At 68.4% G+C, this 114523-nt stretch carries 107 protein-coding genes and 1 tRNA gene (1 of these 108 cut by a window edge); 63 read left to right on the forward strand and 45 right to left on the reverse strand.

Features of this window, described 5'->3' with window-relative positions; all coding sequences use genetic code 11:
* From PQI23_RS00005 to PQI23_RS00030, 6 genes are all read right to left on the reverse strand, one after another.
* Window positions 1–751, reverse strand: a 751-nt coding sequence (locus tag PQI23_RS00005) for a hypothetical protein (protein ID WP_339970481.1), incomplete at its 3' end; no start/stop codon positions are given.
* Between the two features lie 338 nt (window positions 752–1089).
* The gene (locus PQI23_RS00010) at window positions 1090–1578 is read right to left on the reverse strand and encodes a GIY-YIG nuclease family protein (RefSeq protein ID WP_339970483.1); all 489 of its coding nucleotides are present in this window, start codon (window positions 1576–1578) and stop codon (window positions 1090–1092) included.
* Between the two features lie 315 nt (window positions 1579–1893).
* Window positions 1894–2499 carry a hypothetical protein gene (locus tag PQI23_RS00015; protein WP_339970485.1) on the reverse strand — a complete coding sequence of 202 codons (606 nt, stop codon included), beginning with the start codon at window positions 2497–2499 and terminating at the stop codon, window positions 1894–1896.
* A gap of 80 nt (window positions 2500–2579) precedes the next feature.
* Window positions 2580–2972 carry a hypothetical protein gene (locus tag PQI23_RS00020; RefSeq protein ID WP_339970487.1) on the reverse strand — a complete coding sequence of 131 codons (393 nt, stop codon included), beginning with the start codon at window positions 2970–2972 and terminating at the stop codon, window positions 2580–2582.
* A gap of 52 nt (window positions 2973–3024) precedes the next feature.
* Window positions 3025–3459 (reverse strand): hypothetical protein, encoded by a 435-nt coding sequence (locus PQI23_RS00025; RefSeq protein WP_339970488.1) that lies wholly within the window; start codon window positions 3457–3459, stop codon window positions 3025–3027.
* 271 nt (window positions 3460–3730) lie between these two features.
* Window positions 3731–4987 (reverse strand): serine hydrolase domain-containing protein, encoded by a 1257-nt coding sequence (locus PQI23_RS00030; RefSeq protein ID WP_339970490.1) that lies wholly within the window; start codon window positions 4985–4987, stop codon window positions 3731–3733.
* Between the two features lie 119 nt (window positions 4988–5106).
* Between PQI23_RS00030 and PQI23_RS00035 the strand changes: the two genes are divergently transcribed.
* Window positions 5107–6126: a biliverdin-producing heme oxygenase gene (locus PQI23_RS00035; protein WP_339970492.1), complete on the forward strand. Its 1020-nt coding sequence runs from the start codon at window positions 5107–5109 to the stop codon at window positions 6124–6126.
* Between the two features lie 65 nt (window positions 6127–6191).
* On the opposite strand, the gene PQI23_RS00040 is transcribed toward PQI23_RS00035, so the two are convergent.
* The 5 genes from PQI23_RS00040 to PQI23_RS00060 form a co-directional block, all read right to left on the reverse strand.
* The gene (locus PQI23_RS00040) at window positions 6192–7466 is read right to left on the reverse strand and encodes an ATP-dependent DNA helicase (protein ID WP_339970494.1); all 1275 of its coding nucleotides are present in this window, start codon (window positions 7464–7466) and stop codon (window positions 6192–6194) included.
* A 37-nt stretch (window positions 7467–7503) separates the two neighbouring features.
* Entirely contained in the window at window positions 7504–8823 is a 1320-nt protein-coding gene (locus tag PQI23_RS00045; protein WP_339970496.1) for an MFS transporter, read from the reverse strand.
* Between the two features lie 75 nt (window positions 8824–8898).
* A complete protein-coding gene (locus PQI23_RS00050) occupies window positions 8899–9726 on the reverse strand; it encodes a class C sortase (RefSeq protein ID WP_339970498.1) in 828 nt (275 codons plus the stop codon).
* Window positions 9727–9845: 119 nt separating this feature from the next.
* Window positions 9846–11228 (reverse strand): SpaH/EbpB family LPXTG-anchored major pilin, encoded by a 1383-nt coding sequence (locus PQI23_RS00055; RefSeq protein WP_339970500.1) that lies wholly within the window; start codon window positions 11226–11228, stop codon window positions 9846–9848.
* Between the two features lie 73 nt (window positions 11229–11301).
* Window positions 11302–13872 carry a SpaA isopeptide-forming pilin-related protein gene (locus PQI23_RS00060; protein ID WP_339970502.1) on the reverse strand — a complete coding sequence of 857 codons (2571 nt, stop codon included), beginning with the start codon at window positions 13870–13872 and terminating at the stop codon, window positions 11302–11304.
* A 469-nt stretch (window positions 13873–14341) separates the two neighbouring features.
* Between PQI23_RS00060 and dnaK the strand changes: the two genes are divergently transcribed.
* The 8 genes from dnaK (at window position 14342) to PQI23_RS00100 (ending at window position 23283) form a co-directional block, all read left to right on the forward strand.
* The gene (gene dnaK / locus PQI23_RS00065; RefSeq protein ID WP_339970504.1) at window positions 14342–16192 is read left to right on the forward strand and encodes a molecular chaperone DnaK; all 1851 of its coding nucleotides are present in this window, start codon (window positions 14342–14344) and stop codon (window positions 16190–16192) included.
* A 2-nt stretch (window positions 16193–16194) separates the two neighbouring features.
* Entirely contained in the window at window positions 16195–16803 is a 609-nt protein-coding gene (locus PQI23_RS00070; protein ID WP_339970506.1) for a nucleotide exchange factor GrpE, read from the forward strand.
* Window positions 16796–17749 carry a DnaJ C-terminal domain-containing protein gene (locus tag PQI23_RS00075; protein ID WP_339970508.1) on the forward strand — a complete coding sequence of 318 codons (954 nt, stop codon included), beginning with the start codon at window positions 16796–16798 and terminating at the stop codon, window positions 17747–17749. Before PQI23_RS00070 ends, PQI23_RS00075 begins: the two co-directional genes overlap by 8 nt.
* Before the next feature lie 89 nt (window positions 17750–17838).
* A complete protein-coding gene (locus tag PQI23_RS00080) occupies window positions 17839–18261 on the forward strand; it encodes a heat shock protein transcriptional repressor HspR (RefSeq protein WP_339970510.1) in 423 nt (140 codons plus the stop codon).
* Window positions 18258–19445 (forward strand): class I SAM-dependent methyltransferase, encoded by a 1188-nt coding sequence (locus tag PQI23_RS00085; protein WP_339970512.1) that lies wholly within the window; start codon window positions 18258–18260, stop codon window positions 19443–19445. Before PQI23_RS00080 ends, PQI23_RS00085 begins: the two co-directional genes overlap by 4 nt.
* 46 nt (window positions 19446–19491) lie before the next feature.
* Window positions 19492–20787: an MFS transporter gene (locus tag PQI23_RS00090; protein ID WP_339970514.1), complete on the forward strand. Its 1296-nt coding sequence runs from the start codon at window positions 19492–19494 to the stop codon at window positions 20785–20787.
* Window positions 20788–20881: 94 nt separating this feature from the next.
* A complete protein-coding gene (locus PQI23_RS00095; RefSeq protein WP_339970516.1) occupies window positions 20882–22069 on the forward strand; it encodes a glycosyltransferase in 1188 nt (395 codons plus the stop codon).
* A 2-nt stretch (window positions 22070–22071) separates the two neighbouring features.
* Complete coding sequence (locus PQI23_RS00100) at window positions 22072–23283, forward strand: glycosyltransferase (RefSeq protein WP_339970518.1); 1212 nt, start codon at window positions 22072–22074, stop codon at window positions 23281–23283.
* Here the strand turns inward: PQI23_RS00100 and PQI23_RS00105 are convergent.
* Window positions 23280–23921 carry a CHAP domain-containing protein gene (locus PQI23_RS00105; RefSeq protein WP_339970520.1) on the reverse strand — a complete coding sequence of 214 codons (642 nt, stop codon included), beginning with the start codon at window positions 23919–23921 and terminating at the stop codon, window positions 23280–23282. The genes PQI23_RS00100 and PQI23_RS00105 overlap by 4 nt on opposite strands.
* Window positions 23922–24147: 226 nt before the next feature.
* Between PQI23_RS00105 and PQI23_RS00110 the strand changes: the two genes are divergently transcribed.
* Window positions 24148–24235 (forward strand) — tRNA-Ser (locus tag PQI23_RS00110).
* Window positions 24236–24285: 50 nt separating this feature from the next.
* Here the strand turns inward: PQI23_RS00110 and PQI23_RS00115 are convergent.
* Window positions 24286–25992 (reverse strand): long-chain-fatty-acid--CoA ligase, encoded by a 1707-nt coding sequence (locus PQI23_RS00115; protein ID WP_339970522.1) that lies wholly within the window; start codon window positions 25990–25992, stop codon window positions 24286–24288.
* Window positions 25993–26158: 166 nt separating this feature from the next.
* On the opposite strand from PQI23_RS00115, the gene PQI23_RS00120 reads away from it, so the two are divergent.
* The 4 genes from PQI23_RS00120 to PQI23_RS00135 all read left to right on the forward strand — a co-directional run bounded on the left by PQI23_RS00120 (window position 26159) and on the right by PQI23_RS00135 (window position 29627).
* A complete protein-coding gene (locus PQI23_RS00120; RefSeq protein WP_339970524.1) occupies window positions 26159–27235 on the forward strand; it encodes a YihY/virulence factor BrkB family protein in 1077 nt (358 codons plus the stop codon).
* A 117-nt stretch (window positions 27236–27352) separates the two neighbouring features.
* A complete protein-coding gene (locus PQI23_RS00125) occupies window positions 27353–28405 on the forward strand; it encodes an iron-containing redox enzyme family protein (protein WP_339970526.1) in 1053 nt (350 codons plus the stop codon).
* On the forward strand, window positions 28402–28602 hold the full coding sequence (locus PQI23_RS00130; protein ID WP_339970528.1) for a CDGSH iron-sulfur domain-containing protein: 201 nt from the start codon (window positions 28402–28404) through the stop codon (window positions 28600–28602). Before PQI23_RS00125 ends, PQI23_RS00130 begins: the two co-directional genes overlap by 4 nt.
* A gap of 29 nt (window positions 28603–28631) precedes the next feature.
* Window positions 28632–29627: a glycosyltransferase gene (locus PQI23_RS00135; protein ID WP_339970530.1), complete on the forward strand. Its 996-nt coding sequence runs from the start codon at window positions 28632–28634 to the stop codon at window positions 29625–29627.
* On the opposite strand, the gene PQI23_RS00140 is transcribed toward PQI23_RS00135, so the two are convergent.
* A complete protein-coding gene (locus PQI23_RS00140; protein ID WP_339970532.1) occupies window positions 29539–30783 on the reverse strand; it encodes an aminotransferase class I/II-fold pyridoxal phosphate-dependent enzyme in 1245 nt (414 codons plus the stop codon). The genes PQI23_RS00135 and PQI23_RS00140 overlap by 89 nt on opposite strands.
* A 69-nt stretch (window positions 30784–30852) precedes the next feature.
* Between PQI23_RS00140 and PQI23_RS00145 the strand changes: the two genes are divergently transcribed.
* On the forward strand, window positions 30853–31257 hold the full coding sequence (locus tag PQI23_RS00145; RefSeq protein WP_339970534.1) for a TIGR02611 family protein: 405 nt from the start codon (window positions 30853–30855) through the stop codon (window positions 31255–31257).
* A 111-nt stretch (window positions 31258–31368) separates the two neighbouring features.
* Here the strand turns inward: PQI23_RS00145 and PQI23_RS00150 are convergent, their stop codons facing one another.
* The 3 genes from PQI23_RS00150 to upp all read right to left on the reverse strand — a co-directional run bounded on the left by PQI23_RS00150 (window position 31369) and on the right by upp (window position 33923).
* Window positions 31369–32079, reverse strand: coding sequence for a DUF4870 domain-containing protein (locus tag PQI23_RS00150; protein WP_339970536.1), 711 nt, complete (start codon window positions 32077–32079; stop codon window positions 31369–31371).
* A gap of 124 nt (window positions 32080–32203) precedes the next feature.
* Window positions 32204–32899, reverse strand: coding sequence for a winged helix-turn-helix domain-containing protein (locus PQI23_RS00155; protein WP_339970537.1), 696 nt, complete (start codon window positions 32897–32899; stop codon window positions 32204–32206).
* Between the two features lie 385 nt (window positions 32900–33284).
* On the reverse strand, window positions 33285–33923 hold the full coding sequence (upp, locus tag PQI23_RS00160) for a uracil phosphoribosyltransferase (RefSeq protein ID WP_339970538.1): 639 nt from the start codon (window positions 33921–33923) through the stop codon (window positions 33285–33287).
* A 56-nt stretch (window positions 33924–33979) separates the two neighbouring features.
* Here upp and PQI23_RS00165 point away from each other — a divergent pair, with 56 nt between their 5' ends.
* Window positions 33980–34414 carry a nucleoside deaminase gene (locus PQI23_RS00165; RefSeq protein ID WP_339971129.1) on the forward strand — a complete coding sequence of 145 codons (435 nt, stop codon included), beginning with the start codon at window positions 33980–33982 and terminating at the stop codon, window positions 34412–34414.
* 175 nt (window positions 34415–34589) lie between these two features.
* Here PQI23_RS00165 and PQI23_RS00170 read toward each other — a convergent pair whose 3' ends face one another.
* From PQI23_RS00170 to PQI23_RS00190, 5 genes are all read right to left on the reverse strand, one after another.
* A complete protein-coding gene (locus PQI23_RS00170) occupies window positions 34590–35684 on the reverse strand; it encodes an ABC transporter ATP-binding protein (protein WP_339970540.1) in 1095 nt (364 codons plus the stop codon).
* A gap of 2 nt (window positions 35685–35686) precedes the next feature.
* The gene (locus PQI23_RS00175) at window positions 35687–36511 is read right to left on the reverse strand and encodes an ABC transporter permease (RefSeq protein WP_339971131.1); all 825 of its coding nucleotides are present in this window, start codon (window positions 36509–36511) and stop codon (window positions 35687–35689) included.
* Window positions 36512–36519: 8 nt separating this feature from the next.
* Window positions 36520–37365: an ABC transporter permease gene (locus tag PQI23_RS00180; protein ID WP_339970542.1), complete on the reverse strand. Its 846-nt coding sequence runs from the start codon at window positions 37363–37365 to the stop codon at window positions 36520–36522.
* 96 nt (window positions 37366–37461) lie between these two features.
* Window positions 37462–38598, reverse strand: coding sequence for an ABC transporter substrate-binding protein (locus tag PQI23_RS00185; protein WP_339970543.1), 1137 nt, complete (start codon window positions 38596–38598; stop codon window positions 37462–37464).
* Window positions 38599–38777: 179 nt separating this feature from the next.
* Window positions 38778–39740, reverse strand: a complete 963-nt coding sequence (locus PQI23_RS00190; protein WP_339970545.1) for a cation diffusion facilitator family transporter — start codon at window positions 39738–39740, stop codon at window positions 38778–38780.
* A 209-nt stretch (window positions 39741–39949) separates the two neighbouring features.
* On the opposite strand from PQI23_RS00190, the gene proC reads away from it, so the two are divergent.
* Window positions 39950–40762: a pyrroline-5-carboxylate reductase gene (proC, locus tag PQI23_RS00195; protein ID WP_445238393.1), complete on the forward strand. Its 813-nt coding sequence runs from the start codon at window positions 39950–39952 to the stop codon at window positions 40760–40762.
* 4 nt (window positions 40763–40766) lie between these two features.
* On the opposite strand, the gene PQI23_RS00200 is transcribed toward proC, so the two are convergent.
* The gene (locus PQI23_RS00200; RefSeq protein WP_339970549.1) at window positions 40767–41432 is read right to left on the reverse strand and encodes a potassium channel family protein; all 666 of its coding nucleotides are present in this window, start codon (window positions 41430–41432) and stop codon (window positions 40767–40769) included.
* Window positions 41425–42798, reverse strand: coding sequence for a TrkH family potassium uptake protein (locus PQI23_RS00205; RefSeq protein WP_339971133.1), 1374 nt, complete (start codon window positions 42796–42798; stop codon window positions 41425–41427). The genes PQI23_RS00200 and PQI23_RS00205 overlap by 8 nt, the downstream gene beginning before the upstream one ends.
* A gap of 224 nt (window positions 42799–43022) precedes the next feature.
* Here PQI23_RS00205 and PQI23_RS00210 point away from each other — a divergent pair, with 224 nt between their 5' ends.
* The 4 genes from PQI23_RS00210 to PQI23_RS00225 all read left to right on the forward strand — a co-directional run bounded on the left by PQI23_RS00210 (window position 43023) and on the right by PQI23_RS00225 (window position 44464).
* Complete coding sequence (locus PQI23_RS00210) at window positions 43023–43487, forward strand: ArsR/SmtB family transcription factor (protein WP_339970551.1); 465 nt, start codon at window positions 43023–43025, stop codon at window positions 43485–43487.
* Window positions 43488–43603: 116 nt separating this feature from the next.
* Complete coding sequence (locus PQI23_RS00215; RefSeq protein WP_005504750.1) at window positions 43604–43702, forward strand: 30S ribosomal protein bS22; 99 nt, start codon at window positions 43604–43606, stop codon at window positions 43700–43702.
* A 115-nt stretch (window positions 43703–43817) separates the two neighbouring features.
* Window positions 43818–44111 carry a glutaredoxin family protein gene (locus PQI23_RS00220; RefSeq protein WP_339970553.1) on the forward strand — a complete coding sequence of 98 codons (294 nt, stop codon included), beginning with the start codon at window positions 43818–43820 and terminating at the stop codon, window positions 44109–44111.
* A 50-nt stretch (window positions 44112–44161) separates the two neighbouring features.
* Window positions 44162–44464, forward strand: a complete 303-nt coding sequence (locus PQI23_RS00225; RefSeq protein ID WP_339970555.1) for a Dabb family protein — start codon at window positions 44162–44164, stop codon at window positions 44462–44464.
* Between the two features lie 35 nt (window positions 44465–44499).
* Here PQI23_RS00225 and PQI23_RS00230 read toward each other — a convergent pair whose 3' ends face one another.
* Both PQI23_RS00230 and PQI23_RS00235 read right to left on the reverse strand, forming a co-directional pair.
* Window positions 44500–45831, reverse strand: a complete 1332-nt coding sequence (locus PQI23_RS00230; RefSeq protein ID WP_339970557.1) for a flavin-containing monooxygenase — start codon at window positions 45829–45831, stop codon at window positions 44500–44502.
* Between the two features lie 216 nt (window positions 45832–46047).
* A complete protein-coding gene (locus tag PQI23_RS00235; RefSeq protein ID WP_339970559.1) occupies window positions 46048–46959 on the reverse strand; it encodes a LysR family transcriptional regulator in 912 nt (303 codons plus the stop codon).
* 160 nt (window positions 46960–47119) lie between these two features.
* On the opposite strand from PQI23_RS00235, the gene PQI23_RS00240 reads away from it, so the two are divergent.
* The 6 genes from PQI23_RS00240 to PQI23_RS00265 all read left to right on the forward strand — a co-directional run bounded on the left by PQI23_RS00240 (window position 47120) and on the right by PQI23_RS00265 (window position 54053).
* Entirely contained in the window at window positions 47120–47542 is a 423-nt protein-coding gene (locus PQI23_RS00240; protein ID WP_339970561.1) for a RidA family protein, read from the forward strand.
* A 4-nt stretch (window positions 47543–47546) separates the two neighbouring features.
* Window positions 47547–48224: a DUF1028 domain-containing protein gene (locus PQI23_RS00245; RefSeq protein WP_339970563.1), complete on the forward strand. Its 678-nt coding sequence runs from the start codon at window positions 47547–47549 to the stop codon at window positions 48222–48224.
* The gene (locus PQI23_RS00250) at window positions 48217–49365 is read left to right on the forward strand and encodes a M20 family metallopeptidase (RefSeq protein ID WP_339970565.1); all 1149 of its coding nucleotides are present in this window, start codon (window positions 48217–48219) and stop codon (window positions 49363–49365) included. The genes PQI23_RS00245 and PQI23_RS00250 overlap by 8 nt, the downstream gene beginning before the upstream one ends.
* A gap of 54 nt (window positions 49366–49419) precedes the next feature.
* A complete protein-coding gene (locus tag PQI23_RS00255; RefSeq protein ID WP_339970567.1) occupies window positions 49420–50910 on the forward strand; it encodes an aldehyde dehydrogenase family protein in 1491 nt (496 codons plus the stop codon).
* A gap of 149 nt (window positions 50911–51059) precedes the next feature.
* Window positions 51060–52496, forward strand: a complete 1437-nt coding sequence (locus tag PQI23_RS00260) for an aspartate aminotransferase family protein (RefSeq protein ID WP_339970569.1) — start codon at window positions 51060–51062, stop codon at window positions 52494–52496.
* A gap of 144 nt (window positions 52497–52640) precedes the next feature.
* Window positions 52641–54053 (forward strand): purine-cytosine permease family protein, encoded by a 1413-nt coding sequence (locus PQI23_RS00265; protein ID WP_339970571.1) that lies wholly within the window; start codon window positions 52641–52643, stop codon window positions 54051–54053.
* 31 nt (window positions 54054–54084) lie between these two features.
* Here the strand turns inward: PQI23_RS00265 and PQI23_RS00270 are convergent, their stop codons facing one another.
* A complete protein-coding gene (locus tag PQI23_RS00270) occupies window positions 54085–55221 on the reverse strand; it encodes an FAD-dependent oxidoreductase (protein WP_339970573.1) in 1137 nt (378 codons plus the stop codon).
* Window positions 55218–57107, reverse strand: coding sequence for an FAD/NAD(P)-binding protein (locus PQI23_RS00275; RefSeq protein ID WP_339970575.1), 1890 nt, complete (start codon window positions 57105–57107; stop codon window positions 55218–55220). Before PQI23_RS00275 ends, PQI23_RS00270 begins: the two co-directional genes overlap by 4 nt.
* Window positions 57108–57282: 175 nt before the next feature.
* On the opposite strand from PQI23_RS00275, the gene PQI23_RS00280 reads away from it, so the two are divergent.
* From PQI23_RS00280 to PQI23_RS00305, 6 genes are read left to right on the forward strand one after another with little or no spacing between them, the layout of a single operon-like run.
* The gene (locus PQI23_RS00280; RefSeq protein WP_339970576.1) at window positions 57283–58437 is read left to right on the forward strand and encodes an ABC transporter substrate-binding protein; all 1155 of its coding nucleotides are present in this window, start codon (window positions 57283–57285) and stop codon (window positions 58435–58437) included.
* A 60-nt stretch (window positions 58438–58497) separates the two neighbouring features.
* Window positions 58498–60417: an ABC transporter permease gene (locus tag PQI23_RS00285; RefSeq protein WP_339970578.1), complete on the forward strand. Its 1920-nt coding sequence runs from the start codon at window positions 58498–58500 to the stop codon at window positions 60415–60417.
* Window positions 60414–61247 carry an ABC transporter ATP-binding protein gene (locus PQI23_RS00290; RefSeq protein ID WP_339970580.1) on the forward strand — a complete coding sequence of 278 codons (834 nt, stop codon included), beginning with the start codon at window positions 60414–60416 and terminating at the stop codon, window positions 61245–61247. The genes PQI23_RS00285 and PQI23_RS00290 overlap by 4 nt, the downstream gene beginning before the upstream one ends.
* Complete coding sequence (locus PQI23_RS00295; RefSeq protein ID WP_339970582.1) at window positions 61244–61984, forward strand: ABC transporter ATP-binding protein; 741 nt, start codon at window positions 61244–61246, stop codon at window positions 61982–61984. Before PQI23_RS00290 ends, PQI23_RS00295 begins: the two co-directional genes overlap by 4 nt.
* Entirely contained in the window at window positions 61981–62520 is a 540-nt protein-coding gene (locus tag PQI23_RS00300; protein WP_339970584.1) for a hypothetical protein, read from the forward strand. The genes PQI23_RS00295 and PQI23_RS00300 overlap by 4 nt, the downstream gene beginning before the upstream one ends.
* Entirely contained in the window at window positions 62517–63140 is a 624-nt protein-coding gene (locus PQI23_RS00305; RefSeq protein ID WP_339970586.1) for a peroxidase-related enzyme, read from the forward strand. Before PQI23_RS00300 ends, PQI23_RS00305 begins: the two co-directional genes overlap by 4 nt.
* A gap of 167 nt (window positions 63141–63307) precedes the next feature.
* On the opposite strand, the gene PQI23_RS00310 is transcribed toward PQI23_RS00305, so the two are convergent.
* Complete coding sequence (locus PQI23_RS00310) at window positions 63308–63856, reverse strand: helix-turn-helix domain-containing protein (RefSeq protein WP_339970588.1); 549 nt, start codon at window positions 63854–63856, stop codon at window positions 63308–63310.
* Between the two features lie 64 nt (window positions 63857–63920).
* On the opposite strand from PQI23_RS00310, the gene PQI23_RS00315 reads away from it, so the two are divergent.
* From PQI23_RS00315 to PQI23_RS00340, 6 genes are all read left to right on the forward strand, one after another.
* Window positions 63921–64919, forward strand: coding sequence for an NAD(P)/FAD-dependent oxidoreductase (locus PQI23_RS00315; RefSeq protein ID WP_339970590.1), 999 nt, complete (start codon window positions 63921–63923; stop codon window positions 64917–64919).
* Complete coding sequence (locus PQI23_RS00320; protein WP_339970591.1) at window positions 64920–65621, forward strand: class I SAM-dependent methyltransferase; 702 nt, start codon at window positions 64920–64922, stop codon at window positions 65619–65621.
* Between the two features lie 152 nt (window positions 65622–65773).
* Complete coding sequence (locus PQI23_RS00325; protein WP_339970593.1) at window positions 65774–66355, forward strand: SipW-dependent-type signal peptide-containing protein; 582 nt, start codon at window positions 65774–65776, stop codon at window positions 66353–66355.
* 7 nt (window positions 66356–66362) lie between these two features.
* Window positions 66363–67019, forward strand: a complete 657-nt coding sequence (locus tag PQI23_RS00330; RefSeq protein ID WP_339970595.1) for a SipW-dependent-type signal peptide-containing protein — start codon at window positions 66363–66365, stop codon at window positions 67017–67019.
* A 19-nt stretch (window positions 67020–67038) separates the two neighbouring features.
* A complete protein-coding gene (locus PQI23_RS00335) occupies window positions 67039–68325 on the forward strand; it encodes a signal peptidase I (RefSeq protein WP_339970597.1) in 1287 nt (428 codons plus the stop codon).
* The gene (locus PQI23_RS00340) at window positions 68322–68891 is read left to right on the forward strand and encodes a hypothetical protein (protein ID WP_339970599.1); all 570 of its coding nucleotides are present in this window, start codon (window positions 68322–68324) and stop codon (window positions 68889–68891) included. The genes PQI23_RS00335 and PQI23_RS00340 overlap by 4 nt, the downstream gene beginning before the upstream one ends.
* A gap of 57 nt (window positions 68892–68948) precedes the next feature.
* On the opposite strand, the gene aspS is transcribed toward PQI23_RS00340, so the two are convergent.
* Window positions 68949–70292 carry an aspartate--tRNA(Asn) ligase gene (gene aspS, locus PQI23_RS00345; RefSeq protein WP_339970601.1) on the reverse strand — a complete coding sequence of 448 codons (1344 nt, stop codon included), beginning with the start codon at window positions 70290–70292 and terminating at the stop codon, window positions 68949–68951.
* Window positions 70293–70378: 86 nt separating this feature from the next.
* On the opposite strand from aspS, the gene PQI23_RS00350 reads away from it, so the two are divergent.
* The 4 genes from PQI23_RS00350 to resB are packed head-to-tail and all read left to right on the forward strand — an operon-like array spanning window position 70379 to window position 74067.
* Window positions 70379–71023, forward strand: a complete 645-nt coding sequence (locus PQI23_RS00350; RefSeq protein ID WP_339970603.1) for a histidine phosphatase family protein — start codon at window positions 70379–70381, stop codon at window positions 71021–71023.
* Window positions 71020–71646: a TlpA family protein disulfide reductase gene (locus PQI23_RS00355; RefSeq protein WP_339970605.1), complete on the forward strand. Its 627-nt coding sequence runs from the start codon at window positions 71020–71022 to the stop codon at window positions 71644–71646. The genes PQI23_RS00350 and PQI23_RS00355 overlap by 4 nt, the downstream gene beginning before the upstream one ends.
* A 2-nt stretch (window positions 71647–71648) precedes the next feature.
* Window positions 71649–72416 (forward strand): cytochrome c biogenesis CcdA family protein, encoded by a 768-nt coding sequence (locus tag PQI23_RS00360; RefSeq protein ID WP_339970607.1) that lies wholly within the window; start codon window positions 71649–71651, stop codon window positions 72414–72416.
* Window positions 72400–74067, forward strand: coding sequence for a cytochrome c biogenesis protein ResB (resB, locus tag PQI23_RS00365; protein WP_339970609.1), 1668 nt, complete (start codon window positions 72400–72402; stop codon window positions 74065–74067). Before PQI23_RS00360 ends, resB begins: the two co-directional genes overlap by 17 nt.
* 25 nt (window positions 74068–74092) lie before the next feature.
* On the opposite strand, the gene PQI23_RS00370 is transcribed toward resB, so the two are convergent.
* The 4 genes from PQI23_RS00370 to PQI23_RS00385 all read right to left on the reverse strand — a co-directional run bounded on the left by PQI23_RS00370 (window position 74093) and on the right by PQI23_RS00385 (window position 78202).
* A complete protein-coding gene (locus tag PQI23_RS00370; protein ID WP_339970611.1) occupies window positions 74093–74902 on the reverse strand; it encodes an ABC transporter permease in 810 nt (269 codons plus the stop codon).
* A gap of 23 nt (window positions 74903–74925) precedes the next feature.
* Window positions 74926–75810 (reverse strand): ABC transporter permease, encoded by an 885-nt coding sequence (locus PQI23_RS00375; protein ID WP_339970613.1) that lies wholly within the window; start codon window positions 75808–75810, stop codon window positions 74926–74928.
* A gap of 88 nt (window positions 75811–75898) precedes the next feature.
* Complete coding sequence (locus PQI23_RS00380) at window positions 75899–77074, reverse strand: extracellular solute-binding protein (protein ID WP_339970615.1); 1176 nt, start codon at window positions 77072–77074, stop codon at window positions 75899–75901.
* 66 nt (window positions 77075–77140) lie between these two features.
* On the reverse strand, window positions 77141–78202 hold the full coding sequence (locus PQI23_RS00385) for an ABC transporter ATP-binding protein (RefSeq protein WP_339970617.1): 1062 nt from the start codon (window positions 78200–78202) through the stop codon (window positions 77141–77143).
* A 168-nt stretch (window positions 78203–78370) separates the two neighbouring features.
* On the opposite strand from PQI23_RS00385, the gene PQI23_RS00390 reads away from it, so the two are divergent.
* Window positions 78371–79183, forward strand: a complete 813-nt coding sequence (locus PQI23_RS00390) for a FadR/GntR family transcriptional regulator (RefSeq protein WP_339970619.1) — start codon at window positions 78371–78373, stop codon at window positions 79181–79183.
* A 36-nt stretch (window positions 79184–79219) separates the two neighbouring features.
* Window positions 79220–79960: a PDC sensor domain-containing protein gene (locus PQI23_RS00395; protein ID WP_339970621.1), complete on the forward strand. Its 741-nt coding sequence runs from the start codon at window positions 79220–79222 to the stop codon at window positions 79958–79960.
* 25 nt (window positions 79961–79985) lie between these two features.
* Here PQI23_RS00395 and PQI23_RS00400 read toward each other — a convergent pair whose 3' ends face one another.
* Window positions 79986–81116, reverse strand: coding sequence for a mannose-1-phosphate guanylyltransferase (locus PQI23_RS00400; protein ID WP_339970623.1), 1131 nt, complete (start codon window positions 81114–81116; stop codon window positions 79986–79988).
* A 221-nt stretch (window positions 81117–81337) separates the two neighbouring features.
* Between PQI23_RS00400 and sdhC the strand changes: the two genes are divergently transcribed.
* The 5 genes from sdhC to PQI23_RS00425 are packed head-to-tail and all read left to right on the forward strand — an operon-like array spanning window position 81338 to window position 85861.
* Window positions 81338–81754, forward strand: coding sequence for a succinate dehydrogenase, cytochrome b556 subunit (gene sdhC / locus PQI23_RS00405; protein ID WP_336662772.1), 417 nt, complete (start codon window positions 81338–81340; stop codon window positions 81752–81754).
* A gap of 17 nt (window positions 81755–81771) precedes the next feature.
* The gene (locus tag PQI23_RS00410; protein ID WP_339970628.1) at window positions 81772–82215 is read left to right on the forward strand and encodes a succinate dehydrogenase hydrophobic membrane anchor subunit; all 444 of its coding nucleotides are present in this window, start codon (window positions 81772–81774) and stop codon (window positions 82213–82215) included.
* Window positions 82216–82260: 45 nt separating this feature from the next.
* Entirely contained in the window at window positions 82261–84093 is a 1833-nt protein-coding gene (sdhA, locus tag PQI23_RS00415) for a succinate dehydrogenase flavoprotein subunit (RefSeq protein ID WP_339970630.1), read from the forward strand.
* 3 nt (window positions 84094–84096) lie between these two features.
* Window positions 84097–84864 carry a succinate dehydrogenase iron-sulfur subunit gene (locus PQI23_RS00420; RefSeq protein WP_339970632.1) on the forward strand — a complete coding sequence of 256 codons (768 nt, stop codon included), beginning with the start codon at window positions 84097–84099 and terminating at the stop codon, window positions 84862–84864.
* A gap of 37 nt (window positions 84865–84901) precedes the next feature.
* Window positions 84902–85861 (forward strand): YihY/virulence factor BrkB family protein, encoded by a 960-nt coding sequence (locus PQI23_RS00425; protein ID WP_339970634.1) that lies wholly within the window; start codon window positions 84902–84904, stop codon window positions 85859–85861.
* Here the strand turns inward: PQI23_RS00425 and PQI23_RS00430 are convergent.
* A complete protein-coding gene (locus tag PQI23_RS00430) occupies window positions 85851–87671 on the reverse strand; it encodes a sigma-70 family RNA polymerase sigma factor (protein WP_339970635.1) in 1821 nt (606 codons plus the stop codon). The genes PQI23_RS00425 and PQI23_RS00430 overlap by 11 nt on opposite strands.
* Window positions 87672–88204: 533 nt before the next feature.
* Here PQI23_RS00430 and PQI23_RS00435 point away from each other — a divergent pair.
* The gene (locus tag PQI23_RS00435; RefSeq protein ID WP_339970636.1) at window positions 88205–89512 is read left to right on the forward strand and encodes a thymidine phosphorylase; all 1308 of its coding nucleotides are present in this window, start codon (window positions 88205–88207) and stop codon (window positions 89510–89512) included.
* A gap of 49 nt (window positions 89513–89561) precedes the next feature.
* On the opposite strand, the gene PQI23_RS00440 is transcribed toward PQI23_RS00435, so the two are convergent.
* The 4 genes from PQI23_RS00440 to PQI23_RS00455 form a co-directional block, all read right to left on the reverse strand.
* On the reverse strand, window positions 89562–90485 hold the full coding sequence (locus PQI23_RS00440; RefSeq protein ID WP_339970637.1) for an ADP-dependent NAD(P)H-hydrate dehydratase: 924 nt from the start codon (window positions 90483–90485) through the stop codon (window positions 89562–89564).
* Complete coding sequence (locus PQI23_RS00445) at window positions 90482–92239, reverse strand: phospho-sugar mutase (protein WP_445238394.1); 1758 nt, start codon at window positions 92237–92239, stop codon at window positions 90482–90484. Before PQI23_RS00445 ends, PQI23_RS00440 begins: the two co-directional genes overlap by 4 nt.
* 366 nt (window positions 92240–92605) lie before the next feature.
* Complete coding sequence (locus PQI23_RS00450; RefSeq protein WP_339970639.1) at window positions 92606–93835, reverse strand: flavin monoamine oxidase family protein; 1230 nt, start codon at window positions 93833–93835, stop codon at window positions 92606–92608.
* A gap of 158 nt (window positions 93836–93993) precedes the next feature.
* The gene (locus tag PQI23_RS00455; protein WP_339970640.1) at window positions 93994–95346 is read right to left on the reverse strand and encodes an MFS transporter; all 1353 of its coding nucleotides are present in this window, start codon (window positions 95344–95346) and stop codon (window positions 93994–93996) included.
* Between the two features lie 335 nt (window positions 95347–95681).
* On the opposite strand from PQI23_RS00455, the gene PQI23_RS00460 reads away from it, so the two are divergent.
* The 9 genes from PQI23_RS00460 to PQI23_RS00500 all read left to right on the forward strand — a co-directional run bounded on the left by PQI23_RS00460 (window position 95682) and on the right by PQI23_RS00500 (window position 104837).
* Complete coding sequence (locus PQI23_RS00460; RefSeq protein ID WP_339970641.1) at window positions 95682–96260, forward strand: helix-turn-helix domain-containing protein; 579 nt, start codon at window positions 95682–95684, stop codon at window positions 96258–96260.
* Window positions 96261–96316: 56 nt separating this feature from the next.
* Window positions 96317–97435, forward strand: coding sequence for an ABC transporter substrate-binding protein (locus PQI23_RS00465; protein ID WP_339970642.1), 1119 nt, complete (start codon window positions 96317–96319; stop codon window positions 97433–97435).
* Between the two features lie 11 nt (window positions 97436–97446).
* Window positions 97447–98328 carry an ABC transporter permease gene (locus PQI23_RS00470; protein ID WP_339970643.1) on the forward strand — a complete coding sequence of 294 codons (882 nt, stop codon included), beginning with the start codon at window positions 97447–97449 and terminating at the stop codon, window positions 98326–98328.
* A complete protein-coding gene (locus PQI23_RS00475) occupies window positions 98328–99134 on the forward strand; it encodes an ABC transporter permease (protein ID WP_339970644.1) in 807 nt (268 codons plus the stop codon). Before PQI23_RS00470 ends, PQI23_RS00475 begins: the two co-directional genes overlap by 1 nt.
* Window positions 99118–100134, forward strand: coding sequence for an ABC transporter ATP-binding protein (locus PQI23_RS00480; RefSeq protein WP_339970645.1), 1017 nt, complete (start codon window positions 99118–99120; stop codon window positions 100132–100134). Before PQI23_RS00475 ends, PQI23_RS00480 begins: the two co-directional genes overlap by 17 nt.
* A 78-nt stretch (window positions 100135–100212) precedes the next feature.
* Window positions 100213–101583, forward strand: a complete 1371-nt coding sequence (locus PQI23_RS00485) for an NAD(P)/FAD-dependent oxidoreductase (RefSeq protein ID WP_339970646.1) — start codon at window positions 100213–100215, stop codon at window positions 101581–101583.
* Window positions 101584–101609: 26 nt separating this feature from the next.
* On the forward strand, window positions 101610–101972 hold the full coding sequence (locus PQI23_RS00490; protein ID WP_339970647.1) for a cupin domain-containing protein: 363 nt from the start codon (window positions 101610–101612) through the stop codon (window positions 101970–101972).
* Window positions 101973–101979: 7 nt separating this feature from the next.
* Complete coding sequence (locus PQI23_RS00495; RefSeq protein WP_339971135.1) at window positions 101980–103182, forward strand: NAD(P)/FAD-dependent oxidoreductase; 1203 nt, start codon at window positions 101980–101982, stop codon at window positions 103180–103182.
* Between the two features lie 41 nt (window positions 103183–103223).
* Window positions 103224–104837 carry an amidohydrolase gene (locus PQI23_RS00500; protein ID WP_339970648.1) on the forward strand — a complete coding sequence of 538 codons (1614 nt, stop codon included), beginning with the start codon at window positions 103224–103226 and terminating at the stop codon, window positions 104835–104837.
* Window positions 104838–104959: 122 nt separating this feature from the next.
* Here PQI23_RS00500 and PQI23_RS00505 read toward each other — a convergent pair whose 3' ends face one another.
* The 3 genes from PQI23_RS00505 to PQI23_RS00515 form a co-directional block, all read right to left on the reverse strand.
* A complete protein-coding gene (locus PQI23_RS00505) occupies window positions 104960–106261 on the reverse strand; it encodes a flavin monoamine oxidase family protein (protein ID WP_339970649.1) in 1302 nt (433 codons plus the stop codon).
* Window positions 106262–106491: 230 nt separating this feature from the next.
* Window positions 106492–107352: a purine-nucleoside phosphorylase gene (locus PQI23_RS00510; RefSeq protein ID WP_339970650.1), complete on the reverse strand. Its 861-nt coding sequence runs from the start codon at window positions 107350–107352 to the stop codon at window positions 106492–106494.
* Window positions 107353–107439: 87 nt separating this feature from the next.
* Window positions 107440–110238: an aminotransferase class I/II-fold pyridoxal phosphate-dependent enzyme gene (locus PQI23_RS00515; protein WP_339970651.1), complete on the reverse strand. Its 2799-nt coding sequence runs from the start codon at window positions 110236–110238 to the stop codon at window positions 107440–107442.
* A gap of 202 nt (window positions 110239–110440) precedes the next feature.
* Here PQI23_RS00515 and PQI23_RS00520 point away from each other — a divergent pair, with 202 nt between their 5' ends.
* The 3 genes from PQI23_RS00520 to PQI23_RS00530 are packed head-to-tail and all read left to right on the forward strand — an operon-like array spanning window position 110441 to window position 112810.
* Complete coding sequence (locus PQI23_RS00520) at window positions 110441–110926, forward strand: SIP domain-containing protein (RefSeq protein WP_339970652.1); 486 nt, start codon at window positions 110441–110443, stop codon at window positions 110924–110926.
* A gap of 44 nt (window positions 110927–110970) precedes the next feature.
* Entirely contained in the window at window positions 110971–112410 is a 1440-nt protein-coding gene (locus PQI23_RS00525) for an NAD(P)H-quinone dehydrogenase (RefSeq protein ID WP_339970653.1), read from the forward strand.
* Between the two features lie 13 nt (window positions 112411–112423).
* Window positions 112424–112810, forward strand: a complete 387-nt coding sequence (locus tag PQI23_RS00530) for a cupredoxin domain-containing protein (RefSeq protein WP_339970654.1) — start codon at window positions 112424–112426, stop codon at window positions 112808–112810.
* 47 nt (window positions 112811–112857) lie between these two features.
* Here the strand turns inward: PQI23_RS00530 and PQI23_RS00535 are convergent, their stop codons facing one another.
* Together PQI23_RS00535 and PQI23_RS00540 are read right to left on the reverse strand one after the other, a co-directional pair.
* Entirely contained in the window at window positions 112858–114207 is a 1350-nt protein-coding gene (locus PQI23_RS00535) for a class I SAM-dependent RNA methyltransferase (RefSeq protein WP_339970655.1), read from the reverse strand.
* 70 nt (window positions 114208–114277) lie between these two features.
* Window positions 114278–114523, reverse strand: the 3' portion of a protein-coding gene (locus tag PQI23_RS00540; RefSeq protein ID WP_339970656.1) for a GlsB/YeaQ/YmgE family stress response membrane protein. The gene runs 27 nt beyond the window's last position; the window shows 246 of its 273 coding nt (coding positions 28–273); its start codon lies beyond the right edge, outside the window; it ends in the stop codon at window positions 114278–114280.

Raw genomic sequence — 114523 nt, forward strand, 5'->3', positions numbered from 1 at the left:
CCTGATGTCTGCTCTTTCGGCATAACTCCATCCTCGTTTCCAAGGTCAGGAGTCTCCAACAAACCCAGAGCGCTTCAATACGGATCGCCTTCGGAGTCTTGCGTTGTCCTTTGAACAGTTGCAGGACCGCGGGAGCATCCGTGACCATGTCGCCGATTTCGCCAGCGACATTGAAAGAGCGGAGTCCGGAAGCTCGTTTTAGTACCTTTGCCCGTTCCGCATCGACTACCGGCACAGCTCGGTAACTGATGTCCTTGTCTCCGTACTTTTCCTGCGAGAAGCGGCTGAGCCAGTCAGCGAAAGTGCTCGCTCGCGAGGACGAAATGGATTCCGCGAGTACGCCGATGATGTTCCCGAACGGGAGAAACCAAACGAAGAGATTATCGACGGGAAACCAATCCTCACCCGCGAGAGAAAGCGCTCTCTGATCGCCGGACGCAGTGTTCTGCTGGTTCGGTACAAAGTCTTTGGGCGACGCGAGGACTAACCCGAGAGTGACATTCCCATCAGCGCGAGGGATGGCGTTATCTATGTCCTTAAGGCCTAGTGCCTGGTTCCAATGCTTGGTGACGTTTAGGCGGTACGCGCGTCCGGTGATGGGAAAACCGTTGATGGTCTGTTCGCTCGGTGTTGTCTCCAAGCGACGCAGGAATTCATCCCAATTTGCTTCATTCAGGTGCTCGCCTGTTGCACCATCGACAATTCGCCAATACTGAACGGTCCGAGTTATGTTCTTCTTTTGCTTCGGCACCTTTGCTCCTCGAAGATTGCATTTTTAATGAATCTACATGTTGATGAGGATGCTTCGGGGATCGTGGGGCGAGTGGTCTTCACTCGACATCACACGCAGCAGAGCAAACCTGACTTGTGCTCGAGCGTGCCCCTTCGTAATGGATCTTTGAACCGTAATGGCCGGACATTCGTAACCGCTAACCTGCTCGATTGTCGATCTCCAGCGATGCAGAAACAGCAAAACCCCCGGAGCTCAGCGCTGCGGGGGTTTCTGTGTTTCCGGGACGGTGAAGTGGGTGTAGAACTCCACCATCTAGTCTCCGACTCTATAAGGTTCGCAAGAATCGCGCAACCACATCATGCGGCGAGTCCTAGGGTTCGGCCCACCCTGAATGGGGCACCATGCTTGTCTCGAACGTTCGCCATGTGGAACGCCAGCCGGGGTGTGAGGTCGAACCACTCGCGTTGGCCTTCGACTCGATCGCTTTCGAACGCGAGGTGCCGCTGCCTCTCCAAGCTCATCGTTCCGGGCTCAGCGGCAACCACTTCATCATTGGGGATCTGCTTCGCGCGCGCTCGAAGGTCCTCAGTGAAGCCAATCTTGATTCTGTCGCCGAAGCGCATGTAGTAGACGACGCCGACCTTCGGATTTTCGCGCGGAGCCACATGCGCAGAGGCTTCTTCGGCCGCCTCCCTGGCTGCAAGCTCTGCGCTCAGAAGCGCGATCGGTTCGTGACAGTGAGGGCATAAGGCGAACTTGAGCTCAACCGGATCTATTGATTGCAACCGCGAGCTGCTCATGCAGCGGACCGTCACCGATGGCGTCTCGTCGCCCCACTGCTTCACAACCTCTCTCCAATGAGGTTCACACAGCCCAAAGGACGAGCCTGGGTGCGGGGCGGTCCAGCAGTCTGACCCACCATCGCAGGGGATCGGGCAATGATCGAAGTACTCGGGGCGCATAGTCACTTTGTCCCTGCCTTGCGACGGCGTCGCGGCGTGACGCTGTCCATACGCAGGAGATCGGGAACGTACAACCACATCTCATGGAGTGGTCGTGCGTTGCGCACCTCTCCATCCTCCACCCACCGATAAACGGTGGAGCGTGGCCGACTAATCAGCGCTGGTGCTTCCTTCGCGATCACCCATATCGGAAGCGCCTTAGGCAACGGCGACCTCCCGCTCTTCTGCACTTTCGTCCACAGCACTGGCGCCGGCCATCTCTGCTTCGATGAGTAGCACGTTCACGGAGAACAGGTCTTCTGGCATTGAGTATCCGCACTTCGGGCAGTCGACGACGATTGCGTCACCTGGGAAGCGAGGCGGGCGGTACATGAGTGTCAACTCAGAGCAGCCCCCGCACCGCATGAGGCGCATCGCGTGAGGTATGTCCTCACGCGGCCATCTGCGGTCCGCTATCGACACTGCGCGGCCGAGCTCGATGGCGAGGTATGCGCCCTTCTGGTCGTTTGCGGCTTGCTCGGGTGTTGCGTACCCGTTGAGCTGCTGCAGGTAGCGCGCGATCTCGTCGGCGGCGAGCCATGTTGCAGGCAGGTTGATTGTCGGCGCCGATGAGGAATCGACGCGGACATCAGTCTCGCCGGCCATGTTGAGGTTGCCGGCTGCGTAGAGCCAAGTGACGAGGGGCGCGGCGACTGACCAGGCCCAGATGAATCGGGACCATTCCCGTTGCTCGAGCCGGCCAATGCCGTCGGCCGCGTGCCCGGTGTGGTCGAGGTGGAGTGGGGGAGCTTCATGCTGGTGCATAGCGATGTTCCCGGCCTCGGCCCGGTAGACCCGTGCTCGAGCTATTCAGTTGTGCTGCCGTGAATGCTACACGGCATTTGCTAGGCGAATGACTGCAGAACGCGCAGGAGCGGGAAGAGCATGAAGAACGCGGCGAAAACAAGTGCCACGATTGCGAGCTGCTTCCCAGTTCCAGTCGACTTGGAGCGGTGGAGCCCCAGGAAGCCGAAGGTCGCAGCGAGGATGATGGGAAGCAAGCCCAGCGTGTAGACAGGCCACACAGTGCCAGTGAAGAGTGCGAGCAAGCCCGGAGGAATCGCAAGGATCGCTGCGACCAGCGCGGTGACAGCGAACCCGTTCACCCGCGGCGTCGGGGAAGGGGCCGCCGCCAGAGGACCCCACGCGAACCCATCCCACCACTGCATTTGCCCGTACTGATTCGGATACCAACCTGCCGGCACCGCAGTGTTCGGTTGCGAGTGGTGAACTGTCATGCTCCACACCCTACTTTTGACGGGCAGCTTTCTGGTAACGGTGCGCGCAACTTCACCCGGTGATTCTGACTCGGAGATTCGCCGACTGCAAAGGCGAGGGGGCGACGGGCCTCTGCGACGAATCGAGCAGCAACAGTCGATATATCGTCGTCGCCGTTGCGGACAGCTCTGGATACTCGAACGAGGTTAGTGCGTGGTCACGGCTCAGGAGTCGATCGATGTATGCCATCATCGCTGCGTGATCCGGAACTAGGCGTCGGCCTGTCTTCAAGTCCCAGCATGATGCGGACATGATGAGGACGTCGCGGCCTGCGAAAAGCTCGGTGGCGAAGAACTCGTTTGCGTGCTCGCGCGTGATGAGGATGCGGATGGTTTTGTCATCGCCGATGAATCGTGTTCCCCCGATGGTTACCGGGTCGAGAGCGACCGCGGAGGGGTCTCGGGCGATGCGCCGCCATGCTTCGATTTTCTGTGCAGGAGTCGTCATGGTTGCGACCATACGAGTAGCCACCGACATGAGAGGCTGCGATTGCATGGTGAATCCACTTTGACTCCAAAATGGATTCACGACGGGGCTTCATCGAGTTGCAGTCAGACCTTCAAGATCGGCGTAAATGCAACGATCTACAACCTTGAGCAACATGCTGCAACCGAGAATGGTAGACGCTGAAGTTCTACCATTGAACTACATCCCCATGCGGAATCGCGAAGGATTCCGACTCGACAACCGTAGCAGAAAGTCGCGCGCCGTCGGCCCGCTACTGGCAGACGGCGGTCTTCGCGAGCGCCTCGTCCTGCTGCTCGAGCGTCCAGGTCAGCTCGGGCGCCACGCCCTGCGCCTGCGCGAGCGCGGTGAGCTTGAAGGCGAGCGACTGCACGAAACCGGTGCCCGCCGAGGAGTTGTTGAGCGCGACGACGACGGAGAATCCGCTCTCCGGGTCGGTGTACACGGCGGTCAGTGTTCCCGTGATCGAGCCGGCTCGGCCGTACAGCGGGCCGACCTTCTCGACGCCGAAGCTCCACAGCCGGCCCTCGGCCGCGATCTCCTCGGTGGGTTCGCCGTTCTCATCGCGCGCGGGGTTCTTCGTCGGGAACGCCTCGGCGATGAGCCCCGCACTGTCCTCGCCGTACGCGCCCGCGAGGTAGCTGTCGTAGAACTTCTTGAGGTCCGTGGCGGTGGTGATCGTCGCGCCGGCCCCCGAGAGCATCGAGGGGGAGACCTCGGAGACTTCGACGGGTTCCGCATCGCAGACGGCCTTGCCGCCGCTCGACGGGTAGGTGAGGCCCTGCAGCGATTCGCCGTTGACCGTGGTGCTGTTCAGGTCGGGGAAGTACGTGGACCCCATGTTCGCCTCGGAGAACACGTGGTTGCGCAGCAGGTCGGGGAGATCCTCGCCCGTCTTCACCTTCAGCGCGCGCGCGAGCAGCACGGCGTTCGTGTCGGACTGGTGGAAGTCGAGCCCGGGCCACGACCCGGGGGACTGGGAGAGCCCCTGCGCGATGAGCTCCTGATCGGCCCAGGGGCGCGTCGGGTTGTTCGCGAAGATGTCCGTGAACGCGCCCTTGTAGTCGATGAGCCCGGATCGCATGTCGCAGAGCTGCCGGTAGGTGACATCCTCGATGTCGGACTGCCGCGTCAGGTCGTCCGAGACCTTCCCGTCGAGGTCGATCCTCCCCTCATCCACCAGGTCGAGCATGAGCGCGCACACCACCGGCTGGGTCGCCTGCGCACCGCGGATCAGCGTGGAGCCGTCGACACCGCTGTCTCCGTAGCCGCGGAGGTACTCGCCCCCGTCGTTGCCCCACACGCCGACGATCGCTTCCGTCGATCCGCTCTGCTGCATCGCTGCCGCCACCGCGTCGTCGATGCCGGTCGCGAGGGCCTGGTCGATGGTGTTGACGTCGGCCGCACTGGTCACCGAATCGCCGCCGGTGCACGCCGTGAGGCCGAGCGAGGCGACGATGACGGCACCGACGGCCAGCAGGCGGGTGCGAGGGGCAAAGCGCGGAATCAAATTCGACCGCCAATCTCGAGGGTGAATTGGACACAGAACACACGGGAGTCTAGTGCGTGCGACTGAGAAGTTCGCCGCGGGGTGGGGCGAAGTGAGGCGACCCTTACTAGACTGAGCCGGTGACGATTTTTTCGGATGACGTGATCTCGGGTGTGACCGGGCACATGAATGGCGACCATGCGGCCGACAACCTCCTGATCGCGCGCGCTTTCGGCTATCCCGGCGCGACGGCGAGCACGATGGTCGGCGTGACCGAGGCCGCCGGCCTGTGGCGCGTGACCGACGCCGACGGGGAGCACGAGCTGTCGGTGGCGTGGCCGGGCGGCCCGATTTCGGAGCGGCCCGAGATCCGCCGAGAGGTGGTCGCGCTGTACACCGCCGCGTGCGCGAAGCTCGGGGTTCCGGCGCGCGGCGAGCACGAGGAGCCGGGCGCCTCGCACGCCGACGGCGCGGGCGAAGCGTCTGACGCCGCCGAAACCACTGCACCCGATCGCCCGTTCTCCGTGGTGATCCGTGAGAGCTCCTGGTCGGATCACTCCGACAGCGAGGGGGCCACGTTCATGGAGGACATCATGCGCGGCAAGGGCTCGCTGCAGGATTACGTCGACCTCGTCGCCCAGCACTACTTCATGTACGAGGCGCTCGAGGCCGCGGCGGATCGGGTCGCGGGCGACCCCCGATTCGCCGGTTTCCACACGCCGTCGCTCGTGCGGCTTCCCGCGCTCGAGGCGGACCTCGCGCACCTCATCGGGGCGGACTGGCGCGATCGCATCGTCGCCGTGCCCGCGACGCTCGAGTACGCGGCGCGCATGCGTGAAGTGGCGGCTGAGGGCTGGGTGGCCGGCGTGGTGGCGCATCACTACACGCGGTATCTCGGCGACCTGTCGGGCGGCCAGTACATCGCGAAGCGCGTGGCGAAGCAGCACGACCTGCCGAGCGCCGGCATCGCGTTCTACGACTTCTCGGAGCTGGGCGATCTCACCGAGTTCAAGAACGAGTACCGGGCGGCGCTCGACGTGCTCGGGGCGCAGCTCGACGAGGGTGAGCGCGCCCGCATGCTGGACGAAGTGCGCACGGCGTACGCGTTCAACACCGCGGTGTTCCGGGACCTCGGGCGGGCGAAGCTCGCCGCCGCATAGCGCCGGTCGCGCAGTGCAGGATCAGGGGATCGGGCGTCGCCCGATCCCCTCTTGCGCTCCCCTGTCTACGCCGATTCCTCCTTGCCGCGCATGAACCGGACGACGTTCGGATCGACGATCACGTCGCGGGGCTGCAGCGGCCGCTGCAGGTAGAGCCCGTCGAGGGATCGCACGCGGCTCAGCGCGACGTAGGTCTGGCCGGCGCTGAACGCGCGCGGCCCGAGGTCGACGACCGCGGCGTCGTAGGTGTGGCCCTGCGACTTGTGCACCGTCACGGCCCAGGCGAGCCGCAGCGGGAACTGCTCGAACTCGGCGACGACCTCCTTCTCGAGCTTCTTCGTCTCGGCGTCGTACCGGTAGCGGTACCGCTCCCAGACCATGGGCTCGACCTCGAACTCCTCGCGGTCGACCTCGACCCACACGGTGCCCTCGATGCGAGACACCGTGCCGATGGTGCCGTTCACCCAGCGTCCGTCGGGGTCGTTGCGCAGGAACATCACCTGGGCACCGGGCTTCAACTCGAGCACTTCGTCGGCGGGGTACGTGTTCTCGCGGAACTCCCCATTGATCTCAGCAACGGCGCGCAGTGACGATCCCGCGATCTCGGAGAGACGCTGGGCGTTGATGCGGTTGACGGTCGCGTTCGTCGTGGCCAGGGTGATCACGTCCCGAGGAGCCGGTCGTGCGCCGGCCGAATTCAGCTCGCCGGCCTGATCCTCGGTCACGACCCCGTGGCGCACCGCTCCGAGGATCTGCTTGAACCGGTCGTCGCGCTGCCGATGCACTTCGAGCAGCTCGAAGGTGGAGAGCGGCGCCGACTTCCAGACGTTCGCGTCGAAGAACCACAGCGAGCGGTAGGTATCCGCGAAGTAGGCGCGTTCGTGCGGGTCCCGCGGGGGTACGGGAGGCAACTGGTAGGGGTCGCCGAACATGATGATCTGCGCCCCGCCGAACGGGTCGTGCCGCTTGCCGCGAGCGAGGCGCAGCGATCGATCGATCGCGTCCATCAGGTCGGCGGACACCATCGAGATCTCATCGATGACGAGCGTGTCGATCGCGGCGAGCATCTTCTTGAGCTCCGCCGGCTGATCCAGATCGTGGTCGGCGACGATGCCGGTGGGCAGACGGAGCAGGGAGTGGATGGTCTGCCCGCCGACGTTCAGCGCCGCAACGCCAGTGGGGGCGCATACGGCGATGATCTTGCTGGTGTTCCACGACAGGTGGTTCAGGATGGTCGACTTGCCGGTTCCCGCGCGACCGGTGATGAACAGGTGCTCGCGGGTGTGCTCGATGCGTTCATAGACGGCGAGCTGCTCGGCGGAGAGTTCAGGACGGGCCACCCGAACAGGCTACTGCCCAGGGGCCGGGCTGCGCGCTTCAGCGACTGGCGCGTACTGGAAGCAGCAGCAGGAGCCCGATGAGCAGCACCGCGCCGATGCCGATGATGCCGAAGATGGTCTCTCCGCCGATGGCGATCGCGACGGTGAAGCCGGCGGGGGCGAGGAACGAGACCGCGCGACCCGTGGTGGCGTAGAGGCCGAAGATCTCGCCTTCGCGCCCTGCCGGGATGAGGCGGGCGAGGAAGGACCGGCTCGCCGACTGCACGGGACCGACGAAGATGCAGAGCATGAGCCCGAAGACCCAGAACACCCAGGTGCCCGCGTCGTGCAGTGCGAAAACCAGCATGGCGCAGATCACCATGAGCACGATCGACGAGACCATCACCCGCTTCGCCCCCAACTGATCCTCGAAGAACCCGACGACGATGGTCGCGAGCCCGGCGACCACGTTCGCCGCGATGGCGAAGAGGATCACCGTGGTGTTGTCGAACCCGAAGCTGCGAGCGGCGATGACGCCGCCGAAGGTGAACACGCCGGCGAGCCCGTCGCGGAACACGGCGCTCGCGATGAGGAAGTGCAGGGTCTGCCGGGCATCGCGCCAGAGGCCCGCGATACTGCGGAACACGTCCGCATACGCGCGCACGAACCAGCGTCCCTTGCTCTCCGGGTGCGCGACCGCGTCGATCTCGGGAACCGCGAAGAAGACGGGGATGGCGAAGACCGCGAACCACGCCGCCGCGAGCAGCATCGCGATGCGCACGTTCCAGGCGCCCTCCGCGGTGACGCCGAACCAGCCGACCTCGGGGAAGATGAATCCGACGAGGATGAGCGCGAGCAGCACGATGCCGCCGAGGTACCCCATGCCCCAGCCGATGCCGGAGATCTTGCCCACGTTTCGGTTGTCGGCGATCTGACCGAGCATCGCGTTGTAACTGACGCTCGCGAATTCGAACGCGACATTGCCGATCGCGAGCAGCACCAGGCCGAAGATCAAGAACTGCTCGTCCGGAGCCACGACGACCATCAGCAGGGTCGAGGCGACGACGATGGCCGTGTTGATGCCGAGCCACGACTTGCGACGCCCCGCCTGGTCCGTGAGTCGACCGATCACGGGCGCGAACAGCGCTACCACGATGCCGGCGACGAGCAGTGCGACTCCGAGCTCGGCCGATACCTGCTCCTCGGGACCGAACGGAGCGCTCGTGATGTAGACGCTGAAGACGAAGGTCGTGACCACCGCATTGAATGAGGCGGAGCCCCAATCCCACAGGGACCAGGCGAATACGGTTCGCTTCTTCACGGAATCGGGGGCGCCGGAACCCGAGGTGGTGGGAGCAGGCAGCACGTGGTCGCTCATGGGTTCAGCGTAGCTCGCCCCGGATGCCGGCGGTGGCCGAGTTCCCTCTGCGTTCACGAGCCGGCGTTCGGGAGTTCATGTCCCGGGTGAGGTCCTGCTCGAAGTGCGCCCGGAGGCGACTCCGCTGCGCCACACGTACAGGCCGGCGATGAGCGCCCCGCCGCCGAGAATCCCCGCCCACCAGGGAGCGCTGTTCGCATCCGGGTCCGAGAGCCCCGCCTCGCGATCCGCCTCGGGAGTGGGGAAGACCCGTTCTGCCGTGACGAGGATGCGCTGCGAATTGATCCCCAGCGGGGTGCACGTCACGAGGGTCACGAGGTCGCGGCCCTCCCGCGCCTGCAGTGATTCGGTCTGATCCGGGTCCACCAGCGTCGTGGAGATCACTCGGTACGCGAGCACTTCGCCGAACGTGGTCATGGTGAACGTATCGTCAACCCGCACCTGATCGAGATCGGTGAACATCCGGGCGTCCGCGAGCCCGCGATGGCCGGTGATCACCGCGTGCGTGCCCTCCCCCCCGACGGGGAGGGAAGTGCCCTCGAGGTGCCCGAGTCCCTGGAGCAGCGTCTCGTCGGACGTTCCGTGGAAGGTCGGAAGGTCGACGTCGATGCGAGGAATGCGGATGCGCGTCATGACCCCCGTCGCGTCATCGTCGAGCATGGAGCGGTACTCGAGTGCGTCATCGGAGATCTCTCCGCCGCCGAGCGGCAGGCGTTCGTTCGCCTCGATGCGCGCCCCGACCCGGAGCGCGTCGTTGTACTCGTGCGCCCGGGCGATGCTTGCGGCGTTGCGCTCCGCGTGACCATCGGTGATCTCGCCCGCCTCGCCGAGGAGCCTCGACTGCTCGCGCTGCGCGAACCAGGCGGCGGTCGATGGGTACACCAGGATGGTGAGACCGATCATCGCGACGCACGCGATGATGAGGGGCGCGACCGGGACGCGCCAGCGCGGGGCGGAGGCACTGCGCCCCCGCCCCGCGGCGTCGTCGGACCGTCGACGCCGATGCTGCAGCTGGTCGCGACTCAGTGCTGCTGCCGACGCTTGCGCGCGACCACGAGGGCGGCTCCGACGGCCGCGGCGAGCACGGCGACCCCCGCGACCGAGAGCCACAGCTGACCCTGCGCGCCGGTGAGCGGCAGATCCGGGCCCGTGCGCTGCGCGTTCGGCACGGCGAGCACCGTGGGCTCTGCGGCGCCGCCGGCCGGCACGACGACCTCCCGAAGCTGCGGGTCGAGGATGAAGCCGGCGGGAGCCACCGTCTCGCGCACCCAGTAGGAGCGTTCGGACGTCGCGTCATTGCCGGCCCACAGCGAGATCTCGGCGGTGCCCGTGTCGTCGGTCGTGAGCGTTCCGATCTCGTCCGTCGCCTCTGCATCGCTGAAGACCGCGAACTCGGCGTCGGCGAGCGTGTCGGTCTGGTCGCCCGACACGTGCTTCAAGATCTGCAGCGCACCCCAGTTGGTGCTCGCGGTCCCGGTGAGCACTGGGGCCCCGTTCGTTCTGACCGTCGCCTGGTTCGTCACGACGCCGTCACCGCCCAGGCTCTCGACTTCGGTCACGATGTCCACGGTGATGATCGCGCCGGCCACGAGCTGCGCTCGCCCGGTGGCGGTGAGCGCGATGGTCACCGTATCGGCGGTGTTCGTCACGGTGTAATCGGTTCCCGGAGTGAACCCGGGGGTGCGGATCGTGGCGCTCACGAAGCCGAGTCGTGCGTCGAGAGGATCGATGATCGTGAAGTCGGTGTACGCGGCGCCCTGGTTGAGCGCCGGGACCGGAGCCCCGATAGTCCAGGTGACCGGCGCCCCGAGTACGAAGCCATCAGGTGCGGACACCGTCTTCTGAGGCGCGGTCGCGTTGAGCTGGTTCTTGGGATACACGTGCACGTCGTACGTCCACTCGCCGCCGCCCGCCGGCGTCGGGAGCGTGACGAGGAACGGGTCCACCGGCGACACGACGTTGTTCTCGCCGGGGTCCGTCTCCTCGACCAGATAGAGGCCGATCGGGAGCGCGGAGGCGATGCTGCCGTCCGCGCCGGTCGTCACGATCGTCGGGGTGCCGAGCGTGAAGCCGCCGCCGCTGACGTCGGCGGGAGTGAGGTTGCTCGCGCGCTCCCAGCCTGCCGGCGTCGCGAGATCGATGGGTCCCGAGGCGCTCGCGGTCACGGGCGTGATGGTGAACTCCACACCGGCGAGCGGAGTGCCGAGGCCTGAGGGATCCGCGATCTCCGATCCGTCGCCCTCCCCGCCCTCACTGCCGGCGTACTTGTGAATCGTGAGCGAGGTGGGTGTTCCGGGGTCGATGTTGTCGGCCAGCGCGGGAGCGGCGGGGGCGGCGACGACGGCCGCGGCGGCGATGGCGCCGACGGCGAGCGCCCCCCAGAGGCTGAAGCGTGTGCGTCTCATAGTGTGTGGGTCCTTTCCGGCGAGGGTGTCAGAGATGGTGAAGGTTGCGGGTGACGGTGCAATCGACTGCGGGTCATGGAGTGGGGCGGGGCGCCTGGCTCACCGCCCTTCGTCGGAGCCCGAAGACCACGGCTGCGATGATGCCGACGCCGAGAACCGACGAGCCGATGATGGTGAAGGCGTCCGATCCGGTGCCCCCGGTGAGCGGGAGTGCGGGTCCGTCCGCCTGCTGATTCGTGAGCGCCCCGAGGGACGCCGTGCGCTGCGACGCGGAGATGGTGAATCGGTGCACGGTGGGATCGCGCACGAACCCGGCAGGGGCGGTGGTCTCGGTGAGCGTGTACTCGCCCCACGACAGCCCGGTGAGGCGGAAGTCGCCGGCGCCCGGGTTCGCGTCGCGGCCCGTGCACGCCGCTGCAGAGGCTGCGGTGCAGTCGTCGATCACGAGCGGTGTGGAACCCGCGGGGCCCGTCAGCGTCCAACGGGAGCCGGCGAGCGCATCGCCGTCGGGTCCGACCTTCGACCAGGTGGCATCGCCCGGCAGATCGCGGTTCGTGAGGGTGCACGTCGCCTGCTGCCCGCGAGCGATTGTGAGCGTGCTCGTCGCGGGCGAGAACGTGGCGCCCTGGCAGGCGATTCCGGTGAGCTCGTAGCCGTCGAGCTGCCGCTCGCTGATGACGTACGAGCCGGTGGCGACGACGCGGCTCTGCCCGGTTGCGAAGTCGAGCCTCGGGGAGCCCGACTGCTGGGCGTGCAGCCGACCGCTCCACGCGGCCGGCGCGAGTGCTCCCCCGAAGCCGTTCGTCACCTGCTTGACCAGTGTCAGCGTCTGTTCGCACGTGACGGTGTTGGTGACCGTGTACTCATTCGCCGCGGCGGGGAGCACGACGGAGGTCGGGGAGCCGAGTGCGGGCGTGCCGGTGATGCCGGATCCCGAGATGGTCGCAGAGGTGAGACGGCAGCCGGGCACCACCGCTGGGTCGAAGCTCACCTCCTCGGAGATCGCCACGTTCTGCCCGATGGCGTAGCCGCTGCGCAGCTGCCCCCACTGCGGGGCGCCCGTGGTCGAACCCAGGGGCGTGAGTCCGAGGGTCGCGGTCATGCCGGCGGGCTGGCTGCCCTGGGCGAACTGCTGGCCGTCGACGATCCAGGTCTTGTTGACGCGAACGGTCGCCGGCCGCGTCGAGTTGGTGAACGTGCAGACGATGGACTGGCCAGTCGTGGGCACAGTGAGTGTTCCGGAGGTGCCGGTGCCCGACACGAGCGGCGTCGTGGAGCCGTCGACGCGGCACTCGTAGGTCGTCGTGTAATCGGAGAGGCGCGTCTGGCCCGCGGCGGTCTCTGTGAAGGTCAGGGTCGCGCCGCGGCCGGTGGGCACCGGACCGACGCGCTGCGCCTGCAAGCCGGTCGACTCACCGCTGGTCGTCGCACTCCCCACCGACGTGGCGCCGTTCGAGAGGTTCAGCGTGAACTGGTCCTCGGCTTTGGCTCGGGCATTCACCCGCTTCTCCACGGTCACCGTCGGAGGCGAGGAGCAGGACGCGAGGTCGGTGCTGTCTGTGAGCGTGGAGTTGACCACCTGGCGGTTCGTGAAGCCCGGCATGTTGTACGCCTCGACCGTGGTCGTCGAACCCATGAACAGGCGTCCACTCGCATCGAACGCGATGCCGTTGACGTTCGCCTGCGACGCGAAATTGTTCGACGCAGACGAGGGGATGAGGCCGCCGCCGGCCGCCTGCAGGTTCGCCGCCGTCACCGAGAACAGCGTGCCGGTGTTCCCGGCCCCGCGCAGGATGAACATGTTGCCGCTGGCGTCGAAGTCGAGGTCTCCGTTGGAGCCCGTGCCCGGGTTCGTTCCCGCATTGATGTACCCGAGATACGCGAACGTGCCACTGGCGGGCGAGTACCGCCAGATCTTGAACTGCAGCGTCGAAACGCCGTTCACCGTCGCGGTCTGGTAACCGCCGAAGTTGAAGTTGCCCGTGCTCTGATTCACGGCACCGGCGATGAGCTGACCCGTGAATCCGCCATTGGCCGCCACGCCGGTGTTGTAGGTGTCGCCCGTATTGGACCAGGTGTTCGTCGTCGTATTGAATTCCCACATGGTCACGGTGCGGCCGGTGTTGGTGCGCTCGTAGGCGTACACCTGCTCGCCGCCCGCACCCACACCCAGGCCGTTGAAGCTACTCACTCCCGACGCGCTCGTGCCGACGGTACGCACGGTCTGCCCGGAGACCGAGCGAAGCTGACCGGTCGATGAGACGGAGTAGTAGGTTCCCGCGACGCAGGCCAGCGCGGCCTGAGCGCTGATGTCATTCGCGAGAACCGGTGGGCCGGTTGCGACCGGGTCCGGGGCGGCGGTCTCCGAGGGGCTGGTCGACGTCTGGCCGGGCGATTCGGGTGCTTCCTCACTGGTTTCGGGATGCGCAGTGGGGTCGCCCTCGTCCGTGGTCGGCTCCGGCTCCTCGGCCGGGTCTTCAGGCGCCGACGTCCCCAAATCGTCCGGTGCCTCCTCGTCCCCAGGCGCTTCGAGGGCCGGCTCGTTCGACACGTGGTTCTCGGTCGCGACCGCCGCTCGAGGGGCGATCTGCGAGCCGGCTGCGCACACCAGTACGGCGAGGAGCACGGTCGAGCACCGGCGCATGAGGGTTCTCCCACGGGGCTCGGAAGCGCTGCGAGGGCGGTCTCTCACGAACATGTTCGGTTCTCCGAAGGGGAATCGAGGTGCGAAGCTTCCAGCAGCGACCGGCATGTCGCGCCGAATGGGCGACGTGCGAGTCGCCGCGCTTCCCCCGAGGTTCCCCGAGACCATCCCCCAAATGGACTCCTCCACCGTACGCAGAGGACTCTCAGCCTGTGAAGGCCCTCTGAATCGGGTTGACGGGCGCTCCGGCGATGGCGCAGGCGAATGCGGGTCGCAGCACCGCGCCTGAGAGTTGAGTGTATCCGGCTCAAGTTACGTCGTTCGACTTGACCTTTTCAGGTGCGAGAGTAAACTTGAGTCCAGCAGGCTCAACCTCGAGCTGGTCGCGCAAGAGCGCGATCCGCCGTTGGTGGGTGAAGACTTCGGGTGGGCGGGTGCCCGCCCGATCCGATCGACAGAAGGAGTACACATGTCACGCGCAGTAGGCATCGACCTCGGCACCACGAACTCGGTGGTATCGGTTCTCGAGGGCGGCGAGCCCACGGTCATCGCGAACGCCGAAGGCCTTCGCACGACGCCGTCGATCGTCGCATTCACGAAGGACGGGGAGGTACTCGTCGGCGAGACCGCGAAGCGCCAGGCCGTCACGAACGTCGATCGCACCCTCTCCTCGGTCAAGCGCCACATGGGCACCGATTGGAAGACGGACGAGATCGACGGCAAGCGCTACACCGCGCAGGAGATCAGCGCTCGCACGCTGCAGAAGCTGAAGCGCGACGCCGAGACGTACCTGGGCGACAAGGTGACCGACGCCGTCATCACGGTGCCCGCGTACTTCAACGACGCCGAGCGTCAGGCGACGAAGGAGGCGGGCGAGATCGCGGGCCTGAACGTGCTCCGCATCATCAACGAGCCGACCGCCGCGGCACTTGCGTACGGCCTCGACAAGGGCAAAGAGGACGAGCTGATCCTCGTCTTCGACCTGGGCGGCGGCACGTTCGACGTCTCCCTCCTCGAGGTGGGCAAGGACGACGACTTCTCGACCATCCAGGTGCGCGCCACTGCCGGTGACAACCGCCTCGGCGGCGACGACTGGGATCAGCGCATCGTCCAGTGGTTGATCCAGCAGTTCAAGTCGTCGACCGGAGTCGATGTCGCGAACGACAAGATCGCGCTGCAGCGGTTGAAGGAAGCGGCTGAGCAGGCGAAGAAGGAGCTCTCGAACTCGACGAGCACCCAGATCCAGCTCCCGTACCTCTCGCTCACCGAGAACGGCCCGGCGAACCTCGACGAGACGCTGTCGCGCGCCAAGTTCGAGGAGCTCACGAAGGATCTGCTCGAGCGCACCCGCAAGCCGTTCCAGGACGTGATCGCCGAGGCCGGTGTCAAGGTCTCGGACATCGCGCACGTCGTGCTCGTCGGCGGTTCGACGCGCATGCCGGCGGTCACCGAACTCGTCAAGTCGCTCACCGGCGGCAAGGAGCCGAACAAGAGCGTGAACCCCGACGAGGTCGTCGCCGTGGGCGCTGCGCTGCAGGCCGGCGTGCTGAAGGGTGAGCGCAAGGACGTGCTGCTCATCGACGTGACGCCTCTCTCGCTCGGCATCGAGACGAAGGGCGGCATCATGACGAAGCTCATCGAGCGCAACACCGCGATCCCGACCAAGCGCAGCGAGACATTCACGACGGCGGAGGACAACCAGCCGTCGGTCGCCATTCAGGTCTTCCAGGGCGAGCGCGAGTTCACCCGCGACAACAAGAACCTCGGCACCTTCGAGCTGACCGGCATCGCTCCGGCGCCGCGCGGTGTGCCCCAGGTCGAGGTGACCTTCGACATCGACGCCAACGGCATCGTGCAGGTCTCCGCGAAGGACAAGGGCACCGGCAAGGAGCAGACCATCACGATCTCCGGCGGGTCGACGCTCTCGAAGGAGGACATCGAGCGCATGGTGCGCGAGGCGGAGGAGCACGCTGCTGAGGACAAGCAGCGTCGCGAGGCCGCCGAGGTGCGCAACAACGCCGAGCAGCTCGCCTACTCGGTCGAGAAGCTCATCTCGGAGAACGATGAGAAGCTGCCTGAGGACGTGAAGACCGAGGTGCAGGGCGATCTCGACGCGCTGAAGCAGGCGCTCGCCGGTGATGACGACGAGGCTGTGAAGAACGCCTCGGAGAAGCTCGGCCAGAGCCAGACGAAGCTCGGCGAGGCGATCTACGCAGCGGCGCAGGCCGAGGCACCGGCCGAGGGCGGTGCGGAGCAGCCGTCGAACGATGACGACGTCGTGGACGCCGAGGTCGTTGAAGACGACGAGGAGAAGAAGTAACCATGGCGAACGAGGAACAGCGCACGCCCGGGGAGGACCCGAACGCTGACGAGGTTCCTGCTCAGGAGCCGGAGTCGCAGGACTCCGGCTCCGCGCCCCAGCCCGATCTCACGGTCGAGGACATCCTGGAGGCGGAGCAGAGCGACGCCGCGGCAGATGCCGACACCGCAGAGGGCGGTGCGTCGACGGACGCCGACAACCCCTATCTCGACGATCTGCGCAGGTTGACGGCGGAGTACGCCAACTACCGGAAGCGCACCGAGGCGAACGCGGCCATCGAGAAGCAGCGCGCGATCGCAGCCGCGGTCTCGCCGATGCTGACGGTGCTCGACGACCTCGATCGAGCTGAGAAGCACGGCGATCTCGCGGAGGGGTCGGCGTTCGCGACGATCGCGCAGAAGATCCGCGGAACGTTCGAGCGGATCGGCGTTCAGAGCTTCGGCGAGACGGGCGAGGTGTTCGACCCGCAGATCCACGAGGCAATTGCGCAGGTCCCGGTGCCCGGCACTGAGCAGCAGACGGTGCTCGACGTCATCGAGCGCGGATATCGCATCGGCGAGGTCGAACTGCGCCCCGCCAAGGTCGCGGTGGCGGTGGGAGCGGATGGCTAGTCAGGATTGGCTCGATAAGGACTTCTATCAGCTGCTCGGAGTGTCGAAGGACGTCAGCGATGCCGAGCTGAAGAAGACGTACCGCAAGCTCGCGCGCAAGTATCACCCGGATTCGAACCCGGGGGATGCGGTGGCCGAGGCGAAGTTCAAGGAGATCAGCGAGGCGTACTCGGTGCTCTCCGATGCGGAGCAGCGGGCTGAGTACGACCAGATCCGCGCGATGGGCGCCGGTGGCGCTCGCTTCACGGCGGGCGGCGGCGGCGGCCAGGGCTTCGAAGACGTCTTCGGGGGCATGTTCGGCGGCGGCGGGCGCAACACTCACTTTCAAGCGGGCGGCCCTCAGGGGTTCGAGGACATCTTCGGGGGCATGTTCGGCGGCGGCGCTCCTCGCGGCCCGCAAGCGGGGCGCGACATCCAGGCGACGACGACGCTCGATTTCGAGACCGCCGTGCAGGGCAAGACCGTCACGCTGCAGGCTTCGACCGGCTCCGTCAAGGTCAAGATCCCAGCAGGGGTCGCCGATGGCCAGAAGATCAAGGTGCGCGGCAAGGGCGAACCGAGCCCGACCGGGGGCCCTGCCGGAGACATCATTCTGACGGTGAGCGTGCGCAAGCACCCGGTCTTCGAGCGAGAGGGGCAGAACCTGCGGGTGAAGCTGCCGGTGACCTTCTCGGAGGCGGCGCTCGGGGCGACGGTCGAGGTTCCGACCCTCGGCGGCGCGCCGGTGAAGCTCAAGGTGCAGCCCGGTACGCCGAGCGGGCGCGTGCTGCGCGTCAAGGGGCGAGGTGTCGCGAGTTCCAAGGGGACCGGCGATCTCCTGGCCGAGGTGCAGATCGTCGTCCCGTCGCATCTCACTCCCGAGGCGACGGAGGCCCTCGAAGCCTTCCGCGCCGTCGAACCGAAGGAGAATCCGCGAGCCGATCTCCTGGCTCGCGCGAAGGGGTGAGCCACCCCTGATCGAACGGGGAGCGCAGCGGCGAGTGGTTCACCCGCCGCTGCGCTCCCCGGCCAGCCGAACGAAAGCAGGTCAGCATCATGGCGAGCCCTCAGATGGACCGTTTCACACCGGTGTTCGCGATCGCCGCGGCCGCCGAGCTCGCCGAGATGCACCCGCAGACCCTCAGGCAGTACGACCGCATCGGCCTCGTGTCGCCGCAGCGCACGCGGGGGAACACGCGCCGATATTCGCTGCACGATGTCGCCAGATTGCGCGAGGTCGCCCGTCTCTCGGCCGAGGGACTCAGCCTCGAAGGCATCAGGCGAGTGCTCGATCTCGAGGATCAGGTGCGCCGACTCGAGGGCCGCGTGCGCGATCTGGAGCGCGCATTGACCGAGGAGCGCCTGCAGCGCCCCGATCGCCGGGTGTTCGCGGCGGGATCAGCGGGGGGCGAGGTCGTCACGCTGCGGCGCGGTACGCGCATGCGTCGCAACGCCGAGGTCGTCGTGTGGCAGCCGTGAACCATGGTTCTCCCGACGAGCACTTCGATGAGCACCTCTCCGGGCTCTTCGCTCAGCTGACGCGCGAGCCCGATTTCGACGCCGACGAGCTCCAGGCGTTCGACGCTGCCGACCATCTGATCCTGCGCTCCGCGGTTGAGGATCTCGCCGAACGCCCGCTGCAGCATCCGCTCCGCGGCGCCGACATCGTCGTGATCGGGGACCGCCACGGCGCGCTCACCCTCGGAGCCGCGACGGTGTTCGAGGCCACGGGGATCCGCACCCATCAGGATCCCCTGCTCGGCGAACGCGCACTCGCGCAGAACGCCGGGCGTCTGGGCCTGACGGACCGGTACGTGCACCACCCCCTCGATGCCGCGCTGCTCACCGGAGCGCGCCTGGTGCTGCTGCAGCTGCCCCGCGGGCTCGAAGCCCTTGCCGAGATCTCGGAGGCGATCGCGCGCTGGGCCGATCCCGAGGTCCGGGTGTTCGCGGGCGGTCGTGTCAAGCACATGACCCGCGCGATGAATGACGTGCTCGGGCGCGACTTCACCCGGGTGACGGCAGGTCTCGGCTGGCGCAAGTCGCGGGTGCTGCGCGCGGAGTCCCGGCGCGAGCGCGCGGGGGATTCGCCCTCCTTTCCGAAGTGGGGCTCTGACAGCGATCTCGACTTCTCGATCGCGGCCTTCGGCGCGACGTTCGGCGGGCCCGTGCTCGATCACGGCAGCAGGCTGCTGCTCGGCACGCTCGCGCACGTGAGCCGCGAACCTGCCACGGTCATCGACCTGGGGTGCGGCAACGGAGTGCTCGCGGTATCGGCGGCTCTGCGCTTCCCCGGTGCGCAGGTGCTCGCGACCGACCAGTCGGCGGCCGCGGTGGCGGCCACTCGGCTGACGGCGGGAGCAGCCGGAGTGGCGGATCGCGTCGCGGTCGACCGCTCCGACGCTCTCGAGGCGGTGCCCGACGAGTGGGCCGACCTGATCCTGCTGAACCCGCCGTTCCATACGGGCGCCACGGTGCACGCGGGCGTCGGGCATCGACTGATCCGTTCCTGCCGCCGCGCCCTCGCGCCCGGAGGAGAACTGCGGCTCGTCTTCAACTCGCACCTCAGGTACCGGCCGCTCGTCGAGCGAGAGGTCGGACCGGTGCGGCAACTCGCGCGCACCGCCGCGTTCACGGTGCTCTCGGCCTCTCGCGTCTCCTGATCGACGCGGCGCTCGGGCGGAGGGCGCGGAGTACTGTGGAGTCGACATGACGAATTCGGCACCGGCGTTTCTCTGGCGACTCGCCCCGAGCATCTACGGGCCGGCAGTGCTCTTCTCGCTCGGCGAGTACGCGATCCTGCCGCTCGTCGCGGTGATCGCGGTCGACATGGGAGCGAGCATCGCGCTCGCGGGCGTCATCGCCTCGGCGGCCGTCGTCGGCCAGGTGCTCGGCAATCTGCCCGCCAGCTGGGTGGTCTCCCGAGCGGGTGAACGCGCAGCGATGCTGATCGCTGCGGGAGTGGCACTGCTCGGGTGCCTCGGGCTCGTTCTCGCGCCCACGCCGGCACTGCTCGGCGTGGCGGTGCTGGTCATCGGGTTCGCCGCGGCATCCTTCGGGCTGGCCCGGCACGCCTTCATGACGACGCGCGTGCCCCTGCGCTTTCGGGCGCGAGCGCTCTCACTGCTCGGCGGCACGAATCGCCTCGGACGGTTCGCGGGCCCGTTCCTCGCAGCAGCGATGGTTGCCGTGACGGGCGACACGGAGTCGCCCGTGTGGGCGTTCATCGCGTGTCTGGTGCTCGCATCCGCCCTGGTCGCGTGGGCTCCCGATCCCGAGCGCGAGGTGCCCGGAACCTCCGGCGATCAGCACTTCGGGAGCGCGCCGGCCGGCAGCTCCCGGGGTGGAGGCGGCGCAGCGAAGGCCCTCGCTCCGGGTGCGCGGTCGGGCGTGCTGGGGGCGGTGCGCGACGGCGGGGCGGCGCTGCTGCGCATCGGCGGCGCCGCCGCGATCCTCTCGGGAATGCGTTCGATCAGAGACGTGCTGCTGCCCCTCTGGGGCGTGTCGATCGGACTCGACGCCACGCAGGTCGCCCTCATCGTGGGCATCTCGGGCACCGTCGACTTCCTGCTCTTCTACACGAGCGGTCAGATCATGGATCGATTCGGGCGGCTCTGGGCGAGTCTCCCCGCGATGATCGTGATGGGAGTCGGGTTTCTCGCCCTCGCCGGCACGCACGACCTTCCCGGTGCGGAGGTCTGGCTGCTGATCGTCGCGATCGTCGTGGGGCTCGGCAACGGCCTGTCGAGCGGCATCAACATGACGCTCGGGGCGGATCTCGCTCCGAGCGATCGGCCCGCACCGTTTCTCGCGGCGTGGCGGACTCTCACCGACTTCGGCGGTGCCGTCGCACCCCTGGCGATCTCGGGTCTCGCCGTCGTCTCGCTCCCGTTCGCAAGCGTCGCGGCCGGGGCGCTCGCCGTCGTCGGCGCCGTCGGCTTCGGGCGCTGGGTTCCGCGCTATCTGCCGCACATCGGTCGCAGGCCGCCGCGATCCGACGATTGAACGCTCTGCAGGCCGTGCTTTGTAGACTGGAGGCGCTTTGCGCGCCGGGCGCGCGAACTCGCATTCATCTCCGACCGAAGGACTCCCGCGCACCGTGAGCACCACCGATCGTCAGGCGCCCCTGCGCATTCTGCAGGGCTGCGATACCTTCTCCCCCGATGTGAACGGGGCCGCTCGATTCGCGGAGCGGCTCTCCGCCGGCCTGGTGCAGCGGGGCCACGATGTGCACGTCGTCGCGCCCGCGGTGCGGCACAGCCAGCACGGGAGTTACGTCGAGACCGTCGAGGGCGAGCAGATGACCGTTCACCGGTGGGCGAGCTGGCGGTGGTACCCCCACGACTGGCTGCGGTTCGTGCTGCCGTGGCGGGCGCGGGGCTATGCCCGCACGCTGCTCGACCGGGTGCGGCCCGACGTCATCCACATCCAGTCGCACATCGTGATCGGCCGTGCGCTCGCCATCGAAGGCGCGAAGCGGGGCATCCGCATCGTCGCCACGAACCACGTGATGCCCGAGAACGTGCTCGATTTCACGCTGCTGCCCGAGAAGGCGAAGCGACTCTTCGTGCGCTGGGGCTGGAACGCCGCCGACCGCGTGCTGCGGCTCGCCGCCGCCGTCACGACGCCCACGCGCCGCGCCGCCGACTTCCTGGAGCGCAACACGCACCGCCGGGGCGTGCGCCCGGTGAGCTGCGGGCTCCGCGCCTCCGACTACACCGCGGACCTCACGCCTCGTGCGGCGAACAAGCTCGTGTTCGTCGGCCGCGTCACGCTCGAGAAGGAGATCGACGTCATCCTCCGCGCGATTCCGCGCCTCGACGCCGACCTCGACGTGCACTTCACCGTCGTCGGCGACGGCGACCAGCGCAAGAACCTCGAGAAGCTCGCCGCAGACCTCGGCATCTCGGATCGCGTCGAGTTCACCGGGCGCGTCACCGACGCCGAGCTGCGCGCCCATCTCACCAGCGCGAGCGTGTTCACGATCGCCTCCATCGCCGAGCTGCAGTCGATCGCGACCATGGAGGCGATGGCGTCGGGGCTGCCGATCGTCGCCGCGAATGCGATGGCGCTGCCGCACCTCGTGCACGACGGAGAGAACGGCTATCTCTTCCAGGCGGGCAACGACCGGGAGCTCGCCAGCCGCATCACGCGCGTGCTGCGGAAGACCCCGGAGGAGTACCTGCGCATGCAGCAGGCGTCACTCGAAGCGGTGACGGTGCACGACATCGACCGCACCCTCGACACGTTCGAGCAGCTCTACCGCGGCGAGCCCGACGCGCGCTGAACATGCACATCCTCATCGTCACCGACCAGCACCCCGAGTCGTTGGGCGGGGTGCAGGTCGCGATTCGCATGCAGCGCCGCGCGCTCGAGCGTCTCGGGCACCGGGTGACGGTCGCGGCTCCGGCGCTCCACCGTCGCGGGTACGCCACGGCGGCGGCGGATCGCGCAGCGTACATCGACCTCCCCTCTCGGCCGATCACGCGCGATCGCGAGTACGGAATCTCGTGGCCGGGGCGGCGCACCGATCGCGCCCTCGCAGGCGCTCTCGCCGATCTGCCCCCGGTCGATCTGGTGCACGTGCAGGGCGACTTCTGGGGCGCCATGATCGGTGTCCGGGCCGCGCGTGGATTGCGCGTGCCGATCGTGCACACGATGCACAACCACGTCGACGAGGGAACGCGAGCGGTCACGCCGCTCGCGCCGGTCGCGTTCGCCGGGCTGCGCGCGTGGCGGCGCCTCGCTCTGGGGGCGACGCGCGGGGGAGTCGACCGCGGCTCGCGGGGCGCCTGGCGCTACCTCGCGGAGCTCGCCGCCGAGGCGGCGGCGGTCACGGCGCCCTCGCAGCACTTCGCGGAGGCGTTGGAGCACCACGGGGTGAGCCGGAAGGTGCTCGTGACTCCGAACGGGGTCGACGACGAAGCGATCCGTGTCGCACGAGGCGAGGAGCGTTCCGAGCGGAGCCGGCCGAAGCTCGTCTGGCTCGGTCGCATGAGCCACGAGAAGCGCGTGCTCGAGTTCATCGAGGCGATCGCGACGTCGGGCATCGACGCCGACGTGACGCTGCACGGGGCGGGATTGCTGCTGCCGCGCGTCGAGCAGCGCATCGCGGCGCTCGGTCTCGCGGATCGCGTGACCGTCGCCGGGCCCGTGCCGTACGCCTCGGCCCTCGCCGCCCTGGGCGACGCCGATGCTCTGGTGCAGACGTCGATCGGGTTCGAGACGCAGGGGCTCACGCCGTTCGAGGCGGCGGCTCTGGGAACGCCGACGATCTTCTCGGACCCGGAGATCGCGGCGGATGTCGACGTCGCGCAGAAGTGGATCGTCGCCGATGAGACGGTCGGCGCGCTCGCGCGCACGCTGCGTCAGGCAACGTCAGAGCTCGCCGCAGACGCCCCGTCGACGCGCGTGGATGCGTCGGTCGCCACTCGGTTTCTGCAGTCGGCTCGCACGGAGGAGATGCTCGCGGTGTACGAGGCCGCGCTCGCGGAGGCTTAGAAGCGCCAGACTGCGGCGGTGAAGCCCTCCGGCGGTGCGGGCGTCCAGTCCGTCTCCTCGGTGACCAGGCCGGAACCGCCCGGGCTGTTCGACTGGATGATGGTGAAGGTGCCGTCGTCGTTCACCTCGGTGATGAGCACCGTGTGCACACCCGTCACCCAGGAGGTGGGGGAGGCCGTGTACTCGTATTGGATGATGTCGCCAGGCTCCGCGTCGGAGAGCGTCATGCGGGTCGCGCCCGTGTAGTTCGCGACGGGGTCGCCGCTGCCGGTCCATGCGCCGTTACCGGCCTTGACCCAGCGCTGCGCCGACATGATGCACTCGCCCGGAGCGTTCCATCCGGTCGGGCGGCTCGTTCCGATCTCGCTCTTCGCGAGTTCGATGGCCGCGTCGACGTCGTATCCGTGCGGCACCTTCGCGACATCCTCTTCGACCTGCAGCACCGAATCGATCGAGGCACCCGCGAGGGCGTCCTCCGTGGTGTCGAGCTGCTGGGCGACGGTCGTGACGGGCTGTACGGCTGCGGCCGGCGAGGAGAAATCCTCGAGCGGCACATCGGCCGCCGCTGGTGCTGCGCCGACGGCGAAGGTTACAGAAGAAACCAGGCCGACTACGAACACCTTGGCAGATACATTCACGCGATAAACTCCGGACTTTCCAACACAAAGCGCCGGGCGGATGGCCCGAGCGCCTCACCTAGTATGCGTTACCGTTCCGTTACTTTCAAGTCCTGCGGTCAGCTGACGTACATCTTTGGGCGCTCGACCGGGGAGTGGCCGACGTGCTGCATCGCCTGCGTGCACCCTCGGTTCGGTCTGGTGGCGAGAACCCGCTAGACTGGTGCGCGCTGGCTTCGGCCAGTGAGGAGGATTCGCCTAGCGGCCTATGGCGCACGCCTGGAACGCGTGTTGGGTTCACGCCCTCGGGGGTTCAAATCCCCCATCCTCCGCCACCGGGCCCGTCGCACTGCGACGGGCCCTTCTGCGTCTGCGGGCGGCTGTTTCAGCCGGCCGCGCGGGCGAGCAGCGCCTCTCGCACGCTGCGGCGGAGCACCTTGCCGATGAGCGAACGCGGAAGCTCGTCGACCTGAACGAAACGGCGCGGCACCTTGTACGGGGTGAGACGGGCGCGGCAGAAGTCGCGCAGTGCTCCGGGGTCGAGCTCGACGTCGTCACGCAGCACGACGGCTGCCGCCACCTCCTCGCCGCCGTCGGAGCGCGGCAGGCCGACGACGGCGGCCGCGCTCACATCGGGGTGCGCGAAGAGCGTGTCTTCCACCTCGCTCGGGGAGACGTTGAAGCCGCCGGTGATGATGAGCTCCTTGAGGCGGTCGACGATCGTCACGAAGCCGTCTTCGGAGACCTCGGCGATGTCGCCCGTTCTGAGCCATCCGTCGGGCAGCAGCGCCTCCGACGTCTCGAGCGGTCGGCCCCAGTACCCCTGGAAGACCTGGGGGCCGCGCAGCAGCAATTCGCCGGGTTCTCCGAGCGCCACGTCCACCGACGGATCCTCGGGATCGACGACGCGGATCTCGGTGCTCGGGAACGGCACGCCAACGGTGCCCGGGCGGCGCGTCCTGCCGATGGGGTTGCCGAGCGCCACCGGCGAGCTCTCGGTCATTCCGTACCCCTCCACCAGCAGGCCGCCGGTCGTCTCCTCCCATCGCTCCACCGTCGCCACGGGAAGGCTCATCGCGCCGGAGATCGCGAAGCGCACCGTCGAGAGATCGACCGTTCCCCGCGACGCAGCGCGAGCGAGCTGGTCGTAGATCGGCGGCACCGCGGGAAGGAAGGTCGGCGGGCTCTTGCGCGCCGCCGCCGTGACGAGCCCCACGTCGAAGGTCGGGAAGAGCACGAGCTTCGCGCCGATGCTCATCGCGAAGGTCAGGCAGAGCGTCATCCCGTAGGCGTGGAAGAGCGGCAGCACCCCGTAGAAGGTCTCCTCACCGCGCTCCAACCCCGGCACCCAGGCCTCGCCCTGCATGGCGTTCGCCCGGAGGTTGGCATGCGACAGCATCGCCCCCTTCGGGGATCCGGTGGTGCCGCTGGTGTATTGGAGGAGGGCGATGTCGTGCACTGAGGGGCCGGTAGTGCGCCGGGCGACTCGTCGGTGATGCAGCAGGTCGTTCCAGGTGACGAGACCCTTCGCCGATGGGGTTCCCGTCAGCTTCGCTCGGGAGGCGCGCGCTGCGGGAAGCGGCAGGCGCAGCAACAGGCGCTTCGATCGGGGCATCGCAGAGGTGAGGTCGACGCTGACGATGCGCTCGAGCGCGAGGTCGGACGGGAAGTCGGCGATGGTGTCGACCACCTTGTTCCAGGCGATCGCGAAGCGGGCGCCGTGATCCTCGAACTGATGGCGCAGCTCACGAGCCGTGTAGAGCGGATTGTGCTCGACGACGACGGCGCCGAGCCGAAGCACCGCGTAGAACGCCACGACGTGCTGCGGGCAGTTCGGCAGGACGATCGCCACCCGATCGCCCTTCGTCACGCCGATGCGCCGCAGCCCCTCGGCCGCCCGCTCCACCTGTTCGCCCAGTTGCCGGTAGTTCGTGGTCGCTCCGAAGAACTCGAGTGCCGCATGGGAGGGGAACTCGCGCACGCTCGCCGCAAGCATCTCGGGGAGCGTCTGCGCGGGGTCGCCGATCTCCGCCGGCACTCCTTCCGCGTACGAGGACAGCCACGGGCGGGCAGCGTAAGGCGAGGCGTTCATATCTCCATACTGCCGCTTCAATACACCGTGCGACAGAATCTTGCGTCGCGCGGATCGCATCACTATAGGGCAGGGGGAGCTCGGGCGCGACCCCGATGACGCCTGGCGGCGCTCGTACTTCACTGGAGGCTCCGCTACCCTCGAGCCTGCACGGGAAGGACACCCCATGAGCACCCAGGACGCACCGCACGCCGACACTCGGAAGCACGCCCCGGATCCGGAGGACGCTCGAAAGCCGGACGGGCCGACCGACCTCGAGAAGCGCTCCTGGAAGTACGTGCTGCGCAAGACGCTCCGAGAGTTCGGTGCGGATCAGTGCACGGACATCGCCGCGAGCCTCACCTACTACGCGGTACTCGCCCTCTTCCCCGCCCTGATCGCGATCTTCTCACTGCTGGGGGTGTTCGGTCAGGGACCCGCGGCGACGGACGCGATTCTCGGCATCGTCGACGAGGTCGCCCCGGGTGGCACGGCCGACGTGGTGCGCGGCCCGATCGAGCAGTTCGCCACTTCGCCGGCCGCGGGCTTCGCGCTGGTGAGCGGCCTCGTCGTCGCGATCTGGTCGGCCTCTGGGTACGTCACAGCCTTCAGCCGGGCGATGAACCGCATCTACGAGATCGAGGAGGGGCGGCCGTTCTGGAAGCTGAAGCCGGCGCAGCTGCTCGTCACGATCATCGCGCTCGTGCTCATCGTGATCGCCGCCGTGATCCTCGTGGTCTCGGGCCCCGTGGCGGACGCAGTCGGCTCGACACTCGGCATCGGCGAGACGGCGACGATGATCTGGTCGATCGCGAAGTGGCCCGTGCTGCTCGTCGTGTTCGCACTGATTCTGGCGATCCTCTACTACGCCACCCCGAACGCCAAGCAGCCCAAGTTCCGCTGGATGAGCATGGGGGCGTTCCTCGCCCTCATCCTCTTGGCGATCGCGACCGCGGCGTTCGGCTTCTACGTCGCGAACTTCTCCAACTACGACAAGACGTACGGCTCGCTCGCCGGCGTCATCATCTTCTTGCTGTGGCTATGGATCGCGAACAACGCCATCCTCTTCGGCGCGGAGTTCGACGCGGAGTTGGAGCGCGGGCGCGAGCTGCAGGCCGGCATGCCGGCTGAGGATCGGATTCAGCTCCCGCCGCGCGACACCCGCAAGAGCGACAAGGCCGCGAAGAAGGAGCAGCAGGACATCGCGGAGGGGCGGAGGATCCGCGAGCGGAACGGCAAGGACGCGAAGACGAGCGCCGATTGAACGTCAGCGCCGCTCCGGCGCCGCTCCGAGCGCATTACCGCACTTCTCGTCTCGCCGCCAAGCCCTTTCGACGCGACGCGTTGCCGGAGAAGCTGAAGGCCTACCGTTAGGAGCCCCATGTCCGTTACCGTCGACACGCCATCCCCACTGCTCGCCCTGCAGCCCCGCGGGCCCGTCAGCGAGGCACTGCTGCAGAGGCTCTCGGGGGTGGGAGAGGAGACTGGCGCGAGCGCTGCTCCGGAAGCCGCCCGCCGGGCAGTCGGACGCTCGGAGAGTGTGACGTACGACGAGGACATTCAGCTCGCGCTCTTCCTGCTGTACGCCTGCTTCTACGGCTCGCTCGAGGGCATCTCGGCGGATGCGGAGTGGGATACGGCGCTCATCGAGACGCGCTCGGTGCTGGAGGCGGCGTTCGAGGCCGAGCTTCGAGAGCGCATCCAGGTGTCCGATGTCCCCGATGCTCGAGCGAGGGACGTGGCGAAGGCGCTCTTCGATCTCACCTCCGCCGACTCCGGCCCGAGCCTGTCGCGGTACTTCGCGAAGCGCGCAACCGAGGAGCAGGCGCGGGAGTTCCTGATGCAGAAGTCGATCTACACGCTGCGAGAGGCAGATCCGCACTCGTGGGCGATTCCCCGCCTCCGCGGCGGTGCGAAGGCGGCGCTCGTCGAGATTCAGGCCGACGAGTACGGCGGCGGTCGACCCGATCGGGTGCACGCCACGATCTACGCGAAGACGATGCGGGGCGCGGGCCTCGATGACACCTATGGCGGGTACCTGGGCGACGTTCCCGCCATCACGCTCGCGTCCCACAACATGATGTCGATGTTCGGGCTGAATCGCCGACTCGTCGGGGCGATCGTGGGCCACCTGGCCGCGTTCGAGATGACCTCGGCGATCCCGAATCGGCTGTACGGCGACGGCTTCCGCCGCCTCGGGTACGGGGAGGACGTCACCGACTACTTCGACGAGCACGTGGAAGCGGACGCCGTGCACGAGCAGATCGCCGGGCGCGACATGGCGGGCGCGCTCGCGGAGGATCGGCCGGAACTGCTCCACGACATCATGTTCGGAGCGGCCGCCTGCTTGACCGTCGACGGCTGGATGGGGCAGCACATGCTCGAGTCGTGGACGGACGGGCGCTCCTCCCTGCGAGCCGGAGCCGCGGCGTGACCGGCGACGAGCCGACGGTCACGCCGTACCCCGACGGGCCACTGATCGTGCGCGGAGAGATCACCCTGCAGACGGTGGACGGAGAGCCGATTCCGCAGAAGCGCCGCACCGTGGCGCTGTGCCGCTGCGGGCTCTCGACCATCAAACCCTTCTGCGACGGCACGCACAGACTCTCCGGGTTCCGCACCGATGACTGAGCGATACTGAGCGACGCTGAGCCACGACCATGGGCGACCAGATACCGGTGGAGTACATCATCCCGCTGCGGTGGAGCAGCGATGCCGGGCTGGACGAACTCACCGCGTACCTCCGAGAACTCGCGACGTGGGTCGACGTCACGGTCGTCGATGGATCGACTGCACCGCTCTTCGACGCGCACGCCGAGCGGTGGCGGGGGATCGTGCGGCACCTCGCGGTGCGACCGCCGAGCACCGGCAATGGCAAGGTCGTCGGCGTGATCGCCGGAGTCGAAGCGGCGCGTCGCGAGCTCGTCATCCTGGCGGATGACGACGTGCGGTACGACCGGCGCGGCGTCAGCGCGGTGGCTCGCGCCCTGCGCGGCTCGGACCTCGTGAAACCGCAGAACGTCTTCGCGCCGGCGCCGTGGCACGCGCGGTGGGACACCGGCCGCAGCCTGCTGAATCGAGCCCTGGGAGACGACTACCCCGGAACGTACGGGCTGCGCCGCTCCGTGTTCATCGAAATGGGCGGCTACGACACCGACGTGCTGTTCGAGAATCTCGAACTCGAACGCACGGTGCGCGCGGCCGGGGGCCGGGTCCTCTCCCGGCCGGACATCGTCGTTGCGCGACGACCGCCCTCGACGGCGCACTTTCTCTCGCAGCGCGTGCGCCAAGCGTACGACAGCTGGGCGCAGCCGGCTCGGCTCCTGGCGGAGGCGACGATTCTTCCCGCGGCGATCTGGAGCAGTGCGAAGCGATCGCGAGCCGTCGTGCTGCTCGCGGTGATCCTGCTCCTCGCAGAGCTGGGCCGACGTCGACACGGCGGCGCAGAGGTCTTCCCGCGGACGGCAGCACTGTGGGCGCCGCTCTGGGTGCTCGAGCGCGGGGTGGCGGTCTGGATCGCGATCGGGCTGCGAGCTCGAGGAGGGGTGCGGTACGGAGGTGCGCGACTCAGCCGAGCGGCGCACTCCGAGGCGCATCTGCGACGCGCAACTGGGCGAGTCGCTCGATCGCGGAGCGCAGCGTCCGCTCGTCCTTGACGAACGTGAAGCGCACCCACGACGCCAGGGCTGAGGCAGTCTCCGACCCAGCGCTGCAGAACGCCGAAATGGGTACGCACGCCACGCCGATCGAGCGGGGCAGCATTCGCGCGAACGCCGCACCGTCGGGTACCGACTCGCTCAGGAACGGCGCGGCATCGGCGCACACGAAGTAGGTGCCGCCCGGCACCACCAGATCGAAACCGGCCTCGCGGAGGCCGGCGACGAGGAGGTCGCGGCGATCCGCCAGGGAATCGCGCAGTTCCCGGACATCGGCATCGCCGTCGGTCAACGCGCGTGCGATCGCCGGTTGGAACGGTGCGCCGCCCGAGTAGGTGAGGAACTGCTTCACCGCGGTCATCGCCTCGATGAGCGGCGCCGGCGCCACCGCCCACCCGATCTTCCAGCCGGTGAGCGAGAACGTCTTGCCCGCGGACGAGACCGTCACGGTGCGCTCGGCCATTCCGGCGAGCGCCGCGATCGAGTGGTGGCGAGCACCGCCGAAGGTGAGATGCTCGTAGACCTCATCGGTCAGCACGATGGCGTCGGCTCGCTGCGCCGCATCCGCGACGAGGGCGAGCTCGTCGGCGCTCAGCACGGTTCCGGTGGGGTTGTGCGGCGTGTTGATCAGGATCACGCGCGTGCGGTCGGTGATCGCGGCGTCGAGTGAAGAGCGATCCAGTCGGAAGGCGCCGTTCTCGTGCCGCAGAGGGACGGTCGCATGGGTCGCGCCCGACATCGCGATGAGTGCGGCGTACGCATCGTAGAACGGCTCGAGGGTGACCACCTCGTCGCCAGGGCCGGTGAACGCGAGCAGCGCAGCGGCGAGGGCCTCGGTCGCGCCCGCGGTGACGAGCACCTCGGTCGCCGGGTTCGCGATGAGCCCCGTGTGCCGGTGCCGGTGCTGCGCGATCGCGTCGCGCAGGGCCGGGATTCCGCGCCCCGGCGGGTACTGGTTCTGCCCGGTGAGGATCGCATCGGCGGCGATGCGGCGAATCCATTCCGGGCCGTCGGCGTCGGGGAACCCCTGCCCGAGATTCGCCGAATCGGTTTCGACCGCGAGCGCGGTCATCTCGGCGAAGATCGTCGGGCGAGTCGTTCCGTCGGTCGCTGCCAGACCTGCCGCGGCCGCCACGGATCGCCATCGCTCGCTCATCCCGCCAGTCTAAGCGTGCACCCACCTGTCATGCGGCGTGCTGCCAGCCTCGCCGCGTAGCCTCGCCGCATGCCCGCACCCGATGCACTCCGAGCCGCGCCCGGCAGCCGACGCGAGCGCACGGAGCATCACGAGCGCACGGAGCATCACGAACGCGCGCAGTATCGGGAACGCCGCTGGCACCGCGTGGTTCGCGGGGCGTCTCGAGCCCGCGCCGTGATCAAGCGGAGCCGCTGGCTCGACGCGCTCTACCGGATCGCGATCACCGCGCTCGGCGCGCTGATCGTCGTCGTCGGGCTGATCCTGGTTCCGCTGCCGGGGCCCGGATGGCTCATCGTGTTCTTCGGTCTCGCGATCCTCGGCACCGAGTTCCACTGGGCGCGGCGGCTGCTCGGGTGGGCGCGGATGGCGCTGGCACGGTTCACGGAGCGCTGGCGCGCCCGGCGCGCGCGTCGCGCCGCGTACGGCACCTGATCACCTGATCCGGCGAGGCGCCCTCGTCAGCATCGAGGTACGGGCCGACGAACGACAACGGCGCCCCGAGCCCGCATATGCAGACCAGGGCGCCGTGGCGTGCGAGCGACGCTACTTGACGAGCGGAACGTTGAAGATGAAGCCCGGCCGCTCGCCGCGGCGGAAGCCCTCGCTCGCCTTCACCGCAGCGATGATGTGGAAGATGAACAGCACGAGCGAGCCGATCCAGAGGATGAAGGCGAAGATCGCTCCGAGGTAGGGGATGAACGCGAGGATCCAGGTCACTACGACGACGCCGACTCGCAGCAGCGAGAAGTTCAGGTTGTCGCGCTGGTACGCGTACACGCGCTGGTCGCCCTTGTCCTTGTCGACCAGGTAGAAGATCAGCGCCGGAATCCAGGAGAAGAAGACCGACAGCCAGTAGTTCAGCACCACGTTGGTCGCCGGATCGGCCGCCGGCTGCGCGTAGCCCGCGGGCGGCTGCTGGTAGCCTCCGGGCGGCGGGGGCGTCTGACCCGTCTGGCCGGGCGCGCCGTACTGCGGCGGCTGCTGCGGCTGCTGGTAAGTCTGCTGCGGCTGCTGCGGCTGCGCAGGCGGAGCCTGGTACTGCGGTGCCTGCGGGGGCGCCGGCGGCGTGGCCGGAGCCTGGTACTGGGGCTGCTGGAACTGCGGAGCCGACGGAGGCGTCTGGGGAGCGCTCGGGGGAGCCTGGGGCACCGTCGGAGGTGCGGGCGGAGCCGGTGGCGTCGTCGGCGCGGGATCGCCGGAGCCGTTGCCGGCGGGCTCGCGGCCGGGCTGATCCTCTGGGGGCAACGTAGTCATGTTCGGTCTCCTTCAAGACGTAGGATGCGCTTTTGAGGCTACCGCAGGTGCCTCGCGTCGCGGTAGCGCATTCCCCGCCACGCGCCGAAGCAGCGCGCGGTCGGGCGATGCCGGGCGCTCCGGTCTAGAACGCGTCGGGGCTCGGAGCCGCGGTGTGGAGGATCGCGACATCGGCGTGGCGGTCGAACCGGTACCCGGTGCCGCGCACCGTGCGCACGATGTCCTGGTACTGCGCGAGCTTCACGCGCAGGCGACGGATGTGCACGTCGATGGTGCGCTCGCTCGGCACCTCCTCATCGCTGCCCTCGCTCCACAGCGCGGAGATGAGCTCTTCGCGGCTGATCGTGCGCCCCTCGCGCAGCACGAGATACTGCAGCAGTTCGAACTCCCGGAAGGTGAGGGCGGCGGCGACGTTGTCGAGCAGCACGCGCTTGCGCGAGAGGTCGAGGATCACTCCGCTCGCCGCGTGGTCCTGCTCCTCCGCCTCGTGCTGCTTCTGGCGGGCGACGGCCGCGGGGTCTCCGAGTGCGAGGCGCACCACGTCGACGTCGCGACCACCGGTCTGCTCGGGAGCGAGCGCGACTGCGGCGTACGTCTCGGCTGCGGGAGCGAGCTCGGCGACCAGCTGCTTGATGCGCGTGACGATGGCGCCGAGCTTGGGGTCGCCGTCGGCGATCTTGTCATCGGCGAGGCCGACGTAGAGGGCGAAACCGCGCACCTCGGTGCCTTCGGGAACTCGGCGCTCGGGCGCCGTCTGCGGTGCGAGATCTGCAGCGAGGTCGGGGCGTGCGGCGCGGAGGGTCTGCGTGGTGGCGTTCATGATGATGTCCTTCAAGCTGTCGAATGCGGTTCTGCGCTGCGGTGCGCGGAACGCTGTGGCCGGGAACCGGCCGGAGGTGCGGGCGATACGGGCGCCGGTCTCGAAGTGTTCGAGAGGATCGACACCGTGTGATTGCGGCGATGGGATGCGGGACGCGCATCGCCGGGTGGACGTACTGCTAGAAAACGTTCACATGCACATTCGACAACGCATGACACTCTGCCCGGCCATCATCATGCCGGGGTTCCCAAAGTTCACCTCGAAGGCGGACTGGGGACGAATGGTCTCATGCATAACCGCAAGTTAAGCAAAGCATTGCTCCGGGTGTCAAGCGGAAGTTGAAGCACCCAGTCGAGCGGTCCGGCGGCCGAGCGGTTGGGTCGAGTCAGTCGCCGGCGGTGCCGTACAGGCGGTCGCCGGCGTCGCCCAGACCGGGCACGATGTAGGCCTGCTCGTTCAGCCCCTCGTCGAGCGCGCCGAGCACCAGGGTCACCTTGCGGTCACCCGCGGCCTGCTCGATCGCCTCGACGCCCTCCGGAGTGCCGAGTACGCAGATCGCCGTGACATCGTCGGCGCCGCGGTCGAAGAGGAACTTGATCGCCGCCGCGAGCGATCCTCCCGTTGCGAGCATCGGATCGAGCACGAAGCACTGCCGCCCGGCCAGCGAATCGGGCAGGCGCTCGGCGTAGGTCGTGGGCTGCAGCGTCTCCTCATCCCGCGCCATGCCGAGGAACCCGACCTCGGCCGTGGGCACGAGCTTCACCATCCCCTCGAGCATGCCGAGCCCGGCGCGCAGGATCGGGACGATGAGCGGCAACGGCTCGCTGAGCTTCACGCCCGTCGTCGGGGCGACCGGGGTCTCGATGGCGTGCGGCTCGACGCGCACCTCGCGGGTCGCCTCGTAGGCGAGGAGCGTCATCAGCTCTTCGATGAGGAGCCGGAACGTCGGCTGAGAGGTCTTCGTGTCACGCAACACGGTGAGCTTGTGGGTGATGAGGGGATGATCCGCAACGAAGACTCGCATGGACCTATTCTATTGGCGTGACCCCCATCCCCCCATCGCGCGCCGAGTCCGAGATCATGGGGCTGGCTCTCGCGGAGGCGCGGGTCGCGCGCGACGCCGGCGAGATCCCGGTCGGAGCTCTCGTGCTCGACGCCGAAGGGGCGGTGATCGGCGCGGGTCGCAATGCACGCGAGGCGGTGCCGGATCCGACGGGCCATGCCGAGGTCATCGCCATCCGCGAGGCGGCCGCCGCCCGTGGAAGCCGGGTGCTCGACGACTGCACCCTCGTGGTCACCCTGGAGCCGTGCGTGATGTGCGCCGGCACCATCCTCGCGGCCCGAGTCGCGCGCGTGGTGATCGGCGCCTGGGACGAGAAGGCCGGCGCGGTCGGCAGCGTCTACGATCTGCTGCGCGACGGGCGCCTTCCGCACGCGGTGCCCGAGGTGGTCGCGGGCGTGCGCGCCGACGAGAGCGCCGCGCTGCTGCGCGCCTTCTTCGAGCGCCGCCGCTAGCCGCCGCTGCGTCGCCGCCGTCCGCCGCTGCGTCGCCGCTGCCCCCTGTGCGAGCGGGGTCACTTCGGGAGTGTGTCGGGGCGGTGGAGGCACGCAACACCCTCCCGAAGTGACCCCGCTCGCAGAATGGGCGCGGATGGGCGCGGACCGGGGCGGGCAAGCCGGGCGGGCGGCGTCAGGCGCGGGGCGCGACCGTCACCGGTTCGGGGGCGAACGAGACGACGACGCGATCGCCCGCGCGGAAGGGTTCGTCGGCGCCGTGCTGCGACGCGACCTCGGTGCCGTCGTCGAACTGCACGACCGTGCGGCGGATCGGGCCGAGGAATCCGCTCGACAGCACGACACCGCTCAACGGAGACGCGAAGGATCCCGGAGCCTCTGCCGCGAGCCGCACGTGCTCGGGGCGCACATACGCCGTGACACGTGCGCTCGAGACGCCGGTGGTGCCGGCTCCCGCGGGAGCGATCAGCGGGAGCAGGGCGCCGCGCACGTTCACGCGATCCTGCTCCTGCGTCGCGTCGAGCTGGTTGGAGAGCCCGACGAAGTCGGCGACGAAGGGCGAGGCGGGCCGGCGGTAGAGGTCTTCGGGCGTGCCGAGCTGCGCGATCCGGCCGCCCTCCATCACCGCGACGCGGTCGGAGATCGCGAGCGCCTCCTCCTGGTCGTGCGTGACGAAGACGGTGGTGATGCCGAGCTCGGTCTGAATGGCGCGGATCTGCTCGCGCAGCCGCACGCGCACCTTCGCGTCGAGCGCCGACAGCGGCTCGTCGAGCAGCAGCGCACGAGGCCGCGTGACGAGTGCTCGAGCGAGAGCGACGCGCTGCTGCTGACCGCCGGAGAGCTCGTGGGGGAACCGCTCGGCGAGATGCGAGAGCCCCACGATCTCGAGCATGTCGCCGATGCGGGTGATCCGCTCGGCCTTCGGCACCCTGCGCATGCCGAGCCCGAACTCGACGTTGCGGGCGACGGTGAGGTGCGGGAAGAGCGAGTACTGCTGGAAGACCATGCCGATGTCGCGGCGGTTCACGGGAACCCGGGTGACATCGTCGTCGCCGATGCGCACGCGACCGGACGTGACATCCTCGAGACCGGCGATGCAGCGCAGCGCCGTCGTCTTGCCGCAGCCCGACGGGCCCAGCAGGCAGATGAGTTCTCCGGGTTCGAGCGCGAGGTCGATGTCGTGCAGCACGGTGGTCGCGCCGTACGCCTTGGTCACCTGCTCGAGGCGCACCGCGGCCCCCGATCGGGTCTGGGTCATCGTGGCGTTCATGATCAGGACTCCTGAGAGGTTGTCGAACGGGAACCGCGCCGCTTCCGGCGACGCGGCGCGCCCCCGGTGCTGCTGACGAGGAGAAGAACGAGGAAGGCGCCGACCAGCGAGAGCAACGATACCGCGACGGCGACGAACGGATCCGACTTGGAGATCTGCAGCAGCGCCGTCTGCAGCGTCACGCGATTGAGCAGCGATGAGACGGTGAATTCGCCGAGCACGATCGCGATCGTGAGCAGCGAGGCCGCGAGCAGGCCGCGTCGCACCCCGGGGGTGACGATGCGCACCAGCACGGTGCCCCACCCGGCGCCGAGCGAACGAGCGGCTTCGGTGCGCGTGCGGGCGTCCATGCCCTGCAGGTCGGAGTTGATCGCCCGGTAGGCGAAGGGCAGCACGAGCACGCCGTACGCGAGCGCGAGCGACCAGGCGCCGGAGCCGACGACGGAGCCGAGCGCGCGGTAGATCGGTGCGAACCCCACGACGAGCACGATGGCGGGGATCGCGATGGGCAGCACCGTGAGCAGGTCGAGCGCCCGTTCCAGTTTCGGGAAGCGCAGATGCACGAGCACGATGGTCGGGAAGAAGACGCCGAGCACGATGACGAGGGTGAGCCCGGCGAGCAGGAACGAGTTTCCGAGCCCCTGGAACAGCGGCCGGTAGGCGCGCGCGTTCGCGGGGTCGAAGAGTCCCAGCCAGTGGTCGAGGCCGTAGCCGCCGGTGGTCTGTCGAAGCGTGAATTCGAGCATCGCGAGGAGCGGGATCATGAAGACGAGGCCGATGACCCCGACCACCGCGTAGGCGACGCCGCGCGGGGGGCGGCCCGGCATGCGCGAGCTCACCGCTGCCACCGCCCCGCCCGCGCCATGAGTCTGCCGTAGGCGAGCATCACGACGGTCATCACGATGATCATGCCGAGGGCGAGCACACCGGCCGATGCGGAGTTCGATCCGCCGGTCTCCCCGATCAGCGCGGCCCGGATCTGCAGCGGAACGATCTGCGAGCCCTGGCTGATGAGCGCCGCCGCGGTCGCGTACGACGAGAACGCATTCGCGAACAGCAGCAGGAGCGAACCGAGGAACGCGGGGGCGAGCACGGGGAGCCCGACGCGCCACCAGTAGCTGAAGCTGCTCCCGCCGAGGGTCGCGACCGCTTCCGCCCACCCCGGTTTCAGGGCGACGACCGCCGGCAAGAAGGTGATGACCATGAGCGGTACCTGGAAGTAGACGTAGGGGAGGATGAGGCCCGGGAGTTCGTACAACCAGACGCCCTCCGCGTAGATGTCGGTGCCGAGGCGTTCGCGCAGCACGACCGTGACGAGACCTTGAATGCCGATCGTCGCCACGAAGGCGAATGCGAGCATGACGCCTCCGAACTGGGCGAGTACCGAGCTCGCGGCATCGATGACGCGGCGCAGGGGGCCGTGCTCGGGCAGCGCGGCGAGCGCCCAGCAGAGGATCGCGCCGATCACGGCGCCGATGACGGCGGTGACGACGCTGATCCACACGCTCGCGCCGAACGCGCTGAGCGTCGCCGGGGCTGCGAGCACCTGGAGGTTCGCGAGGGTGAACCCCCGGTCGTCGGTGAAGCCGCTGCCCACGGCGAGCACGGTGGGTACGGCGAGGAAGAGCAGGATGTACACGGTGAACGGGGCGAGCCCGATCACCGAGGCGAGACGTTTCACGTGGGCTCCGGAACGGTCGGCCGAGAGGGGGGATGAGGGGCGCAGACGCACGCGTGCGGTGGGGGCGGCTCGCGCCCCCACCGCACGGATCCTGCGTTACTTGATCGCGTCGGCCCAGCGCTCGGCGAGGAGCGTGTTCGCCGCAGCGGTGTCGTCTTCGGTCGGCGTGATCCAGTCGTCGCTGCTCGTGCCGAACGTCGCGGCCTCGAGCAGGGACTCGTCGACGGAGCCGGCTTCCTGCAGCGCATCGGCGCGTACCGGAACGGCGTTCGCCTCGAGGAACAGCGTCTGCACCTCGTCCGAGAAGATCCACTCCTGCCACAGGCGGGCTGCGGCGGGGTTCGGCGCGTCCTTGTTGATGGCCTCGTTGTAGAACGAGACGTAGGCCGGGCCCTCGAGCACCGTGGTCTCCCAGCTGGGCTTGTCGGCGGCGGCCGCGATGTTGTTGAACGACCAGTCGAAGACGAGGGGGGTCTCGCCCGAGGCGATCGTTGCGGGCGTCGGGTCGACGGTCAGCAGGTTGCCCGCGTCGCGCAGCTCGCCGACGAAGTCGACGCCGGGGCCGAAGTCGTCGACTCCGCCGCCGTTCAGTGAGGAGATCGAGCCGACCGCGGCGAACGCGGCGCCGGCCTGGGTCGGGTCGCCGTTGAGCACGACCGAGCCCTTGTAGTCGGCGCCCAGCAGGTCGTCGAGCGCCTTCGGCTCGGAGAGCTTGTCGGAGTCGTACCCGATCGACATGATGCCCGAGTAGTTGTTCACCCAGAGGCCGGTCGGCTCCTTGTTGCCCTCGGGAATGTCGTCCCAGGTCTCCACCTGGTACGGGGCGAACTTGTCGACGTTCTCGAGCGCCACCGCGCTGCCGAGGTCGAAGACGTCGGGCGCGGTGTCCTGCCCCTGCAGGTTGTCCGCGGCCTGGATCTCCTCGGCGCTCGACGCGTCGGGTGAGGCCGAATTGACGGTGATGCCGTACTTGTCCTCGAAGCCGGTGATGATCTTGCCGTAGTTGGCCCAGGTCTCGGGAAGCGCGATGACGTTGAGCTCGCCCTCCTCCTGAGCGGCGGCGACGAGCGCATCCATGCCGCCGAAGTCTTCGGCGCTGGTGGCGGTGGCGGCGTCGGTCGACGAGGTCGAGCCGCCCTCGGCGTTGCTCGCCGTGGAGCAGGCTGCCAGCGAGCCGCCCATGAGCAGGGCGGTGATAACGGCGGCGGAGCGCAGAATAGCGCGAGAGGTCACGGGTGTTCCTTCCAACGTATGGGTGCGGATCGCCGGGAGGCGCGTGCGGACTCGCCCCGTGAACGGGCGGCCGATCCGAGACCCCACGCTAGAAGTACGCGGTGGCCGGGAAGGAGCGGTGCGGTTGCTGTCGGGTGAACGGTGCGTGCACCGGAAGCGGTGCGCGCAGGTCGCCGATGTCAGTCGCTCGAGAGCATGACGATGGAGCTCGTCGAGGGCGTGTCGGCGTTGGGATCCAGGTACACGTCGGGCTCGATGTAGATGACGCGAGCGGCAGGCACCGCTTCGCGCACGCGACGCTCGGCGAGGTTGATGATGACGGAGACCTCGTTCATCGTCCTCTCCGGCGCGATGTCGATCTTCGCGCCGACCATGAACTCATCGGGGCCGAGGTAGAGGGTCTTCATGTGGATGATGCGATTGACGTCCTGCGACTTGAGAAGCGCGGCCTCGATCTTCGCGACGTCGTCGTCGTTCGCTCCCTCGCCGACGAGCAGGCTCTTCACCTCGATGCCGAGCACGATGGCGACGGCGACGAGCAGCACGCCGATGGCTACGGTGGCGATGCCGTCGAAGAGGCCGTTGCCGGTGAGCACGGTCAGGCCGACGCCGATGAAGGCGAACACGAGGCCGAGCAGCGCGGCGAGATCCTCGAGCAGCACCACGGGCAGCTCGGGCGCCTTGGAGCGGCGGATGAACTGGAACCAGCTCGACGTGCCCTTGTGCGGTCGGCTCTCGCGAATGGCCGTGCGCAGCGAGAAGCTCTCGAGCACGATTGCGATGGCCAGCACGAGGAGGGGAAGCCACCACACCTCGAGGGCGTGCGGGTGCTGAATCTTCGAGACGCCCTCGTACACCGAGAACACTCCACCGATCGAGAAGAGCACGATGGCGACGACGAAGGCGTAGACGTAGCGCACGCGACCGTGGCCGAACGGGTGCTCCTTGTCCGCCTTCTGCTGCGCGCGCTTGCCGCCGACGAGCAGCAGCACCTGGTTGCCCGAGTCGGCGAGGGAGTGCACGCCCTCCGCGAGCATCGAGGAGGATCCCGAGAACGCCCACGCGATGAACTTCGTCACCGCGATTCCCAGATTGGCGAGTAGTGCCGCGATGATCGCCTTGCTGCCGCCTGTCGCGCTCATGTCAGATGCCTCCCGTGATGGACCTCGAGTGCCCGAATCGCTGGCCCAAGTCTATGCCGGAGGTCCATTCGAACGGGCGCGGAACCGGACAAGGTCGACGCCCGCATTCTGTCGGAGGTGCTCCATACACTGGGGTGATGGACGAAACGACTCCCGCACGTACTCCGAATGCCGCTGCCTCCGACGCTTCCCGCCTTCCCCGCACCGCGATGATCGGAGTCGGGTCGATGGGGGGCGCGATCCTCGCGGGGCTCCGCGCACCCGACGTCGACATCGCACTGCCGATCACCGTCACCACGAAGTCCGAGGCGAGTGCGCGGTCCTTCGCGGGTGCGAGCGACGTGGTGGCGCTGTCGTCGGAGGGGGAGCCGGAGGCGAACCGGCGTGCGGTACGCGGTGCTGAACTCGTCGTGCTCGGCGTGAAGCCCTGGATGGTGCGCGATGTCGTGCGCGAGATCGCGGGCGACCTGGAACCGGGGGCCGTCGTGGTGAGCGTCGCCGCGGGCGTGCCCAGTGCAGCGATCGAGGCCGAGCTGCCCGAGGGGGTGCCGGTGGTGCGGGCGATGCCGAACACGCCGTCGACCATCGGGCTCGGGGCGACGGGGATCGCGGGCGGGTCGTCCGCGTCGGAGTCGGACGTCGCCCTCGTGCAGCGCCTGTTCGCGACCGTGGGTGAGGCGCTGATCGTGCGCGAGGATCAGATCAACGCCGTCGCGGCGGTCTCGGGGTCGGGCCCCGCCTACCTGTTCCTGTACGCGGAGGAGATGACTGCGGCGGCGGAGCGCGCCGGGTTCGACGAGGATCAGGCCCGCACGCTCGTCAAGCAGACGATCGTGGGGGCGGCCCAGCTCTGGGCGCACAGCGCGGAGACGCCGGAGACACTGCGCCGCAACGTCACGAGCCCCAAGGGCACGACGGAGCAGGCGGTTCTGGAGCTGCAGGGCGGAGGATGGGCCGACCTCTTCGATCGAGCGCTCGCCGCGAACGTCCGCCGCTCCGAGGAGATCGAACGAGGGGAGTGATCGCCTAGCCGATCGCGGCGAAGCGCTCGACGTCCGCGGCCGTACCGCTCACGATGATGAGATCGTGCCGCGAGACGACCGTGTCCTGCGTGGCGTGCGTGAAGGGCTGGCCCGGCGTCTTCACGCCGACGACGGTGACCCGGTAGCGGGTGCGCACCCCGCTCTCGCTGAGCGAGCGGCCCCGGATGGACCGCGGCGGGTACATCTTCGCGATGACGTAGTTGTCGTCGAACTGGATGAAGTCGAGCATGCTGCCGCTCAGCAGGTGCGCGACCCGCTCGCCCGCCTCGCGCTCCGGGTAGATGACGTGGTGCACGCCGATGCGCTCGAGGATCTTGCCGTGCGAGATCGAGATCGCCTTCGCCCAGATCTGCGGCACCCCCAGATCGACGAGATTCGCCGCGATCAGCACGCTCGACTCGATCGACGCACCGGTGGCGACCACGGCGATCTGGAACTCGTCGGCGCCGATCTGCTTGAGCGCCTCCATGGAGCGCGCATCGGCCTGCACCGCGTGCGTGACGCGGTCGGCCCACTTCTGCACCAGGCCCGAATCGGTGTCGACGACGAGCACCTCGCGATCCTGACGATCGAGCTGCCCCGCGGTGGCAGCACCGAAGCGCCCGAGACCGATGACGATCACCGGGGCGTCACTGCGAATATCAACCAACGATCGGCCTTTCTTCAGGGAGGCGGAACATGCGGGAGCGGCTCGTCGCCGCGACGGCCGCCGCCAGCGTAACGGTTCCGACACGGCCTGCCCACATGGTAGCCGCGAGAATGTACTTGCCGGGGTCGTCGAGCTCGCCCGACAGCCCGGTCGACAACCCGCAGGTGCCGAAGGCGGAGATCACCTCGAACAGCACGATGTCGAGGGGCTCGCCGGTGAGATGCATGATGGCGACCGAGGCGGCGAGCACGATCGTCGCCCCCCAGATGAGCACGGAGACGGCCACGCGCAGCACCTCATTGGGGATGCGGCGGTCGAACGCCTGCATGTCCTTGTAGCCGCGCGCTTCGGCATACGCCGCGAGGAACAGCACGGCGATCGTCGTGACCTTGATGCCGCCCGCGGTCGACGCGGAGCCGCCGCCGACGAACATGAGCATGTCGATCACGAGCAGCGTCGACCCGTTCATGTCGGTGGGGTCCATCACGCCGAGCCCGCCCGAGCGCGTCATCACCGACATGTACACCGAGCTGAAGAGCGTGTCCCCCAGATCCTGGGAGCCGAGTGTGCGGGTGTTGTTGTATTCGAGAGCCGCGATCGCGATCCACCCGAAGACCACGAAGAGGAGCGTCGTGGTCAACGTCAGCTTGGCGTGGAGCCCGAGCCGTTTGTGCGCCCGCCAGCCGCCGCCCACGACGTATCGGTAGAGCGCGAAGATCACCGGGAAGCCGATGCTGCCGAGGAAGACGCCGACGGCGAGCACGCTGAGCAGGTAGGTGTCCGTCGCGAACGGCTCCAACCCTCCCGGCAGCGGCACGAAGCCGGTATTCGTGAACGCCGAGGCGGCGAGGTAGAACCCGTTCCAGAGCGCGTGCCAGAAGTCGTATCCTTCGGCGACGAGGCGGGGCGTGATGAACGCGGTGAGGGCGAGCTCGATCACGACCAGGCTCGTCGCGACCGCTGCGAGCAGGCCGCCGATCTCGCCGAGCCCGACGGCTTGGCTCTCGGACACGTCGCGGCCCATGCGCATCGGGTTCGTGTCGCCCGCGGCGAGCAGGCGCGAGCGCAGGCCGAGCCGGCGGGTGACCGTGAGGCCCAGGATGCTCGCGAGGGTGAGCACGCCGATGCCGCCGATCTGCAGGCCGCCGAGGATCAGCAGATCTCCGAAGAGCGACCAGTGCGTCGCCATGTCGACCGTCGAGAGACCCGTGACGCAGATGGCGGAGACTGCCGTGAAGAGCGCATCGGCGAGCGGGGTCATCTCGTTCGTGCGGCTCGCGATCGGCAGGGAGAGCAGCGCCGTCCAGAGCAGGATCAATCCCGTGAACACCAGCAGCGCGACACGTGCGGGTGACGAGTGGATCATGCTTCCGATCCACGACTTCAGCGAGAGCAATCCGGTGAATCGGAAGCTCGCAGCGCGTGTCCTCACGACTCCTGCTTTCGGGCGATGACGAGAACCGAGAGTCGTTGCCGCCCCGATTCGATGCTGTCTCATGCTACACACGCCCGGCGTCCTGCGCGTAAGCGGGTCGTGCGCAGCGCGGGGACCGAGCACGAAGCGCGACTGCTCCGACTACTCTGGTGCCTATGCCAGATATCTTCGGAGTCATCGCCGACGCCACGCGGCGCGACATTCTGCAGGCTCTGCTCGAGAAGCACGTGCAGAGCGCTGAGATGAGCGTGTCAGAGATCGTCGGCCGGCTCGGCATCAGTCAGCCCACGGTGTCGAAGCACCTGAAGGTGCTGCGCGAGGCCGAGCTGGTGGTCGTGCGCGAGGACGGCCAGCATCGCTTCTACTCGCTCGACCCCGAGCCGCTCGAGATGATCGAGGACTTCGTGATCCCGTTCCTCTCCGCGGGGTTCGAGACGGAGGTGACGGTGGAGTACCTCTCCGAAGACGGCGAGCGCGTGCAGGGGCCCCACGAGTCCGACGAGTTCGACGAGGTGCTTCCCGAAGAGGCGACCGCGGCCGCGGAGCGGATCGGACGCGCCGCGGCCCGCGCCGAGCACCGGGTGAAGGAGCTCGTCGCGCGCTTCAAACTGCGCGGATGATCCGGGCTCGCGCGGTCGCTCGAGCCGCTCGGTTCGCATCTGCGAGCGACGCCAGCTAAGATGTATGTTTTATGGGCCCCGACTCCCAGCGGCCCGAGAGACGTTGTGAGGTTAATGTGGGTTCAGTAATCAAGAAGCGTCGCAAGCGCATGTCGAAGAAGAAGCACCGCAAGCTGCTTCGTAAGACGCGTCACCAGCGCCGCAACAAGAAGTGATCGGTGCCGTCGCGAGACGGCTGGCCGATGAGGGGCGCCGATCCATCACGGATCGGCGCCTTTCCCATGCCCGGAATGTGCTGCGGTGCTTCAGGGCCCGTAGACTCGGAGCATCATGTCCGCGGTACGCCTGACTCTCATCGGCAAGCCGGGCTGCCATCTCTGCGATGACGCCCGTCGGGCTATCGACGAGGTGCGCGAGCGACTCGATGCCGCAGGCGTCGCGACGGCCTACGAGGAGCTCGATATCACGCAGGACCGGGCGCTCGCCGAGGTGCACGCCGAGCACATTCCCGTGGTGCAGATCGATGGGCGTCGGCATGCGATCTGGCGCGTCGATCCGGATCGCCTCGCCGCCGCCGCGACGAAGGCCGCCCGCAACCCCCTGCGCGCCCTGCGTCGCCGGTAGCCGGCTGCGGATCTCACCGTTCATTCACACCCGAGCACCGAGGAGCACTCATGGCACTGCGCCACATCGTCAGCTGGAAGTTCGCCGGAGAGACCCGGGAGGAGCGCGATGCGCACGCCGCTCGGGCGATCGCCGCGATCGAACCGCTCAGGGATCTCGTGCCCTCCGTCCGGGCGCTCTCGGTGCACCGCAATGAGCTGTTCGACGGTGCGAACTACGATGTGACGCTGATCGCCGACTTCGACGACGAGGCGGGCCTCGCCGAGTACGCCTCGCACCCCGACCACCTGCCGGTGATCGACCTCATGAAGGGCATCACCACGGCGCGGGCGGCGAGCGACTTCACCGTCTGAGCGTCGGGCCGCGGCGGTTCCGACACGTCGAGCTCCTATCCGGCGTAAGCGATCTCCGCTGAGTGCCGCCCGCTCGGCAGCGCCCCGGCCTCGGCGTCGGCGGCGTACGAATTGCCCTCGTACGCGACGTAGCCGCGCTGAATCTCGATCTGATCGGCGAGGTACTTCGCATCGTGCCAGACGCCCCAGATGAAGCTCGAGCCGCGGCGCGACTGCCACGGAATGCCGAGGAAGTAGACGCCCGGCTCGACCGAGACGCCGCGCTGCTGCAGGGGGCGGCCGCGTTCGTCGAATGCGTCGACCTCGAGCCATGAGTAGTCGACCGTGAAGCCGGTAGCCCACACGATCGAGGTGATCCCTGAAGCGCCGAGGTCGAGTTCGAGGATGGGATTCGCAACGCACTCCGGCGTCGGCCCGAACTCGCGCGCCTCGGGCTCTTCGGGCAGGTCGAGACCGTTGCGTTCGATGTACGCATCGGCCTCGTCGAGCAGTGACAAGTAGTTGTCATCGCCGCGTGCGATGTTCGCCGCGAGGTCGGGGCCGAAGCGGAGCACGCCGTCCGAGAACGCGTTCGCGCGGCCGACCAGCGTGATTCCCGACGCGGCCAGCTCGCGGAAGTCGATGGTACGACCGCCATTCGCGCCGCTGACCGCGATCGTGACGTGCTCCGCGCCCTGCGGCGGGGCCGAGGCCTCCCACTTGCCGAGCACGCCCAGCCACCAGACGAAGTTTCGTCCGCGGTAGCGCTGGGGCGGGCGGTCGTGAGGCCCTACGGCGAGCACGACATCGCGGCCGGATCGCCGCAGCTCGTCCGCGATCTGCACTCCGGAGGAACCGGCGCCGACGACGAGCACGCCGCCCTCCGGCAGCTGCTCCGGGTTGCGGTATTCGCTCGAGTGGATCTGGCGCACGCCCGCATCCGCCGGCACGATCGGGGGGATGGACGGGTTCTGGAACGCACCGGTCGCCGCCACCACGTAGCGTGCCCGGATCGTTCCGGCCGATGTCTCCGCGAGGAAGCCGGGCTCGCCCGACGCTTTGCGGACACTCGTGACTTCGACGCCGGTGCGGATCGGAAGCTCGAAACGCTCCGCGTACTCCTCGAAGTACGCGGCCACGCGCTCCTTCGGTGCGAACGCGTCGGGGTCGACACCCGTGAACTCCATCCCGGGAAAACGATCGTGCCAGGCGGGTCCGTTGGCGACGAGCGAGTCCCACCTCTCTGTGCGCCAGCGCTCGGCGATGCGATGCCGCTCGAGCACAAGGTGCGAGATACCCCGTTGCGACAGATGTTCACTCATGGCTACCCCGGCCTGGCCGGCGCCGACGACGAGGACTTCAGTGACCTCGATTTGCTGGCTCGTCATACGTAACTTCTCCACTCGCATCGCTTCGCTGCTGACGCGTTTCGGGCGGAACGCCCCGAGACGCTCCGAGCAGCAGTGCCGCCCGGGTGCCTCTCAGACAACCTCACGACGTGAGCATCTGGCCAATACACGTTCGCGGTGCATTCGATCGGTGCAGTAGATCGAGACGATGAAGAGCATCGAATTTGGGGATGCCAAGTGAACTCGGCGTGCGTGCTACGCCGGGGAGAACAGCGCGCCGATCGCCTGCTCGACGGCTCGTGCCCGGCTCGACCGCCGCACCTGAGCGAGAGACGACACCTCCATCGTGAGGCCCGCCGCGTCATCCGAGATCTCGACGGCGGCGATCTCGGCCCCGGCGTACGTCTGCGCGGTGCGCGGGCGCTGGTTGAGGATGGAGAAGCCGAGGCCCATCGCCACCATCGAACGAACGGTCTCGTAGCTCGTGCTCCGGTACCGGAGATTCGGGGTGATGCCGGCGTCCGTGAGAATACGCACGAAGTAATCGCTGCTGCTGGGCAGGTCGAGCAGCACGAACGGCTCATCGGCGAGTTCCGCGAGTGCGATTCGCTCGCGTGAGGCGAGCGGGTGGGAGCGCGCGAGGATCACGTGGGGCCGGAACTCCGCGACCATGGTGTTCTCGATGCCGTCGCCGCTCGGGAGATCGTAGGTGACGGCGAGTTCGGCGCTGCCGTCGCGAAGTGCGGCGAGGCACTCCGAGTGATCCCCCTCCAGCACGATGACGTCGAGACCGGGATGCGTCTCGCGCAGCGAGCTGAGCAACCGCGGCAGCACGAATGGTGCGAGCGTTTTGAAGCAGGCGACGGTGATGGACCCGTGCACGTCGCGTTGATCGGACCTGATCGAGTCGATCGTGTCGGTGAGCGTTGCAAACAGGTGATGGCTGTCCCGGAGCAGCGTCTCTCCGGCGCTCGTGAGAATGAGCCCTTTGGAGTGCTGCCGAATGAACAGGGAGGCGCCCAGAGAGCGCTCGAGCTGCGTGATCGCCGTCGAAACGGCCGATTGCGCCACATGCAGTTCCGCACTGGCCGCCGTCATGTTGAGGGTTCTCGCGCACTCGGCGAAGTACACGAGCTGCGTGAGCGTGATCGGGAATCGCTGCACCATCGCGGGCCTCCTCGCTCGAGCAGGCGCCGGGCGTCGCTCGTCTTCGTCGATCTGATCGACAGATACGGTAGGTAACTTTTAGCTATTTTACAGATACTCCAATCGCTCGAAGAATAGTCAACAGCCGAGCGCGAAAGCGCCACTCGACGAGGAGGATCCTGTGACGGAAACGACGCACGTGCGCCTGCGCAAGTTCAACACGAGAGAGACGTACCCCGAGCAGAATCTCGACAATGATCTCTGCCAGGCAGTCGTCGCCGGCGGCGTGGTCTATCTGCGCGGGCAGATCGGTCAGGATCTCGATACCCGGGAGTCGGTCGGCATCGGAGATGTCGTCGCGCAGACCGAGCAGGCGATGTCCAACATCAAGATGCTGCTCGACGAGGCGGGGAGCCGCCTCGAGGACATCGTGAAAGTCACCATCTACATCATCGATCCGCGCTACCGCGAAGACGTGTACCGCACTGTCGGCAGGTGGCTGGCAGGCGTCTATCCCGTCTCGACCGGCATCGTCGTGCAGGCGCTCGCTCGGCCCGAATGGCTGGTGGAGATCGACGCGACCGCCGTGCTCAGCGAGCGGTGAGCGGATGACCTTCTCACTGCTGCTGCGCGATCCCTTCTCCGGAGAGTTCGGATCGGCCATCTCGTCATCGTCCCCCGCTGTTGCCGCGCGGTGCGTGAATCTCGCCGACGGCATCGGCGGAGCGCACTCGCAGAACGTCACCGACCCGCGGCTCGGGCATCGCATCATCGAGCGGCTCCGTGCAGGTGCCACGGCTTCGGAGGCGCTCTCAGCCGTGGTAGCCGCCGCCGACGAGACCTCGATCGAATACCGCCAACTGCTCGTGCTCGATGCCGACGGCCGAACCGCGGTGCACTCGGGGGAGCGGGCGCTCGGAATCTTCGGAGCGATGGAGCGCGAGAACGCGGTCGCCGGCGGCAATATGCTGGCCAGCCTCGACGTGCTCGACGCTCTGGTCGAGACGGCGCTGAGGTCGCAGGGCACGATCGAGGAGCGGCTGCTCGCAGCGCTCCGGGCAGCGGTCGCCGCGGGCGGTGAAGCCGGACCCGTGCATTCGGCCGGAATCTCCGTCGTCGCGCATGCCGGTTGGCGGGTCACGGATCTCCGGGTGGACTGGTCCGGCGACCCGATCACCGAGCTCGGACGCGCGCTCGACGAATGGTTGCCGCAGCGCGACGCTTACGTGAATCGCGGGCTGAACCCGGCCGCCGCACCGTCGTACGGGGTTCCCGGAGATGAGTGATGCGCTGAAGCAGCGGATCGTCGTGCAGCGCGAGCTGATCGACGCCGACCTCATCGCGCTGTCGACCCGCCTGCACGGAGATCCCGAACTCGGCTGGCAGGAGCATCGCTCATCGACAGCTGTCGCTGCACTGCTCGCGTCTCACGGGTTCATGGTCGAGCAACCGTATCTCGGCCTCGACACCGCGTTTCGAGCAGCGCTCGGCGATCCGGAGTCGGCCGGCTTCACTGTAGGGTTTCTCGCCGAGTACGATGCCCTTCCCGGGCTCGGCCACGCGTGCGGGCACAATCTGATCGCCGCGATGTCAGCGGGGGCCGCGATGGGGCTGGCAGCGGTCGCCGATGAGCTCGGGATCGCCGTCGAGGTGATCGGCACGCCCGCCGAGGAGGGCGGAGGCGGCAAGATCGAGCTGCTGGAGCGCGGGGCGTTCACCGAACTCGACTTCGCACTCATGGCGCATCCGGCGCCCGTCGATGTCGTCGAGGCGCGCCCGTTCGCCGTCGCGCACTGGCACGTGCAGTTCGACGGAGTAGCGGCGCACGCCGCCGCCTACCCCGAGCGCGGGGTCAACGCGAACGATGCGTTCATCATCGCCCAGACCGCGATCGCGCTGCTGCGCCAACAGCTCCCCTCCGGCGTGCGAGTGCATGGTGTGCAGACTCGCGGGGGCGAAGCGCCGAACGCGATCCCCGAGCGCACGGAGGGGCGCTGGTACGTGCGCGCCGAGACGATGGAACAGCTGCTCGCGCTCGAATCGCGAGTGCTGCGGTGCTTCGAGGCCGGCGCACTCGCCTCCGGCGCGAAGCTCACCGTCACCCCGGAGAGCAAGCGATACGCCGAGATGCGCACCGACGCGGAGGCACTCGAGATCTACCGAACCAACGCCGTCGCACTCGGCCGCAACTTCGACGTCCCGCCCGAGGCGGCCACGATGAATCGGGCCTCGACCGATATGGGCAACGTGTCAGCGGTCGTCGATGCGATCCACCCCTACATCGGAGTCGGCGGCACGGCGTCGAACCACCAGCCGGCCTTCGCCGATGCGTGCGTCGGTCCGGTCGCCGAACAGACGCTTCGCGACGGCGCCACCGCACTCGCCTGGACGGCGCTCGACGTCGCTCGCGCGCGCATTCGGACCTGATCCATCGCACGTACACCCGAGGCCGAGGCCCGGAATCGCCGAGAAGAGAGAGACATGACTCGCACACTTGCACAGTGGCAGGCAGCCGCAAACGCACTGAAATTCGACGGACGACCGGTGATCGACGGCGCCCGAGTCGGTGCGAGCTCCGGGGAGACCATCACGAAGACCAATCCGGCGACGGGCACCGTGATCTCGGAGATCCACGCATGCACCGATGCCGATGTCGACGCCGCCGTCGCCTCGGCGCGGAACGCATACGAGTCCGGGGCGTGGTCGCGGGCGGGTGTCGGCCATCGACGCGAGCGCCTGCTCGAACTGGCGCGACTGATCGAGGAGCGGGCAGATGAATTCGCGCTCTACGACTCGCTCGACATGGGAAAGCCCGTGCGCGAGTCGGCGTCGATCGACGCGCCGGGGTCGGCTGCGCTCTACCGCTTCTACGGTGAGGCGATCGAGAAGCAGGAGGATCTGATTCCGGTCACGCCTCCGGGGTCGACCGCGCTGGTGACGCGAGAGGCACTCGGCGTCATCGCGGTGATCGTGGCGTGGAACTACCCGCTCGAGATCGCCACGTGGAAGCTCGCGCCGGCGCTCGCTGCAGGGAACTCGGTCGTGATCAAGCCGCCGGTGGAGGCCTCGCACTCCACGCTCCTGCTCGCGGAACTTGCCGTCGAAGCCGGCATCCCCGCTGGCGTGCTGAACGTCGTGACCGGTCGCGGATCCACCGTGGGCCGTGCGCTCGCACTCCACGAGAACATCGATATGCTCGCGTTCACCGGTTCGACCGAAGTCGCCAAGCAGTTGCAGCAGTATGCCGGGCAGTCCAACATGAAGCGACTAGCGCTCGAGGCCGGGGGCAAGAGCTCGAATCTGATCTTCGCCGACTGCGACGATCTGCGCACCGCAGCTGAGAAAGCCGCATTCGGCAGCTTCTACAACCAGGGCGAAGTCTGCTCGGCGAACTCCCGCATCTTCGTCGAGCGGGAGGTGTACGAGGAGTTTCTCGCCCTCTATGCGGAGGCGGCTCGCGCCTACGCGCCGGGCGACCCGCTGGATCCGGCGTCGGGAATCGGATCGCTCGTTTCAGAGCGGCACGCCGATGACGTGTGGGCGACGATCGAGCGTGCGCGCAGCGATGGCAGGATCGCCGCGGGTGGCACCCGGCCCGAGATCAACGGCTCGCGCGCCTTCATCGAGCCGACGATCGTGACCGACGTGCCGGCCGACCACGAGGTGCACACGCGGGAGATCTTCGGACCCGTCGCTGTCGTGACGCCATTCGATTCGGAGGATGAGGCGATTGCACGTGCGAATGAAACGCCGTTCGGTCTCGCGGCCTCGCTCTGGACGGGAAGTCTCTCGCGTGCGCATCGGGTGTCGCAGCGTCTCGTTGCCGGCACCGTCTCGGTCAACACTGTCGATGCCCTCGGCTTCACCACCCCCTTCGGCGGGTTCAAACAGTCGGGCTTCGGGCGCGACCTCTCGGTGCACGCGCTCGAGAACTACACCGACTACAAGACGACGTGGCTGCAGTGGGGGTGACGGGCGAGTGATACCGACCGTCGCGCCTCCATCACTTCACTCGATGTAGATCACATCGAAAGACTATTTTACCGATTGATCGCCCGCTGGAACACTGGGAACAGACACGGATCTCACCCAGTCACCGCCGACTGAAAGGACCACAGAACATGACGCTGCAGCCCGAGACCATCGAGGAGCGCACCCCCGCGGCCGACCTGCCGAGTGGCATCGCCGAGATCGCGAAGCGCCACCTCGTGATGAACTTCACCCCCGCCAGCAAGTATCGCGACGATGAACTGCCGGTCTTCGTGCGAGGCGAGCACTGCTCCGTCTTCGACGAGAGCGGCCGGCGCTTCTTCGACGGGCTCGCGGGCCTCTTCTGCGTGCAACTCGGATACACCCACGGTGCCGAGGTCGGCGAGGCGGTGCGCGAGCAGCTCGCCACACTGCCGTATCAGACGACGTGGAGCGTCACGCACCCGCCGGCAGCCCTCTTGGCGCAGAAGATCGCCGAACTCGCGCCCGGAGACCTGAACCGCGTTTTCTTCGCGTCGGGTGGCGGCGAATCGAATGAAGCCGCCATCAAGCTCGCCCGTCAGTACCACATCACCCGCGGGGACCACGCCCGGTACAAGTTCATCGCCCGACGCGTCGCTTACCACGGCACGAGCTTCGGTGCGATGTCGCTGAACGGCATGACCGACGTGCGCAAGATGTTCGAGCCGCTCATGAACGGAGTGCGGCACACCCACAACACGAAGCGGTACCGTCGGCCCGAGAGCGAGACCGCGGCGCAGACCACCGAGTTCCTGCTCGGCGAGCTCGAGTCGCTGATCGTGCAGGAGGGCGCGGATACGATCGCGGCGCTCATCATGGAGCCGTTGCAGAACGCCGGGGGAAGCCTCACGCCGCCCACGCCCGAGTACTTCACCGGTGTGCGCGAGCTGTGCGACAGGTACGGCATCCTGCTCATCGCCGACGAGGTGATCACCGGGTACGGCCGCCTCGGAGCATGGTTCGGATCGACGCACTACGGGTTCCAACCCGACATGATCACGTTCGCCAAGGGCATCGCGTCGGCCTACATGCCGCTCGGCGGCGTGATCGCGAGCGACCGGATCATCGAGACCGTACTCGACGGGCCCGTCGGCATGTTCAACCATGCGCTGACGTACGGCGGCCACCCGGTCGCCTGCGCGGCGGCGCTGAAGAACCTCGAGATCATGGAGCGCGAGGGCGTCGTCGAGAACGTCGCAACCCTGAGCCCGTATCTCGGTGAGAAGCTCGACGAAGTCGCGACGAAGCACGCCAAGATCGTCGGCGACCTGCGCGGCGACGGCTTCCATCGCAGCTTCGAACTGGTGACCGATCACGGGGCGAAGCGGTGGGCCGCCGAGGCGCTCTCCGCAGGGGACTTCGTCAGCGGGTATCTGAACCCGGCGCTCGCCGAAGTCGGACTCATCTGCCGTGTCGCGATCGACGCAGAAGGCAATCCGCTCGTGCAGGTGTCGCCCCCGCTCGTGATGACGCGCGAGGACATCGACGAGCTCGCGTCACTGCTCGATCGGGCCTTCGCCACCGCCTCCGACAGCGCGGGCCTCTAGGCGCTGCGCTCTCGGGTGGCTCGGAGGGAGCATCGCTGCGGATGCTCCCTCCGAGCCGCCCTCCCCGCCTCCCGCTGTTCGCGGGCGGCGACCCTGTGCTGCTCGGGACGCTCCCCGCGCGGCGAAGCCTCAAAGGAGAGAACCATGACGCAGGAACCACCCGTCGTCACGAGAACATTCGTGCGATTCGAGCAGCAGCACATCATGCCCATTCCCGAGAACGAGCGCACGGGCACGAACTGGTCGCTCTTCGCGATCTGGGTCGGCCTCAACATGATGCCTCTCACCGTGGTCACCGGCGCCGTGGCCAGTGGTGCCTACGGCCTTCCCATCGGCTGGAGCATCGTCGCGATTCTCGCGGGGAACGTGATCGGGGCCTTCGGCTCGGCGCTGCACGCTTCGCAGGGACCCCACCTCGGCATCCCGCAGATGCTGCAGGCCCGCGCTCAGTTCGGCTATCTCGGTGCGAGCCTCTTCGCGCTGATCGCCTTCGTGATGTTCATGGGCTTCTTCGCGAGCATCCTGATCGTCGCGAAAGACGCGCTCGCCGCGGTGTTCCCCGATTTCAACGGGACGCTCGCGATCCTGCTGTTCGCAGCGATCGGGATCGTGCTCTGCGTCTTCGGCTACGACCTGCTGCGCAAGACGATGGTGTGGCTGTCGATCGTGATCGCGGTGGCAGTCACCGTGTCGATGATCATGTTCTGGACGAAGCCGGAGGTGACCACCCAACGAGCAGAAGCCGCGTTCACCTACGAGGGCTTCTTCGCGATGCTCGCGATCGGCATCGTCTGGCAGCTCGCGTACGCGCCGTACGTCTCTGATTACTCACGCTACCTGCCGAAGACGACGGGCCCCAAGACGGCCTTCTGGAGCACGTATCTGGGCCTCGTCGTCAGTTCGGTGTTCGTGATGACGCTGGGCGTGCTGCTCGGCGCCGCGAACCCGGAGAATCCGCTCGCGGCACTTGGCGACTTCCTCGGCCCGGTCGGCATGATCGTGCTCATCATCTTCGCGGTGAGTTCGGCGCTCATCAACGGCGTCGAGCTGTACTCGGCCGTGATGAACGCGCTGACCGTCATGCAGTCGAACTTCAAGACCGTCATCACTTCGGCAACACGGGTGTGGACGACGGTTGCGTGCGGGGTTCTCGCTACTCTGATCGCGATTCTGGGTCAGGGTGACTTCATGACCATGTTCGAGAGCTTCCTGACCCTGCTGCTGTACGTGCTGATTCCATGGTCGGCGATCAACCTCGCCGACTACTTCATCGTGCAGAAGGGGCACTACGCGGTTGCGGATCTCTTCGATCCGACGGGTGGCCGCTACGGCAAATGGAACGCGGTGGGGCTCTCGAGCTACGGGATCGGACTTCTCGCACAGGTCCCGTTCATGATCACGCCTCTGTTCACCGGCCCGCTCGCGGGGCCCCTGCAGGGCATCGATATCGCTTGGCTGATCGGCTTCGCCGTGACAGCGGTGGTGTATCTGCTGCTCGTGCGGCGCCGCGGCACCCGCGACGCGCTCCCCGCCGAGCGCGAACCAGCGTCTGCTTGAGGACGGGGCCGGAGCGTCGCGCCGACGACTGCTACGCGGCGGCGTGCGCGGCCAGTCGGAAGAACTCCGGCGGCGTCGCGCGCCCCGTCGCCGCATCGGCCAGCACCCCGCCGATCGCCGGCGTGAACTTGAACCCGTGCCCTGAGAACCCCGCGCCGACCGTGATCGGCCCGACCGTGTCGAGGATGAACTTCCCCGACACGGTCGAGGTGTAGGTGCAGCTGATCTCGGCCGGTGTGTCGGGGTCGAGCCCCGGGAACCACTCGGAGACGTAGCGTCGCAGCCGTTCGCGCTGCGCCTCGCTCGCGCGGAACGTGCGGTCGTCGGGGTCGACGACGTCGCCGACCTTGTGGAAGCCGACCTTGATCCCTTCACCGGGGCTCGGCATCCCGTAGACGGGGGCGCCGAATTCAGCCTCCAGCTCGGGCGGCAGCATGTGATTGAACGACGGCCAGGCGAGCGAGGCGGATCGCGGCGCGAAGTGCGCCGGGTGCTCCTCGGTGACGACGAGTGCGGGCAGGTCGATCAGGTCGCCGAGCAGCGACTCCGTCCACGCGCCCGCGGCGACGGTGACGTGGTCGGCGGCGAGTTCCCGCTCGGAGCCGTCGGCGGCCCGCGCGGTCACCCGCACGCCCGAACCGTCTGCGCGCGGCTCGATGCGCAGCACCCGCTCGCCCCGCTCGACGATCGCCCCACTGCGGATCGCCGCCGCTTCGAGCGCTCCGAGGGCACGGGCAGCGTGCACGATGCCGGCCTCCTTGCTGAACAGCGCGTCGCCCGCGAACCGCATGCCCGCCCACCGCCGACTCGCCTCGTCGGTGCTGAGCAGGGAGACCGCCGCGCCGCGCGCGACGAGCGCATCGTGCGCGGCCGTCACCACGTCGGAGTCGCCATGCGTCACGAGTCCGTGCAGGCCGAGCAGCTCGGTGCGCGACTCCGCTTCGAGCGCGCGCCACAGCGTCACGGCCTCGTCGAAGAGATCGAGATACTCCGCCTCCGCATAGGCGTTGTTGAGGTTGCGCGTCGAGCCGTGCGAGGCGCCTCGAGTGTGATGAGCGCCGAAGCGCTCGAGCAGGCGAACGCTCGCGCCGCGCGACGCGAGCTGCCACGTGGCGGCGAGGCCCATGGCGCCGCCCCCGATCACGATGTGGGTGGTGTGCGTGGTCACGCGGCCTCCTCGGCGGTACGGTGCACTCGTGCACGGGTTCGGGCGAGCATCGACTCGACCGCGGCATCGATCTCGCGGAGCACGGAGGATCGAGTCCCCGGAATCGGCGCGATGATCGTGAAGCGTCTGATGGCCTCGTGCAGTGGCCCGACCGAGTGCAGCCCCGCGGTCGGAGCGCCGGAAGCGCCGACGAGCGCGCTATCGGCCTCGGCGATCTCCAAGGTGGCCGGTTCGCCGGGCGCCGTTCCCGCCCAGATGCGCGCCAATCCGTCGTCGAGCAGACCGTCGATCAGCGGGTCACCCAGCCGCTCCGCGTCGGGCAGGTTCAGAAAGGCTTCGGCCACGCGGTCGACGTGTGACAGGGGCTCTGCCGACAGCGAGTGGTGCACCGCGCGACCCGTCTGGTCGGCGCGCACCGTGAAGCCGGGGCCAGCGAAGCGCACGACACCGGCGCGGTGCGCAGCGAGTAGCTGCTCGACTCGGAAGAGCGGGGGGCCGCTGCCGATCAGTCCGGCGAGGAAGAGGTAGCGGCGCAGGTCGTCAGAGCTCGCAGCGGCGGTGCCTCCGAAATCGGTGAGTGGGATGATCGAGGCGCGCGCCGCTTGGAACACGTGGAGTGCTCGCTTCCACGGGCTGCGCAGCCCCAGGGCGGCTTCCGCGGCGTCATCCGCGATGCGCTCGGCGATCTCGTGATCCAGCGCTTCGGCATCGCGTGAGGCGAACGGCGCGAGCACGGCCGCCGCATCGAAGCGCCGAACGGCCGCGTCGAGCGATGCGTCCTCGAGTTCGCGCCAGTGGGCGGAGCCGGTACCGTCGGGCGGAGCCTGCAACGCGTCGAGCAGGGTGCGCGGGTCCGCCCGGTAGGCGTCCGGGTGCAGCTCGGACAATGCACGGTGGTACTCGGCCGCGGCATCTCGCTCGATGAGCGGAAGCACGTCGACCGCGAAATCGAGCGGGCGGCGACCGACGAGCTGCGGGATCGCGGCATGGAGGGCGGAGAGACGGGCCCTCGGCGGCACCGCGCCGAAGTCCGGCTTCGCGAGAAACGGCAGGCCGCTGCGCGAGCCGGCGATGAGCGACGGCTCGCGTCCGCTCGCGCGGTACTCGAGCGCGCCGGGCCGTGTCGGTGCGCTCGCCGGAATGTACGCGCCGCCGCGTTCCTCGGTGACGAGGCTGAGCAGATCGGTGAATCCCATCCCCATGCCGTGCACGGCGACGCGGTCGCCCGGAGCGATCCGCTCGATGCGCTGATCGATCGGGTTCTCGGACGGCACGTCGGTCGAAGCGCTCCCGCAATGCGTGCGGGGCACCCATCCCAGCGCGAGCAGCACGGTGTCGGCCATGATGGTCGTCGGCGTCGCTGCGGGCGGGGCGAGCGGGACTGGGTCGAGCGCGATCCGGAAGACGTCGGCTTCGACCGCAATGCGTCTCGCGCTTGCCGCGTGCACCGTCAGTGTGACCTGCGGCGGCAGCGATTTCGCGAAGCGCCGATGCGCCCAACGGAGGTAGTGCCCGTACAGGGAGCGCGATGGGGTGCTCCAGGGAAGCGTCAGCGCCGCGGCGTCGTGCACCCACTCGGACTCGACGGCGATATCTCCGGCGGCGACTCCAGCGCACCAGGACGCGAAGTCGGGGCCGGGAAACGGCGCGCTGAACGCAAGCGTCGCGTCGTCGAACACCGTCGAGTGCGCGGGCACGGTGTTCATCACGAGGGATCGCGGTTGTCCATCGCGCCAGATTCTGCCCGATCCCGGCGGAAAGGGGTCGATGACGTGGATGTCGAGTGGATCCGCCGGAGGCGCAGCAATCACCCGGGCGGCGATGCGTCCCAGCGCTGCGGTACCGCGAACTCCGGCGCCGACGATCGCGATAGCGGGAGAGTGCATACTGCACGGTATCTCACTCCCCGCGGCGATCGGCAACTCGCGACCGAACCACAGCTTGCGTGATGTGTAACATTAGTTAATCTTCGGAGTCGCATCGAAGCGCTCTGACACACTGAACGGGTTACCGGCGCCGCAACCCTGTACGCCGTGGTCGTTGGAAAGAGGAGAATTCGCCATGTCATCACGTTTTTGGAGGGTCGCCGCGCTCGGCGCCGTCGCCGCGCTCTCGCTCGGCCTGGCGGCGTGCTCCTCGAACGGGGGCGCGGGCGAAGGCGGAGGTGCGTCGAGCGATCCGATCAAGTTCGGTGTTGCGCTACCGGATACGGGGAACTCGGCTCAGTACGGCGAGTACTTCCGCCAGGGGCTCGATCTCGCGCTCGAGCAGATCAACGACGACGGCGGCATCGGCGGGCGCTCGGTCGAGCTCGTGTACGAGGACACGCAGGCGGACCCGGCGCAGGCGCCGCAGGTGGCGCAGAAGTTCGTCGATGACGAGTCGATCCTCGCTGTGCTGGGCGACTTCGGCACCCCGGCCACCTCGGCCGCGAGCCAGATCTATCAGGATTCGGGTCTCGTGCAATTCGCGTTCTCCGCCTCGGGCCCCGATGTCACCGACCCGGGCGACTTCGTCTTCGCCACCTGGGTCTCCCAGGAGTTCGAGGCCCCCCGCCTCGCCGCGTTCGCGGCAGAGACGGGGACGTCGGCCGCCGTCTTTTACCACGACACCGACTGGGGCCAGGAGACGTACGGCTTCTTCCAGGAGGGCGAGGAGGAGTCGGGGCTCGAGGAGGTCTACTCGACCGCCTACGATCCTGAGAGCACCGACTTCCGCCCGCTTCTGCTCGCAGCCAAGGCCGAGAATCCCGAGGTCATCGTGCTGATCTCGTACGCCGCCGACGGCGCGCTGATCACGAGCCAGGCCCGCGAGCTCGGCATCGACACCCCGATCGTGGGTATCAGCTCGATTTACAATCAGCAGTTCATCGACCTCGCCGGCGAGGCGGCCGAGGGCGTGCAGACGCTCAGCTACTTCACGCCCGAGAACGATGATCCCGAGGTGCAGCAGTTCATCGCAGACTTCGAAGCGGCCACGGGCGAGGTCACTCCGAGCGACTACGCGATCCGCGCCTACGACGCGTTGAACGCGGTCGCTCAGGGAGCTGAGCGCGCCGACGAGCTGACGCGCCAGGGTCTGCGCGACGCGCTCGACGACGGCGAACCGTTCACGTCGGTGCTCTACGGCGAGTACCGCCTCGACGACACCCGCCGTGTCAGCGACGCCGAACAGTTCCCGCTCGTCATCGCGGACGGCGCCTTCACCCTCAAGTAAGCCCCTCGCACCTCGGAGCGGCGTCTTCACGGACGCCGCTCCCGCATGTTCGGAGATCCCTTGGATATTCTGCTCGCCGGCCTCGTCGGAGGAAGCACCTACGCGCTCATCGCGGTAGGAGTTTCGCTCGTGTTCGGGGTTTCGAACATCGTCAACTTCGCGCACGGCGCAGTCTTCGCCGTCGGCGCGATGATCGCGTGGTGGTTGACCGGCCCCATGGCGCTGCCGATCTGGATCGCCGCGCCCTCGGTCGTCGTGATCACGGGGTTGCTGGGGTGGGCCATCTATCTCGTCGCGGTTCGTCCATTGCGCAAGGCGCCGGGCATAGCGGTGCTGCTCGCGACCTTCGCCATCGGCGTGATTCTCGAAAACCTGTCTCTGCGTATTTTCGGCGGGGAGACGCGTCGGCTGGAGAGCGCGTTTCCCCGAGACAACTTCGAGCTCTTCGGGTTCCGTTTCGGCACGCTCTCCCTCGTGATCATCGGCGTGAGTATCATCTGCGTCGCCGCCCTGGTCTGGTTGCTGGGCTCGACGAAGACCGGTCGCGCGATCCGGGCAACGTCGCAGGATCAGGAGGCCGCGCAGCAGATGGGCATCCCGGTGGAGCGGATTCAGGCGCTCTCCTTCGTCATCGCGTCAGCGCTCGGCGGCCTCGCAGGGGTGCTCGTGGGCATGTACACGTCGAACGTGTCGCCCGCCATCGGCTTCCTCGCCGGCCTGCAGGGCTTCGCGGCTGCGACGATCGGCGGGCTCGGCTCCATCGCGGGCGCGATCGTCGGGGGGCTCGTGCTCGGCATCGCCGAAGCGTTCGGCGTCTCGCTCTGGGGCGATTCCGTGCGCCAGCTCATCACCTTCGGCTCGCTGCTCCTCGTGCTCTGGTTCCGACCCGGCGGGCTGCTCGGTCGCGTCCCCAGCATCACCAGCGAGCCCATGACGGGCACCTTCTTCGGAGCGGGCAAGCCGCTGCGCCTCCCGCCGTGGGCAGGGGTCGCGGGGGCCGCGGCATTGGCCGCGCTGCCGCTCGTCGCGAGCGACTACTTCCTCAGGGCCGGCAGCCAAGTGTGGATCTACGCACTGTTCGCCCTCTCGATCACCCTCGCGGGGGGATTCGCGGGTCAGATCGTGCTGGGTCAGGCCGGAGCGCTCGCGATCGGCGCCTACACCTCGGCGATACTCGTGACGCGTTACGAGTGGGACTTCTGGCTCAGCTTCTTGGCCGCGGGAGTCGCGGCGTGCGTGCTGCAGGTGATACTCACGGCGCCCACCTGGCGGTTGAAGGGGCATTACGTGTCCATGGCAACGCTCGCAGCGGGAGCGGTGATCTCGGCCCTCGCCCTCAATCTCCCGCAGATCACCGGCGGATCGCGCGGAATCTCTTCGATTCCGCGCCCGACCCTCTTCGGCGAGAGCCTCGGCAGCGCCTCCGCGATGTACTGGGTGACCCTTGCGATCCTGCTCGTCGCAGTGGTCATCGTGGCTCGGCTCGGGTCGTCGCGGCTGGGGCGCGTGTGGGCGGCGGTCCGCGAGGACGAGGTGGCGGCGGCCTCGGCCGGTCTCCATCCCGCTTCGTACAAGTCGCTCGCCTTCGGGCTCGGGGCGGTGATCGCGGGGTTCGCAGGAGCGCTCTACGCAGCCCAGGTGACGTTCATCGAGCCCAAGCAGTTCGACGTCTCCCTCTCGGTGCTCGCGGTCACCATCGCGATCCTCGGAGGGCTTCGCGCCCCCATCGGCGTCATCATCGGAGCAGCGATCCTCGTCGGCGTGCCTGAGCTCTTCCGCCCGCTCGCAGATTGGCGACTCCTGCTCTACGGCGTGCTCCTGCTCGGGCTCATCCTCTTGCGTCCGCAGGGCCTATGGTCGCATATGGAATGGGTGCGGCGCATCGCCGAGCGCTTCATCGGTCGACGCGGTGGCGATGAGCCGGACCCGACATCGGCCCGCACCGCCGAGAGCCTCGCAGCAGAGGAGGTGCGCGCATGACCGCGTCACTGCTCGGGGTGTCGGGCATCACGAAGCGCTTCGGCGGTCTCACCGTGGTTAATGACGTTAGCTTCGACGTCGCGCCGGGCGAAGTGCTGTCGATCATCGGTCCGAACGGTTCGGGAAAGACGAGCACGCTCAACATCGTCAGCGGCGTTCTTGCCGCGGATGCAGGCTCGGTCGCGCTCGACGGGTCGTCGATCACAGGCCGGAAACCGCATCAGATCGCCCGGCTCGGACTCACGCGCACCTTCCAGAACGGTCGGGTGATCGGCAATCTGACCGTACGGGACAACGTTCTGGTGGGTCTTGACGGGCTCGGTCAGCGGGAATCGAAGCTCCGCGAGATCCCCGGTCTGCGCTGGGTGCCGCTGCTCGGGGAGACGCTGAGCGCCCTCTTCGCGCCTCGGCGCGGAGTGGAGCAGGCGGACGACGCGGTGACTCGTCAACTGGAGCGCTTCGGCGAGCGGCTCGTGCCGCGCCGCAACCAGTACGCGTTCACGCTGTCGTACGCCAATCGCAGGCGCACAGAGATCGCACGCGCGCTCGTCGCCGATCCGCGCGTGCTCGTGCTCGACGAGCCCACGGCGGGAATGAATCAGACGGAGACCGCTGAGGTGCTGCGCCAGTTGCTTCACCTCAAGAGCCAGGGGCAGACGATGCTGCTCGTGGAGCACAAGCTCGACCTCGTGATGACGCTCTCGGACCGCATCATCGTGCTCGACGAGGGGCGTGTCATCGCCCAGGGCACCCCTGCCGAGGTGCGCACCGATCCCAAGGTCATCGAGGCCTACCTCGGCACCGCATTCGTCAAGGAGCACGCCCAATGAGTGAACTCGTTCTCGAATCCGTCTCAGTCTCTTACGGCGCGAGCCCGGCGCTCATCGACGTCGACCTGCGCATCGGCGAGGGCGAGATCGTCTCGCTGCTCGGCGGCAACGCCTCGGGCAAGTCGACGACGATGAAGACCGTGCTCGGCCTGAAGCGGCCCGATAGCGGCCGGATCATCTGGAACGGCGACGACATTTCGCAGTGGTCGACGGCTCGCCGTGTGCGGGCAGGAATCGCGTCGGTTCCGGAGGCACGGCGCGTGTTCGCCGATATGACCGTCGAGGACAACCTGCTCAGCGGCGCGCACACTCGTCGCGATCGGGGAATCAGGCAGACCCTCGCCGAGGTCTACGAGTTCTTCCCGCGTCTGCGGGAGCGCCGCTCGCAGCGCGCGGGGAGCATGTCCGGCGGGGAGCAGCAGATGCTGGCGTTCGGTCGAGCGATCATGAGTCGCCCGCGTCTGATCTGCATGGACGAGCCCACGATGGGCCTCGCCCCGATCATCGTGGAGCAGGTGCTCGAGCGCATCGCCGAATTGAACCGCGAGCTCGGGGTGTCCGTACTGATGGTGGAGCAGAACGCCGAGCTCGCGCTCTCCATCGCCTCGCGCGGATACGTGCTGCGCACCGGAGAGATCGCCCTCGCCGGGTCGTCGGCGGAGCTCGCCGATGACCCCGCCATCCAGGAGGCGTACCTGGGCCGCGGGCTGCTCGAAGAAGGGAATGATGCCGCATGACTCGCCTCGACACCTTGAGCGCTCTCGCCGGGCTCGACTCGGCTGCTGCCGAGCGCGCGCACGGGCATCGGCCCGACGTGATCGAGGCGGCGGAAGCCAGTATGCACGCCTTGTTCGATGTCGGAGACGAGGATGAGGCCCCCGACCTCACCCGTTCCCTGCGACTGCTGTTCGCCGCTCGAGCCGCGATCGTCGACGGTGCGCTCGAGCTCGCGGAGTTCTATCTCGAACTCCTCGATGAAGAGCAGGATGATGCGTCGCGCGCCTCCGCGATCGCCGATGCGCGCGCCCTTGTGAGCGACGGCGTCGAGGGCGCCGCCGCGCGGTCGTGCACGCGTGCGATGCGGACCGCCCTGCGCCACGTCGATCTGCTCGTGCAGCGCCCCGCGGCGGCGACCTCGGACGACGTGGTCTCGCTGGGAACGGCGGGTTGGAGTATCACCGAGACCGTCGTGCTGTCGCAGATCGTCTCGTTCGTCACCTACCAGGCGCGCATCGTCGCGGGTTTGCGCGTACTGCAGGAGGTGCGCGCATGAGCGGCCACTTCACCATGGAGGAGCGCGCCTGGCACGCGTGGATCGAAGCCGCGGCCCCCGAGACCGCGAGCGAGCGACAGCGCGAGGCGTACGAGACGAGCGTGTGGCCCAACTCGCCCTACTTCCGACTCCTCGCATGGCATCCGGCCTCATTGGCGGCGCGCACGCGACTCGATCGCGCGATCTTCCTCACCCGGGGCGGTTTGCCGCGCGGTGATCGTGAGCTGGCCGCAACGGTGGCCTCCCGCGTGAACGGCTGCGAGCTGTGCGCGAGCGTGCACGCGCGGTTCACCGCCACCTTCTCGAAGGACGAGGCGACCGTGCTGCGGCTGCTGCAGCAGGGACCCGAGGCGGATTTCGCGGACCGAGCGGGCGCGATCGTCTCCGCTGTCGCTGCGCTGACGCGGAGCCCGAGCGCCTTCGGCGCCCACCACGTACGGGCGCTCCGCGACGTCGGCCTGGACGACGCGGACATCTCAGACGTGATCCAGGCGACCGCATTCTTCGCGTGGGCGAATCGCCTCATGCTGAGTCTCGGGTCACCGGCTGCGCCCGGCGCCGCTGATGAGGATGCGCTCGGAGACCAGCGCGCGAACGACGCGATCGCCGCCGAGCGCTGAGCCGCTCGTACGCCTTCCTCCTGCCCCACCCCACCTGGTCCCACCCCACCTGGTCCCACCCCACCCGAATCGGGGTCGATATCTGGGGGGTGCGGCCCTTGCCCGTGCCCGTATTTCGACCCCGATTCGCTGAAGGGGGGGGGAGGCGATCAGGGCGCGGCGGCGGATCACGTGCGGTGCAGGTGGAGGCGCTCGCCGACGGTGTTGAAGATGCTGATGACCTCGCACGGGCGGCCGCCCTCGGCCGTCATCCGGTGCGGCACTGTGGTCTCGAACTCCGCCGCCTCGCCGCGCCCGAGCACGTGCTCGCGGTCGGCGAGCGCGAGGCGCAGTTCGCCCGACAGCACGTAGAGCCACTCGTGCCCCTCGTGCACCTGCAGATCGCACTCCGGCGCATCCGGATAGTACGTGATCTTGAACGCCCGCACCTCAGAAGCCTCGCGCGTCAGTGGTGCAATGGTCATGCCGTCGCGGCGGATCGCGGTGCGGTGCACGCGGGGGTCGCGATCCGGCGCATCGAGCAGGTCATCGACTCGAATGCCGAGCTGTCGCGTCACGGGGAGCAGGAGCTCGAGGCTCGCTTGGCGCTTGCCCGATTCGAGACGGGAGAGCGTGCTCGTCGACATGCCCGCTCGCGCGGCGAGTTCGTCGAGCGTCCATCCGCGGTCCTGTCGCGCGGCACGCAGTCGCGGGCCGAGCCGTTGCAGTTCATCCATGCGTCTCCTTGCCAATTCTGCAAACTAGATTGCAATTATTGCACATGGACTCGATGCTGGTCCTATGACACACATGAACTGGGATGCCATCGTGATCGGCGGCGGGGCGGCAGGCCTCAGCGCCGCGCAAGCGCTCGGACGCTCGCTGCGGCGCACGCTCGTGCTCGACGGGGGCGAGCCCCGCAACCGCTTCGCGTCGCACATGCACAACGTGCTCGGACTGGACGGCACGCCGCCGCTCGAGCTGCTCGCACGCGGACGGGCGGAGGCGGAGGCCTACGGCGTCGAGATCCGCACCGCACGCGTACGGGCGGTGAGCGAGAACGCGGGTAGTGCCGAATCACCTGCGCTCGCCGATCCTTCCGCTCCCGGTGGTTCGCTCTCCGTCGAGCTCGACTCGGGCGAGGTGCTCGAGACTCGAGCGCTGATCGTTGCTACCGGCGTGACGGATGTGCTGCCGGAGATCCCCGGACTCGCGGAGCGCTGGGGGCAGAGCGTGCTGCACTGCCCCTACTGCCACGGCTGGGAGGTGCGGGATCGGCGCATCGCCGTCGTCACCGCTTCCCCGATCGGCCTGCACCAGGCCAAGCTGCTGCGGCAGTGGAGCGACGACGTGACCGTCTTCACCGCCGGGCTCATCGGCGAGGACGGGCTCAGCGTGCTCGATGCGGGTACGGAGCGGGCGATGCGAGCGCGCGGCATGCGCCTCGTCTCCGACCCCGTCGCCGAGGTGCTCGGAACGGGAGCGCAGGTGACGGGAGTGCGCACTGCGGACGGGCAGGAGTACGCGATCGATGCGGTGTTCACCGGCTTCGCGATGGTGCCGCAGGATGCATTCCTCTCGGGTCTTCCGCTCGACCGCAACGATACGCCGATGGGCGCCTGCATCGCAGTCGACATGATGCAGCGCACGAGCCACCCGCGAATCTGGGCCGCCGGCAATGTCGTCAGCCCGGCGGCGTCGGTCCCGCTCGTCATGGGAGCCGGCAATATGGCCGGCGCAGCTGCGAACGCTGCGCTCGTCGAAGAGGACTACGCGCTCGCCGCGGCGGGGGTGAATTGAATGGGGGCGCATCAGCACGGGCATCAGCACGCGCATCAGCACGGCGGTCAGGGCGCGGAGAACGCCGCCCTGACCGACCCGATCGCGTCCTGGGAGGATCGCTACGGCTCCTCGTATCGCGTCTGGACGGGACGCGTGAATCGTACGCTCGCCGATGTGGCGAGCGGGTGGACGCCCGGGCGGTCACTCGATCTCGGAAGCGGTGAGGGCGGCGACGTGCACTGGCTCGCAGAACGCGGATGGGACGCCACGGGTATCGATCTGTCGACTACGGCGGTGGCTCGCGCGAGAGCGGTCGCGCTCGAACGCGAGCTCGAACGCGCACGATTCATCACCGCCGACCTGGGCGAATGGTGCGATGATCCTGCCGCGGTCGAGGGAGGTGCGGAGCCCTTCGATCTCGTGACGGCGAGCTTCTTCCAATCTCCCGTGGAGCTGCCGCGCGAGCGCATTCTTCGAGCCGCGGCGGGGCGCGTCGCCCCGGGCGGGCGTCTCGTGCTGATCGCGCATGCCGCTGCACCGCAGTGGTCACCCCACCACGGCGAGGATTTTCCGACGCCGGAATCGGAACTGGAGGCTCTGGAACTCCCGGGCGACGCGTGGGGTATCGAGGTCGCAGAGGTGCGTGAACGCGAAGGGCGCGGACCGGACGGCGCGCCTCACCTGCTCAGCGACTCGGTCGTCGTCGTGCGGAAGAGGTGAGGGCTGCGGGCGCTCGCCTCGCAGTGCCCGCAGCATTGTAACCCCCACGCCCGGAATTCGGGACTCTGTCCAATTGAGCATTTCCGGCGTACCCTGTCACCATAGTTTAGTCATAGGAAGGTTGGCGAAACCGCATCAGGGGGGTATGCAATATGACTACGGAGCGCGCAGAAACAGCGACGGGCTCAAAGCAGGGATGGACGAAGGCGCGGGCGATCCTCGCGGGCGGCCTGGTACTCGGCGTCGGTGCGGCGATCACGCTCGCGGCATGGACCGATAACGAGTGGGCCACCGGCATCTTCGGCAGCGGCAACTTCGGCATCGAGGGTTCGACGGACGGCACGACGTTCGCCGACCATCCCACGGAGGCCGAAGCCGAAGAGCTGGCCTTCACCGTGGGCGCCGAGAACCTTGCGCCGGACGACGTCGTCTACGCGCCGTTCGCGGTGCAGCTGGAGCGCGACTCGACGTACGACGCCGAGGTCACCATCGCGCAGGCGATCGATCCTGCACTCGTCGGTGTCACCGCCGATTACGTCTTCACCGGGACGCTGGGATGCTCGGAGGCGGCCTACGCCGCCGGCACCGATGAGAACGCGGCGACGTTCACGCTCGACAGCCTCGCCGACGTGCAGAACGTCTGCTTCCGCGTGACGGCCGGCGATGACCTGCCGCAGGGCGTGACCGGAGAGATCACCTGGAACTTCGCGGCGGTCTCGGGCGACGCACTGTAGGTCTGCCGTGTTCCGCAATAGCCGATCGGTCGGTGCTCGGAGGCACGGCAGGGAGCGGGGGCACTGGTTCACCAAGGTCCGAGCAGTGCTCGCGGGCTCGCTCGTGCTCGGCGTGGGCGGTTCGCTGACCCTCGCGGCATGGACGGACACGGAGACGGCTCGGGCGAGGTTCAGCGCGAGCACGTTCGGCATCGTGGGGTCTGCGAACAACGGGGCCTCGTACGCGGAGAACTCCGCAGCGGCTCCCGCTGCGCTTAGTTTCTCGGTCACTCCGACGGCGATGTCGCCGGGAACCGTCACCTATGCGAAGTTCCTGGTGCGCACCACCGATGCGACGAATGTAACCGGCACCGCGACGCTGAGTGCGCCGTCGACGACGACCACGTCTTCGACGAGCCTCGCCGGGTTCTTGACCTACGGAGTTCGGGTGATCCCGGCCGCCCAGACGTGCGACGCGACGTCGTTCGGGGCCTCGACGAGCATCGTCGTCCCGAGCGGCAGCGCGCTCACGGTGCCGGGGGCCGGCTCGGTCCCGCTCGCAGCAGGCGGGGCGTCGCCGGTCGCCTACTGCTTCGCGGTGACCCTGCCGGCCGGCACTTCGAACGCTGCGCAGGGGATGAACACGACCGCGACGTGGACGGTGACCGGCACGTCGACCTCATGACCGGGCGGGGCGACGCAGGGTGACGACGCAGGGTGACGACGGAGCGTCACGGCAGAGGGTGAACGGGGGAGCGATGGGGCGGGGGAGCACAGGTCGGGCGGTCGGCAACGCCCTGCTGAATATGGCGGCGCTCGGCGGCCTCGTGTGCATCCTGCTCGTGGTGCTGTCGGCGTTCTTCAGCATCTCGTTGATCATGTTCAAGACCGGGTCGATGTCGCCGACGATCCCCGCGGGGTCGGTCGCGGTCGTGCGCGAGATACCGGCGTCTCAGATCGAGGTCGGCGATGTGCTCACCGTGGACCGTCCCGGAGAGCTGCCCGTGACGCACCGGGTCACGTCCGTCGACGGCGAGGGCGAGAGCCGCACGATCACGATGCGCGGAGACGCGAACGACGCCGAGGATCCGCTGCCCTACACCGTCACCGAGGCCCGCATCGTCATGCTGTCGGTGCCGCACCTCGCGAAGGTCGTGGTGTGGTTCTCGAACCCGTGGGTACTCGGCGCGCTGACGCTCTCGGCATCGGTACTGGTGACGTGGGCGTTCTGGCCGCGACAGCGGAAGGGCCCGCGCGCGCCTCGCCGCGGAGCTCACGGTGCCGGTGCCGGTGCCGGAGACGAGCGCGAATCGCGAGTGTCTCGGGCTGAGGATCGCACGGGCGCACCAGTGCTCGCCGTGACTGCGCTCGCGATCGGTCTCGCCGGGTCCCTGCTGACGCCGGCAGGAGCGGAAGCGATGGTTCGCGCACCGGATGACCCGGTCGTGATCGAGGGCGAGCACATCACCCTCACCTCGATCAAAGACGCCGATGCGATGCGCACCCTGCTTCCGGGCGAACCGGTCGCCTGGCAGGTGGGAGTGCGCGTCGATGCGCCCGACCCCGGAGTCGTCGAAGTGTCCCTCGAGGCGGCCGGATCGCGCGACCTCGGGCTGAACCTCCAGGTCCGCAGCTGCAACGTCGCCTGGGATCGCGGTGTCTGCCCCGGTGAGGAGGACGTGCTCGAGGGCTGGGAGCGCGTCGACATCGGAGCGCCGGCGACGCCGTTGACCGCGATGCGCGCTGCAGAGGAGCGCTGGCTGATGGTGACGGCCATGATTCCCGAGCCGGCCGCGGGAATGGTCGCACTTACCGTGCATGCGAGCGGAGGCAGTGATGCGGTCTCGACGGGTCCGCGAGAGGTTGCGCCGCTGCCGACCACCGGTGCCGAGCCGGCGTGGGCGCTCGGCCTCGTCGCGGTCGCTGCAGGGTTGTCGGCCGCTGGGGTCGCCTCGCTCGCGCGTCGGCGACGGACGGCGGGCGAGCCGTGAACCGCCGTGTGATCCGGCGCCGCGATCGAGAGGGAACGGCCGATCGCACCCGGCTCCGCACCCGCCTCGCCGCCGGAACGATCGCGCTCGGGGTCATCGCGGCCGGGCTGCTGCAGCCGCCGCAGGAGACCGAGGCGCGCTGGGCGGACGGGGATTCCGGGCGTGCGACGTTCACGGCGAACCTCGCACGACCAGTAGCGACTGCGCAGTGTCTCACCGAGTCCGCGATTCTCGGTTTGGGGCCGCGAGTAACGATGTACTGGCGTGTACCTGCAGAGGCGACTGGTATGACCGTTGCGAACGTACAGTACGGAAGGCTGGTCAATGGGGCGATGCGGCCTGCCACCAGCGCAGAACTCGCGATGGTGACCACCACCGGCACTCCGAACGGGTACACGACGGGCGTGCAAGGCGGGCTGTTGAGTGGACTGCTCGGTGGCAGTGTGACGGTCGGGATCCGGTTCGTCAACGCGGAGGGGTGGACCTCGAGCTGGCTGACAGCGGACGCGACGATCGCACTCCTCGGCTTGGCTACGAGTTGCACGAACAGTTCGCGAGCAAGTTGAGCGCAGACGGCGCCCGTCCGCCGAAGCGGAGGGCGCCGTCGAGGTGCGCGGCCGTGCCTACGGCAGCAGGCGGTTCGGCCCGCGGAAGAGGTAGGTGACCTCGCGGATCGACGACTGCTGCAGCATCAGCATGAGCACGCGGTTGAGCCCCATGCCGAAGCCGCCGTGCGGCGGCACGCCGTAGCGGAAGAAGTCGAGGTAGAACCCGAGCTCCTTCGGGTCCATGCCCTTCTCGACGGCCTGCGCCTCGAGCACGTCGATGCGGTGCTCGCGCTGCGCACCGGTCGAGATCTCGGTGCCCCGGTAGATCAGGTCGTAGCTCTGCGTGAGCTGCGGATTCTCCGCGTTGCGCATGTGGTAGAACGGGCGGATCGACGCGTCGTAGTCGGTGAGGAACACGAAGTCGTGCCCGTACTTCTGCTTCACGTGCGCGGCGATGCGGCGCTCGCCCTCCGGGTCCATGTCGGCGTCGGCGCGGGGCACCTCGTAGCCCTCGGCCTTGACGATCTCCTTCGCCTCGGCGAGCGGGATGCGCGGGAACGGGCGCGACGGCACCTCGATCTCGACGCCGAAGAGCTTCTCGATCTCGGCGCCCAGCTGCTCCTTGACGGCGGTGAGCCCGGCGACGAGCAGCTCCTCGTGCAGCTCCATGACGTCTTCGGGGGAGTCGATCCAGCTCAGCTCGGTGTCGATCGACGTGAACTCGGTGGCGTGACGCGACGTGAACGAGTGGTCGGCGCGGAAGGCGGGGCCGACCTCGAAGATGCCGCCGAAGCCCGCAGCCTGAGCCATCTGCTTGAAGAACTGGGGGCTCTGGGCGAGAAACGCCTTGCCCTCGAAGTACTCGACCTCGAAGAGCTCGGCGCGCGACTCGGAGGCGCTCGCCATGAGCTTCGGGGTCTGGATCTCGATGAAGCCGCGATCCACCCACACCTGGCGCAGCGCGTGCAGGAACGCGGTCTGCACCCGGAACACGAGATTCTGCTCGGGGCGGCGCAGGTCGAGGAAGCGCCAGTCGAGGCGCACATCGATGTTGGAGTCGCCGGCGACCGGGTTGTCGGGGAGCGACGCTGCGACGACCTCGATCTCGTCGATCTGCACCTCGACGCCGCCGAGCTTCACGCGCTCGTTGTGCTGCAGTTCACCCGTGACGGTGACGAACGACCCCTGCGTCAGCTCGGAGATCGTGGTGGTGCGGGGCACGAGCACGTCCGAGCGCGGGTTCTCCGGATCCGGCTCGCGCAGCACGCCGCCGTTGACGAGCTGCACCGCACCCGACTCGTCGCGCAGCACGACGAACTGCACGTACCGCTGGTCGCGTACCTTCTCCACCCATCCGGAGACTCGCACAGTGCCGTCTTCGCGGGCGGCCAGGTCCTTGATCAATACACGCTCAGTCACCCCGACAGTCTAGCTGTCGCGGTGCATCGTGCTGCACGGCGGATGCGGCCCCGAACTCCCAGACACCCCCTCCGTACAATGGAGGGGTGAGCGACAAACTGCTGCATCTGGTGCGCCATGGCGAGGTGCACAATCCGGATCGCGTGCTCTACGGGCGCCTTCCGGGATTCCGCCTGTCTGAGCGCGGGCACCAGATGGCCGAGGCCGCCGCGCTCGAACTCGCGGGCAGCGATCGCTGCGTCACCAAGCTCCTCGCGTCCCCGCTCGAACGGGCGCAGCAGTCGGCGCGCCCCATCGCGAGTGCGCTCAGCCTCGAGATCGCGACGGAAGAGCGCATCATCGAGCCGACCAATTCCTTCGAGGGCCTGGTCAGCTCGGGCGCCGGCGGTGCATTCTCGAAGCCGCGGTACTGGCACCGCTACTGGAATCCGTTCCGCCCGAGCTGGGGCGAACCGTATCGCCAGATCGCCGATCGGGTGCGTTCGGCCATGAACGACGCCTGGGACTCGACTCGCGACGGAGACATCGTGATGGTGTCGCATCAGTCCCCCATCTGGATGGCGCACCTCGACATCACCGGGAAGCCCCTGTTCCACAATCCCTCATCGCGACGCTGCGAGCTCTCGAGCATCACGACCTTCGAGCGGCGCGGCGAGCGCTGGTTCGAGGTCGACTACCGTACTCCCGCCGCCGGCCTGACCGACGACGCCGTAGATGTAGGAGCCGTATGAGCCTGCGACGCACCGCACCCTCCATTGCCCTCTCACTCGCGGCGGCGCTCCTGCTGGCCGGGTGCAGCGGCGAAGGCGCAGACCTCGCGTCGCAGTACCAGGAGGGGAGCGACAAGGGTTACGTCTCGGGCGACGGCACCTCGTTGAGCATCCCGGTGGCGGATCGCACCGAGCCGGTCGAGTTCTCCGGGGTCGACGAGAGCGGCGCCACCTTCGGGTCGGAGGACACCGCGGGGGACGTGACGGTCGTGAACTTCTGGTACGCCGGGTGCGCACCGTGCCGGGTCGAGGCGCCGGATCTCGTCGCGGCCTACGACGAGTACTCGGGTCAGGGCGTGCAGTTCGTGGGCGTCAACACGCGCGACCAGGTCGCGCAGGCGCAGCAGTTCTCGCAGGAGTTCGACATCGAGTACCCCTCGATCATGGATAACGCCGGCGGCCGGGCGGTGCAGCGCGCCTTCGCGGGCCAGGTGCCCCTGAATGCGGTTCCGACGACGCTGGTGCTGGATCGCGAGGGGCGCGTCGCGCACCGCGTGCTCGGGCAGCTCGCGAGCGCCTCCCAGCTCGACACGCTCATCGACGAGACGCTGGCCGAATCGAGCGCTCCCGCCGGCGAGCAGTAGCGGTGGAGCTAACAGACATCGTCGCGGACGGGCAACTGCTCGTCGCCTCGCTCATCGCGCTCGCCGCAGGGCTCCTCTCCTTCCTCTCCCCGTGCGTGCTGCCGCTCGTGCCGGGGTACCTCGCGTACGTCGGCGGAATCGCAGGCCGATCGAGCAGTGCGGGGGCCAGTCCCCGACAGGCTGCAAGGGGCGAACGAAGTCGGATGCTCCTCGGATCCGTGCTGTTCATCGCAGGGTTCACTGTCGTATTTCTTCTGCTGAATATTCTGGTCGGCGGACTCGGGGTCTGGCTCTGGGAGTGGCAGGACCTCATCCTGCGCATCATGGGTCTCGTGATCATCCTGATGGGCCTCATCTTCATGGGTGCCTTTACGAAGCTGCAACGGACGACCCGGTTGAAGTTCAAACCGACCGTCGGGCTCGCGGGTGCTCCACTGCTCGGGATTGTGTTCGCGATCGGCTGGGCGCCCTGCATGGGGCCGACCTTGGGCGTCGTGATGACGCTCAGCGCGCAAGCTGGATCACTGCCACGGGCCGTGGTACTGGCGCTCGCGTACTGCCTCGGGCTCGGCCTCCCGTTCATCCTCGCCGCGTTCGGCTTCGGATGGATGACGCAGACGATGACCTTCTTCAAACGGCATATCCGTGTCGTGAACCTGATCGGCGGCGGGCTGCTGATCCTCATCGGTCTCCTGATGGTGACCGGTCTCTGGAGCAAGATGATGTATGCACTGCAGGCGGTGATCGGCGGTTATGTCACGCCCCTCTGATTACGATGATGGAACCGGCGCGGGCGGCGCGGTCCGTGCGGAATCGCCGGAGCTCGGTCTGGCCGGCTGGCTGCGCTGGTTCTGGCGTCAGCTCACGAGCATGCGCGTCGCGCTCGTGCTGCTGCTGCTGCTCGCGGTCGCGGCGATCCCCGGGTCCCTCGTTCCGCAGCGCAGCGCGGATCCGAACGGCGTGGTCCAGTACGAGGCCGATCATCCGACGCTCTTCCCCATCCTCGATGCGTTCCCGATCCAGGCGTTCGACGTCTACGGCTCCGTCTGGTTCTCCGCGATCTATCTGCTGCTGTTCATCTCGCTGATCGGGTGCGTGATCCCGCGCATCGCGCACCACTGGAAGGCGTGGCGCGGCCGCCCGCCGCGGACTCCGGCGCGTCTCGAGCGCATGGCCGGCTTCTCGGAGGTGCGGCTGAGGAACCCCGAGGCGAGCGACGAGGATCGCGCGGCCTTCGCCGAGCGCGCCGTCGAGGAGGCCGCTCGCGTCCTGAAGAAGCTGCGGTATCGCACGGAGATCCAGCGGGTGTCCCGCCGCGGCGTGGAGACCGTATCGGTTTCGGCTGAGCGCGGGTATCTGCGCGAGACCGGCAACCTGCTCTTCCACATCTCGCTGCTGGGCGTACTCATCAGCGTGGGCGTCGGCGGCGTCTTCACGTTCAACGGGCAGAAGGTGCTCGTCGAGGGCGAGACGATGGTGAACCAGCTCATCGACTACGACACGGTGAACACGGGGCGCGCGTTCGACTCCACGAGCCTCGATCCGTTCGGGCTGAAGCTCGAGTCGCTCGACGTCACCTACGTCACTCCCGACGACGGCAATACGGCCGCGATCGGGCAGGTGCGCGATTACACGGCGAATCTCGAACTGATCGATCCCGAAGACGGCACCGTCAGCGATGAGACGATCCAGGTGAACCATCCGTTGCGCGTGCACGGCTCGCCGATCTACCTGATCGCGAACGGATACGCGCCCCGCATCACCGTCGAGAACGCGGAGGGGACCGTCGTCTACAGCGAGGCGATGCCGTTCATTCCGCAGGACAACATGACCATGACCTCGCTCGGCGTCGTGAAGGTGCCGTACGGCGTCACGGACAGCGAGGGCGAACAGGTGCAGGTCGGGCTGCGCGGCTTCTTCTACCCGACCAAGGCCGATCTCGATACGGGTGCCTACACCTCCAACTACCCCGACCTCGAGAACCCGGTGCTCACGCTCGACGTCTTCGTCGGCGACCTCGGCATCGATGACGGCGTGCCGCGCTCGGTGTACTCGCTCGACACCTCGAAGATGGAGCAGCTCACGGGTCGCGCCGTCGATACCGAGTCGATCGAGCTGGTTCCGGGCGAGACGGCCGAACTGCCGAACGGGATGGGGACGATCACGCTCGACGACGTACCGCGATACGCGTCGTTCGACGTGATGCGCAACCCGGCGCAGACCTTCGTGCTCGTCTTCGCGCTGCTCGCGCTCGGCGGACTGGTGTGGTCGTTGTTCGTCGCGCGCCGACGCATGTGGGTGAAGGCTGTTCCGACCGAGGACGGCCTCGTGCTGCAGTACGCGGCGCTCGCCCGCGGCGACGACCCGGCGCTCGAACGTGCGGTGGAGGAGCTGCGCGACACGCACCGCGACCGCCTGTAGGGTCAGGCGGGGCATCCGCCAGCGCCTACTTCGCGTCGGTGACCGCCGACACCTTCTGCGAGATGTACACCGGGATCAGCGAGAGCAGGATCATCACGGTTGCCACGACGTTCACCTGATTCACCTCGTTGGGGCGAGCCATCTGGTTCATGATCCAAAGCGGGAGCGTCTCGACTCCGGGGGGCGCGGTGAAGATCGTCACGACGATCTCGTCGAAGGACAGCGCGAAGGCGAGCAGCCCGCCGGCGATGAACGCGCTGCGGAACTGGGGGAAGGTCACGAGACGGAACGTCTGGCCGATGCCGGCGCCGAGATCCATCGACGCCTCGTCGAGATTCGGGTGCATCCGTCGCAACCGGGCGATCACGTTGTTGAACACCATGACCACGCAGAAGGTGGCGTGGGCGATGATCATGCCCCAGTAGCCGACATTGATGCCCATCGGCTTCAGCACCTGGAAGTACGTGTTCGAGAGCGCGACACCGGTGACGATGCCGGGGAGCGTGATCGGCAGCACGATGAGCAGGTTGACGGTCTGCTTGCCGAAGAACCGGAAGCGCTGCAGCGCGAAGGCGGCGAGGGTGCCGAGCAGCAGGGCGAACGCCGTCGCGACGGACGCGACGATCACGGAGTTCAGGAGTGCGGCGTGCACGGCCGGGTTCGTGAGCGCCTTGCCCCACCACTCCAGGGAGAAGCCGGGGATCGGCCAGCCCGAGACGCGGCCCGAGTTGAACGAGTTCATCACGATGACGAACAGCGGGATGTACATGAATCCGAGCGCGATCACCGTGATGATGGCGAGCGCGACGCGCGTGGTGCGGTTCAGACGTAGCATGGCGGTCTCCTGCGGATCTCGGATCAGAGGTTGTCGAGGGCACCGGTGCGGCGCACGGCGCTGAGGTAGATGATGACGAGCACGATCGGCACGAAGGAGAATGCGGCCGCGAGCGGCGGATTCAGGTTGATGTTCTGCGCGATGATGCTGCCGATCATCTGCGTCGACCCGCCGACGTACATGGCGGCGATGTAATCCCCCAGGCTGAGCGAGAAGGTGAAGATCGACCCGGCGATCAGCGCCGGCAGCAGCAGGGGCGCGACGACGGTGCGGATCGTGCGAGCTCCGCTCGCGCCGAGGTCGGACGAGGCATCGAAGAGGTTCGTCGGGATCTGCGATACGGCGGCGTACACCGGAATCGCCATGTAGGGGAACCAGAGGTAGACGAGCGTCAGGATGACGGTGAGCGTGCCGAAACCCGGGCCGGTGATCCCGAACGGGGAGAGCGCCCAGTTGAAGAAGCCCTCATCCGTCCAGACGAGGCGCATCGCGATGATCTTGACGAGATAGCCCGCCCAGAGCGGCAGCGTGACGAGCACCGCGAGCACCGCACGGAGTCGCGGCCCGGCGACTTTGGCCATGAATACTGCCAGGGGAATCGCCACGGCCGCGCAGATCGCGGTGACGGCGAGGGCGATGCCGAGCGTGCGCAGCGCGGTCGCGAGGTAGGCGGGGACCGTCACGAGCTGCTCGAAGTTCTCGAATGTGAAGCCGGGTTTGACGCGCGAGGTGAACGGATCGGTCGTCCAGAAGGCGGTGAGCAGCAGCAGCACGAGCGACAGGATGTAGACGCCGAGCAACCACGCCATCGGCAGCGTCAGGAGCGACGCGAGGCGGCCGCGCGGGTGGCGGTAGAGCGCGGTCGAGACCGGTTTGGTGCGGCGCTCTAGGGTCGGCTGGTTCGACACGATGGTTCCTCACTGACGGATCGTGGTGGTTCGAGGGAGTGGGGTCGGGTGACCGGGTGGTGGGACCCGGCCACCCGACGGCGGGCGTTCAGCCCTTCACAGTGGCCCAGGCGCTGGTCCAGTCCTGGTAGTTGGTGCACTGCACGTCGGTGCGGCCGTCGAGGCACTGGTCGATGGGGGTGGTCCAGAACCACACCTGCTCGAAGTACTCCTCATCGGTCGCGTTGTAGTAGTCGCAGTGCTCTCGGGCCTCGTCGCTGGTCTCGCAGAATGCGGCGTTGGCGGGCGCCATGCCGAAGTTCATCGCGATCTGGCCGTTGACCTCGGGGCTGCTCGTGTAGTCCATCCAGGCGTAGGCGCAGTTCGGGTGCTCGGATTCGGCCGCGAGCATCCACGCGTCCGACCATCCGGTCGAGCCCTCCTCCGGCAGCACGCTCTTGAACTTCTCGTCCTGCGTCGCCTTGCGCAGCACCTCCCAGGACGTGCCCACCACCGAGTTGCCGCCGGTGAATGAGGTGACGTTGGTGGCGGGCGACCAGTACTCGGAGACCATTCCGTTCTGCTGCTGCAGCAGCTCGACCGCCGCCGCCAGCTGTTCCTCATCGAGGGCGTACGGGTTCTCGATGCCGAGATCGGGCTGGGTCGCCATGAGGTAGATCGCCGCGTCGGCGATGTAGATGGGGCTGTCGTAGGCTGCGATGTTGCCTGCGTACGGGCTGTCCTCCTCCCACACGACATCCCAACTCGTCGGCTCTTCGGTGACGACCTCGGAGTTGTACTCGAGGATGTTCGCGCCCCGGCCGATCGGGATGCCGTAGACGTTGCCGTTCAGGGTGTCGTACAGCTGACCCTTCATGCCTTCGACGATGTCGTCGCCGAAGTTCGGGATCAGCTCGGTGTTGAGCGGCTGGACGTTGCCGTCGACGATGAGTCGCAGGCTCGCGTCGCCGGAGGCGGAGACGAGGTCGTACTCGCCGGTGCGCATCAGCTGCACCATCTCGTCGCTCGTCGCGGCGACCTTGCGATTGACCTTGCATCCGGTATCCGCTGTGAACTGATCGGCCCACGCGGGTTCGACGAAGCCCGACCAGGCGACGATATTGACCTCGGACTCCATGTCGCCGAGCGACTCGACTGCGGGAAGGTCGGGGACGTCGATCGAGATCTCTCCCGGCGCGGTTTCGCCGCCGGTGCTCGAGCACCCCGAGAGGGCGAGCCCGGCAGCTGCGACGAGCGCCGCGGGGATGGCGAGTTTCTTGTGCATCGTTACTCCTTCGTAGGCGATTGGGTGGTGCGGGTGGTTCGGTGGTTCGGTGTGGCGGGGCCCGGGCTATGCGCCGGGCACTCCGACCGCGTGATCACGGGCGAAGCGGAGGCTCACGGCGTCGCCGCGCGAGATGCTCGGACTGGTGCGCGGGGTATGCGTGTTCTGCGTCTCGGAGATGAAGCGAGTGCCGCCGTCGGTCTCGACCAGGTAGCGCGTGTGCGCGCCGGCGTAGACGGTCTCCACAATCGTGCCTGCGAGTGCGATGTCGGCGGGGTCGAGCGGTGAGGTCGGGTCGACGAGCCGCACGCGTTCCGGTCGCACGCTGTGCGGAGCACCGGCGCCGAGGATGCGCTGCGCGGTCGCGTCGGTGAGCAGGTTCGTGACCCCGAGGAACCTGGCGACGAACTCGGTGCGCGGGAATTCGTAGACCTCGCGCGGGCTGCCGACCTGCTCGATCTTGCCGTTGTTGAACACGGCGACGCGATCCGACAGCGTGAGCGCTTCCTCCTGATCGTGCGTGACGAACACGAATGTGATGCCCACGTCCCGCTGAATCTGCTTGAGCTCGAACTGCATCTGCTCGCGGAGCTGCTTGTCGAGTGCGCCCAGCGGCTCATCGAGGAGGAGCACCTTCGGTCGCAGGATCAGCGCCCGCGCGAGCGCGATGCGCTGACGTTGACCGCCCGAGAGCTGGGCGGGGGAGCGTTCGGCGACATGTGCGAGCTGCACCTGTTCGAGCGCCTCGGCGACGAGCCGACGGCGCTCGGCCGCGGAGACCCCGCGTACTTTGAGACCGTAGGCGACGTTCTCCGCGATCGTGAGATGCGGGAAGAGGGCGTAATCCTGGAACACCGTGTTGACATCGCGGTCGAACGGTGCCGATTTCGTCACGTCGACGCCGTGCAGCAGGATCGAGCCTTCGGTGGGCTCCTCGAATCCGGCGATCATGCGCAGCACGGTCGTCTTTCCCGAACCCGACGGACCGAGCATCGAGAAAAACTCGCCCGCGCCGATCTCGATGTCGAGGTCGTTGACGGCGACGAGGTCGCCGAACTGCTTACGAACGCCTCTCACCGAGACGGCGATCTCCCCCTGCTCTACCGGGGTGGGGGTGGGGTGTGTCATGCGGATGCTCCTCAACGTCGTTGTCGGCCCGATGGAAGAACCATAACATATGGGTTTATAGGTTTAAGAACTCCGGAGAATCGAATGGTCACGGTTTGATCACGCGGCGGTGGCGGCAAAAACTCAGTTCAGTCGTGACACACTCGGTACGTTGGTGAGAATCGGAGGATGACGGTGAGCGCACAGATGCCGATCGCGCCCCCGAGTCGTCTTCGCACCGCCGCGCTCGCTCCCATCGGCGATGAAGGGCGCATCGAACTCGTCGAATCGAGGATCGTCCAGGCGATCTCGGTGGGAGCGTTCACCGAGGGGGAGCGGCTGCCGAGCGAGACGGAGCTCTCGTCGTTGCTCGGGGTGGCCGTCGTGACCGTGCGCGAGGCGCTCGGGGGACTGCGGCATCGCGGTCTCATCGAGACCAGACGCGGTCGCAACGGGGGGAGCTTCGTGCGTTCGAGTCACGGCTCGGTCGAGGAGGTCAACGCGCGGGCGCTGCGGGCGATGCCGCGCGTCGCACTCGCCGACCTCGGCGTGCACTACGAGGCGATCTGCTGCGCCTGCGCGGAGTACGCGTGCCAGCGCGCAACACCGGGAGAGATCGACATCGTGGCGTCGGTCATCGAACGGGCGCGCGATCTCGATCGGGCCGCCTGGCGTCGACGTGTCACGGAGATCCAGTTGGAACTCGCAGCACTGAGTCAGTCGGTGCGGCTCACGAAGGAGCACGTGCGCGTGCAGACGGAGTTCACGCCGCTGCTCGCGCTGCAGGACCTGGACGCACGGGCCCGCATGGCGACGCAGCAGGCGCTCATGGCGCAGATCCGCGCCACACGAGCTCGTGATGTCGACGCCGCGCGATCCGCCGTCCGCGAATCCGTTCGGGCGTCGACGCGCTGGCTGGTCAGCCTGCGCAGCGAATTGATCACCGCACCGCGCGACGCCGATCTTCGTGGCACACTGGAATCGCGTCGTCGGGAGGGGTGACTCTCCGGCGACCTCGAAGAAGAGGAAGAGAGTGCTGTGACCGTCGCGCCTGAACCCGCAGATGCCCCGCTCCACGAGGCCCTGCGCCACGTCGATGACTTCTTCGACGGGGTGTTCGCCCCCCTCGATCGCTGGGTGCCGACGCTCGCCTCGGCGCTGCGCCGCGAGCACGAAGGCGGCACGCTGACCGGTGGTCACCTCGCTGCGATCGTGAAGCCCGGAGCGTACGAGGTGCTCGACACCGAGGGGCGCCCGCTCTACGGGGCCGGATTCTGCGCCAGTGAAGAGCTGGTGAACGAGGGGAACCCGCTCGCCTGGTGGCAGGGACCCGAGCGCGCCTTGCTCGCATCATCCACCTTCGGGCCGGGGCAGGCGGCCATCGACCTCATGCGGCTCGAGTGGTATCGCGTACCCGAGGCGACGGGTGACCGGCATGTCGCGGGGCCGTTCGTGGATTACCTCTGCTCGAACGAGGTGACCATCACCTCGGCCGTTCCGCTGCTCGTGGGAGGGGATTTCTGGGGCGTCGTGTGCGCCGACGTACTCGTGTCGTCGTTGGAGGACGCCCTGGTACCGGTCTTCGACGGGCACCCGGGCGCCACGCTCGTGAACGCGAACGGCCGGGTGGTCCTGTCGAACGACCCCGGTTTCGAAACCGGCGATCGGTACCCCGGGGCCGACCCGGAGGGCGGGCTCGCCGGCCTCGAGCACTCCGATGGGGACGTGCGCGTGCTGTCGTCCCAGCGCTATCCGTTCTCGCTGGTCGCGGCGCCGTAGGAGGAGGCGCCACGGGCGCCGCCGTTCAGAGCAGGTGCCCCCCGCCCGTCACCTTCATGCGGCTGACGAGGTTCTTCACGTCCTGCGCCCGACTCTTCGACGTCACGAGCAGCACATCGGCTGTATCCACGACGACGACGTCCTCGACCCCGACGAGCGCGACGAGGCGGCTGCTCTCGGAGACCACGATGCCGCTCGATGCGTCGGAGAGCACCTGCGCACCGTCGCCGAGCACAGCGAGGTCGCTGCCCCGGCCTCGGGTCAGCAGGTTCGCCACAGACGCGAAATCTCCCACGTCGTCCCACTCGAAGTGCGCGGCGACGCAGACCATCTTGCCCGCCGCCGCGGCCGGCTCCGCCACGGTGTAATCGATCGCGATCTTCGGAAGCGTCGGCCACAGGCGCTCGCGCACATCGGCGCCGCGCTCGGTGTCCCAGGCCGCGGCGATCTGCCGCAACGACGCCACCAGGGCGGGCTGCTGCAGCGCCATCTGATCGAGCAGCACGGTGGCTCGTGCGATGAACATGCCCGCGTTCCAGAGGTAGCCGCCGTCCGCGAGGTAGCGCTCGGCCTGAGCGGCATCAGGCTTCTCGACGAACTCGGTCACGTCGTACACGTCGAACGGCGCGAGGTCGCGGCGCGCGTCTCCGGTCGAGATGTAGCCGAAGCCGGTCGCGGCGTGCGACGGGTGAATGCCGATCGTCGCGATGTACCCCTGATCCGCCGCCTGCACCGCGGTGGTCACCGCGCGCTGGAAGAGCACATCGCCGCGAATCACATGATCCGCTGCGAACGAACCGAGGATCGCGTCGGGATCGCGCAGCTCCAGGATTGCGGCGGCGAGACCGATCGCCGCCGACGAATCCTTCGGCTCACTCTCCGTCACGAGGTTCTCGGCGAGGAGGTCGGGAAGCTGCTCGGCCACCGAGTCGCGATGCGAGATGCCGGTCACCACCATGGTGCGCTCGGCCGGCACGAGCGGGGCGAGTCGGTCCCACGTCGCTCGGAGCAGCGAGTCGCCCGATCCGGTGAGATCGAGGAGGAACTTCGGGGCGTTGGCCCGCGAGAGCGGCCAGAGCCGAGACCCTACGCCGCCCGCGGGAATCACGCACGTGAGACGTTCGATGGCTGGGGCGGGCGCTGGGCTCTCGGTCATGCGTTCAGCCTAGTGCGCGGCCCCACCCGGGCCCTCGATCATCTGATGAAACCCGCACCGTCGCCGTCGTTCTGCCCGTACGGGAGCGCTCGCGAAAGGTGTCATAATGGTTCCGCAGTGGATTCTCAGCCATGCTTTGTGTCGGGGATACCCGCGCGTGGCGAGATGGCTATGTCAGCCGCCGAGTGCGACTCGGCGAAGCCCGACGAAGGAGGAAGCCTGTGTCAGCCCAAACGGCAGCAGCCGCACCCGTGGCGAGGAAGAAGGTTCGCCCCGGTGGCACCCTCTACCGCGGTAACGAGGGAATGTGGTCCTGGGTGCTGCACCGCATCACGGGTGTCTCCATCTTCTTCTTCCTGCTCGTGCACGTGCTCGACACCGCCCTCGTGCGAGTCAGCCCGGAGGCGTACAACGCCGTCATGAGCACGTACAAGACGCCGGTGATGGGACTCGGCGAAGCCGTGCTCGTCGCAGCGATCGTCTTCCACGCGTACAACGGCATTCGCATCATCCTCGTCGACTACTGGAGCAAGGGCGCCAAGTACCAGCGCACCATGTTCTGGGTCGTCATGGGGCTCTGGGCGGTCACGATGGCGGGCTTCCTGCCCCGCCACCTGATGAATGTATTCGGACACTGAGCGCGAGGAGAACAGACATGTCTTTGACGATTGACGCTCCGCGCGCCAAGACGCCGGCGAAGAAGCGCACCAACTGGGAGAAGTGGGGCTGGATCTACATGCGCGTTTCGGGCGTTCTGCTCGTCGTGCTCGTATTCGGCCACCTCTTCTCGAACCTCATGATCGGCGATGGCGTGCACGCCATCGACTTCGGCTTCGTCGGAGGCAAGCTCTCGCAGCCGTTCTGGAAGGTGTGGGACACGCTGCTCCTCTGGCTGGCGCTCATCCACGGCGCGAACGGCATGCGCACCATCGTGAACGATTACGTCGTACGCCCGCGCCTCGCGAAGGGGTTCAAGGTCGCGCTGTTCCTGTCGGCCGCACTGCTCATCCTGCTCGGCACCATCGTGATCTACACGCTCGACCCGTGCCCCGCGGGCGCAGACCCGGCGCTCGTCGCGTCGTTCTGCCCGACGCCGTAACCCCCGCGCGCTGCAACGGATTTCGAAACGAAGAATAGGATTCACGTGACCACAGACACCCACCAGGGCGAAGACGTCACCGTCAAGGACGGCGTCACCTATCATCAGTTCGACGTCGTCATCGTCGGCGCCGGTGGCGCGGGCATGCGAGCCGCGATCGAGGCGGGCCCCAAGGCCAAGACCGCCGTGATCACGAAGCTCTACCCGACGCGCTCCCACACGGGAGCAGCGCAGGGTGGAATGGCCGCGGCGCTCGCGAACGTCGAGGAGGACAACTGGGAGTGGCACACCTTCGACACGGTCAAGGGCGGCGACTACCTCGTCGACCAGGACGCGGCTGAGATTCTGGCACGGGAAGCCATCGACGCGGTCATCGACCTCGAGAACATGGGCCTTCCGTTCAACCGCACTGCCGAGGGCAAGATCGACCAGCGCCGCTTCGGCGGCCACACGCGCGACCACGGCAAGGCCGCGGTGCGCCGCGCCTGCTACGCGGCCGACCGCACGGGCCACATGATCCTGCAGACGCTCTTCCAGAACTGCGTGAAGCTCGGGGTGAACTTCTTCAACGAGTACTACGTGCTCGACCTCGTGATGACCGAGGTCGACGGGGTGCGCAAGCCCTCGGGCGTCGTCGCGTACGAGCTCTCGACCGGCGATCTCCACGTCTTCCAGGCGAAGTCGATCGTGTTCGCCACCGGCGGCTTCGGCAAGATCTTCAAGACCACCTCCAACGCGCACACGCTGACCGGTGACGGCGTCGGAATCGTGTGGCGACAGGGGCTGCCGCTCGAGGACATGGAGTTCTACCAGTTCCACCCGACGGGCCTCGCCGGCCTCGGGATCCTGCTCACCGAGGGTGCCCGCGGCGAAGGCGCGATCCTGCGCAACGCCTCGGGTGAACGATTCATGGAGCGCTACGCGCCCACCATCAAGGACCTCGCACCGCGCGACATCGTGGCGCGGTCGATGGTGCAGGAAGTGCTCGACGGCCGCGGCGCCGGCCCGCACAAGGACTACGTGTACCTCGACTGCACCCACCTCGGTGCAGAGGTGCTCGAGACGAAGCTCCCCGACATCACGGAGTTCGCGCGCACCTACCTGGGCGTCGACCCCGTGACCGAACCGGTGCCCGTCTTCCCGACCGCGCACTACGCCATGGGCGGTATTCCGACCAACAACGACGCCGAGGTCCTCTCCGACAACACGACGGTCGTTCCCGGCCTGTACGCCGCCGGCGAGTGCGCCTGCGTCTCGGTGCACGGCTCGAACCGACTCGGCACCAACTCGCTGCTCGACATCAACGTGTTCGGCAAGCGCTCGGGCAACAACGCGGCCGATTATGCGAACCGTGCCGAGTTCGTCCCGCTTCCCGAAGATCCGGCCAAGATGGTGCGCGAGATGGTGGAGGGGTTCCGGAGCGGGACCGGCACTGAGCGCGTCGCGGATCTCCGCCGCGAACTGCAGGAGGCCATGGACCGCGGCGCCCAGGTGTTCCGCACCGAGGAGTCGCTCACCGAGGTGCTCGGCGTGATTCACGGTCTGCGCCAGCGGTACCTCAATGTCGGCGTGCAGGATCGCGGCAAGCGGTACAACACCGACCTGCTCGAGGCGATCGAACTCGGCTTCCTCCTCGACCTCGCGGAGGTGCTCACCTACACGGCGCGCAACCGCAAGGAGAGCCGAGGCGGCCACATGCGCGACGACTACCCGAAGCGCGACGACGAGAACTACATGCAGCACACGATGGCGTACCTGTCGGGGGACCCGCACTCGGCCGACCCCGAGGACCACATTCGCCTCGACTGGAAGCCGGTCGTCGTCACCAAGAACGAGCAGGGCGAGTTGCGCTACCCGCCGCTGGAGAGGAAGTACTAGGTCATGAGCACTGCAACTGCTGAAGCTCCCGTCGCCGAGGCTCCGGAAGCGCCGAAGCCCTTCACGGTCACTCTGCTGATCCGCCGATTCGACCCCGAGTCCGGTCGCGACGCGTTCTGGGAGGACTTCGACGTCGAGATGTACCCGACGGATCGAATCCTCGACGCCCTGCACCGCATCAAGTGGGATCAGGACGGCACCCTGTCGTTCCGCCGCTCCTGCGCGCACGGCATCTGCGGGTCGGATGCGATGCGCATCAACGGCCGCAACCGCCTCGCGTGCAAGACGCTGATCAAGGACCTCGACATCTCGAAGCCGATCTACGTCGAGGCCATCAAGGGGCTGCCCCTCGAGAAGGACCTCATCGTCGACATGGAGCCCTTCTTCGCGGCCTACCGCGAGGTGCAGCCGTTCCTCGTCGCGGGCTCCGCTCCCGAGGGCGGCAAGGAGCGCCTGCAGACGATCGAGGATCGCGAGCGCTTCGACGACACCACGAAGTGCATCCTCTGCGCCGCGTGCACGACGAGCTGCCCGGTGTTCTGGACGGACGGGCAGTACTTCGGCCCCGCCGCCATCGTCAATGCGCACCGCTTCATCTTCGACTCGCGTGACGACAACGCCGAGGTGCGACTCGACATCCTGAACGACACCGAGGGCGTGTGGCGCTGCCGCACCACCTTCAACTGCACCGACGCCTGCCCGCGCGGCATTCAGGTCACCAAGGCCATCGCCGAGGTCAAGGCCGCGATCCGCACCGGCAAGGTCGCATAACACGCCTCGAGGCTCGATCCTCGCTCGCAACAGCTGAATGACGTCGCCCCGGAACCACTCCGATCGCTCGGAGGATTCCGGGGCGACGCTCGTCTCCGAGGTGGTCGAGCGAGGCAAGCAGCGGTGGCAGTGGGCACAGAAGCTGCGGCCCGTTCGTGCGTACCTGCACTTCTCGGACGTCGGAGGGATCGTGCTCTCCGGGGGGATGAGCTACCAGGCCCTGTTCGCAGTGTTCGCTGCGCTGTGGCTCGGCTTCGGCATCTTCGGCATCGTGCTGCGCGGCCGACCGGAACTGCTCGATTCCGTGATTGCGCAGATCAATCTGTTCATCCCCGGACTCGTCGGTGCCGACGGTGCGGTCTCGATCGACGAGCTGATGAGCGCCCGTGCCTTCGACTGGTCGAGCGTCATCGCCGGGCTGGTGCTCGTGTGGGTCGCGCTGAACTGGTTCACCGGCACGCGTCGGTCGATCCGGATCATCTTCGGTCTCGACGTGCGTCTCTACCGCAACCCGGTGCTGCTGAAACTGCGTGACTTCGTGCTCGCGATCATCTTCTTCGCCGCGATCCTCGTCTCGGCAGCGCTCACGGTGCTGAGCTCCAATCTGGCCGACCAGTTCCTCTCGTGGATCGGCGCGAGCGAGACCAACTGGTTCGTCGGCACACTGGGCACCGTGCTGCGGTACGCCGCGGTGTACGTCTTCGACATCGTGCTGCTCGTCGCCATGCACCGGTACCTCGCCGAAGTGCGCGTACCCCGATGGCGTCTCGTCGTCGGCTGCGGTCTGGGGGCGCTCGTCATGCTGGGACTCAAAGCGCTCGCCGGGCTGCTCATCGGCGGAGCGACGAGCAACCCGCTGCTCGCGACGTTCGCGGTATTCGCCGGTCTGCTGCTCTGGTTCAACCTGATCTGCCGCACCCTGCTGCTGACATCTTCGTGGATCGTGACGGGGATCGACCCGCAGCTCGGCCGCCCGGCGGGTCAAGCTAAGGAATAGGGCATCCCGGACCAGCTGGAGCTTCGCTCGCGGCGCCGAGGTCGATGGAAGTCCATCCGGAGGCCTGCCCGTCACTCGTGGTGAGCTGGACTTCGATCATCCCATCGGCGTTCATGTCGGGGAGGGGAATGGGATTGCTCGTGTACCAGATGCCGAGGCCGCCGGGGCCAGGAATGACCTGCATCCGCTCGTCCTGTTCAAGCGCTTCGCCGTTCGAGACGATACGGGAGGCCACCATCGCCCCGAGCATCTCCGAACGGCCCTCGATGTACACGGTGTTGCCGGGGCAGAGCGCCCACCGCACGTGGGTCGGGGCGAGCGGGTCGGGCTCGGGCTCCGGTTGGGGCTCGGGCTCCGGTTCGGGCAGGGGCTCCGGTTCGGGCTGGGGCTCCGGTTGGGGCTGGGGCTCCGGTTGGGGCTGGGGCTCCGGTTCGGGCTGGGGCTCCGGTTCCGGCTGCGGCTCGGGTTGCGGAGTAGGGGCCGGGTCGGGGCGCGGGGCGGGGTCGAGCGAGGGGTGCGGATCCGGCTGCGCGTTCGCGCCATTCACCGGAACAGCCGGCTCGGAGCTCGGCACCCCGACCTCCTCGATGGGCACATCGACGCCCGCCTCGGGCTCGGCGGCGCTCGTACCGCCTCCGTCCCCGCCATCGGTTTCCCGGATCGGCTCCTCTGCATCGTCGACGTGCCGTTCCTCCTCGGCCCCGGGTTCCTGCTGACGCGGCTCGGACTCCGACTCCGCTTCCGGGTCGATGGGTGCCTCAGCGGCGATCGCCGGCGTGCTCGACGCCTCGGTGGAACGCGTCAGGTGGACCGCCCCACCGCCGATGACGAGGGCCGCGGCGGTCGCTGCGGCGATCAGGAGCGTGCCCGACACTCCGCCGAGAATGCCCCCGCTCACTACGGTGCCCGCCGAAGCGGATCCTGCAGACCCCGCCGACCCTGCCGACCCTGCAGACCCTGCAGACCCCGCCGACCCGGTCGACCCGGCAGACCCATCGGCGAATCCGGCCGCCGTCGCGGGCGCCGCTGCGCCGAAGTTCCCGAGGAAGCTGAATGCTGATCCGCCGCCGAGCAGGATTCCGACGAGTACGAGCGCGAGTTGCCGGTTGAGCACCGTGTATTCGGCTGCGACGCCGGCGCACGTTGCGCAGGAGTCCAGATGCGCCCTGACCTCGCGGCTCGCCGCGGCAGTCAGCTTGCCTCGCTGGTAGCGCTGCAGCCGATCGAGCGTCGATCGGCACTCGGCGTCGCGAAGCTCGCGGTCGACGTGCGCCTCGACCCAGGCCGAGCGGAGCGCTTCACGAGCTCGCTTCGCGAGGGCGGAAACACCGTTGGGCGTGAGCCCGAGAATCCGCGCGACATCGCGCGGCGGCATGTCCTCGACCTCGGTGTACCAGAGCACAGCCTGCCAGCGCTCGTTCAGCGTGGCGAAGGCCCGAGCCGCTGCATTGCGGTCGAACGCGCCGTCCTCCCACGGGCCGGCCTCGGTGAGGTCGGGAACGCCGTCGAGGTCGTCGTTCGCATCCTCAGGGCTCCGCCAGGAATCGACTGCGATCGACTGGATCGTGCGGTAGAGGTAGGGGCGGAACGCGCCCTGCGGGCCGCGGCCCTTGCGCACGAGCTCGAGAATGCGCAGGTACGCCTCAGAGACGATGTCGTCGGCGGATGACGCAGAGCCGAGATGCCGTGCGGCCGCGCGGCCGGCGGTGCTGTGGCGCGTCCAGAGCACCGCGAACGCGGAGGTGTCTCCTGCGCGCACCGCGTCGAGCAGCTCCGCATCAGAGCGCTCGGCATGCGCTGAGTCAGCCATTCTGGGGTCTCCTCATACTCCTGGTACCCCAACTGACCGAGAACCGCCCATGCGAAGTTCTCGCATCGCCGCGCACACACCGCGGCGAACCCCCGCCCTCTAGTATGCGGCGAATCTCGAGAAAATCCGAGTCTCGGCAAGTTTTCCCACGAAGTTCGGCAACCGTGCGTCACGATCCGCCGGATTTCGCGTGTTACAGGCGAGCTCGGTTCTCGTCTCACCCCCAACCCCAGAAGTACCCCGAGGCGGGAGCCGAGCGCTCACTCGAAATTCACCCCCGATCTTCACCTGGAGCCCGTCGATGCGTCAACGCCGACTTTCCCGACGCCGTCAGCCGGCGACATGGACGCTCACGATACTCGCCGCCCTCGCGATCACCTGCGCCCTCTTCGCCGCGCTGGTTCTGGCTCCCGCAACATCGGAGCTCGTCGGGCAGACGCCCTCCGCGTCTTCGGCCGAAGCACTGATCTGCGTCGGCGCTGTCGTGGCCTTCGGCGCCGCACTGGCGACCCGGGGCGGTCTACGCTGGAGACATGGAGCAGCAGCGCGCGGTCGAACCGCACGACGTGGTCGACCTCATCAACGCGAAGCGGAACGGGCGGGCACTCGCCCCTGACGAGATCGCCTGGCTGATCGACGCGTTCACGCGCGGGGCCGTCGCGCCTGAGCAGATGAGCGCGCTCCTCATGGCCATCGTGATCCGCGGCATGGAGCGCGACGAGATCCGGGCCATGACCGAGGCGATGATCGCGAGCGGCGAGCGCATGGACTTCACACGACTGGGCCGCCCTGCGATCGACAAGCACTCGACCGGCGGTGTCGGCGACAAGATCACCCTGCCCCTGGTGCCGCTCCTCGCATCGCTCGGAGTCGCTGTGCCGCAGCTCTCGGGTCGCGGGCTCGGTCACACGGGCGGCACGCTCGACAAGCTCGAGTCCATCCCGGGGTGGCGGGCATCGCTCTCCAACGACGAGATGATCGCGATGCTCACCGACATCGGCGGGGTCATCTGCGCGGCGGGATCGGGCCTCGCTCCGGCGGATCGCAAGATGTACGCCCTCCGCGACGTCACCGGCACGGTTGCAGCCGTGCCGCTCATCGCTTCGTCGATCATGAGCAAGAAGATCGCCGAGGGTGCGGGGGGACTCGTGCTCGATGTGAAATTCGGATCGGGCGCCTTTCTCCCCGAGGTCGCCGACGCGCGGGAGCTCGCGACGACGATGGTGCGGCTCGGAGCGGATTCCGGCCTGGAGACCGTGGCGCTGCTGACGGACATGGATGCGCCGTTGGGGCGCGCGGTCGGTAACGCGAACGAGGTGCGGGAATCGGTCGAGGTGCTCGCCGGCGGCGGCCCCGCCGATGTCGTCGGGCTCACCCTCGCCCTGGCGCGGGAGATGCTCGCGCTGGCCGGAATGCCGGACATCGATCCTTCACCCGCCCTCCACGATGGACGCGCGATGGACGCCTGGCGGCGCCTGATCGCGGCTCAGGGCGGCGACCCGAGCGCCGCACTCCCCGAAGCCCGCGAGCACGAGATCGTGCGAGCCGACGCCGACGGATACGTGCAGAGAGTCGACGCGAGGGCGGTCGGGGTCGGAGCGTGGCGTCTCGGTGCGGGGCGAGCGCGGCCGGGCGATCCGGTCGACCACGCCGCGGGCGTCGAGGTGCTCGTACGGCCCGGCGACCGCGTGCGTGCCGGTGACGCCCTGTTCATCGCGGGCTGCGATCACCCGGGAAGAATGGCCCGGGGGCTCGAGGCGCTGCGCGGAGCAGTTGAGGTCGGCAGCACCGCCCCCGATCCTCGACCGCTCGTGGCCGGCCGCATCACCGCTGAGTCCTGAACCTCCGGCTCGTCCCTGCGCGGGCACGGCACGAGTCGCGCCGGCGCGTCTATCGGTGCTGCGCAGCGAGTTCGGCGAACGCGCGGGGGATCGCGGCAGCGACATCCGACGCGACGATCGGCCGGCCTGTTCCGTCTGCTCGCTCATCCCCCGACGCCTGGCGCGCCGCGTGATCGTGCAGCAGCGCGGCGGTCGCTCCGAGGCGCCCGAGCAGCTCGTGATCAGGGGGAGTGTCGGCGGATCGGCCCGCGACGAGGGCTCCGAGAATTCCGGCCAGCACGTCTCCCGTTCCCGCGCTCGCGAGCCACGGTGTCGCCGGCCCGATAGAGCGCGTCCAACCTTCGGGCGTGGCGCACACGGTCACTGAGCCCTTGAGCAGCACCGTCGCATCGAGCACGGATGCGAGGTGCGCTGTCGCCCGCGCGCGCGGTGCGGGGTCGGTGCCGCGCGAGTCCCAGTCAGCGGGCAGGTCGCCGAGGTCGGCGGAGCGCCAGAGCCGCTCGAATTCACCGCCGTGCGGCGTGAGCACGACCGGCGCGGTGCGACTCGCGCACTCGGCGATCAGGTCGAGTGCACCGGCGTCGACCACGACCGGGGCGCCGCCGCCGAGCAGTTCGTGCAGCTCCCTGAGCTCTGCGGCCGAACGCGTGGCCGCGTCAGTGCCCGACCCGATGACCCAGGCGTCGCACGATCGCCCGGTGGGCGGGCCGAGCACCGTCTCGGGCCGTGCGGCCAGCACTGCTGAGGCGGGCGTCGGGAGGCCGAACGGGGGCGCCGCGTCATCGACGGGAGGCACGTAGCGGAGCATGCCGATACTGGTGCGCCACGCAGCGCTGACGCCGAGCACGGCAGCGCCCGGGTAGTGCGCGGCGCCGGTGCGCATGCCGAGCACGCCGCGCCGGTACTTGTCATCGTGCGGGCCGGGCCGTCGCAGCACTGCCGCAGCATCGCTCGCGGTCCACTGCTCGCTCACGCGGAAGCCGCTTCCGTTTGCAGCCCCTCCAGGTACGCGCGAACCGATCGCTCGAGTTCGCCCAGGGCGCGCTCCGCAGTGGCGCGTCGCTCCGCGGCCGTGCCGACGTCGCTGAACGTGTCCAGGTACACCTTCAGCTTGGGCTCCGTGCCGCTCGGCCGAATCATCACCCGCGAACCGTCGGCGAGATCGTAGCGGAGCACGTCTGCCGGCACCTCGGCGGCGCCGGGGTCCAGCAGGTCGCGTGCCGTCGCGACCGCGACCGTGCCGAGCTCGCGCGGCGGATCCTGACGCACCCGAGCGGAAAGGGCGGAGGCGGCAGGCATCGACGCGAGTCGCAGCGTCACCTGACCGCTCGCGAAGTGGCCGAAGCGCTCGCTCGCCTCGTCGAGCCGATCCCAGATCGTGCGCCCCTGCGAGGCGAGCTCGCGAACCATCGCGATCGCGTCGGCGCTCGCGGAGATGCCGTCCTTGTCGCGTACCACCGCGGGGTGGATCAGGTAGCCGAGCGCCTCCTCGAACCCGAACACCAGGCCGGGAACGCGGGACACCCATTTGAACCCGGACAGCGTTTCGGCGTATGCGAATCCGTACGCCTCGGCGACGGCGCGCAGCGCGGGCGACGAGACGATCGTGCACGCGAGCACCCCGCTCACGGCGACCTGACGCTGTTTCGCGTCTGCGGTCGCTCGTTCGGCGGCCCGCCAGCCGAGCAGCAGGCCGAGTTCGTTGCCGGTCAGCCGCCGATACCCGGAAGCCTCGGCAGGGTGCGGGGCTGCGAGTGCGAGACGATCCGCGTCGGGGTCATGAGCGACGATGAGGTCGGCCTGCGTCGCCCGAGCGGTGCGGATGGAGAGATCGAGCGCGCCGGGCTCCTCGGGGTTCGGGAAGTCGACGGTGGGGAAGTGGCCGTCCGGCATCAGCTGCTCGCGCACGGGCGTCACGCGCGGCAGCCCGGAGGAGAGGAAGACGCGCTGGGCGAGCTCGGCGCCCACGCCGTGCATCGCCGTGTACACGACACGGATGTCGGTGTCTGCTCCGATCGCCACGCCGGGCGCATCGGTCCGCTGCGGCAGGCCCGCGAGCACGGCCGCCGACGTCTCCGAAACGTAGGCGTCCGCGACACCGCTGCCCAGCACCGAGTAGCCGTGCGATCGCGGAAGATCTTTCACCGGAGTCGCTGCTGCACGCTCGATGTGCGCGGCGATCTCGGCGTCAGTCGGAGGGGCGATCTGCGATCCTGCATCGTCGTCACCGAGATACACCTTGTACCCGTTGTCGCGCGGGGGATTGTGGCTCGCTGTGATCATCACGCCGGCCGACACGTCGAGGTGGCGCACTGCGAACGCGGTGAGCGGGGTGGGGCCCGCCTCGGGCAGCAGGTACGTCGCGATGCCCGCGCCGCTCATCACCTCGGCGGTGTCGCGGGCGAAGACCGCGGAGCCGATGCGCCCGTCGTAGCCGATGACGACGGAGGGGGCGTCGCGCGATCCGCGTCGCTCGGCCTGCTCTCGCAGGTAGGCGGCGAACCCCGCGGAGGTCTGCGAGACGACGACGCGATTCATGCGCATCGGCCCCGCACCGAGGCGGCCGCGGAGACCGGCCGTGCCGAACGCGAGCCGGCCGTCGAAGGCGGAGGCGAGCTCTGCGATGGCGGTTTCGTCGCCGCGCCCAGCCCGGTCGATCAGCGCTCGAGCTTCGGCGCGCGTCCTGGCGTCGATGTCGGCATCCGCCCAGGCCGTCGCCTCGGCCATCACCGCTTCCACCTGCTGGGCCGTCAGTGCGCCGTCACCGTCCGCGTCCTGCGGTCTGGCGTTCGCACGCGCTCGCCGCGGCGATCCCGTTTCGGACTCAGCCATCTCGGCATCTCCCTTCCCCTGGTACAGCCGGTCTCAAGCTACCACTCCCATCCCCGTTCAGCGGCCACGGTCATGCTGCCGTGCGATGATGGTGGGCGCGCTCGAGACCCGGGCGTTTCTGTCGAGAGGAGACCGCGATGTGCTCACCGGTCCGTTGTTCCACCTGCAGCAAGGTGACCTGGGCGGGGTGCGGCCTGCACGTCGAGGAGGCCCTCGCCGGAGTCGCGAAGGATCAGCGCTGCAGCTGCGCGCGCTAGCGGATCACGCCGTGAGGTGCTGATGCAGCGCCGCGGCGGCCCGGTATCCCGAGGCGACAGCGCCCGACAGCGACTGGGCGAGCCCCGTGTGCTCCCCCGCGATCGCGACGCGCCCCGCCGAGCGCTCGAAGGCGTGCATGTCGGCCTCCTCCCAGTCGAGGCCGGCTGCGGTGTACGAGCCGCGAGTGAACGGATCGTCGGCCCACGTGGTGAGGAGCACGTCGCCGTCGATCTCGAGCTCGGGTCGCATCTCCCGCATGGCCCGCACCCAGCCGTCCGGCCCCGATTCCACGCCGAGCGCGTCGAGTGCGAACGGGCCGCCGGCGAACGATGACAGCGCTTTGATGCGGTGCTCCCCGTCTGCCGACAAGGATCGCCACGACCACCAGGTGTGCTCCGGATTCTGCAGCGCGATGTCGTCATCCACGTGCGAGAGGGGGACTCCGAGCTTCGCAGCGACGGCCATGAACCGATGGTCGAGCGCACGCTGCTGAGCCTCCGGAAGTTCGAAGCCGAGCTCGAGGTCGCGCAGCACGGGGAGCGGCACGGCGAGCACCGCGGCATCCGCGTCGATCCGCCGACCGTCGGCGAGCGTCACCTGTACGGCCGATGCGGTCTGCTCCAGGCCGGAGATGGGGTGCTCGAGGCGAACCCGATCGCCCATGCGGCGAGCGATCTCGATCGACAGGCTCTGGTTGCCTCCGACGAGACGCCCGCCGTCTTCGACGTACCCCGCCGAGGATGGCGCGTCGCGCAGCAGCACGGCTTCAGCGCTGACGAGAGTCGGATCAGCCGCCGCCGAGGTCGTGGTGCGCCGATAGACGGGGTCGAGACGGTACTCGGGTCCGAGCGCTTCGGCGAAGGCGCGCTCGAGCGAGACGCGCGAATCACCGTCGGCGAGCATGGAGCGCAGCGTGCTCGCCACGCGTTCGACGGTTTCTCCGAGCTCGTCGAAGGTGATCACGCGGCCGTTGACGGTGCGGCGCCCGTATCGCACGTTGTGCGAGAGGATCGGCACGCCGATCTCCGCCGCCAGGCGCCGTATCGGGAACTCCGTGGGGAAGATGTATTCGCCGCCCCGCTCCGTGATCTCACCGTTGCCCAGACGCGCTGACCATGTGCGCCCGCCCACGCGATCCTTCGCCTCGAGCACTGTGCACCGATGACCGGCTTTTTCGAGCTCCCACGCGGCGGAGAGGCCGGCGAGACCGGCCCCGATGACGACGATGTCCATTCCCTGTTCCTCCTCGAACGCGGCTCGCACCCGACCTTGCTGAACGCTCTGTTCAGTGGCCTGCCGCTCACTGTACAGTCGCAGGAATTTGGGCGCAACGGCGACGGCCCGCGCGCATCCCCGGGGAGATGCGCGCGGGCCGTGCGGAAGAGGAGGTATCAGGCGTCGATGTCGACGTGCTTGGTCTCCTTCGTGAGGAGCAGCGATACGAACGTGATCAGGCCCGAAGCCGAGAGGTACAGGCCGACGAGCAGCGGGCTGCCGTCGGCGAGACCCCAGAGCCAGACCGCGACGATCGGAGCCAGTGCCGCACCGAGGATCGACGACACGTTGTAGGCCACCGCCGAACCCGTGTAGCGAACGTTCGTGGGGAACATCTCGGGAAGGAACGCGCCCATCGGCCCGAAGGTCAGCCCCATGAGCGTGAAGCCCAGTGCGAGGAAGAACATCACCATCGGCGTGCTGCCGCCGCCGAGCATCGGCACGAACAGCAGACCGAACAGCACGATTCCGCCGGTCACCACGAGCAGCGTCTTGCGACGGCCGAAGCGGTCGGCGAGGGGGCCCGAGACGAGGGTGAAGATGCCGAAGAAGACGACGCCGAACACCAGCATCAGAATGAAGGAGTTGTACGTGTAGCCCGCGCCGGGCACTTCGGCGTCGGTCGGGCGAGTGCCGTACGTCAGCGTGTAGGAGGTCATCAGATAGAAGAGCACGTAGGTGGCGAGCATCGCGAACGTGCCGAGGATGAGGCCCTTCCAGTGGAACTTGAACGCCTCCGCGATCGGCATGCGCTTCACACCGCCCGACTGCTTCGCCTGCTCGAACGCGTGCGATTCGACCAGCTTGAGGCGCACCCAGAGGCCGACGATCACCATCACGGCCGAGAAGAGGAAGGGGATGCGCCATCCCCAGTCGAGGAACGCGGATGAGGGCTGGCCCGGGTTCGAGGGATCGGCGAGCAGATGGTTGATCACGTAGAAGAGCATGTTCGCGATGATGAAGCCGATCGGGGCGCCCAGCTGCGGGAACGTGCCGTACCAGGCGCGCTTGCCCGCCGGGGCGTTCTCGGTCGCGACGAGCGCCGCACCCGACCATTCGCCGCCGAGCGCGAAGCCCTGGGCGAGGCGCATGATGAGCAGCAGCACGGCCGCCCACACGCCGACCTGGGAGTGCGTGGGCAGCAGCCCGATCGCGAACGTCGCGATTCCCATTGTGAGCAACGATGCGACCAGCGTGGTCTTGCGGCCGAGGCGGTCGCCGAGGTGACCGAAGAAGATGGCGCCGACCGGACGGGCGAGCATCGCGGCGCCGAAGGTCGCGAAGGAGGCGAGCAGCGCGGTCGTCTCGTTGTCGGACGGGAAGAAGAGGTGCGGGAAGACGAGTACCGCCGCGGTGGCGTAGACGTAGAAGTCGTAGAACTCGATGGTCGTGCCGACGAGGCTCGCCAGGATCACGCGCGAGCGCGAATTGCGAGGCTGGGTCGACGGAAGGGCAGTGGTGACTGACACAGTGCGGCTTTCGGAAAGGAGTGCGAATGTGCGAGCAACTCGAACCCGGATCGGGCTCAGTGCGCGACGTCGGGCGTGCCCGCTTGTGGCAGACCCCGTAATACTACGCTCGATCCGCGCGCGATGAGAACGAACACGTGAGTGGTCGGAGAAGTGCAGTAGTCGGCTGCACCGTGCACAGTACCGACCTTTCACGGGCGCGGCCCCTCTGCGGAGATCACGAACGTGTATCGCTCGTTGCGAGATGCGAATCGGCGCTGTACGGTGGGACCGAATTCACTGAACGCTCTGTTCAGTATCCGCATTGGTGCGGTACAGCGGTTCGAGGAGGAACCATGTCGGCAGATGACGCGCTCGAGCTCGGGCGACGCGTGGCTGCGCTGCGCGAGGTGCGCGGCATGAGCCTGCGCGCGCTCGCCGCAGCCGCCGGTGTCAGCTCCAGCTTCTTGAGCCAGCTCGAGAACGCTCGAACGAATGCGAGCGTCGCATCGCTCCGCAAGATCGCGATCGCGCTCGGCGTCTCGCCCGCGCAGCTGCTGGACGACAAGCTCGCGCACACGCGAGGCGTGCTCCGCGCAGCAGACCGGCCGACGCTGCCCCTCGAAGGGGCCGACAAGTACGTGCTCTCGCTGCCGCCGCTGCGCAATCTCGAGGTCTACGCGGGGCACTTCGAGCCCGGCGGTTCGACCGGCGCCGATCTCTACACGCACGGGCAATCGCAGGAGATGCTCGTCGTCACCGTCGGTGAGATCGTGCTGCAGCTGGGCGAGGATCGCTACACGCTGCGCACCGATGACTCGATCGAATTCTTGAGCTCGGTGCCCCACCGGGTCGTCAACGAATCGGACGCGCCGGCGAGCGTGATCTGGATCAACAGCCCGCCGACGCCGGTCGAAGAGGCCCACAGCGCTTGACGACACCGCGCACGGCACGCCGCACCATGCATGACCATCAATGGAGAGGACGCATCATGAAGAAACGAATCGCCCGCACACTGACGACGGGCCTGGCTGTCCTGGGAGCCGGCGCACTGCTCGCCGGCTGCTCGGCGCCCGGCCCGGCCGCAGACATCGACCTCGGCAGCGGCCCGGCTGAAGTGGGCACCGTGAAGGAGGGCGCGCTCGACGGGATGAACCTGACGTTCGTCTCCTGGGGCGGCGTGTTCCAGGAGGGGCAGATGGAAGCGGTCGGCCGACCGTTCGCCGAGGAATCGGGCGCGAACGTGCTCGAAGACGGCCCGACGGAGTACGCCAAGGTGAAGGCGCAGGTCGACAACAACGCGGTCACCTGGGACGTCGTCGACACGGACATCATTTGGGCTCAGAAGCAGTGCGGAGAAGAAGGCCTGCTGATGGACATCGATACGTCGATCGTCGACACGTCGCATGTTCCCGAGGGCCTCGTCGGCGACTGCTACGTTCCCGCGATGCAGTACGGCTACGTCATTCTGTACAACGCCGACACCTATTCGACTCCGCCGACCGGCTGGGATGACTTCTTCGATACGGAGAAGTTCCCGGGCAAGCGAGCGATCGCCGGCTTCGAAGACGTCGGCCCGGGCGTCTACGAGGGTGCGCTGCTCGCAGACGGTGTCGCGGCCGACGACCTGTACCCGCTCGACATGGACCGCGCGTACGAGCGGATCGACACCATCCGCGATGATCTCATCTTCTGGAAGACGGGAGCGGAGTCTCAGCAGATGATCGAGTCGGGCGAGGCCGACATGGCCCTCGTCTGGTCGGGCCGCGGCTACGCCGCCGTCGCGAACGGCGCGAACTACCAGCCGATCTGGAACGAGTCGCTGCAGATCGTCGAGGCGCTCGGCGTGCCGAAGGGCGCGGCGAACCCCGATGCGGCGATGGCCTTCATCAACTACTACCTGGGCAAGGAGCAGCAGGAGAAGCTCACCGAGCTCACCTCGTACTCGCCCGTGCACGATGAAGCCGAACCCGCACTCGACGAGCTCGGGCAGCAGTACCTCGTGACCGACCCGGAGATCGCCGACCAGATGGTCGCGACCGACGCCCAGTGGTGGGCCGAGAACTACGACTCGGAGCTCGAGCGCTGGACGGCGTGGCTGCAGGGATGAGCTGGTAACCCGTGACCACCACGAATCTTCCCGTGGTGCGCGCCGCGAACACCTCGCGGCGCGCACCCGCCCGGGCGCTGCTGCTCCTGCTTCCCGCGTATGCGTTGCTCGTTGGAGTGTTCGCCTACCCGGTGTTCGAGAGCATGTGGCGCAGTGTCAGCGAGCCCGAGCTCGGCTTCGGCAACTACACGTGGGCTCTGCAGAACCCGCAGAATCTCGAGATTCTCGGCCGCACCTTCGGCAATGCGTTCCTCGCCACCGTCATCTGCCTGCTGCTCGCGTACCCCTACGCCTTCCTCATGACCGTGGTCGGGCCGCGGGCGCGCGCTGCGCTCGTCGTCATCTCGCTGATCCCGTTCTGGACCTCGCTGATGATCCGCACCTTCGCCTGGATCGTGCTGCTGCAGGATTCCGGTGTCGTCAACTCGTTCTTCGAGATGCTGGGGCTCGGGCCCTTCCAGCTGCTCCGCAGCAACACCGGCGTACTCATCGGTCTGAGCCAGGTGCTGATGCCGTTCATGGTGCTGCCGCTGTACGCCGTCATGAGCGGCATCGACGGCAGGCTCGTCACGGCGGCGCGCTCCCTCGGGGCGCGGCCGTCCATCGCGTTCCTGCGCGTGTTCCTCCCGCTCTCGATCCCGGGCATCGCGGCGGGCTCGCTGATGGTGTTCATCCAGTCGCTCGGCTTCTACGTCACCCCGGCGCTGCTCGGGTCGCCGTCGGACAGCATGCTCGCTCAAGCCATCTACGCGCAGGTGAGCAGTCTGCTCGAATGGGGTCGCGGTGGGGCGCTCGGCGTGATCCTGCTCGTCGCGACGTTCCTGCTGCTCGCCGTCGTCGGCCTCATCGTGAGATCGGCGCGCCGCAAGGGCCTCGCCGTGGAGGTGTTCTGATGATCAAGATCCATCCCGTCACCCGAGTGGTGCTGTGGGCCTTCAGCGTGCTGGTGGCCTTCTGGCTCATCGCGCCCACCCTCGTCGTGATCCCGTTGAGCTTCACGGGCAAGGCGTCGTTCGCCTTCCCGCCCGAGACCTGGTCGCTGCAGTGGTACGAGTCGTTCTTCTCGAACCGGGCCTGGACCTCGGCGCTCACCAATTCGCTGCTCGTCGGCCTGCTCGTAGCCCTCCTCGCGACGGTGCTCGGCCTCCTGGCCGCGCTCGGGCTGCGGGCGCTCACTCAGAAACGGTTGTCGACCACGCTGCGCATCGGCCTGCTCGCGCCGATGGTCGTGCCGGGAATCGTCGTCGCGATCGGCATCTACGCGGTCTTCTTGAAGCTCGGGCTCGTCGGCACTGTGCTCGGGTTCGTGCTCGCCCACACCGTGCTCGCGCTGCCCTTCACCGTGATCGCCATCACCGCGGGCTTCGCCGGGTTCGACGACCGCCTCGAATTGGCGGCGCTGAGTCTCGGTGCGAGTCGACTGAAGACGTTCCTCACGGTGACGCTGCCGAACATCGTTCCGGGCATCGTCTCGGGGGCGCTGTTCGCGTTCGTCACCTCGTTCGACGAGGTCGTGCTCTCCCTCTTCATCAAGAGCCCGTATCTCAACACCCTCCCTGTACTCATGTACGCGAGTGTCACTCGCGATACCGACCCGACGCTCGCCGCAGCCGCGACCGTCATTCTCGTGTTCACCACCGTGCTCGTGATCGGCGCGCTGGTGCTGACCGGAAGGAAGAATCGTGCCCGACGAGCGTAATCAGCGCGGCGCCGAGATCCTGCTCGCAGGAGTCTCGAAGCACTACCCGAAGTCCATCGCCCTCGATGACGTCTCCCTCCGCGTCGAGGCCGGAGAGTTCATGACCTTTCTCGGGCCGTCAGGATCCGGGAAGACGACCACGCTCAACCTGATCGCGGGATTCACCGATCTCACCGAGGGCTATGTCGAGATCGACGGTCGCCGCATGGACGATGTGCCGGTGCACAAGCGCGGCCTCGGCATCGTGTTCCAGCACTACGCGCTGTTCCCACACCTCTCGGTGCTCGACAACGTGCTGTTCCCGCTGAAGCAGCGCAAGGTGGCGCGGGCGGAAGCTGCGGAGCGCGCCAGAGCGGCGCTCGTCACCGCGGGTCTCGAAGGATACGAGGATCGGCATCCCAAGGAGCTGTCGGGCGGCCAGCAGCAGCGCGTGGCTCTGGCTCGTGCGCTCGTCTTCGAGCCGAAGGTGCTCCTGCTCGACGAGCCGCTCGGCGCGCTCGACAAGCAGTTGCGCGAGCGACTGCAGCTCGAACTGCGCCGGGTGCACCGCGAAGTCGGCCGCACGTTCGTCTTCGTCACGCACGATCAGGAGGAGGCCCTCACCTTGTCCGATCGCATCGCCGTCTTCAACGAGGGCAGGATCGAGCAGGTCGGCACGTCCGAGGATCTCTACGAGCGCCCCGCCTCCCTCTTCGTCGCCGGCTTCATCGGCGAGTCGACGAAGGTCACGAGCGACGACGGTGCATCGATCACGGTCGTGCGCCCCGAGCACGGCGAACTCCACGCGACCCCCGACGGGGTGGCGCCCGGGCGCCCTGCCGTCCCCGTCACCGTGCGCCAGGCGATCTACCTCGGGTCGGGGTGGAAGTACGAGATCGTGCTGCCCGACGGCTCGACCGGCGTCGTGCGCGGCGACCGCGGGCTCGACTGGCTGCACGGCGAGAACGAGTCGGCCTGGCTCAGCTGGAACCCGGGTTCGGCCTCGGTCTTCCCGCTCTGATGCAGCTCGAGGCCGCGCGCCGCTCACGTCACGCTCCACTTCTCCCACACGCCCGATGAGGCAGAAAGACCGATACTCATGATCAACGGCAACGTTTCCCACTGGTGGCAGCAGATCGGCGCGCCGACCCCGCGTGCTGCCCTGCCCGGCAACCTGACCGCCGACGTCGCGATCGTCGGGGCGGGGTACACGGGCCTCTGGACCGCGTACTACCTGAAGCAGCAGCGACCCGAGCTCCGCGTGGTGGTCGTCGAACAGCGGCACGCGGGCTACGGCGCGTCGGGCCGCAACGGCGGCTGGCTGACGAACTCGGTCACGGGCGGCCGCGAGCAGTACGAGAAGACCCACGGCCGTGACGCGGTCGAGCGGTTCCAGCGCGCCATGAACGAGACGGTCGACGAGGTGATCCGAGTCGCCGATGCGGAGGGGATCGACGCCGACATCAAACGCGGCGGCGAATTCGGGGTCGCCTACACCCCGGCGCAGGAGTCCCGCCTGCGGGCGTTCGCGGCGTCGGAGCAGCGGTGGAAGCACACCGACCTCGAACTGCTCGAGAAGGCCGAGGCGCAGGCCAAGATCAACGTCGCCCGCACTCGGGCCGCCGTCTGGCACCCGCACGCCGCGCGCATCCAGCCGGCGAAGCTCGTCGCGGGCCTCGCCGCCGCCGCGGAGCGCCTCGGCGTCGAGATCTACGAGCGCACGCGCGTCGTCGAGATCGCTCCCCACCGGGTGCACACGACGCACGGCACGGTGTCGGCCGAGTATGTGGTGCGCGCCACCGAGGGGTTCACCGCCAACCTCAAGGGACTGCACCGCCTCTGGCTGCCGATGAACTCCTCGCTCATCGCCACCGAGCCGCTCGGCGCCGACGTGTGGGACGAGCTGCGCTGGAACCAGGGGGAGGTGCTCGGCGACTTCGCGCACGTCTACATGTACGCGCAGCGCACCGCCGACGACCGCATCGCGATCGGCGGCCGCGGCGTTCCCTACCAGTACGGGTCGAAGACCGACACCGACGGCCGCACACCGGAGGTGACGGTGGAGACGCTCAGCGAGATCCTGCACCGCTTCTTCCCGGTGACGCGGAACGCCGCGATCGATCACGTGTGGTCGGGCGTGCTCGGGGTGCCGCGCGACTGGGCGGCCACGGTCGGGCTCGACCGGGCGACGGGGATCGCGTGGGGCGGCGGCTACGTGGGCACGGGCGTCACGTCGACGAACCTCGCGGGGCGCACGATCGCCGACCTCATTCTGGGGAACGACACCGAGATCACGGGCCTGCCCTGGGTGAACCACCGGGTGCGCAAGTGGGAGCCGGAACCGCTGCGCTGGCTGGCGACCAAGGGCCTGTACGCCGCGTACGGGCTCGCCGACCGCTCGGAACTGGCGGGGCGCAAGCAGACCTCGCCCATCGCGCACATCGCCGACGTCGTCACCGGCCGGCACTGACACACCATCCGATTGGAGCAGTACACATGAGCACCACCAGCACGGTTCGCACCTACGCCGCGCACGGCACCGACGCGCTTCGCCTGGGAGATCATGAGCCGAAGCCGACCGCGCTGACGCCCGGCCAGACCGAGGCGTCCTCGACGGTATGGAGCGATGACCGTATCTCGACCGGCCTCTGGGAGTGCACGGTCGGCGATTTCACCGCTGAGCGCCTCGGGTACACCGAGATCTGCACGATCCTCTCGGGCCGCGTGACCATCGAGGTCGACGGTGAGGAGCCGGAGTCGTTCGGACCGGGCGACGTCATGGTCATGCCGTCGGGATGGGTGGGCGTCTGGCGGGTGCACGAGCCCCTGCGCAAGCACTTCACGACGATCGCGGACTGAGCCCGTGATGGCGAGAGCGGGCCGCGCCTCGGCGATCGTGGTGGGAGCGGGGGCCTGGGGGCTCCCGGCGGCACTCGGGTTGCAGGATCGCGGCTGGGACGTCACCCTGGTCGAGCGCTTCGAGCCGGGAGGCCCATCGGCCTCCAACGGAGGGAGCACCCGTCTGTGGCGACTGGCAGACACGCAGCCCTGGCGGGCCCGCTCGCTCAGGGGGACGCTCGACGCGATGGAGCGCCTGGGAGCGCGACTGGGGGAGCCCGTCCACCGCCGCACCGGACTGCTCTGGCGGGACGACGCCTCGCTTCCCGCCGTCGCCGAATCACTCGCCTCGATCGGCGAACCCGTCGAGCGCATCGCGGCCGACCGCGTCGCGGAGGTCTTCGACGGTCTGCGCCCCGACGGGCGCGATGCGCTCTACGTGGAGCAGGCCGGAGTGGTGCACATCCACCGGTTGCTCGAGCGATCCCTCGCGGCGTTCATCGAAGCCGGGGGCGACTATCTGCCGCAGACCCGCGTCACCGCGATCGAGCCGGGGCCCGCTTCCGCGACGGTGCGACTCGCGAACGGCGAGAGCCGCACCGCAGACCAGGTGCTCGTCGCGGCCGGGCCGGGAACGGCGGAGCTGCTGCCCGGCCTCGGCATCGCGCTCCCGCTCACCCCCTACATCGAGCAGGTCGTCTACGTGGGCGACGCAGCGGCCGAGCCGCCCGCCCCCGACCTCCCCGGGCTCGTGGACTGCCCGCAGGCGGTGCCATCGGAGCACGGGCCCGATTCCGCCGGGGTGTACGCCATGCCGAACGGAGCACTCGGGTACAAGATCGGGCTCGACCGGCCTCTGCGAGCGCTCGCCGGGGGCACACTCGGCGACGACCTCGATCGCAGCCCCGATCCGGCCCGTACCGAGACGATCCGCGCCCGCGTCGAGCGCGACCTCACCGCGATCGTTCCCCGTGTGCTCGGCGCCCAGGTGTGCACGTGGACCGATTCGGGCGACGGCGACTTCATCATCGGGCGCACCCACCCCTCCGTCGTGCTCGCCTGCGGCGACTCCGGAGAGGGCTTCAAGTACGCTGCGTTCATGGGGGAGTACCTCCCCGCACTCGTGGCCGGCGACCCCTCCGACGAGGAGTTCGACCGGCACTGGGATCCCGCACGCTTCGGCACGGAGACCGCTCCGCGTCGGCACTACAGCCCCATCGGCAGGCACTGAGCCCGCCACCACCTGCACATCGTCACTGAGAACGGAGCATCATGGAGCACACCGGAGGCGACCTCGCGCTGATCGGCGCGGCCCTGCGCAGCAACACGGATGAGACCACCGACGCGACCGCGATCCTGATCCGCTCAGGTCGCATCGAGCTCGTCGGCACCGACGAAGAGGTCGCCGAGGCCGCGGCTCAGTTCGGCATCCCGACCCGCGACCTCGCGGGAGCGACGGTGACCCCCGGCCTCTTCGACTCGCACACCCACCCGCACTGGGCGGCGTCGGTGACCGCGGGCCTCGACCTCGGCGGGCTCGAGACGATCGAGGAACTGCGATCCGCGCTCGCCGCAGAGCACGCGCGCCTGCCGGAGGGGGCGTGGCTCCGCGGGTGGAACCTCGAATACGAGGCGTTCGAGCACACGGGGATGCGCGGCGACCTGCTCGCGGATGCCGCTCCGGGGCGACCCGTCGCGCTCATCTGCTACGACCTGCACACCGGGCTCGCCACCGCCCCTGCACTCGAAGCGGCCGGCATCACGGGAGCTCGCGACTTCGACGACGCGAGCGAGATCGTCGTCGACGATGCCGGGGCGCCCACGGGCGAGCTGCGCGAACCCACCGCGTACAACCTCGTGTTCGACGCCGCGCCCCGCCCGGCGCCCGATGAGGAGCGCGACGCGCTGCGCGACATGTTCCGGCGCCTCGCGTCGGTCGGGCTCACCGGCGGTGCGATCATGGACGGGAAGGACGCCACGGTCGAGCTGCTCGCCGAGCTGGAGGAGCGGGGCGAGCTGGATCACCGCCTCACCGTGCACCACTGGCACGCCGTGGGCGACACCGACGCCGACGTGGAGCGCGTCATCGCGGCGAAGGATCGCGCCGGCCGCCTGTGGCAGACCGGCGCCATCAAGCTCTTCAGCGACGGCGTCATCGACACGGGCACCGCCTGGCTGCACGAGCCCGACGCGTGCGGCGACGGGCGCGCCGCGTTCTGGCCGTCGTGGGAGCGGTACGGCGAGGTGGTGCGCGCCTACCACGACGCGGGCATGCTCATCGCCACGCACGCGGTCGGCGACTACGCCGTCAGCCGGGTGCTCGACGTCTACGCGGGGCTCCCCGAGCGCGACGGCCTGCCGTTCCACTCCATCGAGCACCTCGAAGTGCTCTCGGACGCCGACGTCGAGCAGCTGCGCGGCAGCGGGGTGACGGCCTCGATGCAGCCCCTGCACATGCAATGGCGGTCCTCCGATCACAGCGACACCTGGGCGAAGCGGCTCGGCGAGGGGCGCAACAGCACCGGGTACCGGGTGCGCGACGTGCTGGACGCCGGTGCCAGGCTCGTGCTCGGGTCGGACTGGCCGGTGGCGCAGTACGATCCGCGCATCGGCATGGCGTGGGCGCGCGGGCGGCACACTCCGGGCGACCCGTCTGCGAACGTGTTCGAGCCCGCGCAGCGGCTCACCGGCGAGGAGGCCCTGCTCGCGTACACGCTCTGGCCCGCGCGGGCGAGGGGTCACGCCGATCGCGGCGTCATCGCCATCGGTGCGGCGGGCGATCTGACGGTCTGGGCCGCGGACCCCGTGGCGACCGATGCCGACGCGCTGCCCGAGCTGCCGATCGTGCTGACCGTCGTCGACGGCCGTATCGTCCACGAGGCGTAGCGGGGCGCCCCTCCCCTCGTGCGAGCGGGGTCACTTTCCGTGCGTGTTGCGCGCGCGACACGCACCAGAAGTGACCCCGCTCCGTAGGGGGAGGAGAGGGCGGGGTGGGGCGGGCTCGCCGGTCAGGCGAGCGCGGCCGCGATGCGGCGCGACTCGCGCAGTGCGCTCTCGATCGCGCCGTCGACGAACCCGCCCCACAGGTTCGCGTTGTCGGTCGTCGCGAAGTGCACCGCGCCGTGCGGCCGCTGCAGATCGTCGAGGTATCGCGTGAGCTGGCCGGGGCGATGGGTCATCCAGGTGTTCTGCGAGAGCGGATCGGCCATCCAGTCGTGGCCGGTGGCACCGGTCACCTCGATTCCGGGGCGGAAGGCGTCGACCGCCGCCTGCACCGCGCTGAGATCGTCGAGGTCGAGCCGGGTGTGGTCGGGGCCGAATGCGACGAGCAGCGTGTAGTCGCCGTCTGCGTCGGAGCCGTAATACTCTGCCTTGAGCACCGAGAGCGGGTCGTGCTGGCTCGCGTACGCGAAGAACCGCGTCACGTGCCCGCGCGCACGGATCCACGCCTTCGTGCCCTGAGACGCGACGCGCTCGGCCCCCAGTCGCTGCCAGGCGTCGGGCAGCGGCGGGTCGAAGGCGATGGTCGAGATCGCGTTCACCGGAACGGTGCAGATGATACGGCGCGCGTGGATCCGCGAGCCATCGACCAGCTCCACCGTCGCGCCGTCGGCCGCGTCCGAAACCGATCGCACCGCGGCCTCGAGACGCACCTCTCCGCGCACGTCCTCCGCGATGGCCGAGGTGAACGCGCTCATGCCGCCGACGACGCGGTAGGTCGCCGATGCCTCGTGCATGAGCTGCCAGTGCCCGCCGGTCGCCGCGACCCAGCGCAGTGCGCTCGACAAGCCGACCTGGTCGAGCGGCGCGTTCACGTGCCCGACCCACACCGCTTCATTCGCCGCTCGCGCTTCGGGGTCGAGCGCGAGTGCGTCGATGCGATCCTGCACACTGAGGTCGTCGAGCTGCGAGATGCTCCCCGCCGTCGGTGCGACGCCGCGCGGAATCGCTTCGCGCACATCATCGATGATGCGCTGCTGCCCGTCGTCGATCAGCGCCATGAACTCGGCGATGGTGCCGCGCCTGGAGGCGCCGTCGGCATCGCGCCAGTACGCCTCTTCGGCGCTGGGGCTCCGCTCGATCTCCCGACCGTAGCGGGTCATCTCGGCCCAGGTGTGCGGCTGCACCCAGTGCACCCAGGTGCCGCCCAGCTCGAGGTCGTGGCCGAAGCGGCGGTCGGTCCAGGTGCGCCCGCCCACGCGGTCGCGCGCCTCGAGCACCACGACGCTCAGCCCGGCGTCGCCCAGCTCTCTCGCGGCGATCAGCCCCGCGAACCCCGCTCCGATGACGACGACGTCGACCGACTCCATGCGCTCTCCTCCTCGAGTGCTCGTTGCTCCGATCCTATCGGCGCTGCGCAGAAGCCATCATTCCGGAGCGGGGTCGCTTTCGGAGGGTGTTGCGGGCCTGAACCGCTCCGACACCCTCCGAAAGTGACCCCGCTGCAGGAGATAGGGGGACGAGGGGGCGGCGAAGGGGGAGGCTGCGGCGGAGGGGGAGGGGCAGCGAAGGGGAGGCGGGGCGGTGAGCGACCTTCCCCTTACAGCTGCGCGACGACGCGCTTCAGAAGATCGGCGAGGCGCGGCTCGGCGGCCTTCCCCTCGGCGAGTACCTCGGCGTGGCTCAGGGGATCCCCCATACCGGCGGCGGGGTTCGTGATCAACGAGAACCCGAGCACCTGCATGCCCGCCTCGCGCGCGGCGATCGCTTCGAGCGCCGTCGACATGCCGACAATCTGACCGCCGATCGTGCGCAGGTAGTGGATCTCGGCCGGAGTCTCGTAGTGCGGGCCGGGCAGCTGCACGTAGACGCCCTGCTGCAGACCGGGCTCGACCGACCGGGCGACGTCGCGCAGCCGCACTGCGTAGAGGTCGGTGAGGTCGATGAAGTTCGCGCCCTCGATGGGGGAGACCGCGGTGAGATTCAGGTGATCGCTGATGAGCACCGGTTCTCCGGCGCGGAAGGACGGATCGACGCCTCCGGCGCCGTTGGTGAGGATCATGATCTCGGCGCCCGTCGCGGCGGCCGTGCGCACCCCGTGCACGACAGCTCGCACGCCGCGGCCCTCGTAGTAGTGCGTGCGCGCCCCGATGATCAGGGCGTGCTTGCCGTTCTCGAGGCGGATGGAGCGGAGCGTGCCCGAGTGCCCGGGCACTCCGGAGGCGTGGAAGCCCGGCACGTCGCCCGCGGGCACGACCGCGACGGTCTCGCCGAGCACGTCGGCCGCCTTGCCCCATCCGCTGCCGAGTGTCAGCGCGATGTCGTGCCGTTCGACTCCCGTCAGCTCGGCGATGGCGGAGGCGGCTTCGGCCGCGAGCGCGGCTGGGGTGTCGGATGCGGCATCGGCGGCGAGGGCGCCGGGAGCGGCGTCGGGTGCGGGGCTGGGTGCGGCGGAGCTCATGCGCTCCAGCTTAGAGCGCCGGTCGCGGGCGCGGGATCGGCCGGGCTCCGCTCACCACCGCGCTCACCGCCCCGCTCACCACCGCGGTCATTCCTCCGGGCGGAGGATGCGGTACCCGCGGCGCACGTCGTACCCGTGGATCTCGCGGGTGTCGAGCACCGCCATGAAGTCGAGCACCTCGGCCGAGATGACCTGCCCGGGCACGAGCACCGGGAATCCGGGCGGGTAGGGCGTCACGAACCCCGCCGAGACCGGCACCTCGCCGCGCGAGACGCGCCGGTGCAGCTCGGCGTGCGAGACGTGCTCGACCGCTCCACGCTGCTGCCCGCGGAAGAACGCGGCGCGCATGTCGCCGTCGGGCAGCACGCCGTCGGTCGCGTAGCCCTGCGAGAATGAGCTGAAGTCGGGCAGGGGCGGCATGGCGGTCTCAGCCGTCGCGAGAAGATCGGGATCCTGCTGCGCGCGCGCCTCCTCGAAGCGCTCGGCGAGCTTGACGAGCACCTCGATGAGGTACGCGATCGCGCTGCGCGACGTGCCGATGTTCGTCATGAACAGCACGGTGTTGCGGCTGGTCTTGTTGACCTGGATGCCGTAGCGATCCATGAGGTGCTCGTGCTTGAAGGTGTCGCCGTCGACGCCGGTGCGACTGATCTCGATCGTGATGCGCGACGGGTCGACCACGAACTCATCGGTGGCCCACGCCTCCCACATCGACGCGAGACCGTCGCGCAGCGGCATCGGCCGGCCCGCCTCGCGGTTCGCCGCCGGCACGAGGTCGTGTGCGGTGAGCACTCGGAAGGTGCGGCGCAGCAGCGGGTGCCGAGCGATCGCCTGCGACAGGCTCGTCGCGAGATCGAGCTGCCGCTGCACGAGTTCGAAGCCCTCGAGCTCGACCTGTCGGCGGCCGATGTCGAGGGAGGCGAGGATCTGGTAGTTCGGCGAGGTCGAGGTGTGCGTCATGTACGCCTCGTGGAAGGGCTCCTCCGCATCGCGCACCCAGTCCTGGTCGTAGACGTGGATCATCGATCCCTGCCGCAGGGCGGTGAGCGTCTTGTGGGTCGACTGCGTGGCGTACACCCGGATGCGGGCGTCCGGCGCCGGGATGAGCCGCTCCGAGAGCCAGACCTCATCGCCGGCGGGCGTGCCGTCGGCTCCGAACAGGCGTTCCCGCTGCGCGCGGTAGGCCGCGGCGTGCGCGGTGGTGCCGAGCTGCTGCTCGAGGCGCTTCGCCGCGGCCATCGCGGTGCGCCGCCGGGTCACGGGATGGAACGCCGCGAACGCGAACCAGGCCTCGTCCCAGAGGAACACGAGATCGGGCTTGATCGCGAGGCACTCGGCCATCACGCGCTCGGGGTCGTACACGATGCCGTCGAAGGTGCAGTTGGTGAGGGTGATCATGCGCACCTCGTCGAGGCGGCCCTGGGCGCGGTAGTCGAGCAGCAGCTGCTTGATGCGGTCGATGGGCACGGCGCCGTAGAAGGCGAAGTCGTTCAGCGGGTACGCCTCGAGGTAGGCGGGGCGCGCGCCGGTCAGCATGACGGCGTGGTGGTGCGACTTGTGGCAGTTGCGGTCGACGAGCACGACGTCGTTGGGCGCCATGAGCGCCTGGTGCACGATCTTGTTCGCCGTCGAGGTGCCGTTGGTCACGAAGAAGGTGTGCTTCGCACCGTAGGCTCGCGCCGCGAGATCCTGCGCCTTCTTGATCGCTCCGGTCGGCGCGAGCAGCGAGTCCAGTCCGCCGGAGGTGGCCGAGGTCTCGGCGAGCAGCAGGTTCAGTCCGTAGAAGTCGGCGAGATCCCGAATCCACTTCGAGGCGACGACCGAGCCGCCGCGAGCGACCGGCAGCGCGTGGAAGACGCCGACGGGCCGACGCGCGTGATCCTGAATCGCCGAGAAGAACGGGGTGTCGTAGAGGTGGGAGACGCGTCGCAGCAGAGTCAGGTGCAGTTCGAGCTGATCCTCCCGCCTGAACACCCGCCGGAAGCGGCGCGTGAGCGCCCCCGCAAGATCCTCGATGTGCGCGCCGGCGACGAGGTACAGGTCGAGTTCGGGCCGGATCGCGGCGAGCGTGTCGGCGAGACCCAGAACGCGCTGCACCGAGGCGAGCGAACTGCGCGCGGGAGCCGAGCCGGGAACGACCTCGGACCGGGCGAGCCGGATCGACTCCTGGAGGTCTCGGCTCAGCTTCTGCCGTGTGCGCTCGCTGAAGCCCGGGCGCACGACGCACGCGAGGATGTTCGGGTTCGTGAGCACGGCGGCGACGGCGTCATCGGCGGAGGGGACGACGACGTAGTCGTACACGAAATCGTCGGCGGGGCCGCGCAGGCGCAGGAGCTCCGTGCGCAGGCCGTCGCGATCCTGAGCCGTCGTCTCGTCGACGACGAGCACCTCGAACCGGGGCCTCGGGTCGGCGTCGATCGTGAACTCGGCCCGCTCCTGCTCGTCGAGGAACTCGTCGCGAGGCTCATCGGGCACCGTGTCGTGCCGAAGCCGATTGACGACTCGGCCGATGCGGTCGAGCGCGGTGCGGTAGTCACCCGCTTCGAGCAGTTCGCCGATCGCGGCGACGTAGCGCTGGCCGTACCCGGCCCAGTAGAGCTCGATCGTCTCGAGCGCGCGCAGATTGCGGTGCACCTCGCCATCCGCAGCGAGCGCGTCGGCGGTCTCCGAGTCGGTGGCGAGCCGTTTCACCGCGAAGCGGAGGTACTCCCACGCGTCGCTGCGCAGACGCCACGAGGACGCAGGCATCCCCGGGTCGCGCTCGAGCGCAGCGGGCGCGTACGAGCTGCGGTGCCGGAGGGTCGGCACGGGAATGTTGCCGCTGATCGAGTCCCTCCCCGCCAGGTTGTCGAGCGAGGGTGCTGCGGAGGAGTCGATCCTCGTCATCTGTGGCGGTCCTTCCAACTTCATCGTGTGGTGACGGCGCGAGTGCGCCGACCGGCGCGAGATCCCAGAAATCCCCCCGGATGCGCAGGCTCGTAACTGTCGATCTTAAACGACGGCCGATTCGCCCTCGGGCACGTACGTACGAGCGCCGAATTCGCTGTGAGATCTTCCGATCAAAGTTAGGTTGCCCTAAGATGAAGGCGTGAACTTCTCCGAACCATCCGACTTCCCCGAAGCAGTCTCGGTCGTCGACCCCGACGGCATCGACTGCGTGGTGGCGGCGGGCGACGCTTCCGACCTGCCCCAGCTCGGGGAGTGGTTGCGCGAGCTTCCCGACACGGCGTACGGCCGCGTGTTCATCGAAGTGTTCTCGGAGATTCAGATCGAGGCGCTGCCGGCGCCGCCGAACGTGGGCGTCACGTGGTTGTGCCGCGAGCAGCGCGAGCAGAGCCCCCGTCCGGGTCTCGGCCGGCGTCGCGGTGAAGCGCTCGCCGGTGCGGTGGACGCCTGGTTCGACGAGTGGTTGTGGGCTGACGGCGAGGCGGTGCGCAATATTCAGCTCTGGATGGGAGCCCGCACGAGCTCGGTCATGCAGACGTACTGGATGGGGCTCGATCGACGCCTCGAGAAGCGCTGGCCGGGATACTGCGAGCGCGAGTGCCGCACGGAGTGCCAGCGCGGCGAGTGACGCAGGCGGAGCGCGGGCGAGAGCGCCCTGCGTAGAATTGCAGCATGGCGAAAGCGAATGAACGCAAGCATCGGATCGCGATTGTCGGCGGCGGCCCCGGCGGGTACGAGGCGGCGCTCGCGGGAGCTCAGCTCGGCGCAGAAGTCATCCTGATCGAGCGGGCCGGTGTCGGCGGAGCTGCCGTGCTCACCGATGTCGTTCCGTCGAAGAGCCTGATCGCCACGGCGAGCGCCGCGCAGAGCGTGCGCGACTCGGGCAGACTCGGAGTCCAGGCCTTCGTGCCGGGCGGTGACGGGAAGCCCGTGCGCCCCGAGATCGCGGTCAATCTGGCCGCCGTTAACAAGCGGCTGCTCGCAATGGCGGGGGCTCAGTCCGTCGACATGCTGCGCTCGCTCGAAGATGCGGGTGTGCGCGTGGTGCAGGGCGAGGGCCGCCTCGACGGGCCGAACGCCGTCGTCATCTCCACGGCCGCGGGCGGCGGCGGCACCGATTTCGACCGCGTCGAAGCCGACACCATCGTCGTCTCCGTCGGGTCGAGCCCTCGGGAGCTCGACTCGGCGAAGCCCGATGGTGAGCGCATTCTCACGTGGAAGCAGCTCTACGACCTGCCGAGCGTACCCGAGCATCTCGTCGTCGTCGGCTCGGGCGTGACCGGGGCGGAGTTCGCGAACGCCTATCGCACGCTCGGTTCCGAGGTGACGCTCGTCTCGAGCCGCGACCAGGTGCTTCCGGGCGAGGATCGCGACGCCGCGGGCGTCATCGAGCGGGAGTTCACCCGCCTCGGCATGCAGGTGATGTCGAAGTCGCGGGCCAGCTCGGTGACCCGCACCGACGACGGAGTGCGCGTCGAACTCGAAGACGGCCGCACCATCGAGGCGACGCACTGCCTGATGGCGGTCGGATCGATCCCGAACACCGCAGGTCTCGGCCTCGCCGAGGCGGGAGTCTCGCTGACCGACAGCGGCCACATCCGCGTGAACAAGGTCGCTCGCACCAATGTGCCCTCGATCTACGCAGCGGGCGACTGCACCGACTTCTTCCCGCTCGCCTCGGTGGCGTCGATGCAGGGGCGCACGGCGATCATGCACGCGCTCGGCGACTTCGTGCGGCCGATCGACCTGCGCAATGTCGCAGCGAACGTCTTCACCTACCCCGAGATCGCAACCGTCGGCTGGAACGAGAACTCCCTCGCCGAGGCCTCTGACGTCGCGAAAGCCGTCTCGCACACCATTCCGTTGAGTGTGAACCCGCGCGCCAAGATGATCGGCTTCACCGACGGCTTCGTGAAGCTGTTCGCCTGGAAGGCCTCCGGTACCGTGATCGGCGGCGTCGTCGTCGCGCATCGCGCCAGCGAGTTGATCTTCCCGCTCGCGCTCGCGGTCGAGCACCGGCTCACGGTCGACCAGGTCGCCTCCGCGTTCGCCGTCTACCCGTCGATGACCGGGGCGATCACTGATGCGGCGCGCGCGCTGCACCAGCACTGAGCGGGGCGCGACGATGACGCAGCGGATCTCGCGGCGACGCCTGCTCAGCGGCGCGGCCGGCGTGCTCGGTGCCGGGGCCGCGGCCCTGCTCGCGGGCTGCGCACCGACGGGCAAGCCGGAACCCGTGCCCTCCGACGACGACGTGAAGGCCTACGCCACGATCACGGTCGTCGACAACCGATTCGAGCCCGCCGAGGTCGAGATCGCCCCGCAGCAGGCGGTGCGGTGGGTGTTCGTCGGGCCGAGCGAGCACGACGTCGTCGCAGAGGATCGCAGTTTCGTGAGCGAGCTGCTGGTCGAAGGCAGTTACACGCATCAGTTCGCAGAGGAGGGGGAGTACCCCTACATCTGCTCGATCCACCCCGAGATGCGGGGCGTGGTGCGCGTCGTCTCACCGTAGGGCGGGCACGGAACGCTCTCCGATATCCACGGGATACGGCGGCATCGTCACGCGCGCTGGAAGACCGCCAGCGATTCGAAGTGATGCGTGTGCGGGAAGATGTCGAAGGCGCGGAGCTCGGTCAGCTCGTATCCCGAGTCGCGGAGGGACTTCGTGTCGCGCGCGAGCGCGACCGGGTCGCAGGCCACGTAGACGATGTTCATGGGCGACAGCTCCGCGAGCTGCGCGGTGACGCCGTTGCCCGCGCCCGAGCGCGGCGGATCGAGCACCACCGTGCCCCGACGCAGACGATCCCGCACCGGAGCGGAGGCCTGCAGCAGGTCGGCGAGGTGCCGGTCGACGCGCGCCGTGTGGGCGAGCGCGCCGACGAGAGAGGAGAGGTTCTCCGCGGCGTCCTCGGTCGCGGCCGCGTCCGCCTCGACGGTGGCGATCTTCACGCCGGTGCCCGCAGCCTCCGCCACGGCGGCCGCGAGGAGGCCGGCACCGCCGTAGAGGTCGAGGTTGCCGGCGGCGGGATCGAATCTGCCATCGGCGATGAGATCGGCGATCGCGTCGCGCACGGCGGAGAAGAGCACGGCGGGGGCGGCACGATGCACCTGCCAGAACCCGCCGGCGCGCACGAGGAAGCCGCGATCCTCGACCCACTCGTGGATCGGATCGCTCGCTCCCGAGCGCTGCTTCTCGCCGGCGAGGGTGAGGAGCATGCGCGGGTCGTCGCCGGAGGGATCGACGAGGTCGACGGTCGCGACGCCGGGCATCGCTTCGTCGAGCGGGGCGATCTGGTTGACGCCCTCGGTCGCGAGCGGGAGCGATTCGACCGTGACCACTCGGCGGCTCCGCGCGGCGTACGGCCCGACGGCGCCCGTCTCGGGATCCACGTGCAGGCGCACGCGCGTTCGGTAGGCGAGCCCCGAATCGACGGCAGCGTCGGGGTCGGCCTCGTCGTCGATGAACACAGGAGGCGGTTCGACGATCTCGGCGAGCGCGTCCGCGGAGTCGTCGGCGCCCTCGGCCGCCAGCTGCACGCCGCCGAAGCGCTGCATCGCGTCGGCGAGCACCTCGGCTTTCAGCGAACGCTGCCGTTCGAGCGAGATGTGCCCGAACTCGGCGCCGCCCGCGCGCTCCTCGGGCGCTCGCGAGATCGACGCCTCCGCCCAGACGTGGTCGCGGCGATCGGCCGAGGCTTCGAGGATCTCGACAGCCGTTGCACGGGCGAACGACTTCTTCTTGGCATCGGTCACGAGCGCGCGCACGCGCTCACCCGGAATCGCGTCGGCCACGAAGACGACGCGGCCCTCATGACGCGCGACACCGACACCGCCGTGGGCGATGCCGGTGACGACGAGGTCGACCTGCGCGCCGGGTTCGAGCGGGGCTGAGCTGTGCGTTGCAGTCATGCCCTCATTCTCCCACTGCGCGAGGCCGACCTCGTGCTGCGGCGTGTTCCGCCGCGGTGGTGCGGGGTGGTTAAGCCGCGCGGTTGCCCTTGCGGCCCGTGATCAGGCCCCAGATCAGCAGCACCACGATGGCACCGCCGATCGCGACCAGCCAGGTCTCGATCGAGAAGAACTCTCCGAGGTCAGCGCCGAAGAGCAGGCCGCCCAGCCAACCTCCGACGAGCGCGCCGATGACGCCCAGGATGAGCGTGGCGATCCAGCCACCGCCCTGACGGCCCGGCAGGATGGCCTTCGCGATGGCGCCCGCGATCAGCCC

The organism is Leucobacter sp. USCH14 (genome assembly GCF_037619215.1).
Taxonomy (GTDB): domain Bacteria; phylum Actinomycetota; class Actinomycetes; order Actinomycetales; family Microbacteriaceae; genus Leucobacter.

Coding starts and splice junctions, on each gene's coding strand:
- PQI23_RS00125 (WP_339970526.1), top strand. CDS start 27,353: ATGTCCGTTACCGTCGACACGCCATCCCCACTGCTCGCCCTGCAGCCC.
- PQI23_RS00225 (WP_339970555.1), top strand. CDS start 44,162: ATGGCACTGCGCCACATCGTCAGCTGGAAGTTCGCCGGAGAGACCCGG.
- PQI23_RS00320 (WP_339970591.1), top strand. CDS start 64,920: ATGGGGGCGCATCAGCACGGGCATCAGCACGCGCATCAGCACGGCGGT.
- PQI23_RS00490 (WP_339970647.1), top strand. CDS start 101,610: ATGAGCACCACCAGCACGGTTCGCACCTACGCCGCGCACGGCACCGAC.
- PQI23_RS00410 (WP_339970628.1), top strand. CDS start 81,772: ATGTCTTTGACGATTGACGCTCCGCGCGCCAAGACGCCGGCGAAGAAG.
- PQI23_RS00385 (WP_339970617.1), bottom strand. CDS start 78,202: ATGACACACCCCACCCCCACCCCGGTAGAGCAGGGGGAGATCGCCGTC.
- PQI23_RS00145 (WP_339970534.1), top strand. CDS start 30,853: ATGCCCGCACCCGATGCACTCCGAGCCGCGCCCGGCAGCCGACGCGAG.
- PQI23_RS00205 (WP_339971133.1), bottom strand. CDS start 42,798: ATGATCCACTCGTCACCCGCACGTGTCGCGCTGCTGGTGTTCACGGGA.
- PQI23_RS00045 (WP_339970496.1), bottom strand. CDS start 8,823: ATGAGCGACCACGTGCTGCCTGCTCCCACCACCTCGGGTTCCGGCGCC.
- PQI23_RS00325 (WP_339970593.1), top strand. CDS start 65,774: ATGACTACGGAGCGCGCAGAAACAGCGACGGGCTCAAAGCAGGGATGG.
- upp (WP_339970538.1), bottom strand. CDS start 33,923: ATGCGAGTCTTCGTTGCGGATCATCCCCTCATCACCCACAAGCTCACC.
- PQI23_RS00500 (WP_339970648.1), top strand. CDS start 103,224: ATGGAGCACACCGGAGGCGACCTCGCGCTGATCGGCGCGGCCCTGCGC.
- PQI23_RS00505 (WP_339970649.1), bottom strand. CDS start 106,261: ATGGAGTCGGTCGACGTCGTCGTCATCGGAGCGGGGTTCGCGGGGCTG.
- PQI23_RS00260 (WP_339970569.1), top strand. CDS start 51,060: ATGACGCTGCAGCCCGAGACCATCGAGGAGCGCACCCCCGCGGCCGAC.
- PQI23_RS00140 (WP_339970532.1), bottom strand. CDS start 30,783: ATGAGCGAGCGATGGCGATCCGTGGCGGCCGCGGCAGGTCTGGCAGCG.
- PQI23_RS00460 (WP_339970641.1), top strand. CDS start 95,682: ATGTCGGCAGATGACGCGCTCGAGCTCGGGCGACGCGTGGCTGCGCTG.
- PQI23_RS00255 (WP_339970567.1), top strand. CDS start 49,420: ATGACTCGCACACTTGCACAGTGGCAGGCAGCCGCAAACGCACTGAAA.
- PQI23_RS00425 (WP_339970634.1), top strand. CDS start 84,902: ATGACGTCGCCCCGGAACCACTCCGATCGCTCGGAGGATTCCGGGGCG.
- PQI23_RS00290 (WP_339970580.1), top strand. CDS start 60,414: ATGACCGCGTCACTGCTCGGGGTGTCGGGCATCACGAAGCGCTTCGGC.
- PQI23_RS00165 (WP_339971129.1), top strand. CDS start 33,980: ATGGGGCTGGCTCTCGCGGAGGCGCGGGTCGCGCGCGACGCCGGCGAG.
- PQI23_RS00450 (WP_339970639.1), bottom strand. CDS start 93,835: ATGGACATCGTCGTCATCGGGGCCGGTCTCGCCGGCCTCTCCGCCGCG.
- PQI23_RS00435 (WP_339970636.1), top strand. CDS start 88,205: ATGGAGCAGCAGCGCGCGGTCGAACCGCACGACGTGGTCGACCTCATC.
- PQI23_RS00295 (WP_339970582.1), top strand. CDS start 61,244: ATGAGTGAACTCGTTCTCGAATCCGTCTCAGTCTCTTACGGCGCGAGC.
- PQI23_RS00315 (WP_339970590.1), top strand. CDS start 63,921: ATGACACACATGAACTGGGATGCCATCGTGATCGGCGGCGGGGCGGCA.
- PQI23_RS00100 (WP_339970518.1), top strand. CDS start 22,072: ATGCACATCCTCATCGTCACCGACCAGCACCCCGAGTCGTTGGGCGGG.
- PQI23_RS00175 (WP_339971131.1), bottom strand. CDS start 36,511: ATGCCGGGCCGCCCCCCGCGCGGCGTCGCCTACGCGGTGGTCGGGGTC.
- PQI23_RS00465 (WP_339970642.1), top strand. CDS start 96,317: ATGAAGAAACGAATCGCCCGCACACTGACGACGGGCCTGGCTGTCCTG.
- PQI23_RS00250 (WP_339970565.1), top strand. CDS start 48,217: ATGAGTGATGCGCTGAAGCAGCGGATCGTCGTGCAGCGCGAGCTGATC.
- proC (WP_445238393.1), top strand. CDS start 39,950: ATGATCGGAGTCGGGTCGATGGGGGGCGCGATCCTCGCGGGGCTCCGC.
- PQI23_RS00135 (WP_339970530.1), top strand. CDS start 28,632: ATGGGCGACCAGATACCGGTGGAGTACATCATCCCGCTGCGGTGGAGC.
- PQI23_RS00050 (WP_339970498.1), bottom strand. CDS start 9,726: ATGATCGGTCTCACCATCCTGGTGTACCCATCGACCGCCGCCTGGTTC.
- resB (WP_339970609.1), top strand. CDS start 72,400: ATGTCACGCCCCTCTGATTACGATGATGGAACCGGCGCGGGCGGCGCG.
- PQI23_RS00170 (WP_339970540.1), bottom strand. CDS start 35,684: ATGAACGCCACGATGACCCAGACCCGATCGGGGGCCGCGGTGCGCCTC.
- PQI23_RS00235 (WP_339970559.1), bottom strand. CDS start 46,959: ATGGTGCAGCGATTCCCGATCACGCTCACGCAGCTCGTGTACTTCGCC.
- PQI23_RS00080 (WP_339970510.1), top strand. CDS start 17,839: ATGGCGAGCCCTCAGATGGACCGTTTCACACCGGTGTTCGCGATCGCC.
- PQI23_RS00485 (WP_339970646.1), top strand. CDS start 100,213: ATGATCAACGGCAACGTTTCCCACTGGTGGCAGCAGATCGGCGCGCCG.
- PQI23_RS00060 (WP_339970502.1), bottom strand. CDS start 13,872: ATGCGCCGGTGCTCGACCGTGCTCCTCGCCGTACTGGTGTGCGCAGCC.
- PQI23_RS00015 (WP_339970485.1), bottom strand. CDS start 2,499: ATGCACCAGCATGAAGCTCCCCCACTCCACCTCGACCACACCGGGCAC.
- PQI23_RS00475 (WP_339970644.1), top strand. CDS start 98,328: ATGATCAAGATCCATCCCGTCACCCGAGTGGTGCTGTGGGCCTTCAGC.
- PQI23_RS00220 (WP_339970553.1), top strand. CDS start 43,818: ATGTCCGCGGTACGCCTGACTCTCATCGGCAAGCCGGGCTGCCATCTC.
- PQI23_RS00380 (WP_339970615.1), bottom strand. CDS start 77,074: ATGCACAAGAAACTCGCCATCCCCGCGGCGCTCGTCGCAGCTGCCGGG.
- PQI23_RS00025 (WP_339970488.1), bottom strand. CDS start 3,459: ATGACGACTCCTGCACAGAAAATCGAAGCATGGCGGCGCATCGCCCGA.
- PQI23_RS00525 (WP_339970653.1), top strand. CDS start 110,971: ATGGCGAAAGCGAATGAACGCAAGCATCGGATCGCGATTGTCGGCGGC.
- PQI23_RS00300 (WP_339970584.1), top strand. CDS start 61,981: ATGACTCGCCTCGACACCTTGAGCGCTCTCGCCGGGCTCGACTCGGCT.
- PQI23_RS00115 (WP_339970522.1), bottom strand. CDS start 25,992: ATGAACGCCTCGCCTTACGCTGCCCGCCCGTGGCTGTCCTCGTACGCG.
- PQI23_RS00230 (WP_339970557.1), bottom strand. CDS start 45,831: ATGACGAGCCAGCAAATCGAGGTCACTGAAGTCCTCGTCGTCGGCGCC.
- PQI23_RS00355 (WP_339970605.1), top strand. CDS start 71,020: ATGAGCCTGCGACGCACCGCACCCTCCATTGCCCTCTCACTCGCGGCG.
- PQI23_RS00420 (WP_339970632.1), top strand. CDS start 84,097: ATGAGCACTGCAACTGCTGAAGCTCCCGTCGCCGAGGCTCCGGAAGCG.
- PQI23_RS00090 (WP_339970514.1), top strand. CDS start 19,492: ATGACGAATTCGGCACCGGCGTTTCTCTGGCGACTCGCCCCGAGCATC.
- PQI23_RS00055 (WP_339970500.1), bottom strand. CDS start 11,228: ATGAGACGCACACGCTTCAGCCTCTGGGGGGCGCTCGCCGTCGGCGCC.
- PQI23_RS00530 (WP_339970654.1), top strand. CDS start 112,424: ATGACGCAGCGGATCTCGCGGCGACGCCTGCTCAGCGGCGCGGCCGGC.
- PQI23_RS00370 (WP_339970611.1), bottom strand. CDS start 74,902: ATGCTACGTCTGAACCGCACCACGCGCGTCGCGCTCGCCATCATCACG.
- PQI23_RS00120 (WP_339970524.1), top strand. CDS start 26,159: ATGAGCACCCAGGACGCACCGCACGCCGACACTCGGAAGCACGCCCCG.
- PQI23_RS00510 (WP_339970650.1), bottom strand. CDS start 107,352: ATGAGCTCCGCCGCACCCAGCCCCGCACCCGACGCCGCTCCCGGCGCC.
- dnaK (WP_339970504.1), top strand. CDS start 14,342: ATGTCACGCGCAGTAGGCATCGACCTCGGCACCACGAACTCGGTGGTA.
- PQI23_RS00445 (WP_445238394.1), bottom strand. CDS start 92,239: ATGGCCGAGGCGACGGCCTGGGCGGATGCCGACATCGACGCCAGGACG.
- PQI23_RS00265 (WP_339970571.1), top strand. CDS start 52,641: ATGACGCAGGAACCACCCGTCGTCACGAGAACATTCGTGCGATTCGAG.
- PQI23_RS00430 (WP_339970635.1), bottom strand. CDS start 87,671: ATGGCTGACTCAGCGCATGCCGAGCGCTCTGATGCGGAGCTGCTCGAC.
- PQI23_RS00075 (WP_339970508.1), top strand. CDS start 16,796: ATGGCTAGTCAGGATTGGCTCGATAAGGACTTCTATCAGCTGCTCGGA.
- PQI23_RS00305 (WP_339970586.1), top strand. CDS start 62,517: ATGAGCGGCCACTTCACCATGGAGGAGCGCGCCTGGCACGCGTGGATC.
- PQI23_RS00495 (WP_339971135.1), top strand. CDS start 101,980: ATGGCGAGAGCGGGCCGCGCCTCGGCGATCGTGGTGGGAGCGGGGGCC.
- PQI23_RS00275 (WP_339970575.1), bottom strand. CDS start 57,107: ATGCACTCTCCCGCTATCGCGATCGTCGGCGCCGGAGTTCGCGGTACC.
- PQI23_RS00515 (WP_339970651.1), bottom strand. CDS start 110,238: ATGACGAGGATCGACTCCTCCGCAGCACCCTCGCTCGACAACCTGGCG.
- PQI23_RS00210 (WP_339970551.1), top strand. CDS start 43,023: ATGCCAGATATCTTCGGAGTCATCGCCGACGCCACGCGGCGCGACATT.
- PQI23_RS00245 (WP_339970563.1), top strand. CDS start 47,547: ATGACCTTCTCACTGCTGCTGCGCGATCCCTTCTCCGGAGAGTTCGGA.
- PQI23_RS00310 (WP_339970588.1), bottom strand. CDS start 63,856: ATGGATGAACTGCAACGGCTCGGCCCGCGACTGCGTGCCGCGCGACAG.
- PQI23_RS00400 (WP_339970623.1), bottom strand. CDS start 81,116: ATGACCGAGAGCCCAGCGCCCGCCCCAGCCATCGAACGTCTCACGTGC.
- PQI23_RS00070 (WP_339970506.1), top strand. CDS start 16,195: ATGGCGAACGAGGAACAGCGCACGCCCGGGGAGGACCCGAACGCTGAC.
- PQI23_RS00535 (WP_339970655.1), bottom strand. CDS start 114,207: ATGACTGCAACGCACAGCTCAGCCCCGCTCGAACCCGGCGCGCAGGTC.
- PQI23_RS00150 (WP_339970536.1), bottom strand. CDS start 32,079: ATGACTACGTTGCCCCCAGAGGATCAGCCCGGCCGCGAGCCCGCCGGC.
- PQI23_RS00190 (WP_339970545.1), bottom strand. CDS start 39,740: ATGAGCGCGACAGGCGGCAGCAAGGCGATCATCGCGGCACTACTCGCC.
- PQI23_RS00155 (WP_339970537.1), bottom strand. CDS start 32,899: ATGAACGCCACCACGCAGACCCTCCGCGCCGCACGCCCCGACCTCGCT.
- PQI23_RS00020 (WP_339970487.1), bottom strand. CDS start 2,972: ATGACAGTTCACCACTCGCAACCGAACACTGCGGTGCCGGCAGGTTGG.
- PQI23_RS00280 (WP_339970576.1), top strand. CDS start 57,283: ATGTCATCACGTTTTTGGAGGGTCGCCGCGCTCGGCGCCGTCGCCGCG.
- PQI23_RS00390 (WP_339970619.1), top strand. CDS start 78,371: ATGACGGTGAGCGCACAGATGCCGATCGCGCCCCCGAGTCGTCTTCGC.